The sequence below is a fragment of the Thalassospira sp. SM2505 genome, assembly GCF_054901115.1.
The window spans coordinates 3,167,501-3,282,843 of the sequence record NZ_CM142731.1 but is presented as its reverse complement, the minus strand read 5'-3'; the positions used below and the strand labels follow the sequence as shown (position 1 = coordinate 3,282,843).

Here is a 115,343-nt window from a genome sequence, read left to right as displayed (position 1 = left end):
GCAACGGTGGTTTCCGGTTTGCTTTCAGCAACGGCTTCCGGTGCCGGGCCGCTCTGGATCGGGATGTTTTTCACATCACCACGATCATTGCTGCCTTCAGGGCGATCCGAGCGCGGATTGCGGTCACGGCGGTTGCGACGGTTGTCGTTGCGATCCCGACGCGGACGGGCCGGGGCCGGGGCCGTGGTGCTGCGCACACGACCGACACGAACGCCTTCCTGATCAAAGCTGTCAGCATCCTGACCGTCGCTTTCGGCGTCGATCACGCTGTTTTCTTCAGAACCATCCGGTGCTTCGTGATCACGGTTGCGACGCGCAGATGTCAGGGCCGGATCATCATTGGGCGAACGGGTACGGTTGGCATCGAAATCCTGACGACGCGAACGGCGACGGCCACCACGTTTGCCACGACGGCGACGCTTGCGCTGGCTTTCTTCATCATCGTCATCAAGGTTGCCGTGATCCGAACCATCAGCATCTTCGGCGTCGGTATCTGCCGCTTCCTGCTGGGTATCGTTACGATCATCACGATCATCATTGCGACCGCGACGACGACGGCGACGACGGCGACGTTTGCCACCCTGATCATCATCATCACCACGAACAATGTCTTCATCTTCGTCTTCGTCGTCTTCAACCGGGCTTTCAATTGCCGTCAGCGACACGCTGTCGGTATTGAGAACCGGGCTTACCTCTTCCTGCTCGTCACCTTTTTTCGCGCGGGTGCGCTCGATACGGTGATCCGGGGAAATCAGGCTGTCATCGCCAAAGATCATCACAGTGAAGCCGTAACGCTGTTCGATTTCAGCAAGCGAATCACGTTTACGGTTCAGGATGTAAAGGGCGACTTCGCTGGCGACATGAACGGTGAGCGCACCAGAGCGACGGCGCATGCCTTCTTCTTCGATGACACGCAGCAGATGAAGGGCTGCACTTTCTATCGAACGGACAAGGCCGACACCACGGCAATGCGAGCAAACCTCGAACGCGCTTTCAACAAGCGACGGACGCAGGCGCTGACGCGACATTTCAAGCAGGCCAAACGGGCTGATACGGCCAATCTGCAAACGTGCACGGTCATTGCGCATCGCTTCTTTAAGCTTGCGTTCAACCGATGCCTGATTGCGGTGATCTTCCATGTCGATGAAGTCGACAACGATCAGACCGGCAAGGTCACGCAGGCGCAGCTGGCGTGCCAGTTCCTCGGCCGCTTCAAGGTTGGTCTTGTATGCGGTTTCTTCGATATTGCGTTCGCGGGTCGAGCGGCCGGAGTTCACGTCAATCGCGACCAGTGCTTCGGTCGGGTTGATGACGATATAACCACCGGATTTAAGCTGTACGACCGGGTTGAGCATCGCATCAAGCTGACTTTCCACCTGGAAACGGTGGAACAGTGGCACGCCCTGATCCTTATAGGGCTGCACGCGCTTGGCATGTGATGGCATCAGCATTTTCATGAAGTCTTTGGCGATCCGGTAACCTTCGTCACCTTCGACCAGAACTTCATCAACATCGCGTGCATAAAGGTCACGGATGGAACGCTTGATCAGATCGGCTTCTTCGTAAATCAGGCAAGGTGCCTGGCTCTGAAGGGTGGTTTCGCGAATACGATCCCACAGACGCATCAGATAGTCGAAGTCGCGTTTGATTTCGGCTTTGGTCCGTTCTGCACCGGCGGTGCGAACGATCACGGCCATGCCGTCCGGAATCTCCAGCTCGGCCAGAATGGATTTCAGACGCTTGCGGTCCTGAGCGTTGGTGATTTTGCGCGAAATGCCGCCACCACGCGGGGTGTTTGGCATCAGAACGCAATAACGGCCCGCCAGCGACAGGAAGGTCGAAAGTGCCGCACCCTTGTTGCCGCGTTCTTCCTTGACGACTTGAACCAGAATGATCTGGCGGCGTTTGATCACTTCCTGAATTTTGTAGCGTTTCTGAAGCTGACGGCTGTGTGATTCGACGAATTCGTCGGCATCGTCGCCACCAAGGTCTTCGATTTCTTCTTCTTCGCCACCGGCATCCGCAGACGTCGCCCCGTTGTCATTGTCGTCGTCTTCACCGTCGGCATCAATGTCAACGGTCAATTCTGCGACTTCTGCCGACATTGCGGCATTACCGCCGGTCGGGGTGTCGTCAGAACCGTTGCCGTCACCATCATTGCTTTCTGCGGCCGGGGCTTCATCAGATGACGCTTCGGTTGCTGATGCTTCGACATCATCGGACTTTTTGCGACGATTGCGGGTGCGACGACGACGCGGTTTGGCGTCTTCTTCCTCGGAAGATGCCTGTGCATCGCTTGCGTCAGCAGCATCGGCCGGGGCTTCTGCCTCGGCACCTGCTTCGAGCTCGGCTGCGTCACCTTCGGTCGGTTCAGCCGTTTCGTCCTTGTCCTTTGCGCGCGGTTTGCGACGCGAACGTGAACGGGCAGGTTTCTTTTCTTTTTTCGGGCTGTCTTCGGTTTCGCCGATATTGTCTTCGACAATTTCAGCGTCCTTGACCTGTGCGCCGCCCTGACTCAGGGCTTCGCGGTCGGCAACCGGGATCTGGTAGTAGTCAGAGTGGATTTCGCTGAAGGCAAGAAAACCGTGGCGGTTTCCACCATAATCAACAAAGGCCGCCTGCAAAGAGGGTTCTACACGCGTCACTTTCGCGAGATAGATGTTTCCCTTGATTTGTTTTTTTGTCGAAGTCTCGACGTCGTATTCTTCTAGGCGATTTCCATTAATAACAACGACACGGCTTTCTTCCGCGTGCGTTGCATCGATAAGCATGCGTTTAACCATTCGGAACCTGTTCCTGGAGGCCCCGCCAGTTCAATGCTACGCGCATTACTGCGCTGATATGCAAACAAACCGGCGTGACCGGAGGCGCCGTCCAATAGGGTCGCGATATGTCCTGTTTGTCTCTGGTTCATCGCGTGTCGGCTGCTCTTCCGGTTCGGACCTGGTTTTGATGTTGAAACAAAATAGGTTGTGTATTTTCGAGCGCGCCAAGGCAGCCTTTTTAAGGAGGGCTCTATCGGGAGCGGGAATTGCCGCGTCACCGAGACACCGACCGTAAGAACTGATCTAGTCGCGTCCTCAGCCTGGTGGCGTTTTAGGTACATACCACAAAGCATAGGAATCTCGGGTGCAACATATCCGGTTTATTCGCCTGCGACAAACAGTTTTGTTACATCAGACGATGACTTTCTGACACCGGCCCGTCAAAAGGCGAAGATTTCCGCGCATTTTCGCCTATGACGATCAATCGCCGTCAAATATATGAAAAAGCAAAGCTTTTGCCCTGCTGGCTGTGTCGCGACCATTAAAGGCAGGTTGATCAGGGGTGCGTCTAACTTCTTGCTTTGGTCAATTGCCCGTTAACCAACGCGTTGTTATAACCTTTGATCTCAGCTCTGGCAGGGTAAACAGGCGCAAGCACGACAGATGAATTCACCGCATGCAACATCATATTCCAATATGCGACCTGCACCGTGGATTACGGTGTATCGTAAATTGACAAGATTTGCGATCTCGCTGTTTTTGCTGCTTTTTTCTGCCCAGATGGTTACGTCGACGGCTAATGCACAGGCCGCCAAGGTCCTTGGTGCGCGGCTTGGCGTTTATCCCGATTATACGCGTTTCGTAATCGATCTCGACCGGGATGTGGACTTTACCTATTTCCTGCTGCCTGATCCGTATCGCATCATTATCGATATGCCGGAAATCGACTGGAGCGCCCCTCCGGGCAAGGTGACCTCGGGCGGGGGGCTGATTTCCGGGCTGCGCTATGGCCTGTTCAAGCCCGGTACATTCCGTGTCGTGCTTGATGTTGCCGAACCGTCGCTGGTGTCCAAGATATTTGCATTACCGGCATCCGGCGGGAAGCCCAATCGTCTGGTTGTCGACCTTAAACCGGCAAAACGTCAGGCTTTTCTGGATGCATCGCGTGACAGCATGGCGGCCTATTCCGCGCGCAGCCGCAATGATACCAGTGCCACAGAACAAAGTGTTGATGTCGGTGTAAAATCCGGCCGTGGCGGCGAGGAAAAGCCGCTGATCGCCATTGATGCCGGACATGGCGGCGTTGATCCCGGTGCCATCGGGGTTGGCAATGTCTATGAAAAGGACCTGACGCTGGCCGCAGCCCGTCAGCTTGCAGATACCCTGACCGCGTCGGGGCGTTATCGTGTGCTTCTGACACGCGACAAGGATGTATTCCTTAAATTGCGCCAGCGTGTTGAAATTGCGCGTAAAAACGGTGCCGATCTTTTCATCTCGCTGCATGCAGACTCTATTGCCAATCCGAAGCATCGCGGCGGATCGGTCTATACCCTGTCTGAAAACGCATCGGACAAGGAGGCAGCAGCCCTTGCTTCCAAGGAAAACAAGGCCGACGTCATTGCCGGTATTGATCTCTCTGATGAAAACTCGCTGGTACAAAGCATTCTGATCGACTTGGCTCAGCGCGAAACCATGAACCTGTCGGCAACACTGGCTGCCAACATGGTCAGCCAGTTGTCACAAAGCATCGAACTGCAACGCAGAACCCATCGCTTTGCCGGATTTGCGGTTCTCAAGGCGCCTGATATTCCGTCTGCCCTGTTTGAAATGGGGTATCTGTCCAATGCAACAGATACCAAGCTTCTGCAAAGCCCGGCCCATCGTAAAAAGATTGCCGAAGCAGTCTTACGGGCAATTGATATCTATTTCGAGAAACACAAATTCTAAAACGGGAACGCAGCAAAGGCTTTGCCCCCGCATTTCCAATATTTGGGGCAGGGCATTTTGGTGCGAATATTCGCACGGAATGAACAAAAAGATACGCGGCGTGCGTGTCGTCACAACCTTGTCACTTTTTTGCCGCTATAGTCGGCATAACTGCGGTAGATCGACCAGACAAGGTCGATAATCTGCTGGGACATTGCATTTCCGGTGATTGTGCATGAATATGCGCCCTCGTCGGATCAGGCCAACAAATCGAAAAAGACCTGCTTACATGCGCATTTTACTAAGTATTTTCGGCTTTCTGTTTTTGATGGGGATCGCAGGCGGTGCCGGTGTTCTGGCCATCTTCTGGCATTTTGGTCAGGACTTGCCCGACTATACCCAGCTTGAAAACTACGAACCCGAAGTCATGACGCGTGTTCATGCATCCGATGGTGCGCTGATTGCTGAATATGCGCGCGAGAAACGTGTATTCGTTCCGATCACTGCCATCCCGCACAAGGTGATTGATGCCTTTGTTGCGGCCGAGGACAAAAACTTCTTCTCCCATCCCGGGATTGATTTTGCGTCGGTTCTCCGTGCTGCAGTGACCAACGTGGTCAATCTTGGCACCGGACGTCGTCCGGTCGGGGCATCGACCATCACCCAGCAGGTCGCCAAGAACTTCCTTCTGACCAACGAAGTTTCCTATGAACGCAAGATCAAGGAAGCGATCCTGTCGTTCCGTATCGAGCGTGCATTCTCCAAGGAGCATATCCTTGAGCTTTACCTGAACGAGATTTACCTCGGCAGTGGCGCATACGGGGTTGCAGCCGCATCGCTGCGTTATTTCGACAAGTCGCTTGATGAACTTAACGTCGAAGAGGCAGCCTATCTTGCGGCCCTGCCAAAGGCCCCGTCGAACTATCATCCGGTCCGTAATCACGACGAAGCAAAGGCGCGCCGTAACTGGGTGATTGGCCGGATGCTCGAGGAAAAATACGTGACCGAGGCCGAAGCACAGGCCGCATGGTCAGCACCACTGGTTAGCAAATCGCGTGAGTCGGTTGATACCTATCAGGCCGATTTCTTTGCCGAGGAAGTCCGTCGTCAGCTGGTCGACCGTTACGGCGAAGGCATGCTTTATGATGGTGGCCTTTCGGTACGTTCAACCGTTGATCCGAACATGCAGACGGTTGCGGACAAGGCACTGTTTGAAGGTCTGGTTGCCTATGACCGTCGCCATGGCTGGCGCGGCCCGATCACACAGATTGACCTGAATGGCAACTGGCAGCAGAAACTGCGCGAAGTTGAAAAGCCCGGTGACATTCCATGGGATCTGGCTGTTGTACTTAAAACAGATGCCAACGAAGCGACCCTTGGATTGCAATCAGGCGAGCAGGGCCGTATTCCGCTGCGGTTCCTGACCTGGGCGCGTCCGTGGCAAAAGGGCCAGACACTGGGTGCTGTGGTGAACCGTCCGTCGGATGTGCTTAATCCGGGCGACGTTGTCTATGTCAAACATTTCGCCGAACTTGATGGCGAGAAACTGCCACCAAACACCTATGGCCTGCGCCAGATTCCCAATGTGAATGGTGGTCTGGTGGCGATGGATCCGCATACGGGCCGTGTTCTTGCGATGTCTGGCGGTTTTTCGCACGATCTGTCGAAATTCAACCGCGCAACCCAGGCCCGCCGTCAACCGGGCTCGGCATTCAAGCCATTTGTTTATCTGGCCGCCCTTGATCAGGGCTTTACCCCTTCAACGCTGGTGCTTGATGCGCCTTTCGTGATTGATCAGGGACCGGGGCTTGGGAAATGGAAGCCGGGCAACTATAGCGGCCAGTTCTATGGCCCATCGACCATGCGCCTCGGGATCGAGAAGTCCCGTAACCTGATGACGGTGCGACTGGCACAGACCATCGGAATGCCTACTGTTGCCGATTATGCCGAGCGCTTTGGCATTGTTGATGAGCTGCCAGAAGTGCTTTCGATGTCGCTTGGCGCTGCGGAAACGACCGTCATGCGCCTGACGGCGGCCTATGCCGAACTGGTCAATGGGGGCAAGAAAATCACACCGACCCTAATTGACCGTATTCAGGATCGTCGCGGTAATGTGATCTATCGTCGGGACGAGCGCGATTGTGCACAATGTCAGGATGTGGCGTTCCGCAATCAGATGCCGCCTGATCTTCCCGATACCCGCGAACAGCTGACCGATCCGGCCAGTGCCTTCCAGATGGTTCATATTATGGAAGGTGTGGTGTCACGCGGTACCGGCCGGACCATTGCCGAGCTTGGCTACCCGCTGGCAGGCAAGACGGGAACGACCAATGATTCACGTGATGCATGGTTTGTCGGTTTCTCGCCGGATCTGGCGGTCGGGGTTTATGTCGGCTTTGATGATAACAGATCGCTTGGCGACAAGGAGCAGGGTGCCAGTGCTGCGGCTCCGATCTGGAAAGAATTCATGCGTGGTGCCCTTGCAGGAACCAAAGCCATTCCGTTCCGTACTCCACCGGGCATTCGCATGGTCCGTGTCGAGGCCCGCACCGGTATTCCGGCCCGTCCGGGCGATAAGGACGTGATCTGGGAAGCCTTCAAACCCGGTACCATTCCGGCATCAAACGACAATGTTATTGATGGTGGATATAACGAGTTTGGCGGCTCTGACAGCGGAAATGGCGGTGCTGTTTCCGGACCGGGCGGGATTTACTGATCTACCCCGATGTACTTGATTGCGATGATCCAAATATTGCAGTCAAAATGTGATAAAAGCCGGATGTAATCAGCATCCGGCTTTTTTTTGACCATGGGGTCTTTCATCTGAAACTTTCTGTTTTCAGATCAGGCCATTTGGAAAGATGATCTGTCATCAAACAGTGACAAAAGAATCAACGCGATGACATTGGTCTGTCATCGGAATTTGTCATGATCTCCAGGGATTTATTTCATGCATTAAAGAGGTTCCAGAGATGTCATTTCGTCTTTCCCGCCGAAAGTTTCTTGCAACAGGTGCGACTGCCGGTGCCGCAACGGCCATGGGTGGTTTCTTTATGCCGTCAATCTCGCGTGCGGCTGACCGTCCGGTCATCACGCATGGTGTTCAAAGTGGTGATGTGACTGCCAACACGGCCTGCATCTGGGGGCGTGCAGATCGGGCTTCGCGCATGGTAACCGAAATCGCAACCACTGAAGGCTTCAGGAATTCGGTCCGTATTCCTCATGTCGATGTTCTGGCCCAGCGCGATTTTGCCGGCAAGCTCGCATTGAATGATCTTCCAGCCGGTCAGGATATTTTCTACAAGATCCATTTCGAGAACCTTGATGATGGTCGCGCGTCTTCCGAACCGGTGATCGGCCATTTCCGTACGGCACCTGCGGCGAAACGTAATATCCGCTTTGGCTGGTCCGGCGATACCGGTGGTCAGGGCTGGGGGATTGACGAAGATCGCGGCGGCATGAAAACCTATGCCGCGATCACCAAACACAATCCTGATTTCTTCATTCATTCCGGCGATACGATTTATGCCGATGGACCGTTTGCCGAGACCAAGGAAACGCCCGACGGGCAAATCTGGAAAAACATCACCACCGAAGACACCGCCAAGGTTGCCGAGACGCTGGATGAGTTCCGTGGCAATTACAAATACAACATGCTTGATCAGCATGTGCGCGAATTCAACCGTCTGGTGCCTGTGTATTATCAGTGGGATGACCATGAAGTGACCAACAACTGGTATCCGGGCGAGATGTTGCTGGGCGATGACCGTTATACCGAAAAATCTGCATCCTTGCTGGCTGCACGTGCCAATCGCGCCTTTCGTGAAATGCTGCCGATTACCGAACATGCATCCGAGCCGGGGCGGGTGTATCGCAAGGTGTCATACGGGCCGTCTCTGGAAATCTTCTTCCTTGATATGCGGACCTATCGTGGCACCAACGATGCAAATAACAGCCCGTCACCGACGGACAACACGGACTTCCTTGGTCGTGCGCAGATGGAATGGCTCAAACGTGGCCTTTTGAATTCCAAAGCGACCTGGAAGGTCATTGCTGCTGATATGCCGATTGGCATGATCGTGCGTGATGGCGACAACTTTGAGAACGGTGCCAATGGCGATGGTCTGCCGATGGGGCGTGAACTGGAAATGGCGGAACTGCTGCGTTTCATCAAAACCGCCAAAATCCACAACACGGTCTGGTTGACAGCCGATGTTCATTACACCGCAGCTCATTATTACGATCCGAACAAGGCCCAGTTCCAGGACTTCGATCCGTTCTGGGAATTTGTTTCCGGTCCGCTCCACGCCGGAACGTTCGGTCCCAGCGAGATGGACAACACATTTGGTCCGCAGGTAAAATTCACCAAACACCCGACCAAGGAACAGGGCGTTAATCTGCCGCCATCCTTTGGTTTGCAGTTCTTTGGTCTGGTCGATATTGATGCCGAAACCGAACAGTTCCGGGTCTCGTTGCGCGACGTCGCTGACGATGAACTTTATACCGTGACACTCGATCCGGTATTTGAGTGATCTCTGAATTACCCTGCCTTATCTTTGATGCGAAACCCGGTAGCAACCCGCTGCCGGGTTTTTGCATGGTTGCAGGGGTTTCAACTGCGGCAAAAACTGCTATAAGCGGCGCCGAGTTTGCCGCAGTCAAACTGCGGCCACAAATTTCAGATGAATAACGGAGACATCAATGCGCGCCGAAGCACAGGCATTGGTCGATGAAATCAAGCAGTCGATGGTACTGCTGAGGAGGCATCTTTGACTGGGATAACGCTCTTAGACGCCTGGACGAACTGAACGCACTGGCCGAGGACCCGACCCTTTGGGACAACGCTGCCAATGCGCAGAAAGTCATGCGTGAACGTACCCAGCTTGATGATGCCATCAATGGTTATAAAAAGCTCGCCCAGGAGCTTGAAGACAACATTGAACTGATCGAACTTGGTGAAGCCGAGGGCGATGCAGAAACGGTTGCCGAGGCCGAAGAAGGCCTGCGCGCAATCCGCGAGATTGCCGCACAGCGCGAACTCGAAAGCCTGCTTTCGGGCGAAGCCGACGCCAACGATGCCTATCTTGAAATCCATGCCGGTGCCGGTGGTACCGAAGCACAGGACTGGGCATCGATGATGGCACGCATGTATTACCGTTGGGCAGAGTCCAAGGGTTACAAGCTTGAGATGCTCGAAGAAAGTGATGGCGAGGAAGCCGGTATCAAGTCGGTTACCTACAAAATCACCGGGCATAATGCCTATGGCTGGCTCAAGAACGAAGTGGGTGTGCATCGTCTGGTGCGTATTTCGCCCTATGACAGTTCTGCGCGCCGCCATACGAGCTTCTCGTCGGTCTGGGTCTATCCGGTCATTGATGACAATATCGAGATTGAAATCCTTGATAAGGATCTTCGTGTCGATACTTACCGTGCATCAGGTGCCGGTGGTCAGCACGTTAACCGGACGGACTCCGCTGTTCGTATTACCCATATTCCGACCGGCATCGTTGCCCAGTGTCAGAATGACCGTTCGCAGCATAAAAACCGCGATACGGCGATGAAGATGCTCAAAGCCCGCCTCTATGAGGCCGAGCTTAAAAAGCGCGAAGCCGAGGCACAGGCGGTTGAGGACAGCAAAACCGACATCGGTTGGGGGCATCAGATCCGTTCCTACGTTCTGCAGCCCTATCAGATGATCAAGGACCTGCGTACGGGGACCGAAACATCCGATACCCAGGGTGTTCTGAACGGCGATCTCGATGCCTTCATGGCAGCTGCATTGGCCGCAAAGGTTACCGGTTCGGCTGGCGAGATCGAAGACATTGATTGATCGGTTGCCGATAACTGCTTGAAATCTAGAACACCCCGCTGATTGTTCGGCGGGGTGTTTTGCTTCAATGTGCAAACAGGTGGGTAAAATAAACTTCCGAAAACCCCGGAAAAAGGCGGTTTGCCCCCAAAAGTCCCATTTCTGTCACACAATTGCCGGATAGCTTTGCCATGGTGAGGCCAAGCGAGACCTGCCAAGCAATAACAAACCCCAGACAATGGCTGGAGACTGGCAGGCTTGCCTCAGAGCAAACATCTTTTGTCAGGTAGTCCCAAATGGCCCAGAACTCTCTTGGTCCGGTCGCAGTCGGCGACCAGTTCAAACTCGCAACTCCGAACGGCCCGGTTTTCGAGGTTGTCAAAATCCGTCAGATGGCACCGGTCGATCATGCCCTGATCACCAAAGTGCGCGATACCAAATCCCCGACACTGATCGCGGTGACCACCCTTTTAAATCGCGACTTCTATCTTCCGGTTGCGCCGGAAAACCGCCAGATGCCCGACAATGACGGGATATTGCGCGGCATCTGATTGTAAAGCAGTGCAGCAGACTGTTTTGCAACCTGCGAGATGAAAAACAGGTTGGCATGGCGGCCCTGACACGGTGAAATGGTACAAACAAATATCAGTACTTCAGGGGCCGCCATCATGCCAGAGACCACCGCCAGCCCGAACCTTTTGGAAAAGCTGTTCTCCGTTCTGGAAAACGACATTCTTCCCAAAACGCGCGCAGGTGTTGCGGGTGGCAACAAGCTGTTCGGGGCAGCGATCCTTCGAAAATCCGATCATTCGCTGGTCATTGCTGAAACCAACAATGAAACCGAAAACCCGCTTTGGCATGGGGAAGTCCATTGTCTTAAGCGGTTTTATGAAATTCCTGCTGATCAGCGCCCGGCAACCTCGGAGCTGATATTCCTCTCAACCCATGAACCCTGTTCGATGTGCCTGTCGGCAATTACCTGGGCCGGGTTTGATAATTTCTATTATTTCTTTTCCTACGAAGATTCCCGCGATGCCTTTGCCATTCCCCATGATTTGAAAATCATGAAGGAGGTCTTCACGCTTGATGACGGCGAATACAACAAGTCCAACGCATTCTGGGACAGTCATTCGATGATGGGCATGGTCGCCGAACTGCCGGAAGACACGCGGGCAGGGTACCTTGTCCGGGCCAAGGCGATTTCAGACGAATATGATCGTCTGTCGGCGCAATATCAGGATGGTAAATCCGATAACGACATTCCCCTGAACTAGGGGCAATCAGACGATTTTACGTTTGAGTCCGAATCTGGCGAGTTTTGATTGCCGGTTCTGGTAAACTGCCGGGCATGGAACAGCTCAATAACGATATATGCTATCAGGCACTCAAAACCCGGGACCGTCGGTTTGACGGGCGGTTTTATACCGCCGTTCTGACCACCGGGATTTTCTGTCGCCCGATTTGCCCCGCAGTCACGCCAAAACGTGCCAACGTGGAATTCTATCCCAGTGCGGAGGCGGCAATTGCCCATGGCTTCCGGCCGTGCCTGCGCTGTCGTCCCGAAGCTGCCCCCGGAAGTCCTGCCAGTGCCGGTGTTCATGCGACCGTGGCCCGTGCTGTGCGCCTGATTGATCAGGGTGTGCTTGAAACCGGATCGATTGCCGATCTGGCCGAGCGGCTTGGTGTCGGGGATCGGCATCTGCGCCGTATCTTCAAGGAACATACCGGCGTCACCCCGCAGGAACACGCCAAGGCCAGACGCCTTTTGCGGGCGCGCCAGCTGATTGTGGACAGTAACCTGTCGATGATCGAGATTGCTGATATTGCCGGTTTCGGCAGCTTGCGGCGGTTCAATGATGCGATGAAGCAGGCCTATGGTCAGGCACCTACGGCATTCCGGCGCGGCGTAAAACTCAGAACGTCGAGCCCGGTAAAGGACGACGATCCATTTGCCCCGCGCAATGATGATCTTGTGTTGCGTCTGCGTGCCAGACAGCCGTTTGATGCGGAATATCTTCTGGCCTTTTTCCGGGCGCGCGCCATTCCGGGGTTGGAAGCAGTCCGTGATCGCATCTATGCGCGTGGATTTGCCATGGGCGATCAGGTCGGTTTGATGATCTGCCATTTCAGCCCGGATCAAAGCGGGGTGGAGGTGATCCTGCGCGGCCCGGCGCGTGAAGCCGTGCTTGAAATTGGTGCGCGTGTCCGGCGCCTGTTTGATCTTGATGCGGACGTTCCGTCCATCACGGCACAGTTTTCCGATGATGCGTTGCTTGCGCCACTGATTGAAAAACGCCCGGGCCTTCGTGTGCCGGGGTGTTGGGACCGGTTTGAACTGGCCATGCGCGCCGTTTTGGGACAGCAGGTATCGGTTGCTGCAGCCAGAACACTGGCAGGGCGTATTGTCGCCCGCTTTGGCAGGGCACTGCCCGATGATCTGGTTGTCAGAACCGGTGTCACGCATCTGTTTCCCGCCCCGGCACAGCTTGCCAATCAGGAACTGATATCCATCGGGCTTACAACCCGCCGTGCGCAGACACTGGCCGATGTGACTGATCTTTTTGCCGATCCCGGTTGCGATCAGAAGGCGGGTGAAACCCTGATTGCCGATCTGACCGCGATCAAGGGAATAGGTCCATGGACATTGAACTATTTCGGCCTGCGCGGACTTGGCGACCCGGATGCCTTTCCGGCGGCCGATCTTGGCATCCTCAAGGCATCAAGCATGGGCGGCGGCCCGGACAAGGCCAAGGCACTTGATGCCCTGTCGGAAAGCTGGCGACCCTGGCGGGCCTATGCCGCGCAATATCTTTGGTCTGCATTGGAAGGAGAAGGATGATGACAACCACGATCAATGTGATCCGTTATCCAAGCCCGATTGGCAAACTGTCGCTTGCCTCGGTCGATGGCAAGCTTGTGCATCTTGATTTTGAAGATAACGATGATCGTCTGAAAACCATTCAGACGCGGCGTTTTAAAAAGCTCGACTGGATGGAAGGTGGCTCTGCGCCCGGATCGGTGATTGACTGGCTTGATGCCTATTTCGAGGGCGCGGCGATCAAACCGCCGATAGATGCTCTTACCATGATCGGGACCGATTTTCAGAAATCTGTCTGGGATGCCCTGATTACCATTCCCAATGGCAAAAGCGTGTCCTATTCCGGACTGGCGGTTCAGCTTGGAAAGCCAAATGCCGTTCGCGCGGTTGCACGCGCCAATGCACTGAACCCGGTTTCGATCATTGTGCCATGCCACCGGGTGATCGGATCAAACGGAACATTGACCGGCTATGCCGGTGGGCTGGCGCGCAAGAAATGGTTACTTGATCACGAAGCCGCCATTGCCGCAAGCACCTTCTGATCCTCTTAGCTACGGCCCATAAGCCCTGCGCGTGGGCTACCCCAACGAAAATTCACGCAAAACCGGAGACTGCCAACTGACCAGCGTCTTGGTCAGAACGCCATTTCGTTGCCTTTTTGAAAGCAAGTACCATGAAGCTCTATGATTATCCCGGATCGCAAAATGCCTGGAAAGTTCGGCAACTATGCGCGCATTTGTCAATTGCATATGATGCGGAATGGCTGTCTATTTTTGAAGGGCAAAGCCACACCGATGCGTTCATTGAACGCAACCCGGCGGGCGCTGTGCCGGTGCTGGAACTTGAGGACGGGCGCTGTATTGCTGAATCCAACGCGATCATGATTTATCTGGCCGAGGGCACTGCCTATTTTCCAGATGATCGCTATGAACGTGCCAAGGTCCACCAGTGGCTATTTTTCGAAGCCGATTACGTGCAATCAACAATCGCAACCCTGCGCTACTGGAGCTTGACCGGAAAGAACGCGCGCAATCAGCATCAACTTGAAAAGCGACGGCTTGGCGCCATCGGGGTTCTGGGAAATCTGGATCGGTACCTCACTGATAAAAGCTTCCTTGTTGGTGATCGCTATACCATCGCTGATATCGCCGTTTATGCATATGTCCACCTGGCCCACGAGGCAGATATTGATATGGCACCGTACGCAGCGATTAGGCGCTGGATCGACCGGGTTCACACCATTGTCGGGAATGAGGTGCCAGTGCGCTATTACGCCGAAGATCCTCACAGCACAGATGATCTTTAGCGCCAAGAAAAAATTCCCTGTGTCTGAAGGCACATTTGAAACAGGCCTCGGACACAGGGAACAATATGCAAATCACGCAAAGCGAAAATCAGATCGACATCACGATGCGGCCATCGATCTTGCCATCCCGCATGCGATCAAAGATCGAATTGATGTTTTCCATCGGTTCGGTGGTGAAGTGTGAATGCACCTTGCCATCGCCTGCGAACTCAAGGGCTTCTTGCAGATCGGCACGGGTGCCGACGATGGAACCGCGAATGGTTTTGCGCGACAGAACCGTATCAAAGATATCAAGCTCGAACGTTCCCGGTGGCAAACCGACCAGCGCCATGGTCCCGCCACGGCCCAGCATGCCAACGCCCTGTTTGAAGGCCGCGCGCGATACCGCCGTGACAAGCACGCCATTGGCGCCGCCCATCTGCTTTTGCACTTCGGATATGACATCGGTTTCGGCAGCGTTCAGTGTCCAGTCCGCGCCAAGATCACGGGCAAGTTTCAGTTTGTCCTCGGCGATATCGACCGCAATCACCTTCATGCCCATGGCCTTGGCATATTGCACGGCCATATGGCCCAGACCACCAATGCCCGAAATCACAACCGTTTCGCCCGGTTTGCATTCGGTTTCCTTAAGTCCCTTATAGACCGTTACCCCGGCACAGAGCACGGGGGCTGCATTGCCAAATTCAAGGGCGTTTGGCAGATGTCCGATATAGTTCGGGTCAGCCAGAACATATTCGGCAAAGCCGCCATTAACGGAGTAGCCGGTGTTGAGCTGTTCACCGCAAAGCGTTTCCCAGCCGGTAATGCAGTGATGACAATGCCCGCAGGCCGAATGCAGCCAGGGCACGCCAACCCGGTCGCCTTCCTTGACGGATGTGACACCTTCGCCAACCTTGGCAACAATGCCGACACCTTCATGGCCCGGAATGAAAGGCGGGTTTGGTTTGACCGGCCAGTCCCCCTCGGCGGCATGAAGATCGGTGTGGCAGACACCGGATGCCTCGATCTTTACAAGTATCTTGCCCGGTGAAACTTCGGGAACAGTGACTTCTTCGATGGAAAGCGGTTTGCCAAACTCGCGAACGACGGCGGCCTTCATAGTGCGTGGCATGATCGTGCCTCCTGACGGAATGCAAAAATAGCCGCCTTGTCGCGGCTGTCTCATTCTCGCAAAAGGAATAAACCTGTTTTCTTATGCACGCATTGCGGTGGGTCAAATTCGCTAAATCTGAATCAGCGTACCAACCCTGAACGACTCAGAGGTCGTCGGCTTCTCCGGGAAGTTCCAGAACATAATCCTGATAGTAATCAGGCGGCATGCCTGCTTCATACCGGGCTTCGTCATTGAAGGGCGGTTTTAGGGGCCCGCGGAAATGTTTGCGCAGCATGTCATGCCAGGTGGTGTAATAGGGCAGGTCCCGCTGATCGCAGACATATTCATAATATTTGCGGCCCGCTGCCACATGGGCGATTTCATCATGGGCAATGATTTTAAGGATGCGCGCACTTTCCGTATCGCCATGGGCCAGAAGTCGTTCGATGGTCGGCGGCGTGGCATCAAGGCCGCGGGCCTCAAACACCATCGGTACGACGGCAAGGCGCGGCAGGATGTCATAGGCCGTATCCATTGACGTCTGCCAAAGGCCGTCATGGGCAGGCAGATCACCATAGGCCGCACCCATTTCACCAAGGCGCTTGTTGATCATCTTGAAATGGCGCGCCTCGTCATCGGCAACCTGAACCCAGGCATCATGGAAATCGCGCGGCATGTCTGCTTCGGGGAAGCGCACACACAAATCCCACGCCAGATCAATCGCATTAAGCTCGATATGGGCCAACGCATGCAAAAGCCCGATGCGGCCCTGAACGCTGCCCTTTTTACGCTTGGGCATTTTGTTGGGGGCCAGCAATTCCGGCTTTGCCGGACGTCCGGGACGATCAGGAAGATCGGTTGATCCGATTTCGGTAATCTCGCCATTGCGCCACATTGCGGCGAGTTCGGCCGTGATATCGGCTTTCTCGGTGGCGTCTTCGGTCAAAAGCGCCCGTTTGGCGGCTTCGGCGAGGGTGAGCTTGGTCATGATTGTCCGGGTGGTTGTGAAGATGTCTGGTGCCTGTGTCTGCCATTTGCCGGGCACCCGGTCAATGGGCAAGGAAAAGGGCGATCCGCCATAACATGCCTGATCGCCCTTTGGGATTTGAATATGCCCGGAAACGTTCGGCGTTCCGGACGCTTCATCAGGTGATGTTAAATCGCGCCAGTGCCTCGGCCAGATCTTCGCCAAACGCATTGCCTTTGCGGATGATTGCCGTGCGGCATGGCAAATCCTGAAGAGACGGGTGGTTGGGGGCATCCGATGTCAGAACAGCGGTCGGAATTGCACGCGTTTTGGGCATCGCTTGCAATGCATTGGCCAGATCAACACCGCTGAGCTCATCAATGGTTTTGGCAACAATGATGAAATCCGGACGGGTGCGAACGGCAAGTTCAATCGCTTCGAACGACGTTTGCGTAACCGAGCTGCGATATCCGCAAGCCGCCAGTTCACGTTCAAGGATCGTTGCCATGGAGCGCTGCGGAATGACCAGCAATGCTTCGACATTGGCCTGTTTCAACCAGTTGGGATCGATGTCAGGTGCACGCTTTGAAGGCAATTCACGCACAAATTCGGCGGTATCCGTACCACCCGCCGTCATGTCGCCTTCAAGCAGGGTCTGGATTTTGTCGACAAAGGCCTGAATATCATCAATGGAACCTTCGTTCAGTTCCTTGCAGGTGGTGACGTAATCTGCCAGACGATGGCTGGTCAGATTGATCAGCGGCGCTGCAACCGACTTGCCTTTGTAACGCAGATTGAAAACTTCGCGCTGGATGGCGGTCAGATGGGCGGGGTCGCTTTTGCCTCGGGCATTTTGCAGATGGACATCGATCGAATTGATGATGTCATTTGCTTCATCGCGAAAGTCCGCAAGCATCTGATCGTCGAGATCAACAACATTCTTGTTCATTGCAATACCTGCTTTGCCGGCGTGCCGGTTTGTTTTGTCTTAACAGGTGAAAAGCCTCTTCACCCATACTCCCATATGTAAATTGTTATCCTGACATGTAACCCAAGGCAACAAATTCAATGCGTTGTTCAATGCGCATCGGTATGAAATTTTGAAGTCAGAAAATGCCAAAAAACAAAGGCCCGGCAAATACTTGCCGGGCCTGACATATGTTCTGAAAAATCAGTTTTCTGCGGCACTCAAAGCGCGCGTACTGCTTCAAGAACTTCGGCGACATGGCCTTTGACCTTGACCTTGCGCCATGCATTGCGGATCACGCCATCGCCATCAATGACAAAGGTCGACCGTTCGATCCCCATGAATTTCTTGCCATACATGCTTTTTTCCTGCCAGACACCGAACTCCTCGCAGACAGTGCCGTTCTCATCGGATGCCAGAATGAAGTTCAGGTCGTGCTTGGCCTTGAATTTGTCGTGGCGACTGACGCTGTCTTTGGAAATGCCGATGATCTGGGCGTTGACGGCGCTGAAATCAGGTTCGGCGTCACGAAACTCGCAGGATTCCGTGGTGCAGCCCGGGGTCATATCCTTGGGATAGAAATAGATCACCACCGGTTTTCCTGCCAGATCAGACAATTTGACACTGTTGTCACCATCGGTCGGCAGTTCGAAATCAGGGGCCTTGTCACCTACATTGAGGGTCATGTTCCATCCTTTATCTGTTCGGTTTGTCGTGCGATCCGTATCCGCGCTGAAAATACAATCCTTTATAAGGATGGCAAGGTCGCGTGGATCATTGGCACGAACACTTATTCGCTGTCTTGTCCGTCCGGGTTTTATGCTTCGGCTGGCGGGGCGACCTTTTCAGCCGGTTCGGCAATGATGCGGTCGTAGATTGCCTTGATCCGGGTGGCGGTGGCTTCGATCTTTTCCTTCAGGCTGGCGAAGTCGTCACATTTTCCGGCCCGGGCCAACATCTGCTGCAAATCCGTGCTTGCCCGTTCGGGATCAAACGGTCCCTCGGTCGTCAGGCGCAACATCGCCTGAAGGGCCAGCCAGAACGCCCCGGCATTGGCAAGAAATTCTGCCTCCTCTGCATCAAGAATGCCCGCAGTGCCAAGGCGTTTGAATACTTCACGCGTGGTCGGGGACAGGATTTCGGGATGTTCATGCGCATGACGCAGCTGCAAATATTGCGCAATGAATTCCAGATCGACCAGTCCGCCACGGCGCATCTTGATGGCCCAGGGGTGATTGTCACCCTTGCCGGCATCCATGCGGTTTCGCATGTCAAATACTTCGCGGACCAGTTGGTCGGGGTCACGTGGTTTGCGCAGGACGGCATTGGTTGTCGCAAGAACCTTGTCGCACAGCGATTGTGGACCATAGACCGCGCGCAGACGGGTCAGTGCCATATGCTCCCAGGTCCAGGCTTCATTATTCTGATAGGTCTCGAAACTTTTGAAATGGGTTGCAAGCGGGCCTTTAGATCCGCTTGGCCGCAGGCGCAGGTCGGTTTCAAACAGAACCCCCTCGGCCGTCGGGGCGGAAAGGGCGTTGATATAGCGCTGGCTGAGCCGGATGAAATAATGACCGGGCGAAAGCGGCCTTTCGCCATCTGACTCTTCGGCCTCTTCGGGAACGTCATAGATAAAGACCATATCAAGGTCCGATCCCGGCGACAGTTCCTGACCGCCGTGTTTGCCAAGGGCAAACACGGCCAGTCCACCATCTGTGAACGTGCCATGCTTGGCGGCAAAATCATCGGCAATGCGCGGGAACAGGGCGCGGATCGCCACATCGGCCACATCGGCAAGGGCCCGGCCTGCTTCATGCGGGGTCTGGCGATTCTGGATGGTCTGAACATCGATCTGGAATTTCTGATCATTGGCCCAGCGCCGTGCGGCATCGAGCCAGTCTTCGACCATGTCTTCGCGCGACAGGCGGGCGTCAAGATCGGCAAGCATGGTTTCGGCATCGGGAAGCTGTTCGTGGAAGCCTGACATCAGAACGAAATCAAGAACCGATGCGTTGCGTCCAATATATTTCGCCATGCGTGGGGCTGTTCCGGCAATCTGTGCCAGCAATTCCAGCAATTCGGGATGGGCTGTAAACAGCGAGAACAGCTGAACCCCGGCAGGCAGGCCTTTGAGGAATTCGTCGAAGGCACGGAATGCCATATCGGGGTTGGTAGTTTTGGAAAGCGCACCAAGCAATGTCGGCATCAGTTCGGTCAGGATTTCACGCGCACGGCGTGACCGGGTCGCACGATACCGCCCGTGATGCCATCCGCGTACTGTCACCGATACATTTTCGGCATTCTCAAACCCCATCTCGCGCAGGTTCGAAAGGGTATCGGGATCATCTTCGGTGCCGGTAAACACAAGGTTGCCCGTCTTGCTGTCACCGGTTAGCGGTGTGTCGTCTTCAAACAGTTCGGCATAATTGTTTTCGACATTGCGCAGATGAAGCAGCAAATCGGCCCTGAAATCATCAAGGGTCCCATAGCCAAGGAAGGTGGCAAGGGCGTGCAATCCCTCGTCGGTTTCCGGCAATGTCTGGGTCTGCTGATCGTTGATCATTTGCAGACGATGCTCGACCGTGCGCAGAAACGCATAGGCGGCAAGCATTTCGTCGCGGACTTTTTCTGAAACCTGCCCGAATTTGGTCAGCGTATGCAAGGTGTCGCAGGTTGCCTTGCCACGCAGGGCAACTTCACGTCCGCCCCAGATCAATTGCTGGGTCTGGGCAAAGAATTCGATTTCGCGGATGCCGCCACGACCGAGTTTGATGTTATGGCCCGGCACATTGATCTTGCTGCCGCCCTTATGGGCATTGATCTGGCGCTTGATCGAATGAATGTCCTGAATGGCCAGAAAATCAAGATGCTTGCGCCAAACAAACGGACGCAGAATTTCCAGAAATGCATTGCCGGCCGGGCGATCGCCTCCGACGATCCGGGCCTTGATCATGGCCGCACGTTCCCAGTTCTGCCCGACCGTCTCATAATAGGTTTCCGCTGCAATCATCGACAGGATCGGCGGGGTTGAGGCAGGGTCGGGGCGCAAACGCAAGTCGGTTCGAAAGACATAGCCATCGCCTGTGCGTTCTTCCATGACGCGCGTGATGTCACGGACCATTCGGACAAGATCCTGTTGCAGGCGATCCGGATCAAGATAGGTCACAACATCCTGATCATACAGGAAGATCAGATCGATATCGGACGAGTAGTTCAGCTCGCAAGCACCAAGCTTTCCCATGCCAATCGCAAAGATACCCGATCCGTCCAGCGGATTTTCCGGGTTGGGCAGGTCGTATTTGCGCTGACGCGCCATGGCTGACAGGCAATGGGCCATGGTGAAATCAAGGGTGCATTCGGCGGTTTCACTGATCGCAGCGGTAATCTTGGCCAGTGGCCATGCCTTGCAGATATCGGCAATCGCAATGACCAGTGCAGCACGGCGTTTGGCCTTGCGCACGATGGTCATGGTTGTTGCCTGATCGATATTGCGCGCTTCTGCACTGACCCGGACCGGATCAAGTGCCGCACCAAAGGCATGATCAAGCCCGTTATCAAAGACATCACAGACAATATCGGGATCGCGCAAACACAGATTGGTCAGATAGGGGCTGTTGCCAAAAAGTGCCGCGAGAACGGTCCTGCTTTGGGGATCGGACGCAATGTCGCCAATTTTTGATGCAAGATTTTCGAATGCCGGACGTTCTCCTAATATGTTCCAGCGTTCAAACGCATTGCGAACACGTTCGGCATCAAAGGGTTGGGGCAGGTCCTGTGAAATCCAGGAAAGAGACACTTTTTGCGTTCCTTGTATTGCGAAACGGTAACGAAACGGGCTATGCACAGAACTGTGCGTGATCGCATACTTCCGGCAAGAACTTCGAAGCCCCGCTCAAAAGGGTGACGATCTATATTTAGCTTTTCTGTGATCGGACAAAAAGAGATTAGATCGGTAAGCGTCTGGTACGTTTGACCAAGTATGTGCTGTTCATATGGTCGATATGAATACCAGACTGCGCTGATTGTTGCTATTGCTGCATATGTTATCGGGAAGACAGGATAAATAAGAGTGCGCCTTGTTAAAACCTTCGCTGGATGGCTGGCGCTGACCTTATCGGCGGTCGTCCTGTTTGTTGGCGTATTTGCAGCAGTCACCATCTGGCGACTGTCACAGGAACCTGTGTCCCTGCACCGCATCACTCCCTATATCGTTGATCATTTAAACAAGTCGATGGGCGACAACCGGCTTGCGGTTGGTGACGTTGTTCTGCGTTGGCGCGGCTGGGCAGAAAAGTTTGATGTCGGGCTTCGAGATGTTGTCATCATCGGTGGTGATGACCGTGAATTGCTGCACATCCCCGAAGCCGACGTGGTGTTTTCCAGCAAGGCCTTGTTTGAAGGTGTCCTTGCCCTGCGCGAAATGAACCTGATCGGGGCACGTATTCGCCTTGAACGTCGCGCCGATGGTCAGATCGATATCGGTTATGTGACAGACAATGTTGCGTCCGGTGAGGTCGTATCAGATGACAACTCAGGTAATCCGCCTGACCAAACCTATGAGTCCGGGCGCGGTGCATCCGTAATCATTGATCTGCCAGCTGGTCAGAATGCCCAGCCATCTGCGCCAATTGAGCAAAATACCCCCGTAGCAACAGCGCGGTCTGACGGAAAGACTGGGCCGGAACAGGCAGGCGAGCCGATTGAACGATCCGGTAGCGAAATGCTGCGCGATGTTGTCTCAATCCTGTCGGGCGAACGGACGGACTTTCCGGCGGCAGCCTATTTTGAAAGCTTTGGCATCGTGAATGCCGACTTGCAGGTGCGCGACGAACAGCTTGGCGTTGTCTGGGCCGCACCACAGGCTGATATTCTGTTGTCGCGCAAGCCGCTTGGCATTGGTGCCGAGGCATCCTTGCAGGTCAGTGCAGGCGCCCTGTCAACGCGCGTCAATATCACCGGCGATTATAGCACCAGGACAGGTGAAATCGATCTTGAAGCGCGATTGGGCGAGGTCGAACTTTCAGATCTGGTCAGTATCTCCGATATCTTTGAGCCACTGCGCGATGCCTATGTGCCGGTGTCGGGTGCGATCAAGGCCAGATACGATGTCGATGGCACACTGGTCTCTGCGGCAACCGATCTTGTGGTCGGGAGCGGTGTGATTTCCTTCCCGGACGAGATGCGCGCAACCTATCGCGTGACCGACGGGCGCATTGTGACAAGCTTTGTGCCGGGCCGCTTCAGTGTTGATGACGTGACCCTGAATGTCGGCGACGCAACCGCGGCTGTTACCGGGGTGGTTCTTGATCCGTTCGGGCAATGGCGGGCCAGTCTTGACGCGCGGGCGACCGATGTTGCCACCAATGATCTTGATCGTCTGTGGCCGGAAAATGTCGGCATCGATGCGCGTACATGGGTTGTCACGAACCTGTCCGAAGGCATCGTCCATCAGGCAACCATGCATACCGAACTTCATCAGGATGAAGCAGGCGAGGTGGTTCTTGACGCGTTGGGTGGTCAAATGACCATGTCGGGTGTGACAGTGCATTATCTTGGTGACATGCCCGAGGTGCTTGACGCAGCCGGCCATGCCGAATTCGATGAAACCAGCTTCAGGATTTATGCTAATCGCGGACAGGCGGATGGCCTGACCGTGACCGATGCCAGTATCCTGTTTACCAAGCTTGATGAACCGGTTCCCTCGGCTGATATCGAGGTTGTTGCCAATGGTAGTGCGCGCAAGGCACTTGAACTGATTGAGGCTCAACCGCTTGGATTTGCCACCCGTCTTGGTATTGATCCCGCGCAGATTGAAGGGGAACAGGCAACCCGTGTTCGTTTGCATTTCCCGTTGCTTCGCGCTGTGACTTTCGATGATGTCGAGGTCGCCGCCGCATCGCGGATCGAGAAGGCCAGTATCACCAATGCATTCCGCGAGCTGGATGTCAAAAACGGCAGCTTCGAATTGCAGGTCAACACCAAAGGGCTTGAACTGAACGGTACGGCATCCGTTGGTAAGGGCAAGACGGCAATCAACTGGGTCGAAAGTTTCGATACCGCGGCCAGGGTCAGAAGCCATTACACCCTTTCGGGTGACCTGGACCTGGCCGTTCTACCCGATGTCGAACTTGATGTGTCGCCATATCTTTCCGGAATGGGCAAGGGCAGGCTTGATATCAGGGTCTTGCCCGACCAGGTAGAGCTTAAAGGCGATGTCGGCCTTAAGGATGTCGCGATTTCGCTCCCGCTTGAGGAACTCGCCTATGTCAAACAGGCCGGGGCAGAGGCAAACGCAAAGTTCGATGCTGCAGTCCTCTATGAGGGGGGCGGGCAACTGAAATCCTTTGCGATTACGGCGCCGGCACTTGAGGCTTCCGGGCGCGGGAACTGGCGCGGCGATAATCCGATTGCCGATCAATGGGCGTTCGAGATCGAAGATACACGTTTTCGCGAAAATACCGGGCTCGAAGGCTCTATCCGCCTTGCCAATGATGACAAGCTGACGGTTGATCTTCGTGGCGCGCAGTTTGATCTGCGTCCCTTCGTTGAAAAGGACACATCATCCGAACCTGCTGAGGTGACTGGAGATGACAAGGCTGATCTGCGCAATGTTATTGTCACCCTGACAGGGGACAGTTTCTTGCTAAAGGGGGCCGACCCGCTTCTTAATGACGGCAAAGTCACATTCAATCAGGCGAATGACAGCCGCGAAATCGAAATTTCTGCACGTCAGCTGATTGCAACGCCCTGGATTGTCAATGATGAGACCGACAGTCCCAAATCCGGGGAAAGTGCGGCCCCCAATAGTGGCGGTATCGGTCAGCGCGCCAGCCGGGAGGGCGGTTCAACTGCAATCTTCCTGAATATCGAACAGTTGGTTATGGCCAATGGCGAGCTGTTCAGTGACGTCAAAGGATCGATCCATGTAGTCGGGCAGGAATGGGATCGTCTGGTGTTAAACGGGTCGCTGGCGGATCGCGCGACCGTTTTCGCACAAGTCAGCCGCGAAGATTTCGCGACCCGCAAAGTCATGCTGACCGCCGAAGATGCAGGCAAGTTCCTGCGCGCGCTTGATATGTATGACAACCTTCTGGGCGGCAACATGTCGATCGAAGGCACGGTCGATGAAAGCGACGTTGCACAACCCTTTGCCGGAAAGGTCAATATCACCGAATTCCGGGTTGTTAATGCCCCGATTGCCGCCCGTGTTCTTGGCGCAGCATCGCTATCGGGCCTGAACGACGTGCTGCAAGGCAATGGTATCGCCTTTGCCGAACTTAATGGTGATTTCACCTATGTGAATGACGTTTTGACCTTGGCCAAGGTCGCCGCAAATGGAACGGCGGTTGGCGTAACCGCAAACGGATCAATTGATCTGGCAAAATCGGAAATCCGTCTTGCCGGGTCTATTGTGCCGATCTATGCGATCAACTCGGCACTTGGGGTGATCCCGATCCTTGGTGATCTTCTGGTTGGTGAGGAAGGTGGCGGTATCTTTGCTCCGACCTACACGATTGAGGGTGATCTGGGCGAACCGGACGTCACGGTCAATCCGCTTTCGACCTTTGTGCCCGGCGTGTTTCGCAATCTGATCACCGGGGCCGAACCCGGCTAGTCATGCCTGTTATCGACAAACAAAAAGCCCCGCAGTATGAGCTGCGGGGCTTTTGTATTTGATAGGGGGCGACCTGATCAGACCGGTTTGATCAGTACGTGGCGCTTTTTGCCTGCGGAAACCTTGATGACGCCATCGGCGTTCAGGGCGTCTGATGTGATATTGGCGTTTTCATCACTGACTTTCTCGTCATTGATTTTTGCGCCACCACCTTTAATCAGGCGACGGGCTTCGCCACCCGTATTGGCCAGCTCTGCACGGCGGAAAAGATCGAAGGCCGGGATACCGGCATCAAGTTCGGCCCTGGCGACTTCAACGGTCGGAAGGTCATCGGCCAGAACACCTTCTTCAAAGGTCTTGCGCGCCGTTTCGGCTGCGGCAAGGGCCGCTTCTTCGCCACGACACAGCTTGACGGCTTCGAATGCCAGAACCTTTTTGGCTTCGTTGATCTGCGATCCTTCAAGCTTGGCGAACGCGTCAATCTGCTCAAGCGACATTTCGGTAAACAGACGCATGAACTTGATAACGTCGGCGTCTTCGGTGTTGCGCCAGAACTGGTAATAGTCATAGGACGACAGGCGTTCTTCGTTTAGCCATACCGCACCGGCGGCGGTTTTGCCCATCTTGGCACCTGACGCGGTGGTCATGAGCGGTGTGGTCAGGCCAAACAGTGATTTCTCGTCAACGCGACGGCCAAGTTCAACACCATTAACGATATTGCCCCACTGATCCGAACCGCCCATCTGCAACATGCAGCCGTAATTGCGATTCAGTTCAACAAAGTCATAGGCCTGCAGGATCATATAGTTGAATTCAAGGAAGCTCAGCGACTGCTCACGTTCCAGACGCAGCTTGACCGAGTCAAAGCTCAGCATACGGTTGACCGAGAAATGGCGACCGAAATCACGCAGGAATTCAATATAGTTCAGCTTGTCGAGCCAGTCGGCATTATTGACCATAACCGCATCGGTCGGGCCGTCGCCAAAAGTCAAGAACTGCTGGAAGACCTTTTTGATACCGGCCATGTTGGCTGCAATGACTTCATCGGTCAGAACCGGTCGGGCATCATCACGACCGGTCGGATCGCCAACGCGCGTCGTACCGGCACCCATCAGAACAATCGGCTTGTGACCGGTTTTCTGCAACCAGCGCAGCATCATGATCGAGACAAGCGATCCGACATGCAGGCTGTCTGCGGTGCAGTCATAACCGACATAGCACACCACCGTATTTTCCGATGCATAGGCATCAAGGCCTTCAAGATCAGTGCATTGGTGGATGTAACCGCGGTCATTCATGACGCGGAGAAAATCAGACTTCAGTTCAGTCATGGTTTTTGCGCTATGTTGGTTGTGATAGAAAATTCGGGCCGCATAATGTGCGGAGGCGATGATCTAGCACAGAAAACATGCGCTGGGCAACGCATCGGCGAACAGATATGCAATCAGGGTAACGATTTCGCCAGAATTTCGATCTAACCTGCTTTTCCAACCACAAAAAGATCAGGCGGAGCAAGATATGACACAGGGCAGGACACCGAGCTGGATCACGGCAATTGGAATGATGAGCGGCACCTCGCTTGATGGCGTGGACGCGGCGCTGATTGAAACCGATGGTGTCGAGGTTAGGCGTCTGGATCAGTCTGTTTTTGTGCCTTATGCACCGGAATTACGCGAGAGAATGCGGGCCTGTTTTGGCAACCGCAGTGCGACCAACTCCGAACATGTGGTCGCCGATGATCTGACGCAGGTTCATATTGATGCTGTTAACATGCTGCTGGAGAAATCCGGCATGACGCCGGGTGACATCGGGGTGATCGGTTTTCATGGCCAGACCGTGTTTCACGAACCGGCGTCGGGCCTGACCCGTCAGATCGGCACGCCTGATATGCTGGCTGATAAAACCGGTATTCCGGTGGTCGCAGATTTTCGTCTTGCTGATGTTGCCGCAGGCGGCGAGGGCGCACCGCTGGCCCCGGTTTACCACGCAGCCCTGATGAAAAGTGCAGGAGTGGAAGTGCCTGTTGCTGTGCTTAATATCGGTGGCGTCTCGAACGTCACATGGATCGGCGAGGGCGATGATATCCTTGCCTTCGATTGCGGGCCGGGCAATGCACGTCTTGATGACTGGATGTTGCGCCATACCGGCAATCCGGTAGATCTGAACGGTGCAACGGCGGCGTCAGGCAAGGGGGACCTGATGGTCGAGGTCAAATTCCTTGAAGACCCGTATTTTGATCGTGTCCCGCCGAAATCACTTGATCGCGAAGACATGGCTGCCCGGATTGATGGTCTGGTGACCGAGGCAAAGCTTGGTGTTTCAGATGGGGCGGCAACCCTTGCCAATTGCACGGTCGCCGCCATTGTTGCCGGGGTGAACCATCTGCCGGTTGCACCCAAAAGCTGGTTTGTCTGCGGCGGCGGGCGACACAATCATTATGTCATGGAAACGCTGGCAAGCCGTCTTGGGGTTCCGGTGCGTTCGGTTGATGAACTGGACTGGGACGGGGATGCGGTCGAGGCAGAATGTTTCGGCTATCTTGCCGTGCGTCACCTGCACGGCTTGCCACTAAGTTTTCCCGGGACGACGGGCGTGCCCGCGCCGTGTTGTGGTGGTAAATTATACACAACGAAAAAGGCCGCCTGATCAGGCGGCCTTTTTCGTGATTGTCTGACATGCTGGCGGGCAATTATGCGCCGCGCTTGTCCAGATAGGCGATCGAATGCTTGATCACGTCATCTTGCTGTTTGGCAAAATAGTGATCGGCACCATCAATCGTGCACATGTCAACTTCGATGCCTTTCTGGGCATTGAGTTTGTCTGCAAGCTTGTTGACCGATGATACCGGAATGTTGCTGTCCTGCGATCCGTGGATCAGGATACCCGACGACGGGCAGGGGGCAAGGAAGGTGAAGTCGTATTCACTTGCCGGTGCTGCAACCGAAATAAATCCGTCGATTTCCGGGCGGCGCATCAGAAGCTGCATGCCGATCCAGGAACCGAACGAGTAACCGGCAACCCAGGTTGCACGTGCATTGGCATTATAGGTCTGCATCCAGTCAAGCGCAGATGCCGCATCCGACAGTTCACCGATTCCCTGATCGTAAACGCCCTGCGAGCGACCGACACCGCGGAAGTTGAACCGCATGACAGAATAGCCACGATCCTTGAACATGTTGAACATGTTGAAGCACAACTTGTTGTTCATTGTGCCACCCTGTTGCGGGTTCGGATGGAGGATAAGTGCGATGGGCGAATCGTCAGCGCCGTTATGGTGGTAGCGACCTTCAAGGCGACCTTCGGGGCCGTTAAAAATGACCTCAGGCATGGATCAGACTGCTCCTGTCCACGAATGGAATGATGTGTGCAACAAAAATATCCGAGTGTTTTTGTAAGTTTTTTCGTGTTTGCGCATAAATTGCTTTGGGCAAATACTTGACCAAGTTACTCGGTTATCCTATATTCCGGCTAACCCGTTGGTGCCGACTTAACCCGATCTTGCAGGTGATGCAGGGCCGGGCGTGGACGTGGCTGCCGGGAATCGAAGCTACTAATTACACAGTGGACCGCCCCATGTTCAAGATAATTCGTCAGGAAATTGACGCGATGATTGCCCGCGACCCCGCGGCCCGATCCCGTTGGGAAGTCGTGATCAGTTATCCGGCGTTTCATGCGATCATGGGATACCGCGCAACACACTGGCTCTGGCAGCGTGGTTTTCGCATTACGGCACGCTTCTTTTCCCAGATTTTCCGCTGGTTGACCGGGATTGAAATTCACCCGGGTGCCAAGATCGGCAAGCGGTTCTTTATCGACCATGGCATGGGTGTCGTGATTGGTGAAACCGCCGAGATTGGCGACGATGTGACCCTGTATCAGGGGGTTACCCTTGGCGGAACATCGCCCAGCGTAAACAGCGATGGCCAGCGCGGCCTCAAACGCCATCCGACACTTGAAGATGGTGTGATCGTTGGTTCGGGCGCGCAGATCCTTGGTCCGTTCACTGTGCGCAAGAATGCCCGTGTCGGCGGCAACGCCGTTGTGCTTTCCGAAGTGCCCGAAGGGGCGACTGTGGTTGGCATCCCGGCCAAGATCGTTCGCCGCGAAACCGATGATCGTTTCTGTGCTTATGGTACGCCGCTTGGCGATCTGCCCGATCCGGTGGCGCGCGCTCTTGAAGAACTCGGTCGCGAAGTACAGACGCTGCGCAATCAGGTCACCGCACTTGAAGCCGAAAAGTCGGGTGCTGCAGGAAAGCCGGGCGGGGATGCGACGCCGGAAAAACCGCGTATCGTCGCATCATCGGAATAATTTGCGCGTATCGCGCAACTTGAATGAACAGCCCGCTGTCAGGTTCATGAGCAACAGAGCCGAACCAGCAAGGCAGGAGGACGCACCGTGAAGCTGAGTACCAAAGGCCGCTATGCCGTTATGGCGATGGTCGATCTCGCTGAAAGCAGCAAGGACCGACCGGTCGCACTTGCCGATATTGCGGACCGTCAGGAAATTTCGCTGTCTTATCTTGAACAGCTGTTTGGCAAATTGCGCAAGGGCGGGCTTGTCCGTTCCGTGCGTGGCCCGGGTGGTGGATATCTGCTGGCAAGAACTGCCAGCGAAACCCGTGTGGCCGATGTCATTCTTGCTGTTGATGAACCGATCCGTGCAACCCGTTGCAAATCAGGTTCCCCCAAGGGCTGCAAGGCCAACAAGGGCCGCTGCCAGACCCATGAATTGTGGGAAGAACTGGGCAACCAGATCTATCTTTATCTGGCTTCTGTCAGCCTTGCCGATGTGGTGGATCGCAACGTGACCGGTTCTCTTCGGGTTTTTCCGGGTAAAACAACGCAGATAGAAGAACCGTCGCAGGTTGCGGCACAGTGAATGCTCCTCTATATCGAGGGTAGATGCGAATAAGGATGATTACAAACTGATGGCCGACCAGGTTTATCTCGACTACAACGCAAGCGCGCCGCTGTGCTCCGAAGCACGGCAGGCCATGATCGCTGCGATGGATGTTGCAGGTAATCCGTCATCGGTTCATGCCAGCGGCCGTGCTGCACGCAAGATTGTCGACCATGCACGTCGCACCATTGCCGGACTGGTCGGTGGTGATTCAGAACGGATCATCTTCACCAGTGGCGGTACCGAGGCCAACAACCTCGCGCTGAACGGTCTTGAAGACGTCACTGTCTTCACAAGCGCGGTTGAACATCCCTCGGTGATCGAAGGGCGCGTTGATGCAAAGCGCATCCCGGTGGATGGCAACGGTGTGGTTGATCTCGATGCCCTTGAAGCGATGCTCAAGGAAGCATCGGACGCCGGTCAGAAGGTTCTGGTTTCGGTCATGCTGGCCAATAATGAAACCGGTGTGATCCAGCCGGTGGCCAAAGTGGCCTTGCTGGCCCGCGAATACGGGGCAAAGGTCCATTGTGATGCCGTTCAGGCATTGGGCCGGATGCCGGTGGATATGGGGCGCTTGCTGGTTGATATGGTGTCGATTTCGGCCCATAAGATCGGCGGACCCAAGGGAATTGGCGCACTTGCGATCGCGCCCGGCGTGATGCTGGTGCCGCAGATCCGCGGGGGCGGACAGGAAAAATACCGCCGTGGCGGCACCGAGAACGTTCTGGGTATTGCAGGCTTTTCCGCCGCAGCCGAACGGGCAGAGGCCAAAATGGCAAACATGGCGAATGTCGCAGCCCTGCGTGATCGCCTTGAAACAGAATTGGCATCAGAGGCGCCTGAGCTTCTGATCGCTGGTAAGGGAACGGAGCGACTGGTGAATACAAGTTGCCTGATCTTGCCGGGAATGCCGGGGGAAACCCAGGTTATGGCGCTGGATCTGGCAGGTGTTGCCATCAGTTCGGGATCAGCCTGTTCGTCAGGCAAGGTACGTGAAAGCCACGTGCTCAGGGAAATGGGGGTTTCGGATGCCGGATCGGCCATCAGGGTCAGTCTGGGACTGGAAACCACCGACGAGGATATTGATACATTTATCCGTGTTTGGAGCCGGATGAGGGGCAATGCAGCGCGTAAGAAAGCGCGTCACGCTGCCTGACAAGAGAGTGAGTGAGGAAGCCTTTAATATGAACGAGCTTAAAGCAAAGCCGATCTATCTGGACTACCAGGCCACGACGCCGACCGACCCGCGTGTCGTCGAAGCGATGCTGCCGTATTTCACCGAGAAGTTCGGTAACCCGCATTCGCGTAACCACAGCTTTGGCTGGGAAGCCGAAGATGCGGTTGAAATTGCACGTGGTCAGGTTGCCAAGATCATTGGCGCATCGGCAAAAGAAATCATCTTTACCTCGGGTGCGACTGAATCGAACAACCTCGCACTCAAAGGTGTGATGAAGTTCTATGGCAAGAAAAAGCCGCATCTGATCACGGTCGTGACCGAGCATAAATGCGTGCTCGACAGTGCCCGTCACCTTGAGCAGGAAGGTTACAAAGTGACCTATCTTGGTGTTAAGGATAATGGCCTGATCGACCTTGAAGAACTTAAAGCTGCGATCACCGATGAAACCGCACTTGTTTCCGTCATGGGCGTGAACAACGAAATCGGTGTCATTCAGCCGCTTAAGGAAATCGGTGCCATTTGCCGCGAACGCAAGGTGTTCTTCCACACCGATTGCGCACAGGCTGTTGGCAAGATCGACCTTGATGTTGAAGACATGAATATCGACCTGATGTCGATTTCCGGCCACAAGATCTATGGCCCGAAAGGCATCGGTGCGCTGTTCGTCCGTCGTCGTCCGCGCGTTCGCGTTATCGCCCAGATCACCGGTGGTGGTCAGGAACGCGGTATGCGTTCGGGTACGCTCCCGACCCCGCTGATCGTGGGTCTTGGCAAGGCATGTGACATTCTGTCGAACGAAATGGCAGAAGAAAATGCACGCCTGACCGAACTGCGTGACTACACGCTGGCACGTTTCCGCGATCGTCTTGACGACATCTATCTGAATGGTGACGAAGAAGCCCGCGTTTGCGGTAACCTCAATGTTTCCTTTGCCTATGTCGAAGGCGAAAGCCTTCTGATGGACATCAAGAACATTGCTGTTTCTTCGGGTTCGGCATGTACGTCGGCATCGCTTGAACCGTCTTACGTTCTGCGTGCGCTTGGTGTTGACGAAGAACTCGCACACACCTCGCTGCGTATCGGCCTTGGCCGTTTCACGACCAAGGAAGAACTCGACACCGCTGTAGATGCAATCTGCACTGCGGTGGAGCGTCTCCGCGAGATGAGCCCGCTTTGGGAAATGGCCCAGGAAGGCATCGACATCAAGTCGATCGAGTGGGCTGAGCACTAAGAAGCGCCTGAATTAACGTCATTGTCTCGCGAGAGACCAAAAGAATATTGGAGAGAAATCATGGCTTATAGTGAAAAGCTGATCGACCATTACGAAAACCCGCGCAACGTTGGTTCCATGGACAAAAACGAAATGTCCGTTGGTACCGGTCTTGTTGGTGCACCGGCTTGTGGCGACGTGATGAAGCTGCAGATCAAGGTCACCCCGGAAGGCATCATCGAAGACGCAAAGTTCAAGACCTTTGGTTGCGGTTCGGCGATTGCGTCAAGCTCGCTGATCACCGAATGGGTCAAGGGCAAGTCGCTTGATGAAGCCGGCTCGATCAAGAACTCGCAGATTGCCGAAGAACTGGCGCTTCCGCCGGTCAAGGTTCACTGCTCGATCCTGGCTGAAGACGCCATCAAGGCTGCTATCAGCGACTACAAATCCAAAAACGGTGTGGCGGACGCTGCTGAATAAGCAACGTCCCTACCGCTGCGTTTTCCGGAATTTGGGAGAATACCATGGCTCTACCGTCACCGATTTCTGTCACACCAGTTGCGCTTGATCATATCAAGGCGTTGCTCGATAGCCGCGGCAAACCGTCGCATGGCATTCGTCTGGGTGTGCGCAGTAAAGGGTGTTCGGGCCTGTCTTACACGCTTGAATATGCTGACGATGCCAGCGGCTTCGAAGAAGTTGTCGAGCTGGAAGACGGCGTGAAAATCCTGATCGACCCCAAAGCCATCATGTTCGTGCTCGGCACCGAGATGGATTACGAGGTCAATAAAATGGAAGAAGGTTTCGTTTTCCGGAACCCCAACGAAAAAGGTCGTTGTGGTTGCGGGGAATCCTTCCACGTCTGATCGGCCGGGCTTTCCCTGCTTTCTGATTGGTCATGGCCCCGGCTTCATCGCCGGGGCCATCGACTGAAAAGGGTGGTCGGATCGCATCAAGTCCGACTGCCTTGCTATTTGTTTTTTGATTTTAATCCTCGGAAGTGCACCGCGTGAGCAATACAGAACATCCGGCACACAAAGCTTGCTGGTCCTGCAAGGGGCCGGTTGAAGTCAGCGCACTGTTTTGTGACACCTGCAACGCCATTCAGGCCCCGGGTCAGCTCGACCATTTCAAACGGTTTGGTCTGGAACGGTCCTTTGTCGTTGATATTGACGCGATGGAGGCAACCTATCTCAAACAGCAGCAGCTGTTGCACCCCGACCGCTTTGCGTCGAAATCCGGCCGTGAGCAGGCCCTGTCTTCGCAACAGGCTGCCAGCCTGAACGAGGCTTTCGAGACCCTTAAAAATCCGGTGGCGCGTGCCCATTACATGCTGCGTCTGGCCGGGATCGAACCCGAAGGTGGCGAAGGCCATACCGTCAATGATCCGGAACTTCTGATGGAAGCGATGGAAATGCGCGAAGCGCTTCATGATGCCGAAGACAAGGGCACCATTGATGCGATGATCAAGGATACCCGCAAGCAGGCCCGTGCCTGTGAAAAGGACCTTGGCGATGCGATTGACGGCAATGCCTTTGATACGGCCAAAAAGCTTACCACCCGTCTGAGATATCTCATGAAAATGACCGAGGAAGCGCGCGCGAAGAAATCGCGCCTTGCCGCTGCCTGATCATTTCAAATAACCGATACGGATAGAATTCATGGCTCTGCTTAAAATCCACGAACCGGGCGAAACGCCGCTCCCCCATGAGGACGAGCGCCAGATCGCGGTTGGTATCGATCTTGGAACCACCAACTCGGTCGTTGCGATTTCACGCGATGAAAAGCCCGAAGTGCTCCGCGACAAATCCGGTGGCAACGCCATCGTGCCGTCGGTTGTCTATTATGGCGACGGTATTCCGGTGGTCGGCGAAGAAGCCCGCGAACATATCAATACCGATGCCAATCGCGTCGTATCCTCGGTCAAGCGCCTGATGGGCCGTGGTCTTGAGGATGTGAAATCGGTGGCCGGTACGCTGCCCTATGACGTCGAAGTTCCCGAAGGCGCCGATGACAGCACGGGCGAACCGATGATGGTGCGCCTTAATGTCGGGGGGCGCGTTCTGACCCCGGTTGAAGTTTCGGCTGATATCCTGCGCGCATTGCGGGCACGTGCCGAGGAAAGCCTTGATAAGCCGGTCGAAAAGGCCGTGATCACGGTTCCGGCCTATTTTGACGATGCTGCACGTACCGCGACCAAGGATGCGGCCAAGCTTGCCGGGATTGAAGTCCTGCGTCTGGTCAATGAACCGACTGCGGCTGCCCTTGCCTATGGCCTTGATAACGGGGCAGAAGGGCTTTACGCCGTGTACGATCTTGGCGGCGGAACCTTTGATATCTCGCTTCTGAAAATGCAAAAGGGCGTTTTCCAGGTCAAGGCAACCGGTGGTGATGCCGCCCTTGGCGGTGACGATTTCGATCATGCCATTGCCGAACATCTTCTGGCCGAGCGCAAGGATGGCGGGGCGGTTGATGCGATTGATGCATCCGATGCCAAGCGTCTTCTGAAAACCGCGCGCAAGGTCAAGGAAGGCCTGACCGATCAGGATGCGGTAGAAGTCGTTGTTGACCTGAATGGCAGCAAAACCGCCCACACCGTCACGCGTGCCGCGTTCGAGGCGATGATTGCCAAGCTGGTATCGCGCACAACCGCGATCACCGAACAGGTTCTTGACGATGCCGATATCCTGCCCGAAGACGTCAAGGGCGTGGTGCTTGTCGGCGGTTCAACCCGTGTTCCGGCCGTGCGCAAGGCGGTGGCAGACCTGTTTGAACAGGAACCGCTGTCTGATATCGACCCGGACGAGGTCGTGGCCCTTGGTGCCGCCCTTCAGGCCGAGGCACTCACGGGTGGTTCTGACAACCTTCTTCTGGATGTCACGCCATTGTCGCTTGGTCTGGAAACCATGGGCGGAATTGTTGAAAAGGTCATTGACCGCAATACCCCGATCCCGGTCGCCAAGGCACAGGAATTCACGACCTATCAGGATGGCCAGTCGGCCATGATGATCCATGTGGTGCAGGGCGAACGCGAAATGGTTGATCAGTGCAGATCGCTTGCCCGTTTTGTCCTGACCGGTATCCCGTCGATGGCCGCCGGGGCGGCCCGTATCCGGGTTCAGTTCAATGTGGATGCGGATGGTCTTCTGACCGTCTCGGCCCGCGAGGAAACCACCGGCACCGAACAGGAAGTCGCCGTCAAGCCGACCTATGGCATCAACGAAGTCGATATGGCCAATATGCTGCGCGACAGTATGGTGCATGCCCGTGAAGATATGGAACTGCGCGTCCTGACCGAGGCACGGGTTGAAGCGCGGCGCAATATCCTGGCTGTACGTGCGGCAATGGAAGCGGATCGGGCGTTGCTGACGTCTGAGGACGAGGAGACTATCAATAACGCCATTGCCACCCTTGAAACTGCAATGGCGGGCGATGACCGTGATGCCATCAACGAGGCCGCCGAGGCCCTTGAAAATGCATCGCGTCCCTTCGCCGAAGCCCGAATGGATAGCCGGATCCGGCAGGCACTTGCCGGCCAGAATGTTGATGAAGTGAATTAATCGACACCGGTGGAATTGACAAACCGGTCATCTGCGGCGATTGTCCCGAACAACCGCCAAGGTCAGGGCCGGACGAATGTGTTGCTTTCGGGTATCCGGGGCAGCGCATCAAACAGAGATCGAACGAAAAGTATTACCGAGGAGAAAGGCACAGATGCCTAAGATCGTTTTTGTTGAGACCGATGGCACCGAAAAGGAATTCGAAGTTGCCGACGGCCTGTCCGTTCTGGAAGCTGCCCATAAGAACGGCATCGACCTTGAAGGTGCATGCGAAGGTTCGCTGGCTTGCTCGACCTGTCACGTCGTTCTGGACGAAGAATGGTTCGACAAACTGGACGAGCCGTCTGAAGACGAAGAAGACATGCTTGATCTTGCTTTCGGCCTGACCGAGACCTCGCGTCTTGGCTGCCAGATCATCATGAGCGACGAACTCGACGGCCTGCGCGTCAAGCTGCCGGCTGCGACCCGCAACATGATGGTCGACAAGTAAGTTTGACCTTCTGTTGTCCGGATGCGTTTGCATGCCGGGCGTCAAAGGAGACGAATATGCGTTGGACAGATATTCAGGACATCGCGATCGAGCTTGAGGAAGCACATCCTGACAAGGATAACCTCAACCTTCGCTTTACCGACCTGCATAAATGGGTTTGCGAGCTTGAAGGTTTCGAAGACGATCCCGAGAAATCGAACGAAAAGATTCTCGAAGCCATCCAGATGGCCTGGATCGACGAACGCGAAGACTGATTTCGGAAGGGTTGAGACGTGCGCCTTGCGGCCTGCACCCTGACCAGAAAAATGACGGACCAGCCTGCATCTGCGGGCTGGTCCGTTTTTGTTTGTGCCAAAACCGGCCTGCCAAAACCATAAAACGGGACGAAATATCCATGAGCCAGACCGCCACCTTTACCGACATCATTCCGGCCGACAGCCTGTTTGGCAAACTGCGCGCACGCGCAAGCAATGCCTGGGAAAGCTATGTCTGCCATGATTTCGTAAAACAGCTTGGCGCTGGCACGCTCCCCGAGGCCGCCTTCAAACATTACCTTATTCAGGATTACCTGTTCCTGATCCAGTTTTCGCGCGCCTATGCCCTTGCGGTCTACAAGGCCGAAGACCTGACCGCCATGCGCCAGTTTTCGGGCACCGTGCATGCCATCCTTGATATGGAAATGAGCCTGCATCTTGATTTCTGCAAAGGCTGGGGCCTGACTGAGGCCGACATCATCGCCGAACCCGAGGCGCGCGCCTGTGTGACCTATACCCGCTATGTGCTTGATCGCGGCATGCAGGGCGATGTGGTTGATCTTCAGGTTGCCCTGATGCCCTGTATGGTTGGCTATGCCGAAATCGCAAACCGCCTGATGGCAAGTTCTGATACAAGGCTTGATAACAATCCGTACCGGGCATGGATTGAAATGTATGCGTCCGCCGAATTCCAGGACGTGGCCAGGGCCGAGATCGATTTGCTCGAACATACCGTTGCCAAACGTGGCGGTCATGATCGCATCGATGGTCTGGTGGATACCTTTGCCATGGCAAGCCGCCTTGAAGCCGATTTCTGGCAGATGGGACTTGATCTGGCAAAATAGGCCAACATCGCCTATATAAGCTCGAAATATAACGTGCGGGTGGCGGCAATGCCGCCCGTTGCTTTTTGGATCAACTTCTTGTCGCTGCGGCCTTGACCCGCAGATGGGTGGGAAAAATGAACTCTCTTGGCTTTGATAAAGCCCCCGAAGATACCCGCGTGGTTGTTGCCATGTCGGGCGGTGTGGATAGCTCCGCGGTTGCGGCCCTTCTGAAATCAGAAGGCTATGACGTGGTGGGCATCACCCTTCAGCTTTATGACATGGGTGCCAATGCACCGACCCGTGCGAAATCCTGCTGTGCCGGGCGCGATATTTATGACGCGCGCAAAGTGGCCGAGGATATCGACATTCCCTATTACGTGCTTGATTACGAATCACGCTTCCGCGAAGAGGTGATCGATGATTTTGCCGACAGCTATATGCGCGGCGAAACTCCGATCCCGTGTGTGAAATGCAATCAGACCGTCAAATTCCGTGATCTGCTGGAAACCTCGCATGATCTTGGCGCCGATTGCATGGCGACTGGCCATTACGTGCAGCGTAAACTTGGTGCTGATGGCCGTGCCCAGTTGCACCGTGCTGCCGATCCGAACCGTGATCAAAGCTATTTCCTGTTCACCACCACCCAGGAACAGCTCGATTTCCTGCGCTTCCCGCTGGGCCATTTGATGAGCAAGGCCGAAACCCGTGCCCTTGCGGCCAAATTCGGCCTTGAAGTTGCCGACAAGCCCGACAGTCAGGACATCTGCTTTGTCCCGGATGGCAAATATGCCCGTCTGGTCGAACGCCTCCGTCCCGAGGCGGGCGAGCCGGGCCAGATCGTTGATATCGATGGCAATGTCATGGGCGATCACCGGGGCCTGATCCATTACACGGTCGGGCAGCGTCGGGGGCTTAATATCGGTGGCACGGCAGAACCGCTTTATGTCGTCAAGCTGGTCCCGGAAAAACGTCAGGTCGTGGTTGGCCCCAAAGCCGCCCTTGCCAAGAAGATGGTCTATGTCAAAGACCTCAACTGGCTTGACGGCGACCAGATCGATGAAAACGGTGTCGAGGTCGAAGTCAAACTGCGCTCGGCCATGCAGCCGACAACGGCAACGGTCTTCCCCGAAGCCCGCGGCGAAGCCCGGATCGAGCTTCACGATGCCCAGTTCGGGATCGCGCCGGGGCAGGCGGGTGTGTTCTATCAGGGCGAACGTGTCCTTGGTGGCGGCTGGATCACCCGTGAAGAGCTTCTGGCCAATTCGGCGACTGCTGCCTAAGGTCGCCTGATCAGATAGCCTGAAGCAGCGGAATCATAATCCGCGTGTCGAGGGTTCAAGTCGCTCCTGCGCTACCAATGCCCGCCTTTTCGCACAGAAAGGCGGGCTAGGGTGGAGAAACTTCATCTGTTGATTGAAGTGAAATCTTTTTTGATAAAAACGTCAAAAAGGCGCTTGACGGGGACGGCTCCCTGACTTAAAAACCGCCTCGTTCCGAACATTGCGGAACACCACAGAATATCCTGTGGCCGAGTAGCTCAGCTGGTTAGAGCAGCGGAATCATAATCCGCGTGTCGGGGGTTCAAGTCCCTCCTCGGCTACCAATTAAATAAGCCCTGCATCCCTGATGCAGGGCTTGTTTCATTTGTATCCTTGGATCGGGATTGCCCCCCCCAAAAAAAAAATAATGGTTCGCGAGAAAGCGAGGCACGCAGCTTTCGAGAGACATCGCACCCGAGCGATGGTCCGCCGGGCTTCGCCCAAGGATAAAAAGCAGCCCAAAGGCTGATTTTTACAATTCCCATACGGTTTCAATATAAGCACAGATATTCTAAAGATGGATTAGATTTGTCTTAATTGCCTAATCTCGAATAGGATTAAGGCTGAGAAGTATCATTAGGTTATCGGTTAGTAAAACAATTGCATAGCAAGCTATGGGGTGCGGGTGGAAGATGTACCAAGAGTTCTCCGAGATTGGACATTGTGGTGGTCAATTCTCTATCAATGTCAAAACAGATGAAGAAGGTAACCGATCTGTTAGCGTGGGAATGCGGGTAATGAATGCGAACCCTGCCTCGTTAATTGGTGTTGCTGTGAATTCCGAGGGAGAGCCAATCAGTCTTGTTCGTTTAGGTGGACTACAAGTAGGCCCAGAGACGGATAAGCCAAAGGAGAATCCTGGTTTTATACAAGCGCTTCTCGCTTCAGATCGCACTGGGATGTTTGGTCATGAGTGTCCAAATTGCTCAAAATACTGGAGGTCGAGTAGCTTTTCTGCGGTTTGGAATACCATTTGCTGTTACTGCGGTATGAGCGGGGCTCCACATTACTTTTTGACTCAGGGGCATAGGGCATTTCTTAAGAACTTGACTGAGCGGTTCCACGATGCTGTTTCTGCTCCAGAAGATGGAGAACACATAATTGATATGGATGAGGTTCTTGCTTCGGTTCAAGAAGGTAAAGAGCCACCCGCTTTCTATAAGGCGGATGAAGCTCAGCAAAATAATTTTAAGTGCCGTAAATGCGGTACTTTCAATGATGTGCTTGGACGCTTTGGATTTTGTTGCTCTTGCGGATATCGGAACAATTTAGATCAGATTGAAGGGCAACTAGATAATATCAAAAAGAGAATTGCTTCGGGTGATATCAATCCAACTGAAGCAATACGGTTGGTCGTATCGATTCTTGATTCTGGTGGTGCAGATTATCTGAAGCACTTAGTTCGTCTTGTTCCAATGACAGAGAAGAGACGAAATATTGCAGAGAGGATAAAGTTTCATAATTTCGAATATTTCGACGCGGAACTGCAAAACTGTTTCGATATTCAAGTTAAGAAAAATATTTCTGATGCAGATAGAGAATTTTTAAAATTTATGTTCTTAAGGCGTCATGTTTATGAGCATTGCGGCGGCGTGGTAGACGACGACTACATTCAGAAGTCAGGAGATCGGACCGTTCGAAATGGTCAGGAAATAAAAGAAACTATAGAAACTGCTCTCAAGTTTGCCAATCTAACTTCAAAGTTGGCGCGCAACCTTGACGAAGGTTTTCACGAAATTATTCCTGTGAATCAAGAGGTTATTAACGCGCTAAAGCCGAGGAAAGGCTGATGCCGCATGTGTGATTCAATATAATAGAAAAAGGGGACAGTTCCCTTTTTGCCTCAACGGTTAAAGCGCCTTCCGCCCAGCTTCCTCAAGGAAACTCGTAAAAAGGGGACAGTCCCCTTTTTAAAATGGGTTACTTGGTTACACTGGCTCGGCCGAGAACTTCATTGTTGATGCAAGAGGCATAGATCCAATCAGAGTCCGTTACGCCCAGCTTGTCGCACAGCGCCTGCGAGGAGGGGTTATCAAGGCGAACGCCGGTCATGAAACCTCGTGCGGCTTCTTCTTCCCACATATGAATGATTGCCTTGGCACCTAGAATTAAACCGATCTTTTCGCCCCGTCTGTCCTCACGCGTGGCAAGCATGCCCCAAAAGACATCGTTTGGTCGCGCTCCGGACGGATGATGCATCACGAACGAAGATGCACTCGCAACCGGTACGCCGGCTGTGTCAATGGCAACCAAGTTTATGCCGCGCCTGCCTTGACCCCGCATGATGGCGCCCGGCACAGGCATGACGTCACAGGATTGGCAAAGTGCAGCAACATCAGCGACCAGTTCATTCGGCGACATTTTGTCGAGTGCTACAATCGACAGGTCGCTTGGCAGGTCATACTTATCAAGGACTTGACAGCTAGCCTCGTAGGCGGCTTCTCCACCCCAATAATGTTCATGGCGGTCGCACGAAAATCCGCGTGCTTCCAGCTCCGCGAACAGTTTATCTGCCTTGAATTTGGGGAAGTAATAGGCAACTGATGCCCCAAGAAGGGTTGCGACAGAAGCCAGCACATCGGCGGTATCACCTTGCGGATCTGAAAGCGCAACCGTTCGGCCGTAATACGCAAATCTTGGATTGTCTTGGATGAGTGTCCAAAGAGCCGCACTCCTCTTCATCAGGGCTATGCTGCTTTCTGTCCCGAAAAATTCCTGATGGTGATCCAACTCTGTCCCTTTTCATGCTTTGTCGATTTGCGAACCGTTTCTTGAGTTCGCTCAGCTGATTAAAGGTGGCGCGTACGATTGCGCCGTCTGGCTAGATGGGCACGGCTTTATCTGGAATTCACTTGTATTGGGTCACGCGGATGCCGGGTCACGCTTGCAAATGCCAGTCGGCCAGCTTATCCGATGGTACAGGATTTTTCATGCTTCTGCCAGCAAGGTCGGGCACCTGCACGATGCTGGCTGCCGAGGGGGTGCGCTGTCCTATGCTGATGTGTCTGTTCGTCAGGGGGGTATATCTCGTTCTTAAGGATAGATAGCCCAAAGGTCGGCTTTTAATTATACGGATGTATGTATATATCTTGCGCGACGAATTTACTCGGGAAACCCACGCCTACCGATGATCTATGCCGTTTCTTTTTCCATTTTCCTGGCGCTCCTTGCCGTTGGTGCATTGGCATATTCGATCCGTGCGCGCAGGCAGGCGCGGGCCCGGTTAACTATATGCGAAACCCTGATATCGAATATGTCAGACGGCGTGGTGACGCTGGGTGCAGATGGATCTTTTCAAAGCGTAAACGCCGCCGCGCAACGCATGTTCGGCCGATCCGAAAGCGATTTGAAGGGGGCGGCCCTTGCGGCCCTTTTTCCAAATCTGCCTGCCGGTTACGATGAATCACAGAAAACCAGATACCAAATCGACGCCGTTCGGGCCAGTGGCGCGAAATTTCCGGTTGAGGTGACGTTTGTCGGGCCGGGGTATCGGCATGACAAGACCCGCATGATGCTTGTGCGCGATCTTTCGTACGCGCGCACCGAGACGACAGACGATGAACACCGTTTCAAACAAAGCCAGTATTTCGCGCGGATCGGAACTTGGGACTGGCGGGTCGATACTGAAGAACTTTATTGGTCTGACGCCATCTATGCCATGTTCGGATACAAACCGGGCGAGGTGACTCCAAGCTATTCCCTGTTCTGTAATGCAGTACATCCCGACGACCGTGAACGCGTGCGACAGGGTGAAATCCGGTGTATCGAAACCGGGGAGAACCACGACGAAGAGTACCGGGTTGTCTGGCCGGACGGGCGTATTCGCTGGCTGCGTGAAACCGGAAACGTGATCAAGGATGATGCCGGTGAAACCGTCAAAATGATGGGGGTTGTCCGCGACATTACCGAAGAACGCGAGGCATCTGATCATATCCGCGAACTGGCGTTCAATGATCCCCTGACACGTTTGCCCAACAGGATCATTTTCGAAGACCGGCTGACAAAGGCCATCGACCGCGCCAAGCGTAACAAGAAACGCGTCGCCGTTGTCTTTATTGATCTCGACGGTTTCAAACAGATCAACGACCAGCGTGGCCACGCCGCAGGTGACCGCATTCTGATCGAAACCGGTCAACGTTTGATGAAGGCCGTACGAGCTTCTGATACCGTGGCCCGCATTGGCGGTGACGAGTTCACGGTCGTGCTTGAAGATCTTGAAACAGATGCAGAGGTCCATGGCATTGCCGACAAGATCCTTGGCGCCGTATCCGCCCCGATGACCACGGACGACCGGACCTGTCGGGTGGGGGCCAGCCTTGGTATTTCGATCTATCCCGAACATGCCCGCACGCTTGATACCCTGATCCATCTGGCCGATCAGGCGATGTATGCCGCCAAGGCAGAAGGCACAAACCTGTACCGCATCGGTGCCATAGGGGCTGAATGATGAAGACAACAATTGAAATCCGCCCGGTCGCACAAGCAGACCGCAAAATATGGGCCGCGTTGTTTTCCGACTATATGGCGTTTTACGGCTGTACGCCGTCTGATGCGGTGCTTGAAACCACCTGGCGCTGGATCCTTGATCCCGCTGGACCAATGGAATGCCTGATTGCCGTCAAGGGCGGACAGGTCGTCGGGTTTGCGCAATACCGGGCCGTACCGGAAACCCTGACCGGTGCCTGGTTTGGCCAGCTCGACGACCTTTTTGTCGCGCCGACAGCACGCCGCCAAGGTGTCGCCGATGCCCTGATGACCCGTCTGGACGACATTGCCCATGAACGCGGTTGGTTCAAGCTTGTCTGGATCACCGCACAAGACAATGCAACCGCGCGCAAGCTGTATGACCGGATCGGCAAGGCATCGAACTGGGTGGTCTATGAGCGACCACAAGGCGACTGACGGCTACAAGGTGTTGCTGCGTTTAAAGGCGGCTACTGGTTCAGTTTCAGCAACAACTCATCCAGTCGTTCAAGCGTTGAGGTCAGGCCTTCTTCCATGCCCATATCAATGACCGTTTGCAGGTCTTTTGCAGAGTTATAGGTCACCACTGTCTCGGTAAGCGTATGTTTGCCCTGATCAGTGAAGGTCATCGCAAGGTGAGAACGGGGCAGATCAGGATTTGCGATGCCGGTTTCATCAGTAAAGCTGTCATAGCCGGTATAGCCGTCAATCGGGGTGATTGTTTCGTAATCCGTGCGGCTCCAGTAATGGGTGCCATTCGGGTCGATCATGGCAAAGTGCCAGTGACCGCCTTCGCGGAAATCAAACGATTTGGTCTTTGTCGTCAGCGGCTTGGGCGCGTACCACTGATCAAGCAGTTCGCTCTTGGTGTAGCAATCCCAGACCAGTTGGCGAATGGCTGCAAACTCGCGGCGGACGGTAAGGGTACTTTTTTGCATGTCCGCGATAAAATTGAAGCGCAAGTCAGGTTTCATCGTTTCCTCCCTGTAGAGATGACAGCAAAGTATCGAGATTGTCGAAGCGGCTTGCCCAAAGGGCGCGTTGTTCATCGAACCACTTTTCTGCCGCTTCGAGTTTGTCCGGATTGAAGCTGCAGGTGCGCACGCGGCCTTGCTTGTTTGAAGCAATCAACCCTGCTTCTTCCAGAACGTTGAGATGTTTCATGAAGGACGGCAGGGCCATGTCATATGGCTCTGCCAATTCCTTCACCGGCGCAGGCCCCTTTGCCAGACGCTGGACGACGGCCCTGCGGGTTGGATCTGCCAGGGCGTGAAAGATGGTGTCGAGTGATGCGTTATACTTATCCATGTAGCTAACTATATATGAGGTTGATAGTTAGATCAATGGCTAAGTTTTATTGTTTATTTCGAGTACCTGTTGCAGCAATCAACCGCCCATCAATCACCGCCAGCCCAACCCCGATCACACCCATGCCGATAATGTGCTGAACCAGCAGCGATTCCCCAAGGAAACCGACACCAAGCAGGATCGCACTGACCGGGATCAGGAAGGTAACAAGCAGCAGGTTGGACGCCCCGGCGCGCTTGAGGATCGCGAAATAAAGAATATAGGCAAGCGACGTCGAAAGGGCGGCAATCCCGAAAACTGCCAGAATGGTGTCGGTCGAGGGGACGGGAAGTGCCCAGGGCTGATCAATGACGGCGGCAAGCGGGATCAGCATGATGCTTGATGCGCTGGTCATTCCGGCCGCGGTCAGGATCGGGTTCATCGCGCCAAACCGTTTGCCAAAGACCCCGGTACAGCCATAGCAAAATGTCGCAAGCAGAATGGCGAAGGGTGCAAGCGGGGCGAGGCCTGAGGTCGATCTGGTCGCACTTTGGGCAATGCCGTCCGATCCGGGCAGGCCGATGATGATCACCACACCGCCAAAGCCGGTCAGAACACCAAGCGCCTTGCGCAGATTAAGCTTTTCATTCTCGGTGGCGATATGGGCAATGACGATGGTGAAAAGCGGGGTGGTGGCATTCAGGATGGCGGCAAGGCCGCTTGCGATATGGGTCTGACCCCAGACAATGAGCGAGAAGGGCACAAGATTGTTAAACGCCCCCATGATCACAATCGCGCCCCAGAATTTCGGGTCCTGCGGGATCGGGATGTGACGGAGCAGCACAACCCACCACAGAATAACCGATGCAATCGTCACCCGCAGCAAAACCAGCGTAAAGGGTGGCAGATCGACAAGGGCGATCTTGGTAAAGAAAAACGATCCGCCCCAAAGTACGGAAAGGATCAGCAACATCGCCCAGCTTGTGCCATCCATTTTAAGATCGGGTTTGGCAGACATGGGGCGGGTTTCCTTTGTGGATATGCTTGCATTATCCGTGGTGGCGGTGGCAAAGCGCTTCTGATAATCGCGCGCAGATACAGGTTTGCCGCAAAGCTGATTTTCTTCAAGCGCAAAGCGTTTCGGGGTGATTTCGGTGGGCAGCATGATCTTGTCCGTTCCTTGCTGATCTGGTGACCCGCAAAGATTAGGCGAGCAACATTTCTGCTGCTCGCCACTTTCGGACTTTAAGTCTTTGGGGATGATCGCCGGGCTATTTGACCGGTGCTGTATTCCCCGCAAGCCGGAAGAATTTCGGCAGTTTGGCAAAGATCGTGATATTGCCCAGCAACACCATGGCAAGGCCGCTCGCACCAATCGGCGTCCAGACATAGCCTTCCAGAAAGGTTGAAACGGTCAATGCCACGACCGGGAACAGAACGGTGACATAGGCCGCGCGCCCTGCACCCACCCGGTTGACCAGTGCAAGATAGGCGATGAATGCCACCACCGATCCCGGAATGGCAAGATAAAGCAACCCGCCGATATAGAGCGGGTCGGTTGGCATGACCGGGCTCTGGCCACGCAGGGTGGCAAAGATAAACAGCAATACCGTGCCATAAATCATGCCGCGTGCGACCGCATCGCGGTTGGGAATGCCCATGCTGTGCAGCTTGACCGACACCATGTTGCCGCAACTGAAAACGGCCGTGCCGCACAGGGCCAGCAACATGCCGGTAATCGCATGGGGATTATGCGACAGCGCATAAATCTGGTTGGCAAACAGGCAGGCAATCCCGCCAAGGCCAAAACCCGCGCCAAAGACAAAGCGTATCCCCGGACGGTTGCCATAAAAGGCCCAGTTGCCGAGCGCATTGAAAATGGTCGAGGTGGTAAAGATCACCGCGACAATGCCGCTCGCGATATAGGCAGTCGCCGAATACATCAGGATAAAGTTGATGCCAAAAAGCCCGCAGCCCAAAAGCACGATCCACGGATGGGCGCGCAAGGGAACCGGACGCCATTTGCGGGCAATCAGCAAAAATCCGCAAAGAACGACCGCCGCCAGGGCAAAGCGATAGAAGATGGAAATTTCAACCGGGATCGGGCCGATCTGAAGCTTGATCGCATACCAGGTAAATCCCCAGCAGAAAGTAACAATGGCAAACAGGAGGGCAGTCATTTCGGGGCTTTCAATATTGGCGCGAGGGGTGAAACCCGTTCACTGGTGGCGCGAGCGGGATCAGGTTGTGCACCGGATATGTGGGGCATATCCGATCTGATGATTAAGCCATAATCAACCCGCGGCATCTTTCACGTTCTTGCGGTGTTTTTCACATTCTTGCGCAATTCGGGGCAGGGATGCGTTGAACATGCTTTGCAAGTGCCGGGTGCGATGCGAATATGGGTTCTGGAACTTCAGGAAATCTTGATGTCAGAACCGCATATGTCGCAATTTTCCCGGTCCGGCTTTCAGCCGAACGGGCGCTATCAGAAATTTGAAGTCTTCAATCAGTTGATCGGGGACGCAAATCTGCTGCGCGCGGGGGATTTTGGCGACAGCATTTCGGCAGCACACTGGCGGCGCAAGGCCGATGTGATGACGCGCTATACCGATCCCGATCATCACACCATCAGTCTTTATGTGAATGGTGGAACCGGCATCCAGCGCCATGCCGGTGCCGATCCATTGACCGGTGGCGGGCCGGGGCGCTGTTGCCTGATGCCGGCTTTCATGACGTCGGACTGGCTGGTGCAGGGTGAGGTGGAACTGTTTCATCTTTATATCCCGCATGCCGCTTGGGAACGCGCCGTGGTCGAGGCTTTTGACATCGAACCCAATGCGGTCGAAGTGCCTGAGAAGACCTTCTTCCTTGATCCCCTTATCGAACATACCGTGCGTCATGCCATGCTGCCCCTTGACTGGGATGTGGCGGCTGACCGGATGGCGATGTCGAATGCCGGACAGATGTTGATGGGGCATATGCTGCGCAGCTATTCGACGCGTCGTGATCTTGATTTCAAGGTGCGCGGTGGTCTGTCACCGATTGTCAAACGCCGCGTCATCGACTTTGTCGATGCCAATCTTGATCAGCCGCTGACGATTGAAGAACTGGCAGATGTGGCGGATTTGTCGACCTATCACTTTGCCCGGATGTTCCGCAAAACGCTTGGCGAGGCACCGCATAAATTTGTCCTGCGTCGCCGGATCGAACGGGCCATGGAAATGCTGCGCGGTGATCCGGCCTCGGTTGCCGAAATCGCCCTTGCTACCGGCTTTTCCAGTCAGGCCCATCTGACCACCCGGTTTGCCAGTTTTACCGGACTGACGCCTGCAAAATACAGAAGCGTCACACAGTAAGGCGACGCTGCGTCTGTATCTGCACTTTTGCAGTCTGACCAAAACCCTCCCTGATCTTAATTCTGCGTGCATCCGTCACCTTGGGCCGTTTCGCGTGCCCGTTCCAGGCTTGGCTCAGTTGGCAGGTAACGGCCGGACAGGGGTTTCAATGTCCCGGTTGTTGCTCTGCAACTAGTTGTCACGACCGGTGATGGAAATTGTGTTCTTGCTGCCGGAAATAGCGCCCGAAAAGTGGTCAATCTTGATGTGTCATGTCGGCCTGAAGCGGGCCCTGATTTTCAATTTCATCGGGGTCGGTTTTGCCATGTTTGCGCCCTGGTTGATTACAAGCGGAGCGTGTGAAAATGAATTTTTCAGTTTAAGTCATTGTTTTTTATATAAATTAACAAGCTGAGAATTTCGTTGACAAGATTGGCAATTGATAATTAGGATTTTACAACAACTAAAATATCAATTTAGGCAAAATGCCAATCCAACGGGAGGATATCCAGATGAAACTAGCGGTAAAAACACTCGGACTCTGTGCTGTGCTGGCCGGGGCTGTGGCCCTGTCGGTTCCAGCAACGGCTGCAACCACGCTTCGGATCGGAACCGTCTTGTCACCCAATGATCCGATGGGGCAGGGGCTTGAGAAGTTCAAGGCGGATGTGGAAAAGGCGACCAATGGTGATGTGATCATCGAGGTCTTCCACAATTCCCAGCTTGGCGACACCACCGAAATGATCGATCAGGCCCGTGCCGGTGCTGCAATCGGCACCGTGACCGATGTTGCCCGCCTTTCAAGCTTCGTGCCGTCACTGGCCATCATGTCGGCACCGTTCCTGTTCGATGCCTATGAGGAAGCCGACAAATTTGCGCTTTCGCCTGAATATATCGCCTGGGGGGATGAGTTGCGCGAGAAGTCCGGCCTCGTGATGATTGCGTCAAACTGGTATCAGGGCGCACGCCATGCCTTGACCCAGAAGCCGATTTCAAGCCCGGCCGACCTTGCCGGTGTGCGCATGCGCACCATCGGTGCGCCGGTATGGATTGAAACCATCCGTGCAATGGGGGCCGAACCAACCCCGATTGCCTGGGGCGAAGTCTATACCGCCTTGCAGCTTGGCACGATTGATGGTGCCGAAGCCCAGCCGACTGCGATCTGGAACGCAAAACTTTATGAAGTGATCAAGAATGTCACCAAAACCGGTCACATTCAGCTGGTCACAGCCCTTGTTGTCGGCGCACAGGCCTGGGACGAAATTTCCCCCGAAAACCAGAAAATCGTTCGTGACCTTGCGGTTGAAGATGGCCGTTATGCGTCGCAGCTGACCATCGAACTTGGTGACAAGGCGCTGGCAGATGTGGCGGCAAGCGGTGTTACCGTCAGCGATGTCGATCTGGCCCCGTTCAAGGAAGCCGTTGCCCCGGTTTACCAGATGCTTGATCTCGAAGCAGAGGCCGCCATCGTCAAGAAGGTTCTCGGTCGTTAATCGACGGATTTGATCCACCTGCCGTGCCTTCGTGCGTTGCCTTGTTTGCAGGGCAACGCACATCAAACTTCAAAATGGAATGGAATACATGCTCAAGCGAATTGAGTTTGCCTGTGCCGGGGGGCTTCTGGTTGCGGTTGTTGTTCTTGTGGCAATCGCGTCTGTGGCGCGCGCAATGGGAACGCCGATCATCTGGTCGGTCGAAATGGCGCAGCTGATCTTTGCATGGCTTTGCATGCTGGCGGCCGACATTGCCATGCAGGAAGACCGGCATTTCGGCCTTCAGGTTCTTCAGGAAGTCTTTTCCGCACGGACCGTTGGCATGATCGAGATTTTCAACATTCTTGTCGTCATCAGTTTCCTTGCGTTTCTTCTCTATTACGCATGGGGCAACATGATCCTGATGCATCCGCGTCTTGTCGGTGCCGCACAGATTCATGCCTCCTACATTCACGCGTCGATGGTTGTCGGCATTCTTCTTATGTTGCGGACCATGGTGTCCCTGCTGATCCGGCGTATTCGAAACCGGGGGACCGTCTGATGCTGATCCTGATTGCCATTCTGTTTACGGTTTTCCTCATTATCGGCTTGCCGGTTGCCTTTGCACTCGGACTTGCATCCATTCCGGTCTTTGTTGTCAGCGGTGCGATGCCGCCGACCGTGGTCATCCAGAAAATGGTGACTGCAACCCAAAGCTTTCCGCTTTTGGCTGTGCCATTCTTCATCCTTGCCGGGAACCTGATGAATGTGACCGGCATTACCTATCGGCTTGTCAAATTTGCCCGTCTTCTGACCGGCTGGATGGCTGGCGGGTTGGCACAGGTATCAATTGTGCTGAGTTTCATGATGGGCGGCATTTCCGGCTCTGCGGTTGCCGATGCCTCGATGGAGGCACGCCTTCTTGGCCCCAGCATGATCAAACAGGGATTTTCCAAAGCATCGACTGCGGCGGTCCTGGCGTTTGGCTCCGTGATCACGGCGACCATTCCGCCCAGCATCGGGTTGATCCTGTTTGGTTTCGTCAATGAAGTTTCCATCGGTCGTCTGTTCCTTGCCGGGATCATTCCGGGCATTTGCCTGACCATTGTTTTGATGATCACGTCATGGTTTGTGGCAAAGAAAAATGGCTATCAGCCTGATCTGCCGCACATGCCCGCAGGCAAGGAACTGCTGAAAAGCTTTGGTGAGAGCATCTGGGCACTGGCCTTTCCGGTGATCCTGATTGTCGGGTTCCGTTTTGGTCTGTTTACGGCGACCGAGGCTGGCGCGTTTCTTGTCTTCTATGCGCTGGCGGTCGGGTTTTTTGCCTATCGTGAACTCGATTTCGCGAAGTTCAAAGAGGCCGTGACAAGCTCGGTATCCGATCTTGGCATGGTGATGTTGCTGATCATCATGGCGGCGGTTCTTGGTTACGCCATGACCATTGAACGTGCCCCGCAACAGATCACCGAATTTGTCACGACCCTGACGGAAAATCCGACAGCGATTCTGATGCTGGTTGTGGCGGTTCTGGTGATCAGTGGCATGTTCCTTGAAGGGGCGGCCAATATCTTGCTGGTGACGCCAATTGTCATGCCGGTCCTGGTCAATGCCGGGTATGACCCGGTTCATATGGGGATCCTGATCGTGACCCTTATCAATTTCGGCGGTCTTACACCGCCTGTCGGGGTCATCATGTTTACGGTCTGCGGTATTCTTGATGTCAAAACAGGGGCCTATACCAAGGCATCAATCCCGTTCTTCATCGCGATGGTGATCTTTTTCATCCTGATGGTAGCGGTCCCGAGTTTGACGTTGTTACTGCCCAATGCATTAATGTAATGAGTGATCTCAAGGATTTAGGCATTCATAGAATTGCCAGGGAGATAGATGAAAATGAATACATCTACGAGCGGACTGATTGGGATCTCTGATAGCGGGATCAAGGGCAATGCCCATGTTCCGGCCTCGGCACTGGTCTATGAAGATATCCGCAACCGGATCATTTCACTGGCGCTGTTGCCCGAAACAACACTTGTGCGCGCTGAACTTGCCGAAAGTTTCAAGGTTAGCCAGTCGCCCGTGCGCGAAGCCATCATGCGCCTTGAGCAGGACGGGCTTGTGGTTTCCTATCCGCAATCGCGCACTGTGGTGACCAAAATCGACGAAGCCCGCATTCGCGAAGAACATTTTCTTCGGGTTGCGGCGGAATGCGAGGTGGTGCGCCAGCTTGCCGAGATCAAGGAAACCCCGGCCGTCACCAAGGCCAAGGGGTTGTTGAAAATGCAGGAAGCGCTTGTCGGCGATATTGAACAGATTGATCTGTTCAAACAGCTTGATGACAGCTTCCATGCGGCTTTGTTCAACGGTGTGAACCAGTCCAACCTGCATTTGCAGATCACCGCGCGCAGCGGCCACCTTGCCCGTGTCAGGACGCTTGATCTGCCGCGTGCAGGCAAGATGGTTTCGGTCCTTGATGGCCACAAGGCGGTTATTGAGGCCATTCAGTCAGGGGACGGGGCAACAGCGGTTGCCGAGATGCGCCATCACCTTTCTGGCACCATGGAGCGCCTGCCTCTGATTATCGAAGAAAACAGATCCCTGTTTACCTAGTGAAGACCTCCCTGTCCCCTGGATAGGGTGTTGCTTGAACTGGTGCGTAGCGGCCTTACCGGCTACGCACCATTTTTTTATGCGCGTTTGGCAAGCTGCCATATCCCGCTTTTGGCAACGTCAGCTGCAAATTGGGCCAATGTGTTTGGCTGCCGCCCAAGGATTTTCTCGACATCGCTGGTCGGCGTACTGTTTCGACCGTCCAGAACTTCGCGAAACAGATAGCCGATCAGGACGCGGAAATCTTCGGGAACCCCGTCATTGGCCAGACCCCGATCAAGGTCTTCAAGGGTGATTGACACAAAATCAATCGGGCGGTTGCTTGCGGTGCTGATGATGGCGGTCACCTCGGCAAAGGTCAGTGCTTGCGAACCGGAAAGCTCATAGGTTTTGCCAATATGCGCCGGATCCAGCAGGCAGGTTACCGCGCAATCGGCAATGTCATCGGCATCTATGAACGGTTCGGGGATGTTTCCTGCCGGAAGGGCAAGCGTGCCTGACTGAAGATAGGGCAGGAAAAGATCCTCGTTGAAATTCTGAAAGAACCAGTTGGCACGCAGGATCGTGGCATCTGCACCTGATTGCAAAAGTGCTGCTTCTGCCAGATGTGCTGCTTCTTCGCCACGACCAGACAACATCACAAGCCGTTTTGCACCGTGGGCGATGGCGGTTTTGGCAAACTGCGCGATGACCTTGTCTGATCCGGGAACCGCAAGGTCGGGCTGGAATGTGATGTAAACGGCATCAACATCGTGCAGGCAATCATCCCAGCTTTCAGGCTTGGTCCAGTCAAAGGCCGGTGTCGTGCTGCGCGATACGGCTTTTACCTCGTAGCCACGGGATGCAAGTTTTCCGGTAACGCGACGGCCGGTTTTGGCCGTTGCGCCAAGAACAAGAAAACGCGGATTTGTGGGCATGGTGGTTCCTCCTGATGTGAGATTTCAAAATGTGAGTAATCCTCACATTTGCCAAATGTGATAAATCCTCGTATTTTGTTCGTCAAGAGAGTTTGGTCATCATCAACCTGTGTCAGGTGTCGAGAATTACCGGAGATCACAGGTGAAAACAGGGCGTAACCAATTGTCGGAAAACGCGAAAACAATGCGCAAGGCACCATCCCAAAAACGCAGTCGCGAGCGGGTCGAAAATATCCTCAAGGTCGCCTGCGAGCTGATTTCAGCGCAGGGAAGTGATGCCATGAAGATGGGGGAACTCGCAGAAAAGGCGGGAGTCTCTATCGGATCGCTCTATCAGTATTTCCCCGACAAGGCATCGATCATTCATGCCCTTGCCGACCGGTATAACGAGGAATCACAGCACTGCATCGAAGAGGCACTGGCACATGTCATGGATGCAAAGGGCTTTGTTGCGGCCTTTGAACAGCTGATCGATACCTATTATGAGCTGTTTCTGGCCGAACCGGTTATTTGCGATATCTGGACCGGAACACAGGCGGACAAAACGCTGCGCGATATGGAACTTGAAGTCAGTCGGGCGAATGCGGCCTTGCTGACCAAAACCATCCTGCGTATTCGCAACAATGATGGTGACCACAATGCACTTGCCGCCCGGTGTCTTCTGATCATGTATAATGGCGAGGCAACCATGCGGCTTGCGATCTCGGTGTCGGCCCACGAGGGGCGCGAGATCATTAACAGCTACAAACGCATGGTGCGGCGGGAATTTGATGAAATGCTGCGGGTCTAGGGCCTTAAATCACGCAGGGTTTGCGACAAAAGGACCGTTTGCCGGACGGCCAAGCAGGAAACCCTGAACATAGTCGACATCATGTTCGATCAGGAAATCGAGTTCTTCCTGACGTTCGATCCCCTCGGCGATCACTTCAATTTCAAGCTGCTTTGCAAGCGCGATCAGTTTGCTGACGATGGCCTGTTTGTAATTGTCGTGATCGACATGGTCGACCAGCTCACGATCAATCTTGATGATATCCGGGCGTAATTCTGGCAGCAAATTAAGCGTTGAATACCCCGAGCCAACATCGTCAAGTGCGACCCGGAACCCCGAACTGCGATAGGATTCAAGGATGGCGCTCAGATGCGCTGTGCTGCGGACCTTTTCCGTTTCAATAACTTCAAAAACGACGTTTTTGCGATCAAGTTCGCATTCCTCGACAACCTCGATTGTTGAACGCAGGCAGGAATCCGGATCATAGATCGAGCTTGGCGTGAAGTTGATGAACAGGTTGCCGTTGATCCCGGCTTTGGTGGCATTTCGCACATTGGCTGCGCGCGCGGCGCGGTCAAGTTGAAACAGCAAGGTTGCTGATTGTGCTGCATCAAACAACTGACCCGGATTAATCACCGTTCCATCCGGTGCTGCGCCGCGAATAAGACATTCATGCGCAAAAGGAACGTTGAAGTTATTGATCGGGAAAATCGGCTGAAACACGGAATTAAGCCGATTGTCGCGCAACAGATCGCCAAGCCATTCGGCCCCGATTGCAGCACGAATGGCATTGAGGCTGGTCAGACGCGCAATATCGTCAATCTCCGGGGTCCGGTTTTCGGGCATGATCAATGCCTTGGTATCAACAAGCTCCTCGGGCAGGAGGTCTTTTGCAATTGCATCAATCAGTGCGCGCAGGCCGGGGCGGCTATATTTGATGGAAAGTGTTGCGACCGACGGTGACTTTTCGACATCCAGACTGATCGACTTTGCCCCGGCCAGTATTTTTCCCGTCGTGTGGGCAACAGGCGGCCACAAAAACAGCGTTCCGGTTTGGGGGGCAATTTCGGGTATGGAGTCACACTTTTCGCAATAGGTCATCACATCCTCCCCGGTTGTTTTCGCCTTACGACATCGTCACTTGCCGTTTTGTCGTACATTTGAATGTTGTGTTTTATAGCATACGGGACCGGGGGCCGAAAAGTTTGTCCATATAATAAATATAATTATCAAGGCTATAGGTTGTCATGTCGCAATAAACGGCACGCAGACCAGGAAAGTTTCAGACGGGATTTGATGGGGTAACCTGCTGACGGGCAGGCGATTAATGCTGCTTGACGTCTCTTGGCTTGATATTGTTTTGTCAGGTTTGAAGGGCGGCCAAGTACCGGTCATATAGCGATCCCGGGATCAGAGAAAGTAATGCAATACAGTCTGCGGCAATATCGGGCGCAAGCCGAAAGCCACAGCCACAGTGACTTCCACCAGATCATTATCTCTGATCTCGGGCGGCTTGAGCTTGAGATCGAGGGGCGTGGCGGTGAAGTCTGTGGCCGTCAGATGGCATTTGTCGAAGCTGGCCGGACCCATGCATTCCGGGCCGAGGGGCTGAACCGTTTTCTTGTACTTGACGTCGATATTGATCTGGCCCGTCGAACCGGGATTGAGGCACTTTGGCAGAAAACTGCGCACGCATCGGCATATCTTGAAGTTCTTGCCGGACATCAGTCCGGGCTGCTTGGCTTGTTAAACGGTTATCAGGACTGCGATGTAATCGGTTTGTCAGGCAGGTCATTGAATGCGGCCAATGATGCGGGGAACGATATTGTCGTTCGTCTGCGTCAGATATTGTCTCATAGCCGACAGGCGCCGGGCGGCAGTTATTCGGCACTGGATGGTGTTCCGGCACGTCTTGTCCGCGTGGCCGCCTGGGCTGAAACGCGTTTGGGTGACAATATATCGATCTCAGATATGGCGCGGATTGCCGCACAGTCGGAAAGCAGCCTTTTCGTTGCATTTCAGCGGTATTTCGGGGCCAGTCCGATGCGCTGGCTCGCGGAGCAACGGTTGCAGACAGCGTGGGCGATGCTGCGCGACGCTGATATTGATCTGTCGATTGGCGGCATTGCCAATTCCGTCGGATATCAGGATCAAAGTGCGTTTTCCCGTGCGTTTTCCCGGCGGTTTGGCTGTGCACCGGTTCTGGTGCGCAGTCAGAACCCCAATGCTGCCGATGCCTGATTTCCCCGGCGTTTGGTCATTTTACAGTGTATGAAGCCCGAAATTCGGAGTTTGGGCAAAGACGGATTTGAAAATTCCCTGCATCTTCCGGTTCGCCCTGAACGAAATCCGGACGATGACAATGACAAACGGAACTGAAAAACGAACGGCAACATTAATCGGTGTTCTGGCCGTCCTTTTGTGGTCGTTGCTTGCGTTATTTACCACTGTGGTTGCCGCAATCCCGCCCTTTCAGCTCGTCAGTCTGTGCTTTTCGATCGCCAGTATCCTGAGCTGTATCTGGATTACCCTGCGTGGTGGCAGCGTTTTCAGGGCATTGCGACAGCCCGTCGGGGCTTGGATGCTTGGTGTGGCGGGGCTGTTTGGCTATCACTTTTTCTATTTTGTGGCACTGGCAAATGCGCCGGCTGTTGAAGCCAGCCTGATTGCCTATCTCTGGCCGCTTTTCATCGTTTTGTTCTCAGCACTCCTTCCGGGGGAAAAGCTGCGCTGGCATCATGTTGCCGGTGGCCTCCTGGGACTTTCGGGTGCGGTTTTGCTGGTCAGCAAGGGGCAGGGGCTATATTTCGATCCGGCTTTTGCGCTGGGTTATGGTGCGGCGATGGTCTGTTCATTCCTGTGGTCGGGTTATTCGGTTTTGAACCGGCGTTATCGTGACGTTCCTGTTAACGCGGTCTGCGGATTTTGTGCCGGGGCAGCGGTGCTTGGCTTTGTCACCCATGGCATGACAGAAGTCTGGGTCTCACCGGATTTTTCCCAGTGGATGGCGATCCTTGGTCTCGGTCTTGGTCCGGTGGGTGCGGCATTCTTTGTCTGGGATTACGGCACCAAGCATGGTGATATCCAGATACTTGGTGTTGCATCCTATGGCGCACCGTTGCTGAGCACTTGCTTCCTGATCATCTTTGGCAAGGCGCTGGCAACGCCGGTTGTGATTGCGGGTTGCATCCTGATTGTTGCGGGTGCGGTCCTCGCATCCCGGGAACTTTTGTTTCGGTCAAAGAGCAGGACCAACTTTCAGCAACCTTGATTTTTAACCCGGTTTTGCAAGGCGTTCTGCTGTGGCTCCGCTTTCCGGAGCAACTAAAGGTAGAAAATGTATCTACTGTTGCCATGTTGTCACATTTCCGTGATTTTCGACATGAGAGCGGCTATTTGTGCTGTGCGGCATTTATAAATGAACTATAGTCGGTTTGTGCTTGGGGAGGGGGCGTGTAACTCAGATACGCATCCAGGGACAAACTAATGACGCAGCTACAAAACGATGTTGCCAGGGATCTGAAAAATGCAATGTCTGCAGCCGAATTTGACGAGGCTGCCAGGATTGGCGTCCGCATTTTACGGAGCCATCCCAAACGGACTGACATCCAGATAATGACCGCTGTTAGCGAGTTGCAAGGTTCAAATCCTGCTGCCGCTGGTGCGCGTTTGCGCAAGCTGTTCCGAACTGTCCCGACAGATCACAAACTGTTTGGGGCTATTGCGCAGAATCTTTTGCAATATTCGTATATTGTAAATGACTTCTGTTCATTCGAGTCGCTTATTGAGCAGCGCCTCCGTGCTGCGCCGCAAGACAATTTTCTGGCCTTTATGCTGGGGGATGTGATTTTCCGGGGAGAAGTTTCTACAAGTCCGGGAAAATGTATCGCGCCGAAATTTGATCGCGCTGTTGAAGTGCTGAAATCAATTTCCGGGCACAGCCATTATTTTGATGAAGCCCAGAAGTTGCTGGCACGCATTCACTTGCATCAGGAACGCCATGACCAGGCTTTCGAACTGCTTGAAAAAGCGGTCGATCGTGCCCCCGAGAATCTGGATTTGCAGATTTTTCTGGCGTCGAGCTATGCGATGGCCGGCAAGGTTGAACAGGCTGTCGCAAGAAGTCTGTCTGTCCTTGCGAAACGGCCGGGATATTGCGCGCAACCCTATGTGATTATCTCGTTCGTCCGCCCGCAAGCGATGCCTTCTGATGCGACGGCTCGGCTTGATGCGATCCTTGATGATCCGACGTCTGGTGGTGCCGAAAAATACGGGGCAGCTTATGCTTTGGCCAAGATTGCCGAGACTGGTGGCGATATGCAAAAGGCCTTTGACTATTACAGCAAGGGCCATGCCGCCAATCGCGCTGCACGTCCGTTTGATATGGATCGCGAATTGCGCGAAATGGAGGCATTGGCAGAGCTGGCTCATCAGGGGGCCACTGATGATATAAGTATCGCAGATATTGCTGCGCTTGATGCCAAGGGGCCCAAACCGATCTTTGTCCTTGGCATGCCCCGTTCGGGAACAACCCTGACTGAGCGTATTCTGGGGGCTCATCCCGATGTATATGCGGCGGGCGAAATCGGCGACTTTGCCAAGGCTGTTATCGAAACAGTTGGAACCGGTTCAATTTCCCAGCAGTTGTCACGCATCGATGACAAGGCCGCCCGAAAAATCAGAAAGCAATATCTTGATGCATTAAGAGTTTATGCACCAGACAAGGCTTTTGTGACAAACAAGACGCCAGCCAACTTTTTGCGTACGGAGATGATCCGGCGCATTTTCCCCGATGCACCGATTATTCATACCCATCGTCATCCCTTGGCAACCTGTCTGTCGATCTATACGACGCCATTCGCCATCCCGATGCGCTACTCGGACGATCTTGGTGAACTTGCCGATTACTATCGTGCCTATGTTGATCTGATGAATGTGTTCTTTGAAACAGATCGCACCGGCATGCTTTATGATCTGTCCTATGAGGATCTGGTGACAGACCCGGTTGCTGTTGCCAAGGACTGCCTTGCCCATTGTGGTCTGGATTGGCATCCTGGATGTCTTGAATTCTATAAGACAGACCGGACAGCCGCGACGGCAAGCATGATCCAGGTCCGTCGCCCGATCTTCAAGGACTCGCTGGGCAAATGGCAGCGGTTTGAACCCTATATCGGTGCGTTGGCCAAGCTTGCCGATGCGGGGGAAGATGCAAAGGTCAATACAGCCCGGAAATCATCGCGCAAAGCGGTTGCCGCGTGACCTGACGGGGGCTTCGGGGTAGAAGGTATTCTGATATAAAAAAGATACCGACAAAACCGGAGCACCCCATGACCCTGTCCATTCCAAAGGCCGAGCTTCATCTTCATCTTGAAGGTGCGCTGACCCCGGCACTGGTGCGAACCTTTGCCAAGCGCAATAACCTGACCCTGCCCGATGACATTTATGATGCGCAGGATCGTTATATTTGGGGTGACTTCCCGGAATTTCTCAAAAGCTTTGACAAGGCCAGTGCTGCAATCCGCACCAAGCAGGATTATTCGGATCTGACCTGTTTCTATCTGACCGAACAGGCCAAGGTTGGAGCACTTTATGTCGAGCTGTTTTGCTCGCCGACCCATGCGGCTGAATGCGGTTTGTCATATGATGAACATCTTGAAGCGGTGGTTGACGGCATTGACCGTGCCGAGAAAGAAACCGGCATCATTGGCCGGATCATCATGACCTGTGTTCGGCATGTCGGCGGCGATATCGCGGTCAAGGTCGCCAGGGAAACCGCAGATTGCGGGCATCCCTATATTGTCGGATTTGGCATGGGCGGGAATGAAAGCATGTTCTCGCAGGAGACATTCTATCCGGCCTTCAAAATCGCGGCGGATGCGGGGCTGGGCTGCACCACCCATGCGGGCGAGGTACAAGGTCCGCAAAGTGTCTGGGACGCGATTGACAAGCTTCCTGTGACCCGTATCGGACACGGGGTCCGTTCGATCGAGGATCCGAAACTTGTCGAAACACTGGCAAAGCGCGGCATCGTTCTGGAAGTTTGCCCGGGATCGAACATTTCATTGTCGGTTTATCCCGATTATGCGTCTCATCCGCTGCGCAAGTTCCATGATTGTGGTGTGAAGGTCACACTCGGGTCTGATGATCCGCCCTTCTTCCATACCAGTCTGGCCGAAGAATATCAGCGCGCCAAGGATGTGTTCGGTTTTAGTGATGCCGAATTGCTCGGCGTGACCCGTACGGCAATTGAGGCTGCTTTTGTCGATGATGCCACCAAGGCGAAATTGCTCGCAAAGCTGTAGTTTGTAGTTGGTATGCCTAATCAAAAAGAAAAGATCGCCCGCTGTGATCAACGGGCGATCTTGATGTTTTCAGGTGTCGCGTTTTACCAAGGCGTCTTACCCAGAATTTTCTCGCCAAGCGATGTCAGTTCGGCGCGTTCATAGCGGGTCTGTTCCCAGTTGCGCGGATCTCCGGGGAATGCATAGCCGCGGGCTGGAAGGCGCTCGGACCAGCTTTTAACACGCCAGTCCACAAGGTCCTGTTCTTCGGGGGTCGCAGGTGCCATTGAGATATATTGCGCAATGCGGGCCTGATCAGACCGGTTGGCGCGAATGCCGTGCGCCAGCAAGCTGTTGAAAATCACCAGATCACCGGCCTTCATGGCGATGCGTTTGGGCTGATAGGGGATCGTGTCCATGTCCGGGCGGAACGGATCACGATCGGCCGGTGCGGATTTGCGCCATTCTTCGAAATTGGCGAAAAGGTCCGGGACACACTGGAAGCCGCCCATGTCATCGGTGGTATCAACAAGTGACAGTACGCCCTGCACATTGATTGGCAGCGGGTTGGCACTGGTGTCTGCATCCCAGTGAATGAAACCGTCAAACGTGCGTGAACCCTTGTTCGGGGTGTTCAGATTGGCGCGGTCAATCGAAACCCAAAGGTCGGTGCGATCCCAGATATCGACAAACGCATCATAAACACGTTGGGTCTGGCGGTTATCCCAAAGTGTCTGGTGATTATAAATCTCGACCATGCCGGAATTGTTGAGTTCCTTCATTGCATTGTCGCGCATTTGCGGGCGATTCCAGCTTTCCGGATCATCGGGATCCATTTCCTGGAACTCCCACAAAAGATCGACCGTAGCGCGGACCTGTTTTGCAGGAACAGCATTGGGGACAACGACATAGCCATAAGTCTGCCAGTGGGCAAAGTCGTCTTCGGACAACACACGAAGCGGCAGTTTCTTTTCAAGGTCGCGCAATTGCGTGCCGCTGACTTCCCTGGTGGATGCATTTCCCGGGCGGTCGCTGTTGGGCGTCATCGTTGCGCTTGGCGTTGCGAGCATGGACATCAGGTTCCTCCGTCTTTCTGATTTGATCTGTTAAAATTAAAGCAGGAAGACCGTGTCCTGCACACTGACAGGACGGACAAAGAATGATACTATTCGGCCAGATTGTTAGATAATTTGTTCCGTAAAGACGTGGTGCCGGTCTGATGAAACTTCTGTTTGAACATGTCCAGATCGCGCCAGACCGGTCGTGGAAAGGCCTTTATCGTAATCTACTGGCGATCCCGTTTGAATGGCACTTTCACCCGGAATATGAATTGACCCTGACACTTGGCAGTTCGGGGCAGCGTTATGTTGGCGACCATATCGGCGATTATGGGGATGATGATCTGGTGCTCTTGGGCCCCAATTTGCCTCATACCTGGCATTCATCAAATGCGGCTCCGCCATCGGTCAGTCACGGCGGATTACGCGCCCATGAAGAAGCACTTCAGGTCAAGGGACGGGCAAAGGGCCATCAGGCGTTCGTATTCTGGTTTACCGCCGACTGGATCAATAGTGTCTGCAAGACCATGCCGGAACTCGCCGGGCTGGAAAAGGTTCTTGGTCTGTCCAAGCGTGGCGTGCAGTTTGACGCAGCAACTGCGCGCAAGGTCGCGGCATTTGCCCGGGCCTTTGACAAAGGCGCGCCAGCTGACCGGTTGCTGCTTTTGATCGAGGTGCTCAGAACGCTGCTTGATGCCACGAAACTTACGCCACTTGCGTCAGATCGTTTTGATACAGCCATCCCCGATCATGATGATGCCAGCCGGTTGGGCAGGGTGCTTGATCTGCTTCATGGCAGCTATTTCGATGCACTCAGCAGTGCCGAGATTGCCCGTCACGCCGGAATGAGCGAACGCACCTTGCGCCGTTTTTTCCAGCGCCATATGGGATCGAACATTCAGGATTACCTGATGGGGTTACGCCTTGGGCGGGCGGCAAGCCTTTTGCTGTCTTCTGACATGCCGGTCTATCAGGTGGCAGAGGAATCCGGTTTTCAGAATCTGTCACACTTCAATCGTCAATTCCGTCGTCACCGCAACGTTTCCCCCAGTGCATTCCGCAAGTCACGGTTTGAGGGGCAGGCTGTGCGTAATCCTGTGCCCGCGAACACCTGAGACGCGGAATACAGCAACGAACTAGCCGGGAAAACGCGCCATATGGGCATCGAAGAACGCCCAGAACTGATCGCGAAAGATGTCTCTTTCCTGCAGGATTTCATGACGTGCTTCGGGAATTTCACGAATGGTTACATTCGGGTTTTTTCCAAAAAGATCTTCGGTCACCTTGTTTGAAACCACCTGATCATTTCCGGCAAGCACCATGGTAATGGGCGGCAAGTGCTGGCCGATATCGGTTTGTTCAAGGCGCAGAGCGATATCTGTCTGGGCGCGAAAACACGCATCAAGCCACCCGGCCGAGGTGCCGCCAACCACAAGGTCGGGAGCAGCTTCAAGGATGTTGCGGCTGCTTTCGTGACGATGCGGATCGGATGTCAGAATGTTTTCAGGATCGAAATCGGCAATCGGGCTATATCCGCGTTGTCCCGGAAGATACTGTTTGTCAAAACCGTATCGGCACATCTCGCCCGACAGGATCTGTGCGGCAATTGAAAACCACCGTGGCCCACCCAGGCCAAAAAACGGGGCAACCATGACGACACTTTTCCAAAGATCGGGTTGATCCAGCATCATGGACATTGCCACCAGCCCGCCGGTTGAGTGGGTCAGCAAACCGTCACAGACAATACCGTGCTGTTCCCTGATATGGTCCAGAACGTGGCGGGTGTCGGCTTTGTAATGCGTGATATCGCGAACATAGCCCATCGCAATATCAGGTGCCTCACGCGTAGATCCGCCGTGGCCGCGAAAATCAAAGGTTACGGTGCCATATCCGCGTTTGGCCAGATCGCGGGCAGTTTCGCCATAGCGTTCAATGAACTCGCCACGTCCCTGAAGAATAAGAACATATCCCTTGGACGCACATGGCGGTGTAATACCGGCTCTGAGCGTGACCCCGTCAGGTGCAGTAAAGCGATCTATGGTAAAAGGCATGGGTCGGCTGTTCCGGATCAAACTGTTATCAAAGGCGACTTTATTGTGCAGCGGGGGTTTGACCGCCACCAAGCGATGCAACAATAAAAGCCGCCATCATTTCGATCATGTTGGGGAAATCCGGATTGAACGTCCCGCGTCGCAATGTGCCAGCGGTTGCAGATTGCAGCAGATTGCGTTCGCCATAGACGGTGTCGCTGCCTGTTTCGCAGGCTTCATGTTCTGCGGGATCATCATAATGACCGCAATCGCGAATGGTGCCGTTGAGGCCATAGACAGGGTTATCCGGGCTCATGGTTATCGCGGTATGGGCGTGATTGATGGTGCGCATGTCGTCATTTGACGAACTGATAATGTCGATATTATCGCATCTCGGATGTCCGGAAAGCTCGTTGATCTCGCCCTGATACCAGATCATTTTTTTGATGCCGGAATTCACCTTGCTGCAGAAATAATCCACAGCGGCCAATGGATTGACTGTCTGATCATCGGAGCTGATGGCGATAAAGACCGGGGTCGTTGATGTGGGCAACGAACCATCCCGATAGGGTTCGGTAACCAGATGAAACTCTGCTGCTGCATTCATCGCCATGGAGCCATATTTGGCCGGATCGCTTTCGGGATCCTGACCGACCCAATCCTTGAAATAGCGCACATAGGGGGTGAGCCAGGCCATCTCGCTTTTGGCCTCAAGACCGGGAGACAGCATGATCATGGCACTGATGCGTGCATCCGTGCCACGGGCGGAAATGTCGCGCCCGATCAGGGCTGCCCCCATCGAATAGCCAATCGGAATGATATGTTCGATATCATCCCCGAAGGCGTCGATGCCAAATCGTACGGTATCAAGCCAGTCCTGATAGCTGACATCAATCAGATCGCCCGGGGTTGTTCCATGTCCGGGCAACAGCACGCCATTAAATGTTGCGCAAGGGAACCGCATGCGAAGCTGATCGCGAACGTCGCTCAGCCAGTAGGGGCTGTCGGTAAGGCCGTGAACGGCAAGAAAACCAACCTTCTCGCCATGAACAAGATTACCTCCCGCCGCATCACATGCAGCTTGATCCGGTGCGACACTATAGGGGCTTCGCATATCGACGACCTGATCAATGTCATAATCACCAAATGGTTTGGTTTCCGATGCATAACGCCCTTTGGACAGAATATCGTAAAGCTGTGTGCGTGTTGATTGCACATAGGCGTCAAACGAGGTTCCCCTGACCGGAGCGCTTATCGCATTGCCCGATGGTGCATGCTGCGCATCCGATTCCGAACAGGCACCGATTGCCAACAGGGCGCCCAGTACAAAAGAAGTCAGTCCGGTACGGATTGTCCGTCGTGTGACCATGGGGAGGCTCCATATTGGTTGGTGCAAGGGATTGTATTCGATATCGTTTTGCGCGTGATGTTAGCGCGTGTGGTCCCGTGGTGCGAGCAACAAAAAAGCGGTCTGTCGCCAGACCGCTTTTTCAAGCATACATCATGACCGGCCAAAGCCTGCGGGCTGCCAGTTTATTCGATCACTTCCCAGCTATGGGTTACTTCGGCAGCCTTTGAGAGCATGATCGAGGCCGAGCAATATTTCTCGGCCGAAAGTTCGACCGCCCGACCAACCTTGGTTTCATTAAGGTTTTCGCCCTTTACCTTGAAATGCAGGTGAATTTTGGTGAAGACCTTGGGATCGGTTTCCGCGCGTTCTGCCTTGACCTCTGTCTCAACATCCTGAACGTTCTCGCGGCCTTTTTGCAGAATGTGAACCACGTCGATCGATGAACAGCCGCCAAGCCCCAAAAGCAGCATTTCCATCGGACTTGGGCCAAAGCCGGTGTCCTTGTTGCCATCCATGACAACCCCGTGTCCGGTGCCGCTGGTGCCCGTGAAAGTAAGGTTTTCAAGCCACTTGACGCGTGCTTCCATGATCGAATTCCTGTGTTTGAAAAATCATTGCCTCATCCTCTAGCGCGGTTGACGCCTGCCTGCAAGTTGCGATCATGTTTCCGGGCAACTTGTGAATTTGTCGCATGGGCATTTCGGGTAGCAAACTGTTATAGGTGTTTTTACTTTCCCGCGTGATACTATCGTAAGAATTCAGTCCCTTATGGTGTAGGAGTAAAGGGCATGACACAGGATCAAAACCGCAGCAAAAGCCGTTTCATGATGGGCATGGAGCACGTCCTGCGCGAGATTAACCATGAAATCATCAGCCCGGCGATCCCGGATATGTCGGTTGAAAATGCCGTGCCGCTGATGATTACGGTTGCCCGCTTGCGTGCCGACTACCTGAAATACGCGTTCAAGCTAAGTGCGGATCGTACCGAACGACACCCGACCGAAGAAGAACTGGCAAAGCTCAAACATTTGCGTGAAACCTATCAGGAAATGCTTGCTGCGGCGCGCGAACTCGAACATTGCATTGATCGTGGTTATATCGATTTGCCGGTACCGGCGAAGTAACACACATAAACACCTGGGGGGAGGGGATTTTCAATCGCCGGTCATGTGAGAAAAATCATGACTTATCCTCAAGGATATGTAATTGCTGTTGCTCATATAAAACAAGACCGGTCAATCAGGTCTGATTTGGGACATCAATGATAACATAGCCAAGGGAGTGCACTGCAAAGCGGTGCGCGGGGTGTATTGTCTGTCAGTGTAGATGTTGTGGCGACCGCGGCGTTGTCGCGTGATAGCCTTGTCTTTCTAGATAAGAACGATCTGAAAATCGTTCATGTCAATCCGGCTGCAGAAAAGCAGTTTGCCGCGGCCAGGACGGTTTTACGCACCGGGACCGAGATCAAACAGTTTCTGGCCTATCTTGCAAAGAATGGCGAGTTTTCTGACGGGGATCCGGTTGGCGCTGTGCGTCAGGCGCTTGGGGCCATTTCATCGGGGACGCGGGCGGATTTGCCCGGTGTTCGACTTGAAAAGACCCTGTTTTCCTGGCATTGCGATGTCGGGCCTGGCGAGACCATCGCGCTGGTTCTGCGAGATAGTGGCAAGGCACAGGAACTTGCCCGTGCGCTGGCCGACCACAAGATTTTTATCCAGCATCTGATCGACGTGCTGCCGATACCGGTCTATCTGAAAAATCTTGATGGTGTGATCACGCGCTGCAACGCTGTGTTTGCCGAACTTTTCGGCCATGCGGTCGGGGATGTGATTGGCAAGAAGCTGATCGAAATCGCCCCGGACAGTCTTGCCAAAACGATTTCCGCCCATGAAAAGCCGCTTCTGATTGCTGAAGGACAGGTGCGCGACGAGATCAGCTTTGTCCTTGATGACGAGGAACGATCAGCCCTGTTTGCCGTCTCGAGCCTCAAGGGACCAAGCGGCAGTATTGCAGGCACCATCGGATCGCTTGTTGACGTCACAAGTCTGAAAAAGGCCCAGGCCGAAGTTGCCGAAGCTGCGCAGCGCCTGACAGGGCTTCTGGAAAGTGCGCCTGTAGGAGTGGGGATTTCCAGCCGCGAAACAGGTGTCTTCCGGTTCTTTAACAGCACATTTGCCAAGATGCTCGACATCAAGGACGAAAAGGAACCAACGGATTCCATTTTGTTGTCGGAACGCTATCGCAAGCAGTCTCTTCAAGATATGGATATGATCGGCGAGCTTCATGATGTTGAAATCAGGCTGCGCCGCCCGAACATGGCCGAAGCGAAATGGCTCAAGACTTCGCTGGAACCGCTGTCGTTCGAGGGTGAAGACACCGTGTTGTGGTGGACGAGTGACATCACCAAACAAAAGCACGCCGCCCGCGAGCTGCAAAACAAGGCCAATAATGATGAGCTGACCGGATTGGCCAACCGGGCGCGTTTCATGCAAAAACTTGATCAGTGCGAAACGGTTCTGCGCGGGACCAATACGCCGGCCTCGATCTTCATTCTTGATCTGGACGGGTTCAAGAATCTCAATGATACCAAGGGGCATGCGGCAGGGGACTGGCTGCTGACCGAAACGTCAAAAAGGCTGAAGCGTGCAGGGCGCCGGGCCGAGGAAGTCGCCCGTCTTGGCGGCGACGAATTCACCATGCTGTTCATCAACAAGGGCGGTGCCAGGGAAATGGGTGAGATCGCCGATGCAATCCTCAGGGAGCTTAGCCAGCCCTTCCTCTGGAAAGGCGAAGATTGCGGTGTTTCGGCCTCCATCGGGGTCTCGGTCTTTGATGGTGGTAATTGCGATATGAGCGAGCAGCTCAGACGCGCTGACAAGGCAATGTATCAGGCCAAATCAGCAGGCAAGGCGCAATATTGCCTTTACACACCTCATCTGGAACCCGAACTTCATCAGGACGACTGATACGCGCCCGCATGTTCGGTCATTGCGGGCCGCTACGAAGGAAAATCCGGCCTAAAGGAAAGCAATTTCCTGAAGAATCAGTCAGGCTTTATACCAAGCGCCTCGATTAGGGGAGCAAGTTCCTTTTGGTACGGGCGCCATCGTTCAACACTGCTTTGATAAACCGGTTGGCGCACTTCAAGGGCGCTATGGGTGCGCACTTCGCGTTTGTTGTCATAGAATCGCAGGCACGCATCCTGCCATTCAAGATCAAGGAAATTGATCAGACGGCGGGCTTCGTGATCAAGGTCGGCGATGACCTTTTCATAGTCGATCGTAATCAATTGATCGGGGCGCAGTGTCTTTTCCCAGTGTGTCATCAGATCACGATAGGCGAGATAGAAATGCCCGATCTCGCGAAGGTCACAAAGATATTTGTGACCGTCACCAAAGAAATGGGTAAAGCACGAAAAACCGGTATCAAGCGGATCGCGCCGCGAATGGATGATCTTTGAATTGGGAAAAGCCATCGCGATCAACCCGACAGAAACAAAGTTCCCGAGCATCTTGTCGACGATATAGCGCGGGGGCTTGCCATCGCGTATCGCTTCGGGAGGCAACATACGAAGAACTTCATCGCGATAGGCCTTGGCAAACATCGCAAGGCGTTTGGGATCGGCCAGAAGCTTTTCATGGGCTGGCAGAGATGGAAAGGCATCGCCATAGGCGCGTTTCAACAGATTGGGAAGTGTCCGGATTTCACCAACCCCGAAGGCATCCGTGTGGCTGTCCAAAATCTGTTCAAGCAGGCTCGATCCGCTGCGCGGCATACCGACGATGAAGATGAATTGCTGCTCGTCCCCGGTTTCGCGCAGGGTGTTACGCGCGATACTTTCGGGCGTAAAGAAATCTGGCAGTTTTTTGAGGAAACCAAGTGTGCTTTCCTCGTTATAGTCAATCTGTTCGCGTTGATACCGGTTGGCGGTGAAATAATGATCCATGGCGGTCTTGCCATCGCCACGTGTCATATAGGCCAGGCCAAGTGCGTAATGCAGATGTTGGAGATCGGTCTTTGACAGCTTTGATTTTTCAGACCGGATCATCTTTTCAACGGTAGCAAAATCGTCATCCTCGAAGGCCTTGAGTGATGCCAGTTCCAACCATGCACGCGTGAAATATCGGGAATAACCAATGGCTGCACGAATAGTGGCCTCGCAGCCCTTTTTATCCCCGATGGTTTTGAGGTGGTCTGCCTTGTTGACAAGGATATTGGCCAAATCATGCGGGGATGGCACCAAGGTGACTTTGCTAGTGTCCGATGCAGTTTCAAGTGCCCGGTCATAAAGCTCCAATGCCTGCGCAGGGCGTTTCGAATTGGCAACCGAATAGGCAAACAGGTTCCATTTTTTCCAGTCGGACGGCGATTGTGACAGAGCATGACTGAAAAGCCTTGTTCCTTGATCAAAAAAGCCATTGAGTATCAAGATACTTGCAAGTTGTGCCTGTATCTCGGTATCAGCTGGATCGCGTTTCATCGCGATATTAAGAACATTCTGGGCTTCCAGATTCATGTTCCGTTTGATCAGGAGTTTTGCCAGATCAAGGAAGTATCGGTTTTGCGGATCAGGTGCCTTGCAGGCAAACTCCAGATGCTTTAGCGCGCCGAACTCGTTGCCCATGGCTTCCAGTACACCTGCAAAAAAGTACAGTAGCGGCCCGTGGCCGGGATTGCTGCGCAAGGATTGCGCGCAGATGTCATGGGCTTGCTTGTGTTTACCCTTCTCCCACAATGTTTGCGCCCGTTTCAGAACGTTATCGGGTGACAGGTCTGAGGTGGAATTCATCAAATCTCTCGGTCCTGATGCTCGATGCCAAGTGCATGCAATAATGGCTGAATATAAGGCGCATACGGTTTCCAGCGTTCAACACTGGTTTGATAAAGGTTCTGACGTACCTGCGTCGCACTGGCAGTACGAACCGACCGTTTTGCATTCTGGAAATCGAGAACAGTTTCGTCCCATGGTAAGCCCAGAAATTCGATCAAGCGACGGGATTGCGGCTCGGGGTCTGAAACTAGGTCTTCATAGTTGATCTCAATGAAGCGGTCCTTGGGGAGGACTTTACGCCAATGAGCCATCAGGTCTTCATAGGCCCGATAAAACTCGCCAAGCTCTGTTTGATTGCAGGTATAGACCTGCAAGTTGGCAAATCGCTTGGAATAGCATGACAGGCATGTATCAACCGGATTGCGTCGACAATGGATAATCTTGGCCCCAGGAATTGAAAGCAAGATCAAACCGGCCCAGGAAAAGTTTCCGAGCATCTTGTCGATTACCACCTTTGTGTTGGGCGCAGGCGGGTAAGTGCCAAGAACGTCATCGCGATAGGCCGTATGCAACTGGTTCAGAAGTTCCCCGGATGCCAGTTTTGCATGGTCTTCCGGTTGGCTCGGGAACAGGGGGCCGAACAGCCGGTCCTTGAACTTTGGAAAGCTGCGCAATTCGCCGGTCGGCAGAGCTGCGGGATGGCTCGTCAGAATTTGTTCGGTCAATGTACTTCCCGAACGCGGCATGCCGACAATAAAGGCATGGTGTGGCACATTGCCAGTTTCCTCGGGAAGGTTTTCAAACAGCGCGGCCGGGAAGAAATCGGCAATCGCGTTAACACGATCGCAGGTGGTCTTTGAATCATATCCGGATTTCTTGATCGGGTCATAGGCAAAGTCGGAACGTCGCAGGGCATTGGCTTGATCAAGATGTGCAATGGCCTGCTTTGGATCGCCAAAGTCCATATAGGCCTTGCCCAGGGCAAAGCCGATCATTTCCCTGTCCACTTTCGCCAGTGTCTTCGTCTTTTGCGACAGGATGCTGTTCATTGTGCTGATATCTGCCTCGTCATCGGGCGTGAACGTGATGACGTCAGAAAGGTCATGCCAGGCCCGTCCGGAATTCGGGTTGACCTCAAGCACCTTGCGGAAAAAATCAGCAGCACCTTTCAGGTCCCCCAAATGGCGTTTTGCTTCGCCTATTGAAATTAATGTGCGTTCCAGACATCCGGGGTCATCTGCGGCGATTTTGGCGGCCTGCTCCAAGTATTCAAGTGCTTCCTCGTCCCGCCCTGTTTTGATGAGTGCCGAGCCAAGATTATGAAAGCTGGCCCAGTCATTCTTGTTAAACTGAACAGCCTTTCTAAGTATCGCGACCCCCTGACTGTCATATTCCCTTTGCACAAGAATGACGCCAAGTTCGCGATAGGTTGGTCCGTCGGTTGGAAAGCGACGCAAGGCTGCAAACAGGATCTGCTGGACCAGATCAAATTTCCCCAAAGCGCCAAGCACGCCAGCCAGCTCATGGAAATAGCCGACAATAGCATCCTGACTGTTGCAGGCGGTTTGCAGCAACCGCGCAGCTTCCGGGAGGTTATCAGTCGCGCGATTAATCCGCGCCATCACGAACAGGGCAGGCGCATGGTCCGGAACAACTCCAAGCGCCTGCTGGGCAGAGCCAAGTGCACTCGCAATGTTGCCAGACGAAAGGGCTGTTTCGGCTGCGCGGGCAAGCTTGTCAGCTTTTTGCCGGTTTCGCTTTGCTGAGAAACTGTTGGTTGAGCTGTTTCCGGGCATTGGATTTGTTTTCTTCCCGCTCGTTTGGGTAGGGAGAGCCTAGTCTAACAAGGGTAATCAAACTGTTTAAACCCAAAAAAGAAAACGCCCGGCCAGAAGGCCGGGCGTTTCCGAATGCGTCTTCCTTTCGGTGAAAGGAATTAGCCGCTGTAGTACATGTCGAATTCGACCGGATGCGGCGACTGTTCGAAGCGGATGACTTCTTCCATTTTCAGGGCGATGTATGCGTCGATCAGATCGTCGGTCATAACGTCGCCTTTTTTCAGGAAGTCGCGGTCTGCGTCGAGGTTGTCGAGAGCTTCGTGCAGCGAGCGGCAAACGGTCGGAACTTCTTTGAGCTCTTCCGGCGGAAGGTCATAGAGGTTCTTGTCCATTGCTTCGCCCGGATGGATCTTGTTCTCGATACCGTCAAGGCCAGCCATCAGCATTGCAGAGAATGCGAGATACGGGTTGGCAAGGGCATCCGGGAAGCGGATCTCGACGCGTTTGCCTTTCGGGGACGCGGTGTACGGGATACGGCAGGATGCAGAACGGTTACGTGCAGAGTAAGCCAGCAGAACCGGAGCTTCGAAGCCCGGGACCAGACGCTTGTAGGAGTTGGTCGTCGGGTTGGTGAAAGCGTTCAGTGCCTTGGCGTGCTTGATGATACCGCCAATGTAGTACAGAGCGGTTTCAGAAAGATCCGCATAGCCGTTACCAGCGAACAGCGGTTTGCCTTCGTGCCAGATCGACTGGTGGGTATGCATGCCCGAACCGTTGTCACCGAAGACCGGCTTCGGCATGAAGGTTGCGGTTTTGCCATACTGGTGTGCAACCATGTGGATGCAGTATTTGTAGATCTGAACAGCGTCGGCATGTTCGATCAGGGTGCCAAAAGCGATACCCAGTTCGTGCTGCGACGGAGCAACTTCGTGGTGGTGCTTTTCGCAACGCACGCCCATTTCGTTGATGTAGTTGACCATTTCGGCACGAATGTCGTTTGCCGAGTCAACCGGCTGTACCGGGAAGTAGCCGCCCTTCGGACCCGGACGGTGGCCGCGGTTGCCGCCTTCGAATTCGGTGCCGGTGTTGTACGGACCTTCTTCGGAATCGAGCTGATAGCCCATGCCTTCGCCAGCGGTGGTCCAGCGAACGTCGTCAAACATGAAGAATTCCGGCTCTGCACCGAAATATGCGGTGTCGCCGATACCAGCGGATTTCATGTATGCCAGTGCGCGTTTCGCGGTCGAACGCGGGCAACGCTCGTAACCCTGGCCGGTGGCCGGTTCGATAACGTCACAAACGATGATCAGGGTCGGCTGTGCGGTGAACGGATCAACAACGGCGGTCGACGGATCCGGCATAAGGATCATGTCGGATTCGTTGATTTCTTTCCAGCCGGCGATCGACGAACCGTCGAACATGATGCCGTCAACAAAGACGTCCTCGTCGATCGTGCAGATATCCTGCGCGGTATGCTGCCATTTACCTTTGGAATCGGTAAAGCGCAGATCAACAAACTGGATGCCTTTTTCTTTGATCAGATTAAGTACAGAAGCAGCGTCAGACATGATGCAACCCTTTAAAACTCATAATTAGTTACCGTACGGTGTTCAATGACAGGCAAGACCGATCAGATCGCGTCGTTGCCCCGTTCACCGGTACGAATACGGATCGCGTCCTCAAGTGAGGAAACGAAAATTTTACCGTCGCCGATACGGCCGGTATGAGCGGCTTGCTGGATTGCCTCAATCGCACGCTCAACCAGCGTGTCCTCAACGACGATTTCCAGCTTTACCTTCGGCAAAAAGTCCACAACATACTCGGCGCCGCGATACAGCTCCGTGTGGCCTTTCTGACGTCCGAAACCTTTGGCTTCGGTAACGGTAATCCCTTTGAGGCCGATCTCTTGAAGGGCCTCTTTTACCTCGTCAAGCTTGAATGGCTTGATGATGGCTTCGATCTTTTTCATTAAGCGCCCTCTGCTTTTTGCGAGAGTTGCGTAGAACTCGGAAAGCGTAATGCTTCGCACGGTGTCTGTTGCACGGACCATGCCAAGTTTGATCCGCGATGGCATTCTAAGGATTCTTTGCGCGAAAACCCAGCAAAACCCATGAAACTTTTGAGATTTTCTGGGGCGAGGGTGATTGAGTTTTAGGCAAAATGATTAAAAATTATGCAAATGCGCTGCATTGAAGGCAGGCAGTGTGATCCGGATTGCTTCTGACCCTACGCTCAAAGGATCGCATGCGACAGAATTTGCTGCAAAAGAGTGATTTCGTTCGCAGATATTTGCCAAATGGGTGTGAATCGATCTGTTTGATTTATAGACTCGAACAAACCATGCCCGCGCGATTATAGTACGGCACAGATTTACAACAACATGGCCCCAACGGGCCGGGGAAAAGCCGGAGGCCACCATCCGGTGAACGCATATAATATAAAGGACGCCTCATGACCGAATTTGTCGGCAACCCACTTTTCGCCTCGGGCGGGATCACGATCTTTGAAGTGATGAACGAACTGGCCCAGAAACATCAGGCCATCAATCTGGGGCAGGGCGCACCCGATACGGACGGCCCGGCCGATATCCGCGAAGCGGCTGCCAAGGCAACCATGGAACTGTCCAACCAGTATCCGCCCCTTGCCGGTGTGCCGGAACTGCTTCAGGCGGTTGCCGACCATAACAAGCGTTTCTATGGCATCGAGGTTGATCCCAAGAAAGAAGTGCTGGTTGCCGTTGGCGCGACCGAGGGGCTGGCGGATGTGATCCTTGGTCTGGTGGCGCCGGGCGACGAGGTCATCCTGATTGAACCGCTTTATGACAGCTATCTTCCCATGGTGAAGCTTGCGGGTGGTATTCCCAAACTGGTGCGCGTCACTCCGCCGCACTGGGAATTGCCGCGCGAGGAACTGGCCGCAGCGTTTAGCGAAAAGACCAAGCTGATCCTGATCAACTCGCCGCAGAATCCGTGTTCAAAGGTCTATGGTGATGACGAGCTGCAATTCATCGCAGATCTTTGCATCAAGCATGATGTGATCGCGCTGTGTGACGAGGTTTACGAGCATATTGTCTTTGATGGTCGGAAGCACAAACCGCTGATGACTTTCCCCGGCATGCATGATCGCACCGTGCGTATCGGATCGGCGGGCAAGACATTCTCGCTGACCGGCTGGAAGATCGGCTATATCACAGCCTGTGCAAAACTGATGGAGCCGATCAAGAAAGCCCATCAGTTCCTTGTCTTTACCGTGCCGCCGGCATTGCAGCATGGTGTGGCTTATGGCCTGAACAAGGATGACGAATATTTCGAAACCTTTACCGCGGAAATGCAGGCCAAGCGTGATTTCCTGTTGAAGGGACTCAAGGAAGTCGGCTTTGATGTTCTTGATTCCCAAGGCACCTATTTCATTACCTGCGATTTCCGACCGCTTGGCTATGACTGCGACGATGTCGAGTTCTGCCAGATCATGATCAAGGAAGCTGGCGTGGTCGCCATCCCTGTTTCGGCCTTCTATCAGGGCGAAGATGGCGGAGTGCGTCATTTTGTGCGGTTCTGCTTCTGCAAGCAGGAAGAAAAAATGGCGGCAGCGATTGAGCGCATGAAAAAGGCGTTTGCCAAATAAACTGGCCAGACCAGTTAACGAATATCCATGACAAAACGGGCCGATCCAGTACCGGCCCGTTCTGGTTTCAGGTTTTGTCCAGCGCGGGACAGGTCAGGCAGTGGCTGCAAGCACGCCCTGACCCTGAAGCGGAAGACCGGCTTCGCGCCAATCCTGCTTGCCATCGTGATAATCACGAACATTGCTATAGCCCAGCTTGCTCAGAGCCATCTGGGCAATACCGGAATTCTTGCACGGGCCATTGGCGCAATAGACCACAATCGGTGCATCAAGATCGGGCAGGATGGTTTTGACATTTTCGTCAATGGCATCATGGGGAATGTTGATTGCACCGGGCAGATGCGCATCAACATAGTAACGCGCCGGAAGCGCTTCGATCAGGACCGGTGCGTTTGCACTGCCAAGCACGGCCTTGAGTTCATCGCGGGTAATCGTTCTGGTCATCTTCCAATCTCCATCTGGAATATCGTTGACTGATGGGATCAGTATTGATGTGCAATGATGCGACGTAAATTTGGGAAAATTCGAACGATGTGTGCAATAATGCGAATGATTGGATAGGGCCAAGGGGGGAGTTGTGGGAATGCTCGAATGGGATGACCTGAAACTGGTGCTGGCGATTGCGCGTGCGCGCAGCATTACGCAGGCTGCAAAGCAAACCGGCATCCATCATTCGACGCTGTTTCGCCGGATCGCTGATATTGAAACCCGGTTGGGGACACCGCTTTTTGAGCGTCTTCAGGGCGACTATCAACCCACCAGTACCGGACAGGCAGCGATTGAAACCGCTGAAACACTCGAAGCCGAAATGGCCGTATTGGCCCGCAAACTTGCCGGGCAGGATATCAGGCCGTCGGGGATTTTGCGCCTGACCACGACCGATACGCTGTTGCATGCGGTGCTTGCTGATGATCTTGCTGCCTTTGGGAAGGCATATCCGGAAATCACCCTTCAGGTCGTCACCGATAACCGGTTCTATGATCTGAACCGCCATGATGCCGATATCGCGATCCGGCCCAGCAACGCGCCCAATGAAAATCTGGTCGGGCGCAAAATCGCCCCGATCCGCTCGGTGATCTGTGGTCCGTCGGGGCTGGATGATCCGGCCAAAGGTCCCTGGATTACCTGTGACGAGACGCTTGCCCATATCAAGGCTGCGCGCTGGCGCGACAAACATTTTGCGGATCAGCATGTCGCCTTGCGCAGCAACTCATTGCTGAATGTGGCGCGCCTCGTTGATGCCGGAGGAGGTTTTGCGGTTTTGCCTGCTTTTCTGGTTGCAGCATTTGCCAATATAGCTGTGATTGGCGATCCGGTAGACGGGCTTGATAACGATCTCTGGATGCTGATGCATCGCGATCTTAAGGCCACGCCACGTGTGCGGGCCTTTAACGATTTTATGTTTCCGCGCCTGAAACAAAAGGCATCCCTGTTTGCCGGGGCTTGAGAGGGGCATAAAGAAAAAGCCGGGTTTCCCCGGCTTTTGTCATCTTCTCTGATGGTCCATGCAGATCAGGCTTTGACCATTTCCCAACTGCCGGTCTTGGCCGAACGCGTCAGGGCATCAAGGATTTGCATATTCATGATCGCATCCTCGATCGGATAATCGACCGGGCTTTCCCCCTTAAAGATCGCAGTCGCCGCATCCCCCTGAAGGGTATAGTGATTGCAAAGCGGGAATTTGATCTCGCGGGCTTCGTCAAAGCCCGGCTGTTTCTGGCCAGCCACCCGGATGATCGCCGGATTTTCCGGGATCGGGTTGAACGGCATAATGATTTCGATGCGGCCTTCGGTGCCCAGAATATGAACGCGCTGTACGGCGGCCGACTGGGTGCCGCAGACAAAGCTTGCCTGTAACCCCGATCCGAAATCAAGCATGCCCGAAACAAGACGGTCGGTTCCGAATTTCGGGTCCTTGTCCATCAGGGATACAACACGCACCGGCTCCTTGCCTGTGACAAAGCGCGGGCCGACAATACAGTAGCATCCGATATCAAGCAGCCCGCCGCCGCCAATATCTTTCTTGTTGCGCACATTGTTCGGGTCGGCATTGAAATAGGTAAAGATGGTCTGCACCGTGGTGATGTCACCGATCTGGCCGCTTTCAACGATCTTGCGGGCTTCAAGCCACTGAGGATGATGGCGCACCATAAAGGCTTCAAGAACCTGTTTGCCGCTTTTGTCCCGGGCGGCGATCAGGCGTTTGGCATCCTCGGTATCAAGACCGATCGGCTTCTCGCACAGGACATGTTTGCCTGCTTCAAGCGCCTTGATCGTCCATTCAACATGCAGATGGTTGGGCAGGGGATTGTAAACCGCCTCGATAGACGGGTCTGCCAGAAGTTCCTCATAGGAACCATAGGCGCGCGGAATACGCAAATTTTCGGCGACCTCACGGGTCTTTCCAAGATCGCGTCCGGCAATGGCAAGGATTTCAAGCTTGTCGCTTTCCTGCATGGCCGGGATGACCTTTTCCGTGCCGATCTTGGCGGTGCTGATGACGCCCCACTTCATTCCGATACTCCGTCTGTTTTTCTGTTTTGTGGCCCGCCAACCCGAAGTCAACCCTTGGGTGCGGGCAGTCCGCAATGACGTATATGCATGGTTTCGCACATTGTTTTGCGGTTCAGTTCCTGGTTCCGATTAATTAAGGCATGTGGCCCGACATGCAAGATGTTCAGACGGGTAGGTGAGTTAAATTATCATACAAATAACGCCATTGGTTTGGTGTCAAACCGCCCAAGCCCGCAAAATTCGGCGCTTTGAAGGGGTTGGGGAGATTCAGCGGAAAAAAGTGAAAATATGCGCTTGACGTTGCGGGCCACGGGCCATATAAACCGCGCCACACGATGGCGGGTGTAGCTCAGGTGGTTAGAGCACCAGATTGTGGCTCTGGGGGCCGTGGGTTCAAGTCCCATCACTCGCCCCATGTGAAAAGGTCAGGCAGAAATGCCTGGCCTTTTGTCTTTTCTGGTCACATTTCACCCGCTTTGACATTCCCAATTCCCACCCAATCTGCTAGGTAACGCTCCATATTCCCAAACGGGGCTCAATGGTTGCCAGGAGATCGTCACATGTCGACACATCGCATTACCCTTCGCCGTCCGGATGACTGGCATTTGCATCTGCGTGATGGCGCGATGTTAAAAGGTGTGATTGGCGAGACTTCCGCGCATTTTGCCCGTGCGATCATCATGCCGAACCTTGTGCCGCCGGTGGTCAAGACCGCCGATGCCGTTGCCTATCGCGACCGCATCACGGCGGTCATTCCGCAAGGCCATGATTTCACCCCGCTGATGACCTTGTATCTGACCGAGGGCACCAATCCTGATGATATCGAGGAAGGTTACAAGGCCGGTGTGATCACCGCATTGAAGCTTTATCCGGCGGGGGCGACCACCAACTCCGATAGCGGGGTTCGCAATTTTGACAATGCGATGCCAGCGCTTGAGCGCATGGCAGAGCTTGGCATTCCGCTGTGTGTGCATGGCGAAGTCACCGATCATGATGTCGATATCTTTGACCGCGAAGCGGTGTTTATCGACCGGGTTCTGGAGCCGCTGCGCAAGCGTTTGCCGGAACTGCGCGTGGTGATGGAACACATCACCACCGAAGACGGCGTTGAATACGTTAAGGCCAATGACAAAAATCTGGGTGCAACGATCACCACGCACCATTTGATCATTAACCGCAATGCCATTCTGGTGGGCGGCATTCATCCGCATATGTACTGCCTGCCGGTGGCCAAGCGTGAAAAGCACCGTCTGGCGTTGCGTGCCGCCGCCACGTCGGGCGATGCGCGCTTCTTCCTCGGGACCGATTCCGCCCCGCATACGGATGAGCGCAAGGAAAGCCCGTGTGGTTGTGCCGGTATCTTTACCGCCAATAATACCGTGCAGCTTCTTGCCCATGTGTTCGAGCAGGAAAACGCCCTTGATAAGCTCGAAGGCTTTGCGTCGGTCAATGGCCCGCAATTCTATGGCTTGCCGTTGAACGGTGATCAGATCACGCTGGAAAAACGTGCGGAACCGGCGAAATTCGCCGCCAAGATCGAAACCGGCGAAGGTCCGGTCACGGTATTTAATCCGGGCTTTGATATCTTCTGGCATTACGCCGACTAATATCGAGCTTCGGATCAGACAAAGCAAAAGCGGCTCCGTGCGGGCCGCTTTTTTGTTGGGTGAATGCAGCGGGAATTAGCCGCTAAGATCAATCGTACTTGGCGCAGCATTAAGGCCAAGGGTGATGCGATAGCTTTCTGCTGCGGCACTGGCCTGTGATGCGATCATGGCCGAGATGCTCATGGATGCGCCCTTGGCGACGTTAAAATCCGCAGCCGAGCTACCCGGAACCGACGCAGCACGTGAAATTGCGGCCTGATTGGCGATGGCGGCAATGCCATCAAGTCCCTGAAGTGGATGAATGCTGACTTTCCCGCCCGTGGCATAAAGCCGCCCGTCGGGACCTGCGGTATAGCTGTAGCTGATCATGCCGGCATTGGCGCCGGCCAGTGTCTGGTGGCTTTCTTCCTCGGTCCGGACGGTCGCATCACGGGCGCGCAGTTGCTGAATGATTTCACGTTCGCTTGCGGTCAGAAGGGCCGGGTTGGATGTGCGCGGGCGCGCGCTTTTGGGCGTGTCTTCGCGTTCCTGTTGCTGGAGTTCGGTCGGGGATGTGGTGTCGGTTTCAGGGGCAGCCGGTTCACCACTAATATCACGCGGATCGAGTTGCTGGATGATCGTGATGACCGACGCGGCACGATTGACCGGTGCGGTTTGCGCGGGCGGCGCTGGTGGCGGTGGCGTCTTTTCCGCTGTCGTCCCGGTGCTGTTTGATCTGGATGGTTCGGTGCGGGGGAGTGATCCGCTGGCAGGTTGCGATGTGCCTGAAAGCGGAACAAGCGCCACGGCGGCAGGCATGGTTTGCGGCGCAGACGCGCCCGTTCCGCTCGACCCGCTGGTCGGCGGCTGGCTCCCGGAGCCGGGCAGGGCGCGTGTGGCTATGATCTGGCCAAGTTGCCCGCCACTTCCGGGGATAACCTGTATTGCACCTGCCTGTATCATGGTCGTTATTGTATCTCAACTCGGGGTTAAAAGTATATAAAGCAGGTTTGCGTGATCACGCCGGTTTGATGAGGTCGTTTTGCCCCTATGCGGTTAACACTGATGATATGGTGCCTCACACTGATTTCTGAAACGGGTCTTCCTGGCTGGTACGTTACTTCGTTGCCCTGAAAAATGGTTTGCTGATCATGCGCGTGTTTCTGTCTGTTCTGATGCTTGTCCTGATATCGGCTTTTGCGCCGGTCGGGGCTTATGCCGCCCCCAAAGCCGATCTTTGGCCGGACTGGCAGGCGCATGATCCTGACAGCATGCAGAAAATTGATCATTCCGGCTGGCAGGCGGTGCTTGATCGGTTCGTTGCGCAGCCAGAACCCGGTGTCACCACCTTTGATTACAAGGCAGCACTTGATGATCGGGCCAACGGGATTGAGGCCGTGGCGGGCTATGTCGGGAAAATGGTCGCCGTTCCGGTCAGCGACCTTAATCGCAATCAGCAACTGGCATACTGGATCAATCTTTATAATGCGCTGACCGTAAAGGTGGTGCTTGATCATTATCCGGTGGCATCAATCCGCGATATTGATATCTCGCCCGGTCTGTTTTCACTGGGTCTGTTTTCATCGGGGCCATGGGACAAGAAGCTGATCACAGTCGAAGGGCGGACCTTGTCGCTTAATGATATCGAACATCGCATCCTGCGTCCGATCTGGATTGATCCGCGCATTCACTATGCGGTCAATTGTGCATCGGTCGGCTGTCCGGCACTTGCACCCGAGGCCTATGATGCCGACCTGCTTGATGATCAGCTTGATCAGGCAGCACGTGATTTTATCAATCACCCGCGCGCCATTCACGGTGACGGGGACGGTGGTTTTGTGATTTCAAGCCTGTATGACTGGTATCGGGAAGACTTTGGCGAGCGTGATGCGCAACTGGTTGCCCATCTTCTGAGCTATGCCGGGCCGGAGCTGACCCGTCAGCTCGACAGCATCGGCCGGTTTGATGTAAGTGATGACGTCTATGACTGGTCGCTGAACGACGACCGGCCCTAAACAACATTACCTGTATGGTTCCCGGCATATGGCGCGGGATGGTGCTGGTGTCGGCTTTCAGGCGGCCTTGTGGCGCAACCTGTTGCCCTGTGCAGCCTCGCTGCCCCAAGATATGCGGGTGTGATGGGTGCTGCCAAATTCGCCAAAGGCGGATTTTCCGGCACGGGTTTGAGTTACCTGTTCAATCGTGTGACGAACGTCACTGGCAGAAATGCCATCATAGCGCATTAATGTCTGCACGATCGGGTCGGCAAGCATGTCTTCAATCGACAGTTCCTGATCAACGTAGCTCATCTTTTCGTATCCCGGTTTTTATTGTTGTGCGCAATGTAATGCTATTGCAAATCATTCGCAACTAAAAACATGTGCTGATTGTGCTTTTTTCCACTTTTTCCATTTTGCTTCATTGATCTGCCTTATGGACGGCAGCACAATGAAGGTGGAATATCGGCTGTTTGGGGGATGGTTATCCGCATCCAGGATCCCTCCTGGTCGGTTGCGTGTCTTTCTGTCGACAAGATGGTCCTGACCCGGAATGAAAGGACAGTCCGGGTTCTATTTTCTTGATTAATTGGTGCTTGGCCTCTAACGCTGATTGCTGGTTTGATCACGACTGTGATGAAGCCCAATAACTATGGCGAAAATAGGCTGGGAACATGACACGTCCGGGAATTCGTGAATATGGCTTGCTGTTGCTTCTTGCCATTATCTGGGGAAGCTCGTTTACCTTTATCAAGATCGGTGTGCATGCCTATTCCCCGCTTGTGGTGGCTGCAGGGCGGCTGACCTTTGCCGCAATCGTGCTGTGGTGTTTTGCATTGATGCGCAAATCCGAAATGCCCAAGGGCAGGCGGGCCTGGATTTCGACCTTTATGGTCGCACTGGTCGGCAATGCCATTCCGTTCTTTTTGATCAGTTATGGCGAAACCCGTGTTGATGCCGGGCTTGCCGCCATTCTGATGTCGACGGTGCCACTGACCACCGTGGTGCTTGCGCATTTCTTTACCCATGATGAAAAGCTGACAGCAGGCAAGGTGGTCGGGGTTGTTCTGGGAACGATTGGCGTGATTGTGCTGGTCGGGCCGGAAACCCTTTCGGGGCTGGGCGGGGAATTCCTGTTCCAGCTGGCCATTCTGGTTGCCGCTGTCGGTTATGCCATCTCGTCACTGGTGGCGCGCAATCTGCGTGATCAGCCGCGCATCGGATCCACGGCAATTATCCTGACATTTGCATCCGTAATGCTGGTGCCCTTTACCCTGATCATCGATCAGCCCTGGACGATGACATGGGATCTGAAAGCGGCGGTGTCGATCATGTATCTGGGCATGTTCCCGACCGGGATTGCCATGTTCATGATCCTGCATCTGATTGCCGTTGCCGGGGCCAGCTTCCTTGTCTTTAACAATTACCTTGTTCCGGCGGTTGGTGTTCTGATCAGTTTCATTGTTCTGGGCGAAGTGCCCCAGCCCAATGCGCTGATCGCACTTGTGATCATTCTGGGCGGGATTGCCGCATCCCAGATGCGGTTTGGCCGTAAATCGGCATCACTCGAACCCAGGCTTGCAAAATCTGATCCCATGGCCCCGGTGCTCGACGTTCCAAAGAGCGAAAAAAGCAAGCCCCGACAGTAAGATCGGACCACGGATTGATGATAAATTCCGAACTTTCTTGCCCAACGCGGAATGATGGGATTTGTCAATATTGTTTGTGGTCGATAAACCTGATACTTTCCGCCTTTCTGGTCCGGCATGTGCTTGAAAATAGCTGCATGTCACGCCGATTGAATCATTTCTGATCAAGCGTTTAAGAGGTCACGGCCTTTGTCCACCCAAGAGACCAATTCCGAAAGCCGCGATATTTTCCCGGTTTCCATCGAACAAGAAATGCGCCGCAGCTACCTCGATTACGCAATGAGCGTGATTGTCAGCCGTGCGCTGCCTGACGTCCGGGACGGTTTGAAGCCTGTACATCGTCGTATTCTGTACGCGATGCATGAAAACGGTTTCGAATATAACAAGCCGTTCCGCAAATCGGCCCGTGTGGTCGGGGACGTGATGGGTAAATACCATCCGCACGGCGATAGCGCGATTTACGATGCGATGGTCCGTATGGCGCAGAACTTCTCCATGCGTCTGCCACTGATTGACGGGCAGGGGAACTTTGGTTCCATGGATGGCGATAAGGCCGCCGCCATGCGTTACACCGAAGCCCGCATGGCGAAATCAGCGCATTTCCTGCTTGATGATATTGACAAAGACACGATTGATTTTCGCGATAACTACGACGAAACCACCAAGGAACCATCGGTTCTTCCGGCACGTTTCCCGAACATGCTGGTCAATGGTGCGGGTGGTATTGCCGTGGGTATGGCGACCAATATTCCGCCGCATAACCTTGGCGAAGTTATCGATGGCTGCATGGCCTATGTCGATAACCCGGCAATCACCGTCGAAGGCCTGATGGAATTTGTACACGGTCCGGATTTCCCGACCGGTGCACTTATTCTGGGCCGTTCGGGTATCCATTCCGCGTTCAAGACCGGTCGTGGTTCTGTCGTCATGCGTGCACGCACCCATGTCGAGGAAGTCCGTGCGAACCGTGAAGCCATCATTGTTACCGAAGTTCCCTATCAGGTGAACAAGGCGACCCTGATGGAAAAGATCGCTGAACTGGTGCGCGACAAGAAGCTTGAAGGCATTTCCGATCTGCGTGATGAGTCCGACCGTTCGGGCGTTCGCATGGTGATCGAGCTCAAGCGTGATGCGAACTCTGATGTTGTTCTTAATCAGCTGTTCCGCTTTACCGCCCTTCAGACCTCGTTTGGTGTGAACATGCTCGCGCTGAACCGTGGCAAGCCGGAACTGATGAACCTTAAGGACATCATTCAGGCCTTTGTCGAGTTCCGCGAAGAAGTCATTACCCGTCGTACCATCCACCTTCTGAAAAAGGCGCGCGAGCGTGCGCATGTCGTGGTTGGTCTGGGGATTGCCGTTTCCAATATCGACGAAGTCATCAAGCTGATCCGCAATGCGGCCGATCCGACCATTGCGCGTGAACAGCTGATGGCGCGCGACTGGGCAGCGGGTGATATCGTTCCGCTGATCGAACTGATTGCCGACCCGAACCAGATCGGTTCGACCGATGGCATGTATCGCCTGTCTGAAGCACAGGCCCGTGCGATCCTTGAACTGCGTCTGCATCGCCTGACCGGTCTCGAACGCGACAAGATCGCTGCCGAATTGACCGAATTGGGCGAGAAGATCAAAGACTTCCTTGATATCCTTGCCTCGCGTGAGCGCAAGCTGACGATCCTCAAGGATGAACTGACTGAAATGCGCAACGAGTTCGCCAACGAACGTCGCAGCGAAATTCAGGAAGCCGAATTCGAACATGACATCGAAGACCTGATTGCCCGCGAAGACATGGTCGTGACCGTGTCGCACAGCGGATATATCCAGCGTGTTCCGTTGTCGACCTATCGCGCACAGCGTCGCGGTGGCAAAGGCCGTTCGGGCATGGCCACCCGCGAGGAAGATTTCGTTTCCAAGCTGTTCGTTGCCAATACCCATACCCCGGTTCTGTTCTTCAGCTCCGAGGGCATGGTCTATAAAATGAAGGTCTGGCGTCTGCCGGTCGGTACCCCGCAGTCACGCGGCAAGGCTCTTGTGAACCTGCTGCCGCTGTCCGAGGGCGAATATATCACAACCGTGCTGCCGCTTCCCGACGAGGAAGAATGGCCGAACCTGCATGTGATGTTTGCGACCTCGACCGGTAACGTCCGTCGTAACAGTCTTGCCGATTTCGTGAATGTGAAATCCAACGGCAAGATCGCCATGAAGCTTGAAGAAGATCGTGGTGACAAACTGATTGCGGTTCAGACCTGTACCGATGATGACGACATTCTTCTGACCACCCGTCAGGGCAAATGCATTCGTTTCCGTGTCAGTGACGTTCGCGTCTTTACCGGCCGTAACTCGGTTGGTGTGCGCGGCATTCGTCTGGCCGACGAAGATTCCGTCATCGCGATGTCGGTTCTGTTTGGCAATCATGTCTCGATGGAAGAACGCGATGAATACCTTTCGATCGCAGGTAAACTGCGCCGCGAGGAAATCACCGAAGACAGTCTACCGCTTGAAATCCTTACGGCCGAGCGCCATCAGGAAATCAGGGATGGGGATCAGCTGATCCTGTCTGTGACCGAAAACGGCTATGGCAAGCGTACCTCTGCCTATGAATACCGTGTCACCGGTCGTGGCGGTCAGGGCTTTGCCAATATCGAGATGTCCGAACGTAACGGCAATGTCGCCGCATCCTTCGTGATCGAAGAGGGCGACGAACTGATGATGGTCACCAATGGTGGCAAGGTCATCCGTATGCCGACCCACGATATCCGTATTGCCGGTCGTAAGACGCAGGGCGTGACCTTGTTCCGTACTGCCGATGACGAACAGGTCGTGGCGGTCGAGAGACTAAGTAACCTTGGTGGTGACGACGAAGGCGAGGAAGGTGATATCGAGGGTGCTGAAGGTGCCGTTGATGGTGCATCCGATGCCGGTGAAGCGATTGAAACCAGTGCTGTTGATGCCGGTGATGATGCACCGGAATCTGACGGCGCAGATAGCGACGAATAATTGGAAGTTCGATGACTGAGATGTCTTCTACCGTATCGCGCATCGGGATTTACCCGGGGACCTTTGACCCGGTAACCCAGGGGCATATGGATATTATTCGTCGTGCGACCCGCATTGTGGACCAGCTTATTGTCGGCGTTGCAATCAACGCCGGCAAAGGTCCGATGTTCGGGGTGGATGAACGCTGCAAGCTGGTGGAAGAGGCCCTGAAGGCTGCGGGTGGCGAAGTCGCTGCACGTACCTCAGTTAAGCCATTTTCATCGCTTCTGATGGAATTTGCCAAGGAAAACGGTTCAAGCACGATCATCCGTGGTCTTCGCGCGGTGTCGGACTTTGAATATGAATTCCAGATGGCTGGCATGAATGCCCGGCTGTCTCCGGAAGTCGAAACTGTCTTCCTTATGGCGTCGGACAAACAACAGTTTGTCTCGTCGCGCTTTGTTAAGGAAATCGCCCGGTTGGGCGGTAATGTTAGTGAATTTGTGCCAGCAAACGTGCTCAAACGCTTGCATGAAAAGCTGGCAGAAGAAAAGGAATAACGCAGGCCATGCGTCTTATTCGTCTGTTCTCAATAATTGCTCTCGTACTAGGAATTGTAACCATGTCCAATGGAAACGACGCTGTCGCTCAGGATTTGGAAAACACGCTTTATCTTGATCTGAAAGATGGCCGCGTTGTAATCCAGCTTCGCCCGGACCTTGCGCCGAATCATGTTGCCCGTATCAAGGAACTGACCCGTCAGGGCTTTTATGACGGTTTGAAGTTCCATCGTGTTATTGAAGGCTTCATGGCGCAGACCGGCGACCCCAAGGGCAATGGCACCGGTGGGTCAGGTCAGAAGCTTGATGCTGAATTCTCCAAGGAGCATCACGGTCGCGGCACCGTTTCCATGGCCCGTTCGGCAAACCCGAACAGTGCTGATTCGCAGTTCTTCATCTGCTTTACCGACGCACCGCATCTTGATGGTCAATACACCATCTGGGGTCAGGTGTCTGAGGGCATGGAATATGTCGACATGATCAAGAAGGGTGCGCCGTGGGCCAATGGCACCGTCGCCGATCCTGACGTCATCGTCAAAATGCAGGTTGCAGCAGACGCGCAGTAATCGCGTCAGCCGATCATTTGCAACTGAAAGCCGTCCCTTTGTGGGGCGGCTTTCGCGTTTTAGGGCGTGAAACCGTAAAAAGACGGAAAATATGGAAAACAGGTGTTGACCAGCGCCCTGTCTGCCATTAAAACGCGCTTCACCAACGTTGAGGGCCCGTAGCTCAGTTGGTAGAGCAACTGACTTTTAATCAGTTGGCCACAGGTTCGAATCCTGTCGGGCTCACCAATAAGCCCCTGAAACCTTTCCGGTTTCGGGGGCTTTTTATTTGTCTGCATTTCCCCGAAATCTCAAATCTGACTGGTCGGGCTTCCGTAATCCGAAGGACGGGGAGCTACGGGTTTTGATGACATTTTTTTAACGGGTCAAAACCGTGGTTTTCCGGGCTTCTGGTGCGAATTCATGGCAGATGTGCAAAATCGTGCAAAAAGGGGGGTTGACCGATGCCGCCAGTCCCATTAAAACGCCGCTCACCAACGTTGAGGGCCCGTAGCTCAGTTGGTAGAGCAACTGACTTTTAATCAGTTGGCCACAGGTTCGAATCCTGTCGGGCTCACCAATTCAAAACCCCCGGAACCCAGAAGTTCCGGGGGTTTTGCATATCCGGCTTTTGCCATCATTTCCCGGTCCGGTTTTCCTGTCATTCCATGAGCATCTCTTCCTGCGTTCTTTTGCAAGAAGCAGGGCTGTCATGCATCAAGACCTGTAGATTTTTCTGGTTGCGATTGCATCGCAATTCTATTTGCGGTAAAGAATGCAAATCAGTTTCAAATGCATCGGAGCAGGACGTCCGATGCGGATCGTTTGTGTGATCGGAAAAGTTAAATGACTGAACCTGTAAATCCGTTGGACGCATCTGTTGATGCGCAAAGCCCGCTTGCTTCCGATGGCGCACTCGCACCTGATGCGTCTGCGACCGGAACCCTGTCCGCAGACGGGACAGTGATGGTCGATCCTCACACCGGCCTTCCGGTGGATACGACGGGAATAACCCAGTCAAATACCCTGACCGATGCCTTTGTCGGGTTGCCGGTGATTGAGCAGGTCGACAAGGCGGGTGTGGTTGGCTGGGTTCTGGCCGCCATGGCGTTGATCGGGATTGTGCTGTTTTTCTATAAACTGGTCGGGTTCCTGCGCCGCGGCGTCTTTGCAGACGGTTTTGTAAAGGATGTCGAACGTCACCTGAGCGCAGGGGACGAAGCACAGGCGGCAAACCTTTTGTCGCGTCGTCGCCATCCGGCAGCCCGGATCGGGCTTTCGGGTCTTTCATTGTCTGTATCATCGGCTGATGACCGCGAAGCTGCGTCCGATCTGATTGCAGCACGTGCGCGCAAGGAAATTGACGACCTGAACGGTGGTCTTCGCGTCATGTCGGCGATTGCCGTCCTCAGCCCGCTGCTTGGTTTGCTTGGCACCGTGATGGGCATGATCGAGGCGTTTCAGAAAATGGAAGGTGCAGGAAGCCGTATTGATCCGTCTGTTTTGTCCGGCGGTATCTGGCTGGCACTTCTGACGACCGCGATCGGTCTTGTCGTCGCCATTCCGGCAACTGCCTTCCATATGTGGATGCAGGGCGTTATCAGCCGCGCAGCAGCTGTTATGGAAGATGTCTGCACCATGGTGGTCAATCGTGGCGAACTTGCCCACAAGGCCACTTTAAGGGCGTCCAACGTATCCGAACTTCGCCACGCTGCCGAATAAACCAGATCCGTCGGAATACGTCTTATGCAATTGCGCGAACGAAATCGCGGTTCATCACCGATGATCGGTCTGACCCCGCTGATTGATGTTGTCTTCATTTTGCTGATTTTCTTCATGCTGGCATCAAGCTTCCTGGACTGGAAGGGTTTCGAGATGTCGGTCAGCATCACCGATGGCAAGGCCACCAGCCAAAGCGATGTGCGGCCGGTCACGGTCAATGTCGATGCCAATGGCGGGCTTTCAATCAATGGCGAAGCTGTTTCACTGTCCGGGCTGGTTCCTGCCTTGCAAAGTGACTATGGCGGATCACCCGTTCGTCTGCGCCCGGTGAATGGTGCCAGTCTGCAACATCTGGTCGATGTGATGGATGCGCTCGGACGGGGTGGCGTAACCGATGTGGAGTTCATCGAATGAAACGCCGCATCCAGATTGCCGACGATACCCCGGTCCAGGAACCGATGTTGCCACTGATCAATATCGTCTTTCTGCTTCTGATCTTTTTCATGATTGCCGGAAGTCTGCAAAAACTCGGCCCCTTTGAAATCGACCCGCCGGCAAGCCAGACCGCCGAAGCGCGCCCGGAAGACACAATTGTTCTGTGGTTTGGCAAGAATGGCGATATCGGGATTGATGACCTCAAGGGAGGGCTTGACCGTCTGTCATCGATGCTACCTGTCGATTATATCGGCCGCCCGGTCGAAATCCGCGCCGACCGCGAAACCGAGGGGGCGAAGGTCGTTGCCTTGCTCAAACGGTTGCAGGAACTCGGCGTAGATAAGGTCCAGCTGATGACTTCCATCGAAGCGGGACAGGATTGATATGTCAAAACGCATTGATTTCCTGATCGCAACCGGGCTTACAGGTATTCTTCTGACCGGGGGGATCGTTCTTGCCGTGCCTGATCCGCAGCCTTCGGGGTGGGGCGGGGCCGGATCGGTTCAAACTATCAGTATCTCGCTGGGGGCCGGGCATGCCGTCAGCGGCGAATCCGAAATTGATGAACAAAGCGCGGATTCTGTCGAAAGTCGTGCCGCCGAAGACCCTGTCGAGGTCACAGAGCCTGAACCGGAACCGGTTTCTGAGCCCGTCGTTGAACCAAAGCCCGAAGACGTCGCCGAACCCGAAGAAATTGTCGAACCGGAACCTGTCCCCGAACCGGAACCCGAAATCGTCGCGCCCGAGCCGATACCCGAACCGGTCGTTCAGGAAGTCGCCGAAGTCGAGCCAGAACCTGAGCCTGAACCGGTTGTGATTCAACAACTGGCCGAAGTGCTTCCGGTCCGGATGAAGCCAAAGCCGCCGGTGACCAGGGTCGAGGCAACCCAAAAGGTTGAAACCGCCGAGGTGGTCAAGAAAACCACCGAGCCGGTTCAACAACCAACGGGCCCGGTGGATTCAAGTCAGTCTGAGGGGACAGTGGGCGAAGTCGCCAAAAGTCAGGCCGCATCGGCATCAAATGGCAGTGGCGGTGGTGCGGCCAGCAAGGCGGCAATGGTCGATTACCAGTCCTCTGTCTTGCAGATGCTTAACCGCTATCGCGAATATCCGGATCGTGCCAAACGCCGCGGCATCGAAGGCCAGAACAGCATCTATATCGTGATTGCCCGGGATGGCATGGTGCTTGAGGCCAGAATGCTGTCTTCAAGCGGATCAAAGATTCTGGATCGTGAAACGGAACGCATGATCGAACGGGTGCGGCAATTTCCGCCTTTTCCCGATACCATGACCGAAGACAAGATCATGCTGACCGTCCCGGTGGTCTATAACCTGCGCTAGCCAAAGCACCCACCCGACAAAAACGGCAGATGGTAGATGGCGAACCATCACAAAATCAAAACGGGCGCAGGAACAATGTTCGCGCGCCCGTTCGCTGAATGGATAAAGATCAGGATTGTGCAGTCAGTCTGGTGACGAATGTATCCACATCGGTGCGCAACCGTTCGGAATTCTGCTTTAGGGTTTTGGAGACTTCAAACACCTGGGATGCGACTGAACTGGTTTTGGTCGCGGTGTCGCTGACGGTGCCTAGGCTGAAATTCACATCCTGATTTGCAGATGATACCGCGTTGATATTGCCGCTGATTTCGGTGGTAGCGGCAGCCTGTTGTTCGACAGCGGCCGAAATGGCGGTAACGGAATCGACAATATTGCTGATTTGTCCTGCTACGGTCTGGATGGCTGAAACGGCTGCTGATGTACTTTGTTGCACCGCATTGATCTGTTCGGTGATGTCGCCTGTTGCCTTTGCCGTCTGGTTCGCAAGGTTCTTGACCTCGCTTGCGACAACAGCAAAGCCTTTGCCGGCCTCACCCGCGCGGGCAGCCTCGATTGTGGCGTTAAGGGCCAGCAGGTTGGTCTGGCTTGCGATTTTATCGATAAGATCAACAACCGTGCCGATCTGGTCTGCGGCGGTATTCAGGGTTTCGATGGTGTCCGAGGTGCGCCTGACGGATTCTTCGACTTCGTTCGAAATCGTTGATGCGCGTGATACCTGACTGGAAATCTCGCGGATCGAACCATCAAGCTGTTCCGCCGCCCCGGCAACTGTCGTTGCATTGTCCGCAGAAAGTTCGGCTGCACTCAGGGCCTTTTGGACCTCGTTCTGGGTTTCGGTCATGCTGGAAATCAGGGTGTTGGATGCGCTCGTCATATCCTCGGCGGATGCTGAAACGGCCGATACAACCGTGCCAATGGTTTCCTCGAACTCCCTGGACATGGCTTGAAGCTTGTTATTATAGGTTATCTGGGTTTCTTCGTAATAAACGGTGATGGCCATTTCGACATCAATCAGAATGGCATTGATCGAGGCAACCACCATCAATGAAACCTGAGAATCTCGATGGAAGTGCCGGAACAGAAGTGCTGAAATCTCGCCCAGCATGAAGTTATAGGCAGACATATAGGATTCCGGCGTCAGGCCGATCCGTTCATGTGCCTTGCCGATACGCCGGACATCTTCATAGAATGAATCATCAAACGTTCCGTCAAACAGCTTGGCCCAGTGTTTGCTTTGCGCTTCCTTGAGGCGCGTAACATTGGACTGACTACCGACAATTTGTGCCAGTTCGGGACGGGCCATGACCCTTCGGTAAAATTCATCAAGAATAGGTGGAAGGTTTTTTTCAATGACAGGCCAGGCACGTCTGAGCTGTTTGGCCTTTGCATCGTCAAAACCAATAAACTCAAGGCGCCGACGAATTTCAGAATGCATAATATAGTCCCCAGGCAATGAATGAAGGGCGTATTTTTCTCAGTCTCGATAGGGGCGTAATTCATAGGTTGGTATTAGTTTTTTGGGAGATAACTATACAATTGGATACAGTTTAATATCTGGAAGGGGGGGCACGTCGCCTGCTTTTTTGCGCATTAACTTCACACACAGTCGAATGACCCGTCACTGCTCTGTGTAGTCACAGATAGAACGGGGTGTGTCGTGCCGATTAACAGTGAACAGCTTCGAACCATGATTGTCCGGCCGGTTTTGGCCGCACTTGATCTTCCGGCATCGGATGTCGCAGAGAACCTGCTATTGGGAACAGCTGCCCATGAAAGTCATCTGGGCGACTATATCAAACAGGTCGGTGGTGGCCCCGCCATGGGCATCTATCAGATGGAACCAGCAACTCTTGATGATTGCTATGTCAATTATCTTGATTATTCGAGCCGCGCGGCACTCAAGGCAAAGGTCGATGCTTTTCTTGGGCCGCAACCAGCGGCAACCGATGGCTCCCCGGACAAGGCGGGCCAACTGGCAAGCAATCTTGCCTATGCAACCGCGATGTGTCGCATTCGCTATTACCGGGCACCCGGTGCATTGCCATCAGACCCCAATGACCTGAACAGCCTGGCGGCCTATTGGAAGCAATATTACAACACACCGCTGGGGGCGGGGACGGTTGAACAGTTTATCGCCGACTATAATCGTTATCTTGGCTAGATGAGGTTTCCGGGATCACCGACGGATACGCCAAAGTCAGTATGCCGTAGCGTCGGTGAAAAAATATTTCCTGCTTTTGGCAAAAATGGTGGAAACTGAAGCGCCTTTTAGCCAAAATCCCCTTCCGCAGGGTGGTGGTTGCGCAAAAAACTACCAAAACACAAGATTCTAGGGGGATCCCAATGAAACGTCGTCAGTTCCTTAAAGGAGCCGGTCTTGGCGCGGGTGTCGTTGCCGCATCTGTTGCTGCACCGGCTATTGTTTCCGCACAGGAAAGCCTGAATTGGCGCATGGTGATGCCATGGCCAAAAGGAACGCCCGGCCTTGGCACCAACGCTGAAAAGTTCGCTGCCATGGTCAAGGAAATGTCGGGTGGCCGCCTGAACATTTCTGTCTTTGGTGCTGGCGAAATCGTTCCGCCGTTCGAATGCATGGATGCCGTCGAACAGGGCGTGGTCGAGATGGCCCACGGTACACCTTATTACTGGCAGGGTAAAAACCCGGCGCTGAACTTCTTCTCGACCATTCCGTTCGGTCTGACGGCCTGGGAACTTTCCGCCTGGCTGCGTTTTGGCGACGGTCAGAAACTTTGGGAAGAATCCTATGCCCAGTTCAATGTTGTACCGTTCTATGCCGGTAACTCCGGTATGCAGGCAGGTGGCTGGTTCAACAAGGAAATCAATTCGCTTGATGACCTCAAGGGCCTTAAAATGCGTTATGCCGGTCTTGGCGGCGAAGCCATGCGCCGTGCCGGTGCCAATGTCACCATGATCCCGCCGGGCGAGATTCTTCCGGCAATGCAGTCTGGTGCAATTGACGCAGCCGAGTGGGTTGGTCCCTGGAACGATATGGCGTTTGGTCTGTATCAGGTTGCCAAATATTACTACACCCCGGCATTCCATGAGCCCGGCCCGGGCCTTGAAATCTTTGTTGGCAAGGACAAGTTCGATGCCCTGTCAGCCGATTTGCAGGCGATCATCCGCTTTGCCGCACAGGCAATTTCGGAAAACACCCTGGCTGACTTTACCTTCAACAATATCCAGTCCTATCAGCCGCTGATCGACAAGGGTGTCGAAGTTCGTCAGTTCCCCGATGAAGTCATCATGACCCTGGCCGAACATTCCAAGGCCGCTGTCAATGAAATCGCGGCCAAGGACGATCTGTCGGGGCGTATCGCGGCAAGCTATCTTGATCTCGTCAAGAAAGCCGCACGCTATGGCAAGGAATTCGAAGCAACCGGTCTTCTGCACCGTGCAAAGGTCTGGGGCTACTAGGACTGACCTTAATAATAGTGCCCCATTCGGGCACAAGGATCAGGGGCTGCTTTCGGGCGGCCCCTTTTTTCTGAACCTCAGGATGAAAATATATCAACGAAATGTCGATGTTATGCAGTTTGCGCGATGCAGCTACCCGCAAACATGAATTGTTGAATACGCCAAAAAACGTAACTTTGTTGCCAGCCAGAGTTACGAAATTACCTTCGTAGACTTTTAACGCAAAAAATTACCAATATTGATTGGGAGCCCCACAATGAAACGTCGTCAGTTTCTGAGCGGCGCAGGCGTTGCTGCCGGTGCCTTTGCTGCCGCTGCTACTGCGCCCGCCATCGTTAAAGCCGATGAAACCATCAATTGGCGTATGGTTATGCCCTGGCCAAAAGGAACCCCGGGTCTTGGTGCCAATGGCGAACTGTTCGCCGAGCGCGTCAACAAGATGTCCGGTGGTCGTCTGAACATCACCGTTTACGGCGCAGGTGAACTTGTTCCGGCACTTGAATGCATGGATGCGGTCGAGCAGGGCGTTGCCGATCTCGCACACTCCACGCCCTATTACTGGTTTGGCAAGGACCCGGCTGTTTCGTTCTTCACCACCATTCCGTTTGGTCTGATGGCGTGGGAACTTTCGGGCTGGCTGCGCTTTGGCGGTGGTCAGGCGCTTTGGGACGAGCTTTATGCGCAGTTCAACGTCAAGCCGTTCCTCGCAGGCAATACCGGTCTTCAGGCTGGTGGCTGGTTCAACAAGGAAATCAATTCCGTTGAAGACCTTAAAGGCCTGAAAGTCCGCTATGCAGGTATCGGTGGCGAAGCCATGCGTCGTCTGGGCGCAACCCCGTCGCTTCTGCCTGCTGCTGACATTCTGCCAAGCTTGCAGTCCGGTGCGATTGATGCCGCCGAGTGGGTCGGTCCGTGGAACGATTATGCATTCGGTCTGGCATCGGTTGCCAAATATTACTACACCCCGGCATTCGCCGAACCGGGTTCGGGTATCGAAGTCTTTATCAACAAGGACAAGTTCGCCGAACTTCCAGAAGACCTTCAGGAAATCGTCGCCGTTGCTGCACAGGCCAATGTCGAACAGACCCTGTCTGACTTCACCTTCAACAACGTTCAGTCCTATCAGGCAATTCTCGCCAAGGGCACCGAGATCCGTCATTTCAATGATGATCTGATCAATGCCTTTGCCGGTGCTGCCCAGGAAGCGATTGAAGAAATCGCTGGCAAGAATGACCTCAATGGCCGCATCTATGCATCGCTGATGGACTTCGCCAAAAAGGCAGCACCCTATGGCAAGGAGTTTGAGGCAACGGCACTGATCCAGCGCGCCAACGTATTTGCCAAACAGGCGTCGTAATTTCAAATTGATCTTGCAGAAATGACAAAGGCCGGCACCATCGGGTGTCGGCCTTTTTCGTTTTGGAGCTAGGGACAGATTGGCCATCGGGACTGATCAGGGAAGGGAGCCGTTTCTAGTCCAAATCCATGTGGGGAACGTCCAGTGGAAAGAATGGTCTGAAATAACGGCCATCCTCGATGCAACGGGCAAAGGACGGGCGCGCCATCAACCGGTCACGATAGGCGCGAAGGTTTTCAAAGCGCGGATCAATCGGATGGCTCCAGTGCGCATAAAAAAGATGTGGCCCTGCAGCGCAATCGGCCAGGGTGAAATCGTTGCCAATGGCCCAAGTCCGATCCTTCATCTTTTCATCAAGCCAGGCATAGGATGTTTCAAGCATCACCTTGGCTTTGGCAACACCATAAGGATCGTGCTCTCCTTCCGAGCGCATCGCATCAATCACCAGCTTCATCTGCGGTGTCGCAACATAATGGTCAAAAAATCGGTCCATGAACCGAACTTCAATCGCACGGTCGGCATCTTGCGGGATCAGGCGGAAGTCCCGGTGATAGCGTTCATCGACATATTCAACAATGATGCTGCTTTCGATAACTGTGCGGTCCTGATCGACAATTACCGGCATCTTCCTGATCGGCCACAGAGCACCGAGTTCCTGCATAATTTCGTCGTTCTGAAAATCGATCTCGCGGAATGTGTAGTCCAGTCCGTGTTCGTAAAACGCAATCAGCGCTTTCTGACAAAAGGACGAGAAGTAATGGCCATAGAATGTGATCGGCATGTGCGCCTCCTGCCGGGATGATGTGGAGATAAAACTGATTGCATAATGCAATCAGTTGTCTTTTAGCAAAACTGGTCCTATTTTGCAACCAGTGTGAAAAAGGATGCCAAGAATGGACCATCGTTCCGGTTGCCCGATTAATTTGACGCTTGAAATTCTGGGGGATCGCTGGAGCCTGATCGTCATTCGCGATGTGATGTTTGGCAATCGCCGTCATTTCCGCGAACTGCTTGGCGCCTCCGAAGAGGGCATTGCCTCAAACATCCTCTCGGCACGTCTGAAACGTCTGGTCGCAGAGGGACTTTTGTCCAAGCGTTCGGACCCGGACCACGCACAAAAATCGATCTATAGCCTGACCGGGCCCGCCATCGAACTGGTGCCGCTTCTTGTGCAGATGGGGGCGTGGGGGCGTCGGCATATGCCGGTATCGCGCGAACTGGCGATCCGTGCGCAATTGCTTGAAGAAGGCGGCCCGGCAATGTGGCAGGGCTTTATGGATGAGTTGCGCCATATCCATCTGGGGGAGCCGGCCCCGGAAAAATCAGTCCTTGAAGAACTTCAGGCGGCCTATATGCGCGTTTTGGCCGAAGAAGCCGGGCCATCTTAATCTGCTGCAAAAGAAAAGGGTGCCATGGCACCCTGATCAAACGTCCTGAAATTATCTGCTGCTACCAGATCAATGCACCGTGGGGGCATTCGGGGTGGCGGGCAGGTCAAAGGTGAACCTGTCCTGATCCTTGAATTCCTCGTTCGCGGGGCGCTTGACCAGTTCGGCTGCCATGACAAGCGATGTTTCAATCGTCCATTTAAGCTGCTCGACCGCACCTTCGTTTCCGGCATTCAGTGCCTCGGGCAGGATGCGTTCCTGCAGGAACTTGGCAACACCGGCAAAGGCGCGCGCGGCACTTTCGCAATTGTCGCGTTCGATCATGAAGCGCCCTGATTGTTCGATGGCATCGGCAATCCCGGCCAGATGGCCCATCATGACGCGGATTTCGCGATCATCGGTTTCGGTTTTCTTTGCGACAAAACGCAAAATTCCGGCGTAAAAGCCATAATCAGAAGGCATCTGAACCACGCTTCCATTGATATTTCGTCTGAATTGAATTTGCGTCGTTTTAGACAATTCGTCCGCCGTGGTATAGTCCCCGATAAGAGAATATCCTAACCGCCTGAATTGGTGGTCATAATAAGGGCTATGCGCGGATGCTTCAGGGCGGACTGATCTTTATCGTTGCCATGACCTATATCGGTCTGTTGTTTGCCATTGCCCATTATGGTGACAAATATGCCGATAAATGGCGCGCATCCCGGCTCAAGCCGACGATCTATGCGCTTTCGATGGCGGTCTATTGCACCAGCTGGACCTTTTTTGGCTCGGTCGGGACGGCGGCCACGCGTGGCTGGGCGTTTCTTCCGATCTATATTGGTCCGCTGATTGTCATGATCCTTGGTTTTGGCATCATGACCAAGATCGCGCGCGTCTGCCATCAACAGAACATCACCTCCATCGCCGACTTTCTGGGATCACGCTATGGCAAAAGTCAAAGTCTGGCTGCCCTTGTTGCCCTGATCGCCGTGGTCGGCGTGCTTGCCTATATCTCGTTGCAGCTTAAAGCCGTGTCGCTGTCATTTGATGTGCTGATCGGCGAGCTGGGCGAACAGGTGGTGCGTCATTCGGCAGGCCATTTTTCCAAGGATACGGCCTTTTATGTCACGATCCTGATGGCGGTTTTCGCCATCCTGTTTGGTGTGCGCTACATCCATTCCTCCGAACATCACGACGGGCTTATTCTGGCCGTTGCCTTTGAAAGTCTGGTCAAGCTCGCCGCGCTTTTGCTGGTCGGGTTCTTTGTTGTCTATGGCCTGTTTGACGGCTTTGCCGATATCAATAAACGCGCACTGTCCGACCCCGCCGTCCGGCAACTTTTCAGCCCCGATACCTGGCTGACATCGCATTTCTTCATTGCGACCCTGCTTGCTGCCTTTGCGATGTTCTGTTTGCCGCGCCAGTTCCATGTGACCTTTGTTGAGAATGATGACAGCCGCAATCTTGTCAGCGCGCGCTGGCTGTTTCCGGCCTATCTGGTGGCGATCAATATCTTTGTTGTGCCGATTGCGGTGGCCGGTCTGTTCATGTTTGGCGGCGATCCGCAGGTCAATCCCGATACATTCGTTCTGACCCTGCCGCTTCTGGGCGGGCAGGACTGGCTGGCGGTGGTTGCCTTTATCGGCGGGCTTTCGGCCAGTACCGGCATGGTGATCGTGTCCTGTGTGGCGGTATCGACCATGGTTTGTAACGACCTGATCATGCCGCTTTTGCTGCGCTCGGAAAAATTGCAAAACCGCATGGCGGGCGATGTCAGTCAGGTATTGCTGAAAATCCGCCGGGCTGCGGTGGTGTTGCTGCTGTTTCTGGCTTACGGGTTCTATCGGTTCCTGTCGGAAAAATATGCGCTGGCCGATATCGGCATGCTGTCCTTTGCCGCCATGGCGCAATTTGGTCCCGCCGTTCTGGCGGCAATCTATCTTAAGAACATCAACCGAACCGGGGTGCGACTTGGCCTGTTGTCGGGCTTTGTTCTGTGGGCCTATACGCTTTTGCTGCCGGTATTTGTCCAAGGCGAATTGCTTCCGGCATCCCTCCTGACCGACGGGCCGTTCGGGATCGCCATCCTTAATCCACAGGCGCTTCTGGGCGTCGGGATTGCTGATCATCTGACCCACGGTGTTGTCTGGTCGCTTGGGGTGAATTTTGTTCTGATGTTTGTCGGCTCGGCGATTGGTGTGCAGGGCGTCACCCAGCGTCGGCAGGCCCAGGTTTTTGTCGATGTCTGGCGCAAGAATACCAAGGCGCGCAATGATACCTGGATGGGGCGCGTTACTCTTGGCGACCTCGAAGACCTTGCCGCACGCTTCCTTGGCAAACACTGGGCACAGCGCGCCTTTCGCAATTACCTGCAATCGCGCGGCGGCGAACCAAAGCGTTCCGACCTTGCCGATGTCGATGCCGCAAGCTTTACCGAACATCTTCTGTCAGGTGCTGTGGGGGCGGCATCGTCGCGCGTGGTGATGGCGTTGCTGTTGCCTGACAAGGCCGTGTCGCGCCGCGATGCGATGGAGCTTCTGGACGAGGCGTCCGAGGCCATCAAGTTCAATCGTGACCTGTTGCTCAATACCCTTGAAAACATCTCCCAGGGGGTCGGGGTGTTTGACCAGAACCTGCGCCTGGCGACATGGAACCATCGCTTCATTGATCTTCTGGGCATAGCCACCAATGATATTCAGGTGACCTTGCCGCTGTCCGAACTGGTGCGGATTTGCCGGGACAATGAAATGCGGTCGGTCGATATTGATATTCTTCTGGGCCGCAATGCAGCCCCCCAGATGCGCAGGCTTCCCCACACCTATGAACGCAAGCGGTCTGACGGCATGGTGCTTGAAATTCGCACCAACCCGATGCCCGATGGCGGCTTTGTGGCCACCATTGCCGATATCACCGCGCGCGTGCGCACCGAAGAAGCCCTTCGCGAAAGTGAACGCAATATCCGGATTTACACCGATAATATTCCGGTGATGATCGCCTATGCCGATAAAAACCAGCGTCTTCGTTTTACCAATCGCCCCTATGAACGGATGTTTGGCCTTCGCAGGGTCGAGGCCCACGGCATGTCAGTCAGCGAGGCGGTGGGCGAGGAACGCTATGTCCATCTCGCCCCGATGATCGAGCTTGTCCTTAAGGGATATCGTCAAAGCTTTGAAATCGAATTCCCGGCGATCACGCGCAACCGCAATGATGAACGCGGCATTCAGGGTGTCCGCGAAGGCCGCTATGCCGAGGGTACCTATATCCCGCACTTTGATGAAACCGGCGAAGTGCTGGGTTATTTCTGCATCTATCATGACATCACCGAACGCAAGACCGCCGAACAGGCCCTTAAGGAAGCCAACGAAGGCCTTGAGGCCCGCGTGACCGAACGAACCCACGCGCTTGAGGTCCTCAATTCCGAGCTTTCCGTTGCCAAGGAACAGGCAGAAACCGCCAACGATACCAAAACCCGCTTCTTTGCTGCGGCCAGCCATGATCTTTTGCAGCCGCTTAATGCTGCGCGTCTGTTCACCGTGGCCTTGGGCGGTAAACAGGGCCTGGCCGAGGATATCCTTGATCTGGTCGGCAAGGTCGATTTGTCGCTTAAGGGGGTCGAGGAACTGCTGAACGAGCTTTTGGACATCTGCAAGCTCGATGCCGGGGCGATGCAACCGACCATTCGCGACTTTGCGATCAATGATGTTCTGGGCGCGCTTGAAACCGAATTTGGCCCGATTGCCGAAAATGCGGGGCTAAGTTTCCGGGTGCATAAACGCGATCTTTGGGTGCGCAGTGACAGTCGATTGCTTCGCCGTATCCTGCAAAACTTCATTTCCAACGCCATGCGCTATACCCGCACTGGCGGGGCGGTGGTCGGGTGTCGTGTACGCGGCGATAAATTGCAGCTTGAAGTCTGGGATAGCGGGCCGGGCATCCCCGAAGACAAACTGAAAATCATCTTCCGCGAATTCCATCGCCTTGATGGCCCGGAAACCACCGATGTAAAGGGATTGGGCCTTGGTCTTGCCATCGTTGATCGTCTGGGCAAGTCGCTTGGTCATCCCGTCACTGTGCGCTCGCGCCCCGGTCGCGGCACGGTCTTCTCGGTCGAAGTGCCGCTCGGTGTTGCCGATACAAGCCTTGTGCCCAAACCCAAACGCCGCATGGCGGGCGAGTTGGGCGGTTTGCGTGTGCTGTGCATTGATAACGAACCCGATATCCTTGATGGCATGAATGCGATGCTGGGCAACTGGGATTGCGTCGTGGCAACCGCACAGTCTGCCCGTGCCGCCGAAGACCTCCTGACCGGATCAGAACCGGGCAAGGGCACCTTCGTCCCCGATATCATCCTTGCCGATTACCACCTTGATTCCGGCCGGACCGGCCTTGAAGTCCTGATCCGGCTTCGCGATGTTCACGGCGTTAACGTTCCCGGCGTCATCATCACCGCCGACCGCTCGACTGAGACCGCCGACCTGATCCGCGAACAGGGCTTCTCCCTGCTCAACAAACCGCTGCGTCCTGCGAAGCTGCGGGCACTTATGACGCGGGCGCTTAATCGGGTGGGAAGTGATGCTGCGGAGTGAGCAGTAAAGGTGTTTATTCAGTAGTATTTCAGGAATGCGCTGACGATTTCTGGATGGTCAGTCTGGATAAGCCGTTTGATTGATGCTTCAACTGAACTAGGCTTCGTCTCTCGTTTTATCTTAGCGATTTTTTTCTCTACACCCATCGAAAATAGGTAGTTGTTCAGCTCTTCTTTGGTTCTTATGTCTGCAAGTTTTCCCTGAACGTACTGATCAACTTTTCTGCATGTGTTAATGGTCATGGCAATAAGGCAAGAGACTTCTTTTAATTTTGGACTGTTTTCTTCGAAGCTATTGAAAAGTTTCTCTACGTCTAGGTGGCTGTATTTTTCGTAGATTTCTGACTTTCTCTTTAGGAGCGTATTTTTCTCGTCTTTGAGTTTTTCTGTGGCATCATTGTGCGCCACTTTATGCCGCCATCGCAGCAATATCATCATTCCTGATAGATCAGGGTCCATTGACTGCTCATTGGCGCAATGAGTGGCGGTGATTCTCGCCTTCTCGTCTTTGCCTGAGTTAGGGTCGCTTAGCTGCTCGCGAATGCCCTCGCACAAGTCAAGTTTTTGTATTTCTTTGAAGTACGCCAATGTAGATTCAGCGATGTAGAGAATAGCAGCTTTCCTAGCAAATAGGGCTGACTTCCTAGCGGAAAGTGCTGGATCAGATGGGGACCATGACACGTTGAGTGTATCAGGTTTTTTCTGTCCATTCTCAACAGCATTTAAGCCGACGATGATCGTCGTAAGTAAATGTGAAGCTTGCCCTATTTCTGTTAGTAAGCAAGTCAGATATTTCGAAGATCGGGTGGAAGTGCTGTCGGGAGTCGAACCCGCTTTTCCCGCTTTACTCATGGATTACCTATTCTAGACGGGCGTGTGACCGATACACCACAGCACTGTAAGAGCTTCAATGTAGGGAGTTCTCAGATATATGCAATTCTTGTGGGGAGCATGTTCCGCGGGGGAGCGGGCTGTAAACTTATAGATATATTCTATCAAATTTCCTGATGAAAGCGCGCTGGATACTGTCTGATGAAATAAGTTCTGTCTTGTACCACTGCAAATATCCTTCTATTATAAGTTGTAAATTATCTCTATACACAATTTTTGAGTCGGGGTCTATGGGTTCTTCACCTGAGGCCCATATTCGCCAACCGTTCTTCGTCATCGCTTCGTGTAGTAAGGCACATCGAATGTTCTCGTAGAAATCCAATGCTAGATCGGTCGAGAATACATTTGCAAATAGAGGTGCCGTGGTAAGGAATTCAACAAAAATTTGTTTGCTTTTGTTGTATTCAAATTCACCTAATAATTCTCCGCGGCGTATAAATCTGTAGTTTAGGCCAAGTCTGAAGGATGCTAGAAACTCAATTAATGCGCATTGAATGGAAACTATTGAAAATCCTTCTCCTTTGTTTTCACCATTTTCACGAAGTATTTTTATTGGGTATATGTATCTTGTGTGTAGTCTCTCCATTAAGAAGCTGTCATATGCCTTGATCCAAATTTCTTTAGAGGGATTTGATAGAATATTCTTTTTCAGATTTTGCCAGTCATGGTTTGTATTTTGGCCCGCTATACGAACAAATGCAAAAAAATCATGGTTAGGCATCTAGTTGTTCCTGTGATTGTTGAGTTTTTGCATCGTTATTTTTCAGGTGGAGCGACGTTATCATTTTCGTATAAAGCAGTTTGTAAGAGAAACTTGTTCGAATCAATGTTCAAATCTGCGGAGATCATTGTTAGTTTAATAATCGTTATCTCGGATCTGCAAATCTGAGCAGTAGGTAAATAAGTATCGTGGTCTTTTGTGATGAGGTGAAGTCGCTCATCTGAAAATAACCATTGATGCATATAATCGAATGCGTGGTGCTCTGCGAACCACTTACCCATTGGTGATAGCAAGTTTTGCCCCCATCAGGATAAAGGCCCCAGCAAAACTCTTCCCAATCACGCTCATCACGTTCTTGCGTTCCAGAATATGCTGGCGCAGCGCCCCGGCAAAGCATCCATAGATCACAAATACCCCGAATGTCATTGCCATGAAGATCAGGCCGAGCAGGGTCATTTCCGCTGTGGTGTCGGGCGTATTCGCGCGCACAAACTGTGGCAGGAAGGCGAGGAAGAAGACCGACAGTTTGGGGTTGAGCAGGTTGAGCAAAATGCCGTCGCGGATGATTTTGGCGATGCCGGTTTTGGTCTCATTGGCGGTGACTTTCATTGCACCCGTCCCAAACCACATGCCCCAGGCCATATAAAGAAGCCAAGCCACACCGAGATAACGGACGATTTCAAAGGCAACCGCGCTGGCATGAAGCAGGGCGGCAAGGCCAAGGATGCTGGCCGCCATATGGGGCACGATGCCAAGCGTACAGCCAAATGCCGCCCAGATACTGGCCTTCATGCCGCGTCCCAATCCAAGGGCGAGGGTATAGATCACGCCGGTGCCGGGCAGGGCGACGATGATGAGCGATGTGATCAGGTAATCAAGGGTGATCATGATGCGTCCGTTTGGTTGACTGTGATGCAGTCAATTTACGGGTGGCGCGGGCCGCATTCTTGAACGGAATTGCAGGATGTTGGTTCGGCGGACATTGCGGGCTTTCGTGCCGAAAATCGGAAATGTGAGGGTTACTCACCTTTCCGAACAGCTCGCGCAAAACGGCCCGGTGTCAGGCCGTAAGCCCGCACAAAATGGCGATTAAGATGGCTTTGATCGGCAAAACCCGTGCTATGTGCAATATCGGCAAGCGGCTGACCCGCCCGGATCAGGGTGCGGGCAAGGTCAATGCGCCGCTGGATCAGATAGGCATGCGGGGTCAGGCCGGTGGCACGGGTAAATTCGCGCAGGGTTTGAAAGCGGCTCAAGCCCGTGGCGTTTGAAAGATCATCAAGGCTGTGGGCCTGTGCAGGGCAATCATCAAGCAGGGACCGGGCACGTTTGATCCGGACATTGGCGACCGCGCGGCGCGTTTCGTGACTGGATGTGACGGCTTCTGGTGCAAGCAGGGCGTGATGAAGCAGCAGCACAAGCATTTCATCACGGCGGAGCTTTGTTGCGGCCTCTGTCCCGTGGGTGATCGCATCAAACAGGGCGGCAAAACAGGTTCGGACATGTGGCTGATCCATCACCGGGCGGGTGAATTCATAGCTGTCGCTTGTTCCGCCGGGCAGGTCCGATGCGGCTTGCGCAATCACCGAAGGATCGAAATACAGCATGTTCCAGGAACGCGGTTGATCGCCAATCGGATGGCCGTCATGGATTTCGCGCGGATTGACCGTGATGATATTGCCAGCCCCGGCTTCGACCATGCCGCGCCCGGATGCGGATTTCTGGGCACCGGCAAACATCAGCCCGATCCCGAATGTTTCATGGCTGTGCTTGGCAAAGCTGTGGCGCGTGCTGGCGCGGACGGCTTCAACACCAAGGCAATCATGAATAAGGATCTCGACCTGATCTGACATCGGCAAAAGGTGGCAGTGATGCCCGCTTTTGGCAAGGGGCATCCGCATAGGCGCAAGTCATCATCTGTAAGCGGGATATCGGGAACCCGGTTTTAGCCCGTGCGGGCCAGCGCATTGCCGTTGCTGCCGTGATTGTGCGGGCCAAGCAATTCGCGCAACCCACCAAGCCCGTCGACATGATTGGCAATCACACGGGTCACGATCAAAAGCGGCACAGCCACCAGAATGCCGACCACGCCCCACATCCAGCCCCAAAAGGCAACGGCAAGAATGATGGCAATCGAATTGATGCGCAGCCGGTTGCCGACAAGGGCCGGGGTGATGATCTGTCCTTCAAGGGCGGTACAGGCAAAATAAAGTGCCGGGGCCAAAAGCGCCTCGCCCGTGGTCTGCATCGATACCAGCCCGACAATGGCAACAATCGCAATCCCGGTCAGCGCACCAAGAATTGGCACATAATTCAGAACTGCGGCTGCAATTCCCCAAAGCACAGGATTGGGCAGGCCGATAATCGCCATCAGGCTGCCAACAAGGATGCCAAGCGTAATGTTGATCGCCGAGATCGTGGCAAGATAGCGAGATACCTCGCGTTCGATATCATGGGCAATGCGAAGCCCCTTGCGCCGGTCACCAAAGGTCGGAAGCGCACGCACAAGCTTCTCGTAAACAAGATCACCGGCCGACAGGATAAACAAAAGCAGCACCAGCATCATCGCAATACCTGCGAGGATATCGGGTGCACCTTCGGCGGCCTGACTGATCAGGTTGGGTTCGGTGACAACGACCTTCTGAACATTGTCGTCACCACCATTCTGGTCGGTGGCCTCGGTAACCTGTTGCTGGGCATCGCGGAGTTTATCAAGCGGTTCGCTCAGATCGGCAAGACGCAGGCGCAACTGCTTTTCGATCTGTGGGGCTTCGTCGATCCAGCCTGATACCGGGCCGCTCAGGCCATAGATACCGGCAATGACCGATGCGCTAAGGCCAAGAACGATGGCAAACGCACTGATGCTGCGCGGGATACGAAACTGCGCCAGGGCGCGAACCAGCGGGGAGAAAACCAGTGACAGCAAGAAAGCCAAGATCACCGGCAGCAAAAGACTTTGCGCAACATAAAGACAGCCAAGCGCAAGAATGGCAAAGCTTCCGATCACCGATATCGTGCGTGCCCGGCGATAGACCAGTGCGCGCGCCTGTTTGGATGCGGTTCTGGTTGCTGGTTCGTCTGTGGGGGCATTGCGGCTGTTTCCGGTACTGGTGTCGTTTGATGTGTTTGCGGCACCTTGGGCGCTCATATGTTGCTCCGGCCTTGTTCTGCCGGGCGATATGCATGCGGCAGCTGTCCGTATCAATAACGTTCGATTATGCCGGGTTGTTCCATCAAAAAGGGCGCATCATCCATGGAATGATGCGCCCGGTTCGTATCAGGTCTGGTCTGCGTTCAGACCGATGGCATCAGCCATAAAAAGGTGACGCCATATCGATGCTGGCGGCCTCGGTCGGGGTGGCATCGAACACGCGGGTATAGAAGGCCGCATTGAGTTGCTTTGTTTCCGTCGGAAAATAGTCAATCGCGAACTTCTTGGCATTTTCGATGGAATCAAATGCATAGAAACCCCCGACCGTTCCGGTGTGAAGACCGCTCAGCCAGGTTTTTGCCATCAGGCCCGGCTGCTGCTTCAGGATCGGGTTGAATTTCCGCCATGGGCCATTGTCAAATGGCAGAACATTCAGCTGCACCTCGGTATAGACGAAGGCCGCGGGTTTCTGATCAAGGCGGGCACCATAATGCACCGAATTCATGTCGATGCTGGCTTCCTGTGTGGCAACGGCATCAAAGATACGCGTGGTCTGGGCAACACCAAAGCTGCGTGCTTCTGCCGGGAAATAGTCGGTGACGAATTTCTGGGCGTTCTCGATGGTGTCAAAGGCATAGATGCCACCAGCGGAATTGTTGCCAAGACCCGATAGCCAGGTCTTGCTCAGGAAACCCGGCAGGGCCTTGATCTTGTCATTGATCGCCTGCCAGGGAACCTGATCAAACGGGGCGGAAATCTGAAGTTCGGTGTAGACAAAAGCGTTCTGGGTCATCGGGGTGGCTCCGTTTTTGGGATTGCTTGCAGCGTTCAAAAGGCCGGGGGTGAGAAGGGCGGTACCGGCAAGGGCGATGCCCGTGCCAGCCTGTTTCAGAAAGGCCCGCCGGTCGGGGTGATGACCGGGTTCAGGCATGAACAGCGAAGGTCGTTTCGGACCGATTGTCATGTTGGTTGATCCATGTGGTTAGTAAATATAACGATCGTTATATAAATGAGTGATCGACAATCGGGCTGCTGTCAATTAAAAATATAACGGTCGATATATTTTTGAGGATCGCATGGTCAAAAACCAGACGCGCAAGGAAGAAACCCGGCGAAACATTCTTGATGCTGCAAGCCGCAGTTTCCGGGAAAAGGGCTTTGCCGGGGTCGGGGTGGACGGCATTGCCAAGGCAGCCAATGCGACCTCGGGGGCGTTCTATGCCCATTTCGGATCAAAGGACGGGGCGTTTCGCGCGGCCCTTGATCTTGGTCTTGATGAAGTGATTGATGGCATCCCCCGATTCCAGCGTGATTTTGGCGATGGCTGGACCGATGCCTTTATCGAATATTATCTGGGCCGGGCCCATCGCGATGATCTGGCGTGCGGCTGTGCGATGACCAGCCTGTCACCGGAAATGGGACGGGCAGATGATGAAACGCGTGCGCTTTATGATCGAAAGATGCAAACAATTGCCGGACTGATTGCCGGGGGATTGTCGCAATTCCCAAAAGATCAGCGCCTTGAAAAGGCCTGGGCATTTTTGGGGGTTCTGATTGGCGGGCTGACGGTTGCGCGTGCACTAAGCGACGATGCAGCAATTGATGCAGTATCCGGTGCGATCCGGACTACAGCCAAGGGGATTCTGATCCCCTGAGGAGATCAGCAAGGCTCCAAAATTGGCAGGGCAGGAGGCTTTGGTGGCAGGAGGATCTGGCGATTAAGGCGGGTTTGCCTTACGCCTCGATTGCCGGTTCCTGAAGCTGCAATTCACGGGCAATGATCACGGCCTGTGTGCGGCTATGGACCGAAAGCTTGCGCAGGATGGCTGATACATGGGCCTTGACCGTGGCTTCGGTCACATCAAGCTCATAGGCGATCTGTTTGTTGAGCTTGCCTTCGGTCAGCATGTTCAGAACACGAAGCTGCTGTGGGGTAAGCTGCCCGATTTTCTCGGCCAGACCGGTGGCCTCGTCATCGGCAGGTCCGTTTTCCATGGCTTCGCGGGCCCAGTCGGGCATCCACATGCCGCCATCCAGAACGGTTTTCACCGCAAGCCCGATCTGGTCGACCGGTGCTGACTTCGGGACAAAGGCCGACGCGCCATATTCAATCGAACGGCGCACCACCGGAAGTTCCTGACTGGCAGATACGATGGAAACGGGAATATCGGGATAGGATGCGCGCAATGTGAACAGGCCGGTAAAACCGTTCATGCCGGGCATATGAAGATCAAGCAGGACAAGATCAATGTCGCCCTTATGGGCTTCGATCTGTTCAATCGCTTCAAACAGGCTTCCTGCCTCATAGACCGTAACGTTATCCAGTTCTGTTGATAATGCCTGTTTCAGGGCCCCGCGTACAAGCGGATGGTCATCAGCGATCAGAATCTGGAAAGTCTCGGTCATCGGCGAGTATCCCCTGGATGTTATTTCCCTGACAGGTCGCGATTATTCTATCCCGATCAATCGGAACTCACAAAGTGTTAGGTGAGAAAATGTTGGGATAATTTGATTTTGGTATGTCTGCGACCCGGAAAGCGACGTTCTGCAAGCAAGGATTATGCGCAGAAGGTTGAGGGAAACCAAAGATCACTCTCGCCCCACGAAATGTGAAACTTTGGCCCCCCTCGCGCCACCGTTTGGGATTATGCATACTAAAACAGGTGCCGTAAACTCCGCATTTGAGGAAAAATGAAATTTATCCTATCAGTTAAATGAATGACCGAAATTCAGTTCTGACAAACGACACTGCGCTGCAATATTGGCGATTTTATACAATCCGTTCCAAAACCGCGCAGCCCAAGGGAAAAAGGACTCACAAATGTCTGAACAGCCGCAAGTGATTCACCGTAAAGACTATAAAGAACCTGACTTTTTTGTAGAAAAGGTCGAACTGGTTTTTGATCTCGAACGGGACGTCACAAATGTCAAATCGCGGCTTTTTATTGCTGCGAATCCTGCGCGCGGCACCGGCAAGGGGGACGAGGTTTTCCTGCATGGCGAAGATATGAAACTGCTTTCGGTCGCCCTTGACGGGGTGCGACTGGCCTCAAGCGATTTTGGCGTCGATGCCGAAGGGCTGCGCTTTACCGCGCCGGGATCAAATTTCATCGCCGAAATCGAAACCCAGATTTCACCCGCCAACAATACCCGGCTTGAAGGCCTTTATGTTTCGCAAAGTGCCTTTTGCACCCAGTGCGAGGCCGAAGGTTTCCGTCGCATTACCTATTTCCCGGATCGTCCCGATGTCATGGCGACCTATAAGGTCACGATCAATGCAGACAAGGCGAGCTGCCCGGTCTTGCTGTCAAACGGCAATCTGATCGATAGCGGTGATCTTGACGGTGGTCGTCACTTTGCCGTGTGGGAAGATCCGTTCCCCAAACCGTCCTATCTGTTTGCGCTGGTGGCTGGTGATCTTGCCTGTGTCGAAGACAGTTTTGTCACCATGTCGGGCCGCAAGGTCGCGCTGCGCATCTTTGTTGAACATGGCAATGAAGACCGTTGCGATTACGCGATGGACAGCCTGATCAGGTCGATGAAATGGGATGAAGAGGTCTATGGTCTGGAATATGACCTTGATCTGTTTAACATCGTTGCGGTTTCGGACTTCAATATGGGGGCGATGGAAAACAAAAGCCTCAATATCTTTAATGCCAAATATATTCTGGCCAAGCCCGATACCGCAACCGATATGGATTACGAACTGATCGAATCCATTGTGGCGCATGAATATTTCCACAACTGGTCGGGCAACCGTGTGACCTGTCGCGACTGGTTCCAGCTGTCGCTCAAGGAAGGTCTGACCGTTTTTCGTGATCAGGAATTCTCGGCTGATCAGCGGTCCCGCCCGGTTCAGCGCATCAAGGATGTCGCCCAGCTTCGTGCCCGCCAGTTCCCCGAGGACGGCGGTCCGCTTGCCCATCCGGTGCGCCCGGACAGCTATATGGAAATCAACAATTTCTATACTGCCACGGTCTATGAAAAGGGTGCAGAGCTGATCCGCATGATGCATACGCTTCTGGGTCCGGATGGCTATCGCAAGGGCATTGATCTTTATTTTGACCGCCATGATGGTCAGGCCGTGACCTGTGATGATTTCGCCAAGGCAATGGAAGACGCCAACGGCATTGATTTCACTCAGCTCAAACGCTGGTATTCACAGGCCGGTACGCCGGAACTAACCTGGAAAGGCAGCTATGACGCCGATGCCAGACAGTTCCGTCTGAGTGTTTCGCAAAAGACTGCACCGACCCCGGGGCAGCCGGACAAACAGCCGCTCCATATGCCAATCGCCATTGGTCTTCTTGGTGCCGATGGTTCCGATCTGGTGGCACAGACGGTTGAGTTGACCAGCGATAGTCAGGAATTCGTCTTTGACGGTGTTTCCGAGAAGCCGGTAGTGTCCTTTAACCGGGGGTTCTCGGCCCCGGTCAATGTCATGACCGATCAGCCCGATGAAGAACTGGTCTTCCTGATGGGCAATGATTCCGATGCCTTCAATCGCTGGGAAGCAGGCCAGAAATATGCAACCCGCCTGATGCTGTCGGCCATTACCGCATATGAGGAAAATGGTGGCGATGCCGATGCCGCCCTTGATGCGCAGGGCGACAGTGTCGCGTCCTTTATCGCGGCGATGGGCGCAACGCTTATGAATGATGATCTTGATAAGGCGTTTCGCGCCGATGCCGTGATGCTGCCCGGCGAGGAATTCCTGTCCGAGCAACGCAAACCGGCAAACCCCGAAGCCATCCATCAGGTCCGCAAGGCGCTTCGCAAGCGTATCGGTCTCGGTCTGACGGGCGATCTTGCCAACACTTACCATCAGAATGCCTCGAACGCGGCCTTTACCCCGGATGCAACCTCGGCAGGGCAGCGTGCGCTGCGTGCTGCCTCGCTTGCCTATCTGGTGGCAAGCGAGAAGGGCGAATATGCTGATCTTGCCGCAGAACAATATCGCACGGCTGATAACATGACCGATCAGATGGCCGCTCTTTCGGTGCTGAACAATCTTGATCATCCGGGTCGGGCAGAGGCGCTTGCCGATTTCGAGGAACGCTTTGCCAAGGATGGTGTGGTTCTTGATAAATGGTTTGCCCTTCAGGCCGTGTCATCACGCGACGATACGCTTGCACGTATCAAGGATCTGATGAGCCATCCGGCATTTACCATGCGTAACCCCAACAAGGTCCGTTCACTGATCGGCGCATTTGCCATGGGCAATCCGCGCGCCTTCCACGCCAAGGACGGATCGGGCTATGAATTCTATGCTGATCGCCTGATTGAGCTTGATGACATCAACCCGCAGGTTGCTGCACGTCTGTGTGCACCGCTGGGCACATGGGCGAAATATGATGGTGAACGTGCGAGCTTGATGAAGGCGGCACTCGAACGCGTTCTGGCCAAGCCGGAAATCTCGCGCGATCTTTATGAAATTGCCTCGAAATCAATCGCAAGCTAGGCGCGCGGTGTGATCACTGGCATCAATAGAAAAGGGCGGCTCTGATGGAGCCGCCCTTTTTGCCGGAACGATACCAACCTCTGATCAGGTCAGCTTCATGCGTTCGCTAAATTCCCGCATCCGGTCAGAAAGGTTGCGCGCCATCTCGGAAAGCTGATGGCTTGCGGTATTAAGGTCCTGGGCATTGCGCCCGGTCCCCAATGCCCCTTCATTGACAAAGCGGATCATCTCATCCATCGAACCGGCACCCTCGGCAATGCGCTGAACGTTTTCGGAAATTTCGCTTGTGGCGCGGCGCTGTTCATCGACCGAATGCGTAATGGTCGACTGGATGTCATTGACCTGATGGATGACGTCTCCAACCGTACTGATCGACTGGGCGGCTTTCTGGACTTCCTGCTGGATTGCTGTGGTCAGATCGCCAATCTGCCCGGTCGCACTTGCAGTCTGATCGGCCAGCGATTTGACCTCGTTGGCCACGACGGCAAAGCCCTTGCCAAGTTCACCGGCGCGTTCTGCCTCGATTGTCGCATTCAGCGACAGAAGCTTGGTGCGATGCGCGATATCGTTGATCAGATCAATGATCGAGCCGATCTCGGAACTGGCCTTTTCAAGCGATCCGATATTGCGCTGGCTTTCCTCGGCTTCCTTCTGTGCCCGTCCGGTCACATCGGATGCCTCGGATGCCTGACGGTTGATCTCGGCAATCGAGGATGAAAGTTCCTCGACCGCGGTGGCGACATTCTGGGTGTTTGATGCGGCTTCACGCGATACATCAAGCGCCCCGCCAGATTGCTGAACCGTATTTTGCGACTGGTCGGTCAACTCGCTGGCAAGTTCAAGAAGGCCTTCGGACTGCTCGGTTACCGATTGGGCAACACGGGCAACCTCGGCCATCATTTCGGTGACGGCGATCTTGCTTTCCTCACGTTCGGTCACCGCATTCCATGCCAGCATGGTGCCCAGTAGCGCATTATCCTTATCCCGAACCGGGGCTGCCAGAATTTCAAGATAATCGCGTTTGTTACGGATGATTTCGGTAAAGGGCAGGTTATCGGGATTGGACAGGCGGGACTGGAAGTCCGTTCCGAGTTCAAGGAAATCCCCCGAAACCGTGCTTGCCGTGCCACCAACATAGTCTTGGGCGCTGGCATTAAGGTATCCGACGTCGCCGTCTGGCGTGATCAATGCAGTCATGGTCGGGGTGTGTTCGACCATGTTTTGCAGGATCAATGCCTGACGTACCGAGGACCGCAGCGCAATCAGGGCTTTCTTCATCTCGCCGATTTCGTCACTGCCGACCTGTGGCAGACTGACATTGGTGTCGCCTTCGGAAATCGACGTCATGGCACGGGCAAAGGCCCGCAGATTGCGAAATACCGTCGTTCGCAACAGAACCCAGCCGGCAATCCATGCGGCAAGCAGCACTCCGATCAGGATTTCAATCGATAATGTCCGAAGATCATCTGTCTGGGCATAGAAGTCCGAAATATCGCGGTCAAACACCGCTTCGGCCCATATTCCGCCGCGACCGTCACTGATGGCAACGTCAACAGCCGCGCGGTGTATTGCCGATGTGCTGTCCTTGGCACCTTCAGATGTTCCGCTTTCAGGGGCAGCTATACCTTCCTGTGCATCTTCTGTTGCCGGAAGGGTCACACCGCCCTCATCGGCAGCACCGTCTTCAAGGCTTTCAAAAAGCACGGCACCGGATTTATCGAGAATCTGGAAATTCCCGCCCAGAACCTTGCCAATGCCTGCAAGTGTCGGCAGCGGATCGGTGATCACTTCAAGATAGCCAACCGCGCGGAAACCGCCAACCGGCAGGATCAGGCTAAAGACCGGGCGGCCTTCGGGCGTGGTCCACATGAAGCTTGCCGGTTTGCGGGCTTCACCCTTGTCGCGACCTGTCAAAAAGGCTTTGACGTCGGCATCATCTGTCGCGCTCGATCCCAGATTGGCCTTTGATGTGGCGAGCTGGTTGAAGTCCTGGTCATAGGCGATGGCGTCAATCAGATTGATATCGCCCTGAACCACCTCGCGCGCATTTGACAGAATATCGAGCTCTGCCTTCATGCGTGTCTGGTCATTTTCCTGATAGCTTTTCACCAGACTGCCAAGACGTGACCATTCATTGGCAATTGGTGTGATTTTGTCTGCATAGTCGGCCGCCACACGCGATCCGACAAAGAAATTGACCGTTCCGCTGACCGAGTTATTCAGCGTTTCAACAGCAAAATTGCGATAGGTATCTCCCGTCCAAAGCAGCATCCATGTAACAGCACCTGAAACCAGTAACCCCGTTACAAGCAAAATACGCCGTAACGTCAGAAGGCTGGTTGCACCTCCTGCAATAGCCGTCTTTGCGGCTTTATCTCCCGTCATATTCATCACTCCAGAGCAAACCGTTTTTTTCTTTTTGTCTTGTCTCGGTGTCTCGCTCCCACCTGGTCTACTTCTTGAGAGTAGTTTTCATGATCCAAACAGAGCTGAAATTGGAAAACAATCTTTTAGTTGAAAGAAACCGCTAAAACCTGCGGGAAATTCTGCAATTTGCATGTGTTTGAATGGGGAGTGTTCTCTTTTAGATGGTGTCAATCAGGGCGCGAGAAAAGCCAATGGTTTGAAATTCAGGGAAAAAATTTGCGAATGTGTGTGATAATCGTTTGCAATTGCATTTTGGATGCTCTATGACTGTTTTTGTCAAATGCAGACGGCGATGTCGTTTGCGACCGGTCATCAGGCTGACATGGCGTGCCTGATGACCATTATCTTCGGGACTCTCTCTCCCCGAAGGTCGATCTCTCTCACTTGTGGGGGCTGGTATCCGGTTTATTGTGCGGGACAATGCCGGGCTTAATACCAGCCCTCCTTTTTTTGCCATGATTTCCGATCTGTCTTTTCTTGCTGAATCCCTGACCGGGCCTGCCATAACTTTGCTCTATATAAAGTGCAGTGTTGGCGATTGAACGGCTTTAGCGTTTTATAAACGTGCTGGCGGTTACAAAACGATAGTCACAATGATGTCGTGAAGGATGGCCAAGTTCATGGTTGGCGAAGACCAAACCAACAAACCCGATTTGCATGCGACGCCCGAGCCGGATCAGCAACCTGAACCCGAGCAAAAGGACGCGCCGCTACCGGCCTTTATCTATGGCCGTGACGGGCATGGTGATGGCAACGGGCGTGCAGGACTTCGCGCTGGTGATCGGCAAAACTTTAATGCACGGATAGCTGATATGGATCGCAAAACCCTTCTTGGCCTTGTCACAGGGGCCGGTATGCTTGGTCTGGTCCTGTTCTTTGCCGGAATGCTGGTGGGCGCAGGACTGTTTATGGATTCCGATGAAGGCGCGCCAGGTGCCTCAATCGAAAAGGCGCCGGTTGAAATGCTTGCAACCGCCCCCGAAGAGCCCGCTGTGATTTCCGAACCGGTCCCGCAGACCGAACCTCCGGCACCTGCAGCCGAGATCGCCAATCAAAGCGATGACCCGGTTGGGGCTCTGATTGCCCAGCGTAGCGAAGCCCTCGACGATGCTGTCGATGAAGCACAAAAGGACGTCGCGGAAACAACCGGTGAAGCAGTTGATGCGGCATCTGAAATGACCGCATCTGCTAATCCGGAAGAGACGGGGACTCTTTCCGCTCCTGAAATTCGTGATGTCGCCGAATCCCGTGAAGCAGGGGACGCGCCTGCTGCGCCGGTCGTCGAAGAAAAACCTGCGGCCACACCGGCCGAAGCCGGCCCAACACCTCTTGCGCCCCCGGCGCCCCCGGCACCCAAGGCATCAGAGCCTGTGGCTGAAACGGCCAAGGCAGCCGAACCTGCGGCGGCACCGGCAAGTGCTGGTGAAGTTGCAACCAACGGTGAAACGCCGTTCTCGGTTCAGGTCGGCGCGTTCAAGGTGCACGAAAATGCCAGCCAGCGTGCAGAAGAACTGCGCAAGAAGGGGCTTTCGGTCGCGGTGGTCGTACGCGGGGCTGCTGATGACAGTGCCTGGTATTACGTGCGTATCGGCAAGTTCGCGACGCTGAAGGAAGCCCGTGATGACGCGGCCAAAATCAAGAAAGATCATGCCCTTGACGGGTTCCCGGTCCGGGCCGAGCCCAATGACCGCGAAGTCAACTAGACCCATACATATATAAAGTGATCTTCAAATGATCTGGCGGGGCGATGCAGAAATGTATCGCCCCGTTTTGTGTTTGTTCAAAACGTTCCGGGCGTGCGGTCTGGTTGGACAGATCGGGGGCAATGGCAATTTTGCCGTTAACGGGTTTGTTTTTGT

General features: G+C 54.1%; 97 protein-coding genes and 5 tRNA genes (1 of these 102 cut by a window edge). 63 read left to right on the top strand and 39 right to left on the bottom strand.

Annotated features, from left to right (window positions below):
- Nucleotides 1-2,783, bottom strand: partial view of an Rne/Rng family ribonuclease gene (locus ACTU44_RS15410; protein ID WP_462095847.1) — the 5' portion only. Its footprint begins 220 nt before the window's first position; 2,783 of the gene's 3,003 nt are visible here — the first part of the coding sequence; the start codon lies at nucleotides 2,781-2,783; the stop codon falls past the left edge of the window.
- 714 nt (nucleotides 2,784-3,497) lie between these two features.
- On the opposite strand from ACTU44_RS15410, the gene ACTU44_RS15405 reads away from it, so the two are divergent.
- The 9 genes from ACTU44_RS15405 (at nucleotide 3,498) to ACTU44_RS15365 (ending at nucleotide 14,624) form a co-directional block, all read left to right on the top strand.
- Entirely contained in the window at nucleotides 3,498-4,712 is a 1,215-nt protein-coding gene (locus ACTU44_RS15405; protein WP_258548698.1) for an N-acetylmuramoyl-L-alanine amidase, read from the top strand.
- 268 nt (nucleotides 4,713-4,980) lie between these two features.
- Entirely contained in the window at nucleotides 4,981-7,407 is a 2,427-nt protein-coding gene (locus ACTU44_RS15400; RefSeq protein ID WP_462095846.1) for a penicillin-binding protein 1A, read from the top strand.
- A 256-nt stretch (nucleotides 7,408-7,663) separates the two neighbouring features.
- Nucleotides 7,664-9,223 carry an alkaline phosphatase D family protein gene (locus ACTU44_RS15395; RefSeq protein ID WP_462095845.1) on the top strand — a complete coding sequence of 520 codons (1,560 nt, stop codon included), beginning with the start codon at nucleotides 7,664-7,666 and terminating at the stop codon, nucleotides 9,221-9,223.
- 169 nt (nucleotides 9,224-9,392) lie between these two features.
- A protein-coding gene (prfB, locus tag ACTU44_RS15390; RefSeq protein ID WP_114098299.1) for a peptide chain release factor 2 occupies nucleotides 9,393-10,521 on the top strand; the annotation gives its coding sequence in 2 pieces (ribosomal slippage) (nucleotides 9,393-9,461 and nucleotides 9,463-10,521; 1,128 coding nt in all).
- A 275-nt stretch (nucleotides 10,522-10,796) separates the two neighbouring features.
- Complete coding sequence (locus ACTU44_RS15385; RefSeq protein ID WP_114098297.1) at nucleotides 10,797-11,051, top strand: hypothetical protein; 255 nt, start codon at nucleotides 10,797-10,799, stop codon at nucleotides 11,049-11,051.
- 117 nt (nucleotides 11,052-11,168) lie between these two features.
- Complete coding sequence (locus ACTU44_RS15380; protein WP_336082722.1) at nucleotides 11,169-11,774, top strand: nucleoside deaminase; 606 nt, start codon at nucleotides 11,169-11,171, stop codon at nucleotides 11,772-11,774.
- A 74-nt stretch (nucleotides 11,775-11,848) separates the two neighbouring features.
- On the top strand, nucleotides 11,849-13,339 hold the full coding sequence (locus tag ACTU44_RS15375; protein ID WP_462095844.1) for a DNA-3-methyladenine glycosylase 2 family protein: 1,491 nt from the start codon (nucleotides 11,849-11,851) through the stop codon (nucleotides 13,337-13,339).
- Nucleotides 13,336-13,860, top strand: a complete 525-nt coding sequence (locus ACTU44_RS15370; RefSeq protein ID WP_462095843.1) for a methylated-DNA--[protein]-cysteine S-methyltransferase — start codon at nucleotides 13,336-13,338, stop codon at nucleotides 13,858-13,860. Before ACTU44_RS15375 ends, ACTU44_RS15370 begins: the two co-directional genes overlap by 4 nt.
- A gap of 131 nt (nucleotides 13,861-13,991) precedes the next feature.
- Nucleotides 13,992-14,624, top strand: a complete 633-nt coding sequence (locus ACTU44_RS15365; RefSeq protein ID WP_462095842.1) for a glutathione S-transferase family protein — start codon at nucleotides 13,992-13,994, stop codon at nucleotides 14,622-14,624.
- 88 nt (nucleotides 14,625-14,712) lie between these two features.
- Here ACTU44_RS15365 and adhP read toward each other — a convergent pair whose 3' ends face one another.
- The 5 genes from adhP to ACTU44_RS15340 form a co-directional block, all read right to left on the bottom strand.
- Entirely contained in the window at nucleotides 14,713-15,735 is a 1,023-nt protein-coding gene (gene adhP / locus ACTU44_RS15360) for an alcohol dehydrogenase AdhP (protein ID WP_336082729.1), read from the bottom strand.
- A 145-nt stretch (nucleotides 15,736-15,880) separates the two neighbouring features.
- The gene (locus tag ACTU44_RS15355) at nucleotides 15,881-16,705 is read right to left on the bottom strand and encodes a ferritin-like domain-containing protein (protein ID WP_114098293.1); all 825 of its coding nucleotides are present in this window, start codon (nucleotides 16,703-16,705) and stop codon (nucleotides 15,881-15,883) included.
- A 157-nt stretch (nucleotides 16,706-16,862) separates the two neighbouring features.
- Entirely contained in the window at nucleotides 16,863-17,633 is a 771-nt protein-coding gene (locus tag ACTU44_RS15350; protein ID WP_114098292.1) for a response regulator, read from the bottom strand.
- 239 nt (nucleotides 17,634-17,872) lie between these two features.
- The gene (gene bcp / locus ACTU44_RS15345; RefSeq protein ID WP_114098291.1) at nucleotides 17,873-18,337 is read right to left on the bottom strand and encodes a thioredoxin-dependent thiol peroxidase; all 465 of its coding nucleotides are present in this window, start codon (nucleotides 18,335-18,337) and stop codon (nucleotides 17,873-17,875) included.
- Between the two features lie 131 nt (nucleotides 18,338-18,468).
- On the bottom strand, nucleotides 18,469-21,447 hold the full coding sequence (locus ACTU44_RS15340) for a bifunctional [glutamine synthetase] adenylyltransferase/[glutamine synthetase]-adenylyl-L-tyrosine phosphorylase (protein ID WP_462095841.1): 2,979 nt from the start codon (nucleotides 21,445-21,447) through the stop codon (nucleotides 18,469-18,471).
- A gap of 273 nt (nucleotides 21,448-21,720) precedes the next feature.
- Here ACTU44_RS15340 and ACTU44_RS15335 point away from each other — a divergent pair, with 273 nt between their 5' ends.
- Complete coding sequence (locus ACTU44_RS15335) at nucleotides 21,721-25,266, top strand: YhdP family protein (RefSeq protein ID WP_462095840.1); 3,546 nt, start codon at nucleotides 21,721-21,723, stop codon at nucleotides 25,264-25,266.
- A gap of 77 nt (nucleotides 25,267-25,343) precedes the next feature.
- Here the strand turns inward: ACTU44_RS15335 and tyrS are convergent, their stop codons facing one another.
- Nucleotides 25,344-26,597, bottom strand: coding sequence for a tyrosine--tRNA ligase (gene tyrS / locus ACTU44_RS15330; protein ID WP_114098288.1), 1,254 nt, complete (start codon nucleotides 26,595-26,597; stop codon nucleotides 25,344-25,346).
- Between the two features lie 187 nt (nucleotides 26,598-26,784).
- On the opposite strand from tyrS, the gene ACTU44_RS15325 reads away from it, so the two are divergent.
- Nucleotides 26,785-27,912, top strand: coding sequence for an anhydro-N-acetylmuramic acid kinase (locus tag ACTU44_RS15325; protein ID WP_462095839.1), 1,128 nt, complete (start codon nucleotides 26,785-26,787; stop codon nucleotides 27,910-27,912).
- A gap of 43 nt (nucleotides 27,913-27,955) precedes the next feature.
- Here ACTU44_RS15325 and ACTU44_RS15320 read toward each other — a convergent pair whose 3' ends face one another.
- Entirely contained in the window at nucleotides 27,956-28,594 is a 639-nt protein-coding gene (locus tag ACTU44_RS15320) for an alpha/beta hydrolase (RefSeq protein ID WP_114098286.1), read from the bottom strand.
- Nucleotides 28,595-28,839: 245 nt separating this feature from the next.
- Between ACTU44_RS15320 and cysE the strand changes: the two genes are divergently transcribed.
- The 14 genes from cysE (at nucleotide 28,840) to ACTU44_RS15250 (ending at nucleotide 40,795) form a co-directional block, all read left to right on the top strand.
- Nucleotides 28,840-29,577 (top strand): serine O-acetyltransferase, encoded by a 738-nt coding sequence (cysE, locus tag ACTU44_RS15315; RefSeq protein WP_336082746.1) that lies wholly within the window; start codon nucleotides 28,840-28,842, stop codon nucleotides 29,575-29,577.
- An 87-nt stretch (nucleotides 29,578-29,664) separates the two neighbouring features.
- Nucleotides 29,665-30,147, top strand: a complete 483-nt coding sequence (locus ACTU44_RS15310) for an Rrf2 family transcriptional regulator (protein ID WP_114098284.1) — start codon at nucleotides 29,665-29,667, stop codon at nucleotides 30,145-30,147.
- 49 nt (nucleotides 30,148-30,196) lie between these two features.
- On the top strand, nucleotides 30,197-31,324 hold the full coding sequence (locus tag ACTU44_RS15305; protein ID WP_462095838.1) for a cysteine desulfurase family protein: 1,128 nt from the start codon (nucleotides 30,197-30,199) through the stop codon (nucleotides 31,322-31,324).
- A 28-nt stretch (nucleotides 31,325-31,352) separates the two neighbouring features.
- A complete protein-coding gene (locus ACTU44_RS15300) occupies nucleotides 31,353-32,576 on the top strand; it encodes an IscS subfamily cysteine desulfurase (protein ID WP_114098282.1) in 1,224 nt (407 codons plus the stop codon).
- Nucleotides 32,577-32,636: 60 nt separating this feature from the next.
- Nucleotides 32,637-33,035: a Fe-S cluster assembly scaffold IscU gene (gene iscU / locus ACTU44_RS15295; RefSeq protein ID WP_114098281.1), complete on the top strand. Its 399-nt coding sequence runs from the start codon at nucleotides 32,637-32,639 to the stop codon at nucleotides 33,033-33,035.
- Nucleotides 33,036-33,079: 44 nt separating this feature from the next.
- Nucleotides 33,080-33,421: a HesB/IscA family protein gene (locus ACTU44_RS15290; protein WP_068518526.1), complete on the top strand. Its 342-nt coding sequence runs from the start codon at nucleotides 33,080-33,082 to the stop codon at nucleotides 33,419-33,421.
- 143 nt (nucleotides 33,422-33,564) lie between these two features.
- Nucleotides 33,565-34,185 carry a Fe-S protein assembly co-chaperone HscB gene (gene hscB / locus ACTU44_RS15285; RefSeq protein WP_114098280.1) on the top strand — a complete coding sequence of 207 codons (621 nt, stop codon included), beginning with the start codon at nucleotides 33,565-33,567 and terminating at the stop codon, nucleotides 34,183-34,185.
- 31 nt (nucleotides 34,186-34,216) lie between these two features.
- A complete protein-coding gene (hscA, locus tag ACTU44_RS15280; protein ID WP_462095837.1) occupies nucleotides 34,217-36,115 on the top strand; it encodes a Fe-S protein assembly chaperone HscA in 1,899 nt (632 codons plus the stop codon).
- A gap of 154 nt (nucleotides 36,116-36,269) precedes the next feature.
- On the top strand, nucleotides 36,270-36,605 hold the full coding sequence (locus tag ACTU44_RS15275; protein WP_101247649.1) for a ferredoxin family 2Fe-2S iron-sulfur cluster binding protein: 336 nt from the start codon (nucleotides 36,270-36,272) through the stop codon (nucleotides 36,603-36,605).
- Nucleotides 36,606-36,661: 56 nt separating this feature from the next.
- Nucleotides 36,662-36,859, top strand: a complete 198-nt coding sequence (gene iscX / locus ACTU44_RS15270) for a Fe-S cluster assembly protein IscX (RefSeq protein WP_068518522.1) — start codon at nucleotides 36,662-36,664, stop codon at nucleotides 36,857-36,859.
- 140 nt (nucleotides 36,860-36,999) lie between these two features.
- On the top strand, nucleotides 37,000-37,704 hold the full coding sequence (gene tenA, locus ACTU44_RS15265; protein ID WP_462095836.1) for a thiaminase II: 705 nt from the start codon (nucleotides 37,000-37,002) through the stop codon (nucleotides 37,702-37,704).
- Between the two features lie 116 nt (nucleotides 37,705-37,820).
- Nucleotides 37,821-38,966, top strand: coding sequence for a tRNA 2-thiouridine(34) synthase MnmA (mnmA, locus tag ACTU44_RS15260; protein WP_462095835.1), 1,146 nt, complete (start codon nucleotides 37,821-37,823; stop codon nucleotides 38,964-38,966).
- Nucleotides 38,967-39,212: 246 nt separating this feature from the next.
- Nucleotides 39,213-39,289, top strand: a tRNA-Met gene (locus ACTU44_RS15255).
- A gap of 348 nt (nucleotides 39,290-39,637) precedes the next feature.
- Nucleotides 39,638-40,795, top strand: a complete 1,158-nt coding sequence (locus ACTU44_RS15250) for a hypothetical protein (protein ID WP_462095834.1) — start codon at nucleotides 39,638-39,640, stop codon at nucleotides 40,793-40,795.
- A gap of 130 nt (nucleotides 40,796-40,925) precedes the next feature.
- Here the strand turns inward: ACTU44_RS15250 and ACTU44_RS15245 are convergent, their stop codons facing one another.
- Complete coding sequence (locus ACTU44_RS15245) at nucleotides 40,926-41,735, bottom strand: hypothetical protein (protein WP_462095833.1); 810 nt, start codon at nucleotides 41,733-41,735, stop codon at nucleotides 40,926-40,928.
- Nucleotides 41,736-42,132: 397 nt separating this feature from the next.
- Here ACTU44_RS15245 and ACTU44_RS15240 point away from each other — a divergent pair, with 397 nt between their 5' ends.
- Entirely contained in the window at nucleotides 42,133-43,452 is a 1,320-nt protein-coding gene (locus ACTU44_RS15240; protein WP_462095832.1) for a diguanylate cyclase domain-containing protein, read from the top strand.
- Complete coding sequence (locus tag ACTU44_RS15235; protein ID WP_462095831.1) at nucleotides 43,449-43,907, top strand: N-acetyltransferase family protein; 459 nt, start codon at nucleotides 43,449-43,451, stop codon at nucleotides 43,905-43,907. Before ACTU44_RS15240 ends, ACTU44_RS15235 begins: the two co-directional genes overlap by 4 nt.
- A gap of 32 nt (nucleotides 43,908-43,939) precedes the next feature.
- Here ACTU44_RS15235 and ACTU44_RS15230 read toward each other — a convergent pair whose 3' ends face one another.
- The 4 genes from ACTU44_RS15230 to ACTU44_RS15215 form a co-directional block, all read right to left on the bottom strand.
- Nucleotides 43,940-44,443 (bottom strand): SRPBCC family protein, encoded by a 504-nt coding sequence (locus ACTU44_RS15230; protein WP_336082782.1) that lies wholly within the window; start codon nucleotides 44,441-44,443, stop codon nucleotides 43,940-43,942.
- A complete protein-coding gene (locus tag ACTU44_RS15225; RefSeq protein WP_462095830.1) occupies nucleotides 44,433-44,777 on the bottom strand; it encodes an ArsR/SmtB family transcription factor in 345 nt (114 codons plus the stop codon). Before ACTU44_RS15225 ends, ACTU44_RS15230 begins: the two co-directional genes overlap by 11 nt.
- A gap of 46 nt (nucleotides 44,778-44,823) precedes the next feature.
- Nucleotides 44,824-45,921: a DMT family transporter gene (locus ACTU44_RS15220; protein WP_462095829.1), complete on the bottom strand. Its 1,098-nt coding sequence runs from the start codon at nucleotides 45,919-45,921 to the stop codon at nucleotides 44,824-44,826.
- Nucleotides 45,922-46,027: 106 nt separating this feature from the next.
- A complete protein-coding gene (locus ACTU44_RS15215) occupies nucleotides 46,028-46,936 on the bottom strand; it encodes a DMT family transporter (RefSeq protein ID WP_462095828.1) in 909 nt (302 codons plus the stop codon).
- A 249-nt stretch (nucleotides 46,937-47,185) separates the two neighbouring features.
- Between ACTU44_RS15215 and ACTU44_RS15210 the strand changes: the two genes are divergently transcribed.
- The 5 genes from ACTU44_RS15210 (at nucleotide 47,186) to ACTU44_RS15190 (ending at nucleotide 52,179) form a co-directional block, all read left to right on the top strand.
- The gene (locus tag ACTU44_RS15210; RefSeq protein ID WP_462095827.1) at nucleotides 47,186-48,115 is read left to right on the top strand and encodes a helix-turn-helix domain-containing protein; all 930 of its coding nucleotides are present in this window, start codon (nucleotides 47,186-47,188) and stop codon (nucleotides 48,113-48,115) included.
- A 491-nt stretch (nucleotides 48,116-48,606) separates the two neighbouring features.
- Nucleotides 48,607-49,587, top strand: coding sequence for a C4-dicarboxylate TRAP transporter substrate-binding protein (locus ACTU44_RS15205; protein WP_114100076.1), 981 nt, complete (start codon nucleotides 48,607-48,609; stop codon nucleotides 49,585-49,587).
- Nucleotides 49,588-49,675: 88 nt separating this feature from the next.
- Entirely contained in the window at nucleotides 49,676-50,128 is a 453-nt protein-coding gene (locus ACTU44_RS15200) for a TRAP transporter small permease (RefSeq protein ID WP_114100077.1), read from the top strand.
- Nucleotides 50,128-51,408 carry a TRAP transporter large permease gene (locus ACTU44_RS15195; RefSeq protein WP_114100045.1) on the top strand — a complete coding sequence of 427 codons (1,281 nt, stop codon included), beginning with the start codon at nucleotides 50,128-50,130 and terminating at the stop codon, nucleotides 51,406-51,408. The genes ACTU44_RS15200 and ACTU44_RS15195 overlap by 1 nt, the downstream gene beginning before the upstream one ends.
- 54 nt (nucleotides 51,409-51,462) lie before the next feature.
- The gene (locus ACTU44_RS15190; protein WP_462095826.1) at nucleotides 51,463-52,179 is read left to right on the top strand and encodes a GntR family transcriptional regulator; all 717 of its coding nucleotides are present in this window, start codon (nucleotides 51,463-51,465) and stop codon (nucleotides 52,177-52,179) included.
- A 77-nt stretch (nucleotides 52,180-52,256) separates the two neighbouring features.
- Here ACTU44_RS15190 and ACTU44_RS15185 read toward each other — a convergent pair whose 3' ends face one another.
- Entirely contained in the window at nucleotides 52,257-53,096 is an 840-nt protein-coding gene (locus ACTU44_RS15185; protein ID WP_462095825.1) for an NAD(P)H-binding protein, read from the bottom strand.
- Between the two features lie 184 nt (nucleotides 53,097-53,280).
- Here ACTU44_RS15185 and ACTU44_RS15180 point away from each other — a divergent pair, with 184 nt between their 5' ends.
- The gene (locus ACTU44_RS15180) at nucleotides 53,281-53,886 is read left to right on the top strand and encodes a TetR family transcriptional regulator (RefSeq protein WP_462095824.1); all 606 of its coding nucleotides are present in this window, start codon (nucleotides 53,281-53,283) and stop codon (nucleotides 53,884-53,886) included.
- Between the two features lie 9 nt (nucleotides 53,887-53,895).
- On the opposite strand, the gene ACTU44_RS15175 is transcribed toward ACTU44_RS15180, so the two are convergent.
- On the bottom strand, nucleotides 53,896-54,966 hold the full coding sequence (locus ACTU44_RS15175; RefSeq protein ID WP_114100048.1) for an EAL domain-containing protein: 1,071 nt from the start codon (nucleotides 54,964-54,966) through the stop codon (nucleotides 53,896-53,898).
- Nucleotides 54,967-55,287: 321 nt separating this feature from the next.
- Here ACTU44_RS15175 and ACTU44_RS15170 point away from each other — a divergent pair, with 321 nt between their 5' ends.
- The 4 genes from ACTU44_RS15170 (at nucleotide 55,288) to ACTU44_RS15155 (ending at nucleotide 60,167) form a co-directional block, all read left to right on the top strand.
- The gene (locus ACTU44_RS15170; RefSeq protein WP_462095823.1) at nucleotides 55,288-56,106 is read left to right on the top strand and encodes a helix-turn-helix domain-containing protein; all 819 of its coding nucleotides are present in this window, start codon (nucleotides 55,288-55,290) and stop codon (nucleotides 56,104-56,106) included.
- A 121-nt stretch (nucleotides 56,107-56,227) separates the two neighbouring features.
- Nucleotides 56,228-57,136, top strand: coding sequence for an aromatic amino acid exporter YddG (gene yddG, locus ACTU44_RS15165; RefSeq protein WP_462095822.1), 909 nt, complete (start codon nucleotides 56,228-56,230; stop codon nucleotides 57,134-57,136).
- Nucleotides 57,137-57,351: 215 nt separating this feature from the next.
- The gene (locus tag ACTU44_RS15160; RefSeq protein ID WP_462095821.1) at nucleotides 57,352-59,124 is read left to right on the top strand and encodes a tetratricopeptide repeat-containing sulfotransferase family protein; all 1,773 of its coding nucleotides are present in this window, start codon (nucleotides 57,352-57,354) and stop codon (nucleotides 59,122-59,124) included.
- Nucleotides 59,125-59,192: 68 nt separating this feature from the next.
- Nucleotides 59,193-60,167, top strand: a complete 975-nt coding sequence (locus ACTU44_RS15155; RefSeq protein WP_462095820.1) for an adenosine deaminase — start codon at nucleotides 59,193-59,195, stop codon at nucleotides 60,165-60,167.
- Between the two features lie 83 nt (nucleotides 60,168-60,250).
- Here the strand turns inward: ACTU44_RS15155 and ACTU44_RS15150 are convergent, their stop codons facing one another.
- Nucleotides 60,251-61,222, bottom strand: coding sequence for a phytanoyl-CoA dioxygenase family protein (locus tag ACTU44_RS15150; protein ID WP_114100053.1), 972 nt, complete (start codon nucleotides 61,220-61,222; stop codon nucleotides 60,251-60,253).
- A 143-nt stretch (nucleotides 61,223-61,365) separates the two neighbouring features.
- On the opposite strand from ACTU44_RS15150, the gene ACTU44_RS15145 reads away from it, so the two are divergent.
- Complete coding sequence (locus tag ACTU44_RS15145; RefSeq protein ID WP_462095819.1) at nucleotides 61,366-62,319, top strand: helix-turn-helix domain-containing protein; 954 nt, start codon at nucleotides 61,366-61,368, stop codon at nucleotides 62,317-62,319.
- Nucleotides 62,320-62,340: 21 nt separating this feature from the next.
- Here ACTU44_RS15145 and ACTU44_RS15140 read toward each other — a convergent pair whose 3' ends face one another.
- From ACTU44_RS15140 to ACTU44_RS15130, 3 genes are all read right to left on the bottom strand, one after another.
- Nucleotides 62,341-63,255: an alpha/beta fold hydrolase gene (locus ACTU44_RS15140; RefSeq protein WP_462095818.1), complete on the bottom strand. Its 915-nt coding sequence runs from the start codon at nucleotides 63,253-63,255 to the stop codon at nucleotides 62,341-62,343.
- Between the two features lie 40 nt (nucleotides 63,256-63,295).
- Complete coding sequence (locus ACTU44_RS15135; RefSeq protein ID WP_462095817.1) at nucleotides 63,296-64,603, bottom strand: alpha/beta hydrolase; 1,308 nt, start codon at nucleotides 64,601-64,603, stop codon at nucleotides 63,296-63,298.
- 164 nt (nucleotides 64,604-64,767) lie between these two features.
- Nucleotides 64,768-65,172 (bottom strand): OsmC family protein, encoded by a 405-nt coding sequence (locus tag ACTU44_RS15130; protein WP_114100057.1) that lies wholly within the window; start codon nucleotides 65,170-65,172, stop codon nucleotides 64,768-64,770.
- 201 nt (nucleotides 65,173-65,373) lie between these two features.
- Here ACTU44_RS15130 and ACTU44_RS15125 point away from each other — a divergent pair, with 201 nt between their 5' ends.
- Together ACTU44_RS15125 and ACTU44_RS15120 are read left to right on the top strand one after the other, a co-directional pair.
- Nucleotides 65,374-65,709 (top strand): hypothetical protein, encoded by a 336-nt coding sequence (locus ACTU44_RS15125; protein ID WP_114100058.1) that lies wholly within the window; start codon nucleotides 65,374-65,376, stop codon nucleotides 65,707-65,709.
- A gap of 186 nt (nucleotides 65,710-65,895) precedes the next feature.
- Nucleotides 65,896-67,551 carry a diguanylate cyclase domain-containing protein gene (locus ACTU44_RS15120; RefSeq protein ID WP_462095816.1) on the top strand — a complete coding sequence of 552 codons (1,656 nt, stop codon included), beginning with the start codon at nucleotides 65,896-65,898 and terminating at the stop codon, nucleotides 67,549-67,551.
- 77 nt (nucleotides 67,552-67,628) lie between these two features.
- Here the strand turns inward: ACTU44_RS15120 and ACTU44_RS15115 are convergent, their stop codons facing one another.
- The 4 genes from ACTU44_RS15115 to ACTU44_RS15100 form a co-directional block, all read right to left on the bottom strand.
- Nucleotides 67,629-69,374 (bottom strand): tetratricopeptide repeat-containing sulfotransferase family protein, encoded by a 1,746-nt coding sequence (locus ACTU44_RS15115; RefSeq protein ID WP_462095815.1) that lies wholly within the window; start codon nucleotides 69,372-69,374, stop codon nucleotides 67,629-67,631.
- On the bottom strand, nucleotides 69,374-71,152 hold the full coding sequence (locus tag ACTU44_RS15110) for a tetratricopeptide repeat-containing sulfotransferase family protein (RefSeq protein WP_462095814.1): 1,779 nt from the start codon (nucleotides 71,150-71,152) through the stop codon (nucleotides 69,374-69,376). The genes ACTU44_RS15115 and ACTU44_RS15110 overlap by 1 nt, the downstream gene beginning before the upstream one ends.
- A 140-nt stretch (nucleotides 71,153-71,292) precedes the next feature.
- A complete protein-coding gene (gene glnA, locus ACTU44_RS15105) occupies nucleotides 71,293-72,702 on the bottom strand; it encodes a type I glutamate--ammonia ligase (protein ID WP_336082828.1) in 1,410 nt (469 codons plus the stop codon).
- A 62-nt stretch (nucleotides 72,703-72,764) separates the two neighbouring features.
- Entirely contained in the window at nucleotides 72,765-73,103 is a 339-nt protein-coding gene (locus ACTU44_RS15100) for a P-II family nitrogen regulator (RefSeq protein ID WP_007091888.1), read from the bottom strand.
- Nucleotides 73,104-73,585: 482 nt separating this feature from the next.
- Between ACTU44_RS15100 and ACTU44_RS15095 the strand changes: the two genes are divergently transcribed.
- Nucleotides 73,586-74,758: an aminotransferase gene (locus ACTU44_RS15095; protein WP_462095813.1), complete on the top strand. Its 1,173-nt coding sequence runs from the start codon at nucleotides 73,586-73,588 to the stop codon at nucleotides 74,756-74,758.
- Nucleotides 74,759-74,851: 93 nt separating this feature from the next.
- On the opposite strand, the gene ACTU44_RS15090 is transcribed toward ACTU44_RS15095, so the two are convergent.
- Nucleotides 74,852-75,202, bottom strand: a complete 351-nt coding sequence (locus ACTU44_RS15090; RefSeq protein WP_462095812.1) for a rhodanese-like domain-containing protein — start codon at nucleotides 75,200-75,202, stop codon at nucleotides 74,852-74,854.
- A 139-nt stretch (nucleotides 75,203-75,341) separates the two neighbouring features.
- On the opposite strand from ACTU44_RS15090, the gene ACTU44_RS15085 reads away from it, so the two are divergent.
- Nucleotides 75,342-76,205, top strand: a complete 864-nt coding sequence (locus ACTU44_RS15085; protein WP_462095811.1) for a LysR family transcriptional regulator — start codon at nucleotides 75,342-75,344, stop codon at nucleotides 76,203-76,205.
- A 65-nt stretch (nucleotides 76,206-76,270) separates the two neighbouring features.
- On the opposite strand, the gene ACTU44_RS15080 is transcribed toward ACTU44_RS15085, so the two are convergent.
- A complete protein-coding gene (locus ACTU44_RS15080) occupies nucleotides 76,271-77,272 on the bottom strand; it encodes a Gfo/Idh/MocA family protein (protein WP_462095810.1) in 1,002 nt (333 codons plus the stop codon).
- Between the two features lie 338 nt (nucleotides 77,273-77,610).
- On the opposite strand from ACTU44_RS15080, the gene ACTU44_RS15075 reads away from it, so the two are divergent.
- Both ACTU44_RS15075 and pyrC read left to right on the top strand, forming a co-directional pair.
- Nucleotides 77,611-77,687, top strand: a tRNA-His gene (locus tag ACTU44_RS15075).
- A gap of 145 nt (nucleotides 77,688-77,832) precedes the next feature.
- On the top strand, nucleotides 77,833-78,879 hold the full coding sequence (pyrC, locus tag ACTU44_RS15070) for a dihydroorotase (RefSeq protein WP_462095809.1): 1,047 nt from the start codon (nucleotides 77,833-77,835) through the stop codon (nucleotides 78,877-78,879).
- Nucleotides 78,880-78,954: 75 nt separating this feature from the next.
- Here pyrC and ACTU44_RS15065 read toward each other — a convergent pair whose 3' ends face one another.
- The gene (locus ACTU44_RS15065) at nucleotides 78,955-79,821 is read right to left on the bottom strand and encodes a putative metalloprotease CJM1_0395 family protein (protein ID WP_462095808.1); all 867 of its coding nucleotides are present in this window, start codon (nucleotides 79,819-79,821) and stop codon (nucleotides 78,955-78,957) included.
- Between the two features lie 188 nt (nucleotides 79,822-80,009).
- Here ACTU44_RS15065 and ACTU44_RS15060 point away from each other — a divergent pair, with 188 nt between their 5' ends.
- Nucleotides 80,010-80,873, top strand: coding sequence for a DUF547 domain-containing protein (locus tag ACTU44_RS15060; protein WP_462095807.1), 864 nt, complete (start codon nucleotides 80,010-80,012; stop codon nucleotides 80,871-80,873).
- 57 nt (nucleotides 80,874-80,930) lie between these two features.
- Here the strand turns inward: ACTU44_RS15060 and ACTU44_RS15055 are convergent, their stop codons facing one another.
- On the bottom strand, nucleotides 80,931-81,167 hold the full coding sequence (locus ACTU44_RS15055; protein ID WP_114100069.1) for a hypothetical protein: 237 nt from the start codon (nucleotides 81,165-81,167) through the stop codon (nucleotides 80,931-80,933).
- A 362-nt stretch (nucleotides 81,168-81,529) separates the two neighbouring features.
- Here ACTU44_RS15055 and ACTU44_RS15050 point away from each other — a divergent pair, with 362 nt between their 5' ends.
- From ACTU44_RS15050 to ACTU44_RS15005, 10 genes are all read left to right on the top strand, one after another.
- Nucleotides 81,530-82,504, top strand: a complete 975-nt coding sequence (locus tag ACTU44_RS15050; protein ID WP_336082851.1) for a DMT family transporter — start codon at nucleotides 81,530-81,532, stop codon at nucleotides 82,502-82,504.
- Nucleotides 82,505-82,693: 189 nt separating this feature from the next.
- Nucleotides 82,694-85,504, top strand: a complete 2,811-nt coding sequence (gyrA, locus tag ACTU44_RS15045; RefSeq protein ID WP_462095806.1) for a DNA gyrase subunit A — start codon at nucleotides 82,694-82,696, stop codon at nucleotides 85,502-85,504.
- An 11-nt stretch (nucleotides 85,505-85,515) separates the two neighbouring features.
- Nucleotides 85,516-86,043, top strand: a complete 528-nt coding sequence (gene coaD / locus ACTU44_RS15040) for a pantetheine-phosphate adenylyltransferase (RefSeq protein WP_114100072.1) — start codon at nucleotides 85,516-85,518, stop codon at nucleotides 86,041-86,043.
- A gap of 62 nt (nucleotides 86,044-86,105) precedes the next feature.
- Complete coding sequence (locus ACTU44_RS15035; RefSeq protein ID WP_114100073.1) at nucleotides 86,106-86,609, top strand: peptidylprolyl isomerase; 504 nt, start codon at nucleotides 86,106-86,108, stop codon at nucleotides 86,607-86,609.
- 152 nt (nucleotides 86,610-86,761) lie between these two features.
- Nucleotides 86,762-86,837 (top strand) — tRNA-Lys (locus ACTU44_RS15030).
- A 255-nt stretch (nucleotides 86,838-87,092) separates the two neighbouring features.
- Nucleotides 87,093-87,168 (top strand) — tRNA-Lys (locus ACTU44_RS15025).
- 266 nt (nucleotides 87,169-87,434) lie between these two features.
- Nucleotides 87,435-88,310, top strand: a complete 876-nt coding sequence (locus ACTU44_RS15020) for a MotA/TolQ/ExbB proton channel family protein (RefSeq protein WP_462095805.1) — start codon at nucleotides 87,435-87,437, stop codon at nucleotides 88,308-88,310.
- Between the two features lie 24 nt (nucleotides 88,311-88,334).
- Entirely contained in the window at nucleotides 88,335-88,724 is a 390-nt protein-coding gene (locus tag ACTU44_RS15015; protein WP_462095804.1) for an ExbD/TolR family protein, read from the top strand.
- Nucleotides 88,721-89,128 (top strand): ExbD/TolR family protein, encoded by a 408-nt coding sequence (locus ACTU44_RS15010; protein ID WP_114100141.1) that lies wholly within the window; start codon nucleotides 88,721-88,723, stop codon nucleotides 89,126-89,128. Before ACTU44_RS15015 ends, ACTU44_RS15010 begins: the two co-directional genes overlap by 4 nt.
- Before the next feature lies 1 nt (nucleotide 89,129).
- Nucleotides 89,130-90,086 carry an energy transducer TonB gene (locus tag ACTU44_RS15005; RefSeq protein WP_462095803.1) on the top strand — a complete coding sequence of 319 codons (957 nt, stop codon included), beginning with the start codon at nucleotides 89,130-89,132 and terminating at the stop codon, nucleotides 90,084-90,086.
- A gap of 109 nt (nucleotides 90,087-90,195) precedes the next feature.
- Here ACTU44_RS15005 and ACTU44_RS15000 read toward each other — a convergent pair whose 3' ends face one another.
- Nucleotides 90,196-91,521: a protoglobin domain-containing protein gene (locus ACTU44_RS15000; protein ID WP_462095802.1), complete on the bottom strand. Its 1,326-nt coding sequence runs from the start codon at nucleotides 91,519-91,521 to the stop codon at nucleotides 90,196-90,198.
- A 222-nt stretch (nucleotides 91,522-91,743) separates the two neighbouring features.
- Between ACTU44_RS15000 and ACTU44_RS14995 the strand changes: the two genes are divergently transcribed.
- The 3 genes from ACTU44_RS14995 (at nucleotide 91,744) to ACTU44_RS14985 (ending at nucleotide 94,878) form a co-directional block, all read left to right on the top strand.
- Nucleotides 91,744-92,247 carry a hypothetical protein gene (locus tag ACTU44_RS14995; protein ID WP_336082863.1) on the top strand — a complete coding sequence of 168 codons (504 nt, stop codon included), beginning with the start codon at nucleotides 91,744-91,746 and terminating at the stop codon, nucleotides 92,245-92,247.
- Between the two features lie 182 nt (nucleotides 92,248-92,429).
- A complete protein-coding gene (locus ACTU44_RS14990; protein WP_462095801.1) occupies nucleotides 92,430-93,521 on the top strand; it encodes a TRAP transporter substrate-binding protein in 1,092 nt (363 codons plus the stop codon).
- Nucleotides 93,522-93,777: 256 nt separating this feature from the next.
- Entirely contained in the window at nucleotides 93,778-94,878 is a 1,101-nt protein-coding gene (locus ACTU44_RS14985; RefSeq protein ID WP_114100137.1) for a TRAP transporter substrate-binding protein, read from the top strand.
- A 115-nt stretch (nucleotides 94,879-94,993) separates the two neighbouring features.
- On the opposite strand, the gene ACTU44_RS14980 is transcribed toward ACTU44_RS14985, so the two are convergent.
- Nucleotides 94,994-95,659: a glutathione S-transferase family protein gene (locus tag ACTU44_RS14980; RefSeq protein WP_462095800.1), complete on the bottom strand. Its 666-nt coding sequence runs from the start codon at nucleotides 95,657-95,659 to the stop codon at nucleotides 94,994-94,996.
- Nucleotides 95,660-95,771: 112 nt separating this feature from the next.
- Between ACTU44_RS14980 and ACTU44_RS14975 the strand changes: the two genes are divergently transcribed.
- Complete coding sequence (locus tag ACTU44_RS14975; RefSeq protein WP_462095799.1) at nucleotides 95,772-96,266, top strand: winged helix-turn-helix transcriptional regulator; 495 nt, start codon at nucleotides 95,772-95,774, stop codon at nucleotides 96,264-96,266.
- 69 nt (nucleotides 96,267-96,335) lie between these two features.
- Here the strand turns inward: ACTU44_RS14975 and ACTU44_RS14970 are convergent, their stop codons facing one another.
- Complete coding sequence (locus ACTU44_RS14970) at nucleotides 96,336-96,728, bottom strand: hypothetical protein (RefSeq protein ID WP_114100134.1); 393 nt, start codon at nucleotides 96,726-96,728, stop codon at nucleotides 96,336-96,338.
- Nucleotides 96,729-96,865: 137 nt separating this feature from the next.
- Here ACTU44_RS14970 and ACTU44_RS14965 point away from each other — a divergent pair, with 137 nt between their 5' ends.
- Nucleotides 96,866-100,834: a hybrid sensor histidine kinase/response regulator gene (locus ACTU44_RS14965; RefSeq protein WP_462095798.1), complete on the top strand. Its 3,969-nt coding sequence runs from the start codon at nucleotides 96,866-96,868 to the stop codon at nucleotides 100,832-100,834.
- 17 nt (nucleotides 100,835-100,851) lie between these two features.
- Here ACTU44_RS14965 and ACTU44_RS14960 read toward each other — a convergent pair whose 3' ends face one another.
- From ACTU44_RS14960 to ACTU44_RS14930, 7 genes are all read right to left on the bottom strand, one after another.
- Nucleotides 100,852-101,421, bottom strand: coding sequence for a hypothetical protein (locus ACTU44_RS14960; protein WP_462095797.1), 570 nt, complete (start codon nucleotides 101,419-101,421; stop codon nucleotides 100,852-100,854).
- 218 nt (nucleotides 101,422-101,639) lie between these two features.
- Nucleotides 101,640-101,731, bottom strand: a tRNA-OTHER gene (locus ACTU44_RS14955).
- Between the two features lie 81 nt (nucleotides 101,732-101,812).
- Complete coding sequence (locus ACTU44_RS14950; RefSeq protein WP_462095796.1) at nucleotides 101,813-102,445, bottom strand: hypothetical protein; 633 nt, start codon at nucleotides 102,443-102,445, stop codon at nucleotides 101,813-101,815.
- A 273-nt stretch (nucleotides 102,446-102,718) separates the two neighbouring features.
- Nucleotides 102,719-103,333 carry a LysE family translocator gene (locus ACTU44_RS14945; RefSeq protein ID WP_462095795.1) on the bottom strand — a complete coding sequence of 205 codons (615 nt, stop codon included), beginning with the start codon at nucleotides 103,331-103,333 and terminating at the stop codon, nucleotides 102,719-102,721.
- 131 nt (nucleotides 103,334-103,464) lie between these two features.
- Nucleotides 103,465-104,346, bottom strand: coding sequence for an AraC family transcriptional regulator (locus ACTU44_RS14940; RefSeq protein WP_462095794.1), 882 nt, complete (start codon nucleotides 104,344-104,346; stop codon nucleotides 103,465-103,467).
- Between the two features lie 44 nt (nucleotides 104,347-104,390).
- On the bottom strand, nucleotides 104,391-105,593 hold the full coding sequence (locus ACTU44_RS14935; protein WP_462095793.1) for an AI-2E family transporter: 1,203 nt from the start codon (nucleotides 105,591-105,593) through the stop codon (nucleotides 104,391-104,393).
- 160 nt (nucleotides 105,594-105,753) lie between these two features.
- The gene (locus tag ACTU44_RS14930) at nucleotides 105,754-106,560 is read right to left on the bottom strand and encodes a YdhR family protein (RefSeq protein WP_462095792.1); all 807 of its coding nucleotides are present in this window, start codon (nucleotides 106,558-106,560) and stop codon (nucleotides 105,754-105,756) included.
- Between the two features lie 112 nt (nucleotides 106,561-106,672).
- On the opposite strand from ACTU44_RS14930, the gene ACTU44_RS14925 reads away from it, so the two are divergent.
- Nucleotides 106,673-107,251 (top strand): TetR/AcrR family transcriptional regulator, encoded by a 579-nt coding sequence (locus ACTU44_RS14925; protein ID WP_462095791.1) that lies wholly within the window; start codon nucleotides 106,673-106,675, stop codon nucleotides 107,249-107,251.
- A gap of 79 nt (nucleotides 107,252-107,330) precedes the next feature.
- On the opposite strand, the gene ACTU44_RS14920 is transcribed toward ACTU44_RS14925, so the two are convergent.
- Nucleotides 107,331-108,002 carry a response regulator transcription factor gene (locus tag ACTU44_RS14920; RefSeq protein ID WP_336082887.1) on the bottom strand — a complete coding sequence of 224 codons (672 nt, stop codon included), beginning with the start codon at nucleotides 108,000-108,002 and terminating at the stop codon, nucleotides 107,331-107,333.
- A 415-nt stretch (nucleotides 108,003-108,417) separates the two neighbouring features.
- Between ACTU44_RS14920 and pepN the strand changes: the two genes are divergently transcribed.
- Entirely contained in the window at nucleotides 108,418-111,057 is a 2,640-nt protein-coding gene (pepN, locus tag ACTU44_RS14915; protein ID WP_462095790.1) for an aminopeptidase N, read from the top strand.
- Nucleotides 111,058-111,141: 84 nt separating this feature from the next.
- Here pepN and ACTU44_RS14910 read toward each other — a convergent pair whose 3' ends face one another.
- Nucleotides 111,142-113,442, bottom strand: coding sequence for a methyl-accepting chemotaxis protein (locus tag ACTU44_RS14910; RefSeq protein WP_462095789.1), 2,301 nt, complete (start codon nucleotides 113,440-113,442; stop codon nucleotides 111,142-111,144).
- Between the two features lie 650 nt (nucleotides 113,443-114,092).
- Here ACTU44_RS14910 and ACTU44_RS14905 point away from each other — a divergent pair.
- Nucleotides 114,093-115,187 carry an SPOR domain-containing protein gene (locus tag ACTU44_RS14905; RefSeq protein ID WP_462095788.1) on the top strand — a complete coding sequence of 365 codons (1,095 nt, stop codon included), beginning with the start codon at nucleotides 114,093-114,095 and terminating at the stop codon, nucleotides 115,185-115,187.
- Nucleotides 115,188-115,343: the final 156 nt, after the last annotated feature.

Coding starts and splice junctions, on each gene's coding strand:
- ACTU44_RS15250 (WP_462095834.1), top strand. CDS start 39,638: ATGTACCAAGAGTTCTCCGAGATTGGACATTGTGGTGGTCAATTCTCT.
- adhP (WP_336082729.1), bottom strand. CDS start 15,735: ATGCCACGCACTATGAAGGCCGCCGTCGTTCGCGAGTTTGGCAAACCG.
- ACTU44_RS15090 (WP_462095812.1), bottom strand. CDS start 75,202: ATGACCAGAACGATTACCCGCGATGAACTCAAGGCCGTGCTTGGCAGT.
- ACTU44_RS15200 (WP_114100077.1), top strand. CDS start 49,676: ATGCTCAAGCGAATTGAGTTTGCCTGTGCCGGGGGGCTTCTGGTTGCG.
- ACTU44_RS15115 (WP_462095815.1), bottom strand. CDS start 69,374: ATGAATTCCACCTCAGACCTGTCACCCGATAACGTTCTGAAACGGGCG.
- ACTU44_RS14950 (WP_462095796.1), bottom strand. CDS start 102,445: ATGCCTAACCATGATTTTTTTGCATTTGTTCGTATAGCGGGCCAAAAT.
- ACTU44_RS15000 (WP_462095802.1), bottom strand. CDS start 91,521: ATGCATTCTGAAATTCGTCGGCGCCTTGAGTTTATTGGTTTTGACGAT.
- tyrS (WP_114098288.1), bottom strand. CDS start 26,597: ATGACTGAACTGAAGTCTGATTTTCTCCGCGTCATGAATGACCGCGGT.
- ACTU44_RS15100 (WP_007091888.1), bottom strand. CDS start 73,103: ATGAAAAAGATCGAAGCCATCATCAAGCCATTCAAGCTTGACGAGGTA.
- ACTU44_RS15380 (WP_336082722.1), top strand. CDS start 11,169: ATGCCAGAGACCACCGCCAGCCCGAACCTTTTGGAAAAGCTGTTCTCC.
- mnmA (WP_462095835.1), top strand. CDS start 37,821: ATGAACTCTCTTGGCTTTGATAAAGCCCCCGAAGATACCCGCGTGGTT.
- ACTU44_RS15135 (WP_462095817.1), bottom strand. CDS start 64,603: ATGGTCACACGACGGACAATCCGTACCGGACTGACTTCTTTTGTACTG.
- ACTU44_RS15400 (WP_462095846.1), top strand. CDS start 4,981: ATGCGCATTTTACTAAGTATTTTCGGCTTTCTGTTTTTGATGGGGATC.
- ACTU44_RS15005 (WP_462095803.1), top strand. CDS start 89,130: ATGTCAAAACGCATTGATTTCCTGATCGCAACCGGGCTTACAGGTATT.
- ACTU44_RS15085 (WP_462095811.1), top strand. CDS start 75,342: ATGCTCGAATGGGATGACCTGAAACTGGTGCTGGCGATTGCGCGTGCG.
- ACTU44_RS15035 (WP_114100073.1), top strand. CDS start 86,106: ATGTCCAATGGAAACGACGCTGTCGCTCAGGATTTGGAAAACACGCTT.
- ACTU44_RS14965 (WP_462095798.1), top strand. CDS start 96,866: ATGCTTCAGGGCGGACTGATCTTTATCGTTGCCATGACCTATATCGGT.
- ACTU44_RS14975 (WP_462095799.1), top strand. CDS start 95,772: ATGGACCATCGTTCCGGTTGCCCGATTAATTTGACGCTTGAAATTCTG.
- ACTU44_RS15130 (WP_114100057.1), bottom strand. CDS start 65,172: ATGGAAGCACGCGTCAAGTGGCTTGAAAACCTTACTTTCACGGGCACC.
- ACTU44_RS15160 (WP_462095821.1), top strand. CDS start 57,352: ATGACGCAGCTACAAAACGATGTTGCCAGGGATCTGAAAAATGCAATG.
- ACTU44_RS14990 (WP_462095801.1), top strand. CDS start 92,430: ATGAAACGTCGTCAGTTCCTTAAAGGAGCCGGTCTTGGCGCGGGTGTC.
- ACTU44_RS15235 (WP_462095831.1), top strand. CDS start 43,449: ATGATGAAGACAACAATTGAAATCCGCCCGGTCGCACAAGCAGACCGC.
- ACTU44_RS15080 (WP_462095810.1), bottom strand. CDS start 77,272: ATGAAGTGGGGCGTCATCAGCACCGCCAAGATCGGCACGGAAAAGGTC.
- ACTU44_RS15050 (WP_336082851.1), top strand. CDS start 81,530: ATGACACGTCCGGGAATTCGTGAATATGGCTTGCTGTTGCTTCTTGCC.
- ACTU44_RS14930 (WP_462095792.1), bottom strand. CDS start 106,560: ATGACAATCGGTCCGAAACGACCTTCGCTGTTCATGCCTGAACCCGGT.
- yddG (WP_462095822.1), top strand. CDS start 56,228: ATGACAAACGGAACTGAAAAACGAACGGCAACATTAATCGGTGTTCTG.
- ACTU44_RS15325 (WP_462095839.1), top strand. CDS start 26,785: ATGACACAGGGCAGGACACCGAGCTGGATCACGGCAATTGGAATGATG.
- ACTU44_RS15185 (WP_462095825.1), bottom strand. CDS start 53,096: ATGCCCACAAATCCGCGTTTTCTTGTTCTTGGCGCAACGGCCAAAACC.
- glnA (WP_336082828.1), bottom strand. CDS start 72,702: ATGTCTGACGCTGCTTCTGTACTTAATCTGATCAAAGAAAAAGGCATC.
- ACTU44_RS15365 (WP_462095842.1), top strand. CDS start 13,992: ATGAAGCTCTATGATTATCCCGGATCGCAAAATGCCTGGAAAGTTCGG.
- ACTU44_RS15205 (WP_114100076.1), top strand. CDS start 48,607: ATGAAACTAGCGGTAAAAACACTCGGACTCTGTGCTGTGCTGGCCGGG.
- ACTU44_RS15150 (WP_114100053.1), bottom strand. CDS start 61,222: ATGTCCATGCTCGCAACGCCAAGCGCAACGATGACGCCCAACAGCGAC.
- ACTU44_RS15140 (WP_462095818.1), bottom strand. CDS start 63,255: ATGCCTTTTACCATAGATCGCTTTACTGCACCTGACGGGGTCACGCTC.
- ACTU44_RS15350 (WP_114098292.1), bottom strand. CDS start 17,633: ATGAACAAGAATGTTGTTGATCTCGACGATCAGATGCTTGCGGACTTT.
- ACTU44_RS15015 (WP_462095804.1), top strand. CDS start 88,335: ATGCAATTGCGCGAACGAAATCGCGGTTCATCACCGATGATCGGTCTG.
- ACTU44_RS15055 (WP_114100069.1), bottom strand. CDS start 81,167: ATGAGCTACGTTGATCAGGAACTGTCGATTGAAGACATGCTTGCCGAC.
- ACTU44_RS15385 (WP_114098297.1), top strand. CDS start 10,797: ATGGCCCAGAACTCTCTTGGTCCGGTCGCAGTCGGCGACCAGTTCAAA.
- iscU (WP_114098281.1), top strand. CDS start 32,637: ATGGCTTATAGTGAAAAGCTGATCGACCATTACGAAAACCCGCGCAAC.
- iscX (WP_068518522.1), top strand. CDS start 36,662: ATGCGTTGGACAGATATTCAGGACATCGCGATCGAGCTTGAGGAAGCA.
- ACTU44_RS14925 (WP_462095791.1), top strand. CDS start 106,673: ATGGTCAAAAACCAGACGCGCAAGGAAGAAACCCGGCGAAACATTCTT.
- ACTU44_RS14940 (WP_462095794.1), bottom strand. CDS start 104,346: ATGCGGATGCCCCTTGCCAAAAGCGGGCATCACTGCCACCTTTTGCCG.
- ACTU44_RS14985 (WP_114100137.1), top strand. CDS start 93,778: ATGAAACGTCGTCAGTTTCTGAGCGGCGCAGGCGTTGCTGCCGGTGCC.
- ACTU44_RS15305 (WP_462095838.1), top strand. CDS start 30,197: ATGGCCGACCAGGTTTATCTCGACTACAACGCAAGCGCGCCGCTGTGC.
- hscA (WP_462095837.1), top strand. CDS start 34,217: ATGGCTCTGCTTAAAATCCACGAACCGGGCGAAACGCCGCTCCCCCAT.
- ACTU44_RS15065 (WP_462095808.1), bottom strand. CDS start 79,821: ATGATACAGGCAGGTGCAATACAGGTTATCCCCGGAAGTGGCGGGCAA.
- ACTU44_RS15110 (WP_462095814.1), bottom strand. CDS start 71,152: ATGCCCGGAAACAGCTCAACCAACAGTTTCTCAGCAAAGCGAAACCGG.
- ACTU44_RS15320 (WP_114098286.1), bottom strand. CDS start 28,594: ATGCCTGAGGTCATTTTTAACGGCCCCGAAGGTCGCCTTGAAGGTCGC.
- ACTU44_RS15225 (WP_462095830.1), bottom strand. CDS start 44,777: ATGGATAAGTATAACGCATCACTCGACACCATCTTTCACGCCCTGGCA.
- ACTU44_RS15300 (WP_114098282.1), top strand. CDS start 31,353: ATGAACGAGCTTAAAGCAAAGCCGATCTATCTGGACTACCAGGCCACG.
- ACTU44_RS14905 (WP_462095788.1), top strand. CDS start 114,093: ATGGCCAAGTTCATGGTTGGCGAAGACCAAACCAACAAACCCGATTTG.
- ACTU44_RS15375 (WP_462095844.1), top strand. CDS start 11,849: ATGGAACAGCTCAATAACGATATATGCTATCAGGCACTCAAAACCCGG.
- ACTU44_RS14945 (WP_462095795.1), bottom strand. CDS start 103,333: ATGATCACCCTTGATTACCTGATCACATCGCTCATCATCGTCGCCCTG.
- ACTU44_RS15175 (WP_114100048.1), bottom strand. CDS start 54,966: ATGACCTATTGCGAAAAGTGTGACTCCATACCCGAAATTGCCCCCCAA.
- ACTU44_RS15125 (WP_114100058.1), top strand. CDS start 65,374: ATGACACAGGATCAAAACCGCAGCAAAAGCCGTTTCATGATGGGCATG.
- pepN (WP_462095790.1), top strand. CDS start 108,418: ATGTCTGAACAGCCGCAAGTGATTCACCGTAAAGACTATAAAGAACCT.
- ACTU44_RS15180 (WP_462095824.1), top strand. CDS start 53,281: ATGCGCAAGGCACCATCCCAAAAACGCAGTCGCGAGCGGGTCGAAAAT.
- ACTU44_RS14935 (WP_462095793.1), bottom strand. CDS start 105,593: ATGAGCGCCCAAGGTGCCGCAAACACATCAAACGACACCAGTACCGGA.
- ACTU44_RS15145 (WP_462095819.1), top strand. CDS start 61,366: ATGAAACTTCTGTTTGAACATGTCCAGATCGCGCCAGACCGGTCGTGG.
- ACTU44_RS15395 (WP_462095845.1), top strand. CDS start 7,664: ATGTCATTTCGTCTTTCCCGCCGAAAGTTTCTTGCAACAGGTGCGACT.
- ACTU44_RS15170 (WP_462095823.1), top strand. CDS start 55,288: ATGCAATACAGTCTGCGGCAATATCGGGCGCAAGCCGAAAGCCACAGC.
- ACTU44_RS14920 (WP_336082887.1), bottom strand. CDS start 108,002: ATGACCGAGACTTTCCAGATTCTGATCGCTGATGACCATCCGCTTGTA.
- ACTU44_RS15010 (WP_114100141.1), top strand. CDS start 88,721: ATGAAACGCCGCATCCAGATTGCCGACGATACCCCGGTCCAGGAACCG.
- ACTU44_RS15095 (WP_462095813.1), top strand. CDS start 73,586: ATGACCGAATTTGTCGGCAACCCACTTTTCGCCTCGGGCGGGATCACG.
- ACTU44_RS15215 (WP_462095828.1), bottom strand. CDS start 46,936: ATGACTGCCCTCCTGTTTGCCATTGTTACTTTCTGCTGGGGATTTACC.
- ACTU44_RS15290 (WP_068518526.1), top strand. CDS start 33,080: ATGGCTCTACCGTCACCGATTTCTGTCACACCAGTTGCGCTTGATCAT.
- ACTU44_RS15020 (WP_462095805.1), top strand. CDS start 87,435: ATGACTGAACCTGTAAATCCGTTGGACGCATCTGTTGATGCGCAAAGC.
- pyrC (WP_462095809.1), top strand. CDS start 77,833: ATGTCGACACATCGCATTACCCTTCGCCGTCCGGATGACTGGCATTTG.
- ACTU44_RS15220 (WP_462095829.1), bottom strand. CDS start 45,921: ATGCTGCCCACCGAAATCACCCCGAAACGCTTTGCGCTTGAAGAAAAT.
- bcp (WP_114098291.1), bottom strand. CDS start 18,337: ATGACCCTCAATGTAGGTGACAAGGCCCCTGATTTCGAACTGCCGACC.
- ACTU44_RS15240 (WP_462095832.1), top strand. CDS start 42,133: ATGATCTATGCCGTTTCTTTTTCCATTTTCCTGGCGCTCCTTGCCGTT.
- tenA (WP_462095836.1), top strand. CDS start 37,000: ATGAGCCAGACCGCCACCTTTACCGACATCATTCCGGCCGACAGCCTG.
- ACTU44_RS14980 (WP_462095800.1), bottom strand. CDS start 95,659: ATGCCGATCACATTCTATGGCCATTACTTCTCGTCCTTTTGTCAGAAA.
- ACTU44_RS15155 (WP_462095820.1), top strand. CDS start 59,193: ATGACCCTGTCCATTCCAAAGGCCGAGCTTCATCTTCATCTTGAAGGT.
- ACTU44_RS14910 (WP_462095789.1), bottom strand. CDS start 113,442: ATGACGGGAGATAAAGCCGCAAAGACGGCTATTGCAGGAGGTGCAACC.
- ACTU44_RS15060 (WP_462095807.1), top strand. CDS start 80,010: ATGCGCGTGTTTCTGTCTGTTCTGATGCTTGTCCTGATATCGGCTTTT.
- ACTU44_RS15370 (WP_462095843.1), top strand. CDS start 13,336: ATGATGACAACCACGATCAATGTGATCCGTTATCCAAGCCCGATTGGC.
- cysE (WP_336082746.1), top strand. CDS start 28,840: ATGTTCAAGATAATTCGTCAGGAAATTGACGCGATGATTGCCCGCGAC.
- ACTU44_RS15275 (WP_101247649.1), top strand. CDS start 36,270: ATGCCTAAGATCGTTTTTGTTGAGACCGATGGCACCGAAAAGGAATTC.
- ACTU44_RS15195 (WP_114100045.1), top strand. CDS start 50,128: ATGCTGATCCTGATTGCCATTCTGTTTACGGTTTTCCTCATTATCGGC.
- coaD (WP_114100072.1), top strand. CDS start 85,516: ATGACTGAGATGTCTTCTACCGTATCGCGCATCGGGATTTACCCGGGG.
- ACTU44_RS15355 (WP_114098293.1), bottom strand. CDS start 16,705: ATGACCAAGCTCACCCTCGCCGAAGCCGCCAAACGGGCGCTTTTGACC.
- ACTU44_RS15230 (WP_336082782.1), bottom strand. CDS start 44,443: ATGAAACCTGACTTGCGCTTCAATTTTATCGCGGACATGCAAAAAAGT.
- ACTU44_RS15210 (WP_462095827.1), top strand. CDS start 47,186: ATGTCAGAACCGCATATGTCGCAATTTTCCCGGTCCGGCTTTCAGCCG.
- ACTU44_RS15190 (WP_462095826.1), top strand. CDS start 51,463: ATGAATACATCTACGAGCGGACTGATTGGGATCTCTGATAGCGGGATC.
- ACTU44_RS14970 (WP_114100134.1), bottom strand. CDS start 96,728: ATGCCTTCTGATTATGGCTTTTACGCCGGAATTTTGCGTTTTGTCGCA.